This is a genomic window from Companilactobacillus kimchiensis (genome assembly GCF_001438805.1).
Taxonomy (GTDB): Bacteria; Bacillota; Bacilli; order Lactobacillales; family Lactobacillaceae; genus Companilactobacillus; species Companilactobacillus kimchiensis.
Genome location: NZ_JQCF01000007.1, coordinates 1 through 115,343 on the forward strand (window position 1 = coordinate 1; position 115,343 = coordinate 115,343).

107 protein-coding genes, 6 tRNA genes, 2 riboswitches and 1 other annotated feature (1 of these 116 running past the window's edge) are annotated in these 115,343 nt (G+C 35.7%); of the genes, 80 read left to right on the forward strand and 33 right to left on the reverse strand.

Features of this window, described 5'->3' with window-relative positions:
- The first annotated feature begins 43 nt into the window (after positions 1-43).
- Both IV57_RS04985 and IV57_RS04990 read left to right on the forward strand, forming a co-directional pair.
- A tRNA-Ser gene (locus IV57_RS04985) sits at positions 44-133 on the forward strand.
- A 157-nt stretch (positions 134-290) separates the two neighbouring features.
- Positions 291-364 (forward strand) — tRNA-Arg (locus IV57_RS04990).
- A 112-nt stretch (positions 365-476) separates the two neighbouring features.
- On the opposite strand, the gene dapF is transcribed toward IV57_RS04990, so the two are convergent.
- Both dapF and IV57_RS05000 read right to left on the reverse strand, forming a co-directional pair.
- Positions 477-1,442, reverse strand: a complete 966-nt coding sequence (gene dapF / locus IV57_RS04995) for a diaminopimelate epimerase (protein WP_057880409.1) — start codon at positions 1,440-1,442, stop codon at positions 477-479.
- Positions 1,443-1,460: 18 nt separating this feature from the next.
- The gene (locus IV57_RS05000) at positions 1,461-2,819 is read right to left on the reverse strand and encodes an aspartate kinase (RefSeq protein ID WP_057880410.1); all 1,359 of its coding nucleotides are present in this window, start codon (positions 2,817-2,819) and stop codon (positions 1,461-1,463) included.
- 145 nt (positions 2,820-2,964) lie between these two features.
- Positions 2,965-3,147: riboswitch (Lysine riboswitch) on the forward strand.
- A gap of 80 nt (positions 3,148-3,227) precedes the next feature.
- Here IV57_RS05000 and lysA point away from each other — a divergent pair.
- The 12 genes from lysA to IV57_RS05060 all read left to right on the forward strand — a co-directional run bounded on the left by lysA (position 3,228) and on the right by IV57_RS05060 (position 17,645).
- Positions 3,228-4,511 carry a diaminopimelate decarboxylase gene (lysA, locus tag IV57_RS05005; protein ID WP_057880411.1) on the forward strand — a complete coding sequence of 428 codons (1,284 nt, stop codon included), beginning with the start codon at positions 3,228-3,230 and terminating at the stop codon, positions 4,509-4,511.
- Between the two features lie 15 nt (positions 4,512-4,526).
- Entirely contained in the window at positions 4,527-5,231 is a 705-nt protein-coding gene (gene dapD, locus IV57_RS05010; protein ID WP_057880412.1) for a 2,3,4,5-tetrahydropyridine-2,6-dicarboxylate N-acetyltransferase, read from the forward strand.
- A 2-nt stretch (positions 5,232-5,233) separates the two neighbouring features.
- On the forward strand, positions 5,234-6,391 hold the full coding sequence (locus IV57_RS05015; protein ID WP_057880413.1) for an N-acetyldiaminopimelate deacetylase: 1,158 nt from the start codon (positions 5,234-5,236) through the stop codon (positions 6,389-6,391).
- Complete coding sequence (gene dapA / locus IV57_RS05020) at positions 6,392-7,261, forward strand: 4-hydroxy-tetrahydrodipicolinate synthase (RefSeq protein WP_057880414.1); 870 nt, start codon at positions 6,392-6,394, stop codon at positions 7,259-7,261.
- A gap of 11 nt (positions 7,262-7,272) precedes the next feature.
- Positions 7,273-8,046 (forward strand): 4-hydroxy-tetrahydrodipicolinate reductase, encoded by a 774-nt coding sequence (gene dapB / locus IV57_RS05025; protein ID WP_057880415.1) that lies wholly within the window; start codon positions 7,273-7,275, stop codon positions 8,044-8,046.
- A gap of 90 nt (positions 8,047-8,136) precedes the next feature.
- Complete coding sequence (locus IV57_RS05030) at positions 8,137-9,321, forward strand: aminotransferase class I/II-fold pyridoxal phosphate-dependent enzyme (protein ID WP_057880416.1); 1,185 nt, start codon at positions 8,137-8,139, stop codon at positions 9,319-9,321.
- Between the two features lie 25 nt (positions 9,322-9,346).
- The gene (locus tag IV57_RS05035; protein ID WP_057880417.1) at positions 9,347-10,408 is read left to right on the forward strand and encodes an aspartate-semialdehyde dehydrogenase; all 1,062 of its coding nucleotides are present in this window, start codon (positions 9,347-9,349) and stop codon (positions 10,406-10,408) included.
- 92 nt (positions 10,409-10,500) lie between these two features.
- Positions 10,501-11,811 carry a hypothetical protein gene (locus tag IV57_RS05040; RefSeq protein WP_157051906.1) on the forward strand — a complete coding sequence of 437 codons (1,311 nt, stop codon included), beginning with the start codon at positions 10,501-10,503 and terminating at the stop codon, positions 11,809-11,811.
- 278 nt (positions 11,812-12,089) lie between these two features.
- Positions 12,090-14,300 carry an anaerobic ribonucleoside-triphosphate reductase gene (gene nrdD / locus IV57_RS05045; protein ID WP_157051907.1) on the forward strand — a complete coding sequence of 737 codons (2,211 nt, stop codon included), beginning with the start codon at positions 12,090-12,092 and terminating at the stop codon, positions 14,298-14,300.
- Positions 14,230-14,811 carry an anaerobic ribonucleoside-triphosphate reductase activating protein gene (nrdG, locus tag IV57_RS05050; protein ID WP_057880420.1) on the forward strand — a complete coding sequence of 194 codons (582 nt, stop codon included), beginning with the start codon at positions 14,230-14,232 and terminating at the stop codon, positions 14,809-14,811. Before nrdD ends, nrdG begins: the two co-directional genes overlap by 71 nt.
- A gap of 188 nt (positions 14,812-14,999) precedes the next feature.
- The gene (locus IV57_RS05055) at positions 15,000-15,596 is read left to right on the forward strand and encodes a hypothetical protein (RefSeq protein WP_057880421.1); all 597 of its coding nucleotides are present in this window, start codon (positions 15,000-15,002) and stop codon (positions 15,594-15,596) included.
- A gap of 249 nt (positions 15,597-15,845) precedes the next feature.
- On the forward strand, positions 15,846-17,645 hold the full coding sequence (locus IV57_RS05060; protein ID WP_057880422.1) for a heavy metal translocating P-type ATPase: 1,800 nt from the start codon (positions 15,846-15,848) through the stop codon (positions 17,643-17,645).
- Here the strand turns inward: IV57_RS05060 and IV57_RS05065 are convergent.
- Positions 17,640-18,257 (reverse strand): DNA-3-methyladenine glycosylase, encoded by a 618-nt coding sequence (locus IV57_RS05065; protein ID WP_236704321.1) that lies wholly within the window; start codon positions 18,255-18,257, stop codon positions 17,640-17,642. The genes IV57_RS05060 and IV57_RS05065 overlap by 6 nt on opposite strands.
- Positions 18,258-18,386: 129 nt before the next feature.
- On the opposite strand from IV57_RS05065, the gene IV57_RS05070 reads away from it, so the two are divergent.
- Positions 18,387-18,458, forward strand: a tRNA-Glu gene (locus tag IV57_RS05070).
- Positions 18,459-18,462: 4 nt separating this feature from the next.
- Positions 18,463-18,535: transfer RNA gene (locus tag IV57_RS05075), tRNA-Val, on the forward strand.
- An 80-nt stretch (positions 18,536-18,615) separates the two neighbouring features.
- Here the strand turns inward: IV57_RS05075 and IV57_RS05080 are convergent.
- On the reverse strand, positions 18,616-19,290 hold the full coding sequence (locus tag IV57_RS05080) for a hypothetical protein (protein WP_057880424.1): 675 nt from the start codon (positions 19,288-19,290) through the stop codon (positions 18,616-18,618).
- 93 nt (positions 19,291-19,383) lie between these two features.
- Positions 19,384-19,459: riboswitch (SMK box riboswitch) on the forward strand.
- Here IV57_RS05080 and metK point away from each other — a divergent pair.
- Positions 19,457-20,650 carry a methionine adenosyltransferase gene (metK, locus tag IV57_RS05085; RefSeq protein WP_057880425.1) on the forward strand — a complete coding sequence of 398 codons (1,194 nt, stop codon included), beginning with the start codon at positions 19,457-19,459 and terminating at the stop codon, positions 20,648-20,650. (Overlaps the previous riboswitch by 3 nt.)
- A gap of 73 nt (positions 20,651-20,723) precedes the next feature.
- Complete coding sequence (locus IV57_RS05090) at positions 20,724-22,199, forward strand: MDR family MFS transporter (RefSeq protein WP_057880426.1); 1,476 nt, start codon at positions 20,724-20,726, stop codon at positions 22,197-22,199.
- Here IV57_RS05090 and IV57_RS12955 read toward each other — a convergent pair.
- Positions 22,146-22,796, reverse strand: coding sequence for a phosphatase PAP2 family protein (locus tag IV57_RS12955; protein ID WP_083488892.1), 651 nt, complete (start codon positions 22,794-22,796; stop codon positions 22,146-22,148). The genes IV57_RS05090 and IV57_RS12955 overlap by 54 nt on opposite strands.
- An 80-nt stretch (positions 22,797-22,876) precedes the next feature.
- Between IV57_RS12955 and IV57_RS13465 the strand changes: the two genes are divergently transcribed.
- From IV57_RS13465 to IV57_RS05105, 3 genes are all read left to right on the forward strand, one after another.
- Positions 22,877-24,148, forward strand: a complete 1,272-nt coding sequence (locus IV57_RS13465; protein WP_057880427.1) for a glucosaminidase domain-containing protein — start codon at positions 22,877-22,879, stop codon at positions 24,146-24,148.
- Positions 24,147-24,357: a binding site (T-box leader), on the forward strand. (Overlaps the previous gene by 2 nt.)
- A gap of 44 nt (positions 24,358-24,401) precedes the next feature.
- The gene (gene leuS / locus IV57_RS05100) at positions 24,402-26,816 is read left to right on the forward strand and encodes a leucine--tRNA ligase (RefSeq protein ID WP_057880428.1); all 2,415 of its coding nucleotides are present in this window, start codon (positions 24,402-24,404) and stop codon (positions 26,814-26,816) included.
- A gap of 417 nt (positions 26,817-27,233) precedes the next feature.
- Positions 27,234-28,865, forward strand: a complete 1,632-nt coding sequence (locus tag IV57_RS05105) for a putative polysaccharide biosynthesis protein (protein ID WP_057880518.1) — start codon at positions 27,234-27,236, stop codon at positions 28,863-28,865.
- Positions 28,866-29,035: 170 nt separating this feature from the next.
- Here IV57_RS05105 and IV57_RS05110 read toward each other — a convergent pair whose 3' ends face one another.
- Both IV57_RS05110 and IV57_RS05115 read right to left on the reverse strand, forming a co-directional pair.
- Entirely contained in the window at positions 29,036-29,842 is an 807-nt protein-coding gene (locus tag IV57_RS05110; RefSeq protein ID WP_057880429.1) for an alpha/beta hydrolase, read from the reverse strand.
- Positions 29,843-29,844: 2 nt separating this feature from the next.
- Positions 29,845-30,693, reverse strand: coding sequence for an NAD(P)H-hydrate dehydratase (locus IV57_RS05115; protein WP_057880430.1), 849 nt, complete (start codon positions 30,691-30,693; stop codon positions 29,845-29,847).
- A 67-nt stretch (positions 30,694-30,760) separates the two neighbouring features.
- Here IV57_RS05115 and IV57_RS05120 point away from each other — a divergent pair.
- Positions 30,761-30,844, forward strand: a tRNA-Leu gene (locus IV57_RS05120).
- 110 nt (positions 30,845-30,954) lie between these two features.
- Here IV57_RS05120 and IV57_RS05125 read toward each other — a convergent pair.
- The 3 genes from IV57_RS05125 to IV57_RS05135 form a co-directional block, all read right to left on the reverse strand.
- Positions 30,955-31,377 carry a hypothetical protein gene (locus IV57_RS05125; protein ID WP_057880431.1) on the reverse strand — a complete coding sequence of 141 codons (423 nt, stop codon included), beginning with the start codon at positions 31,375-31,377 and terminating at the stop codon, positions 30,955-30,957.
- A gap of 145 nt (positions 31,378-31,522) precedes the next feature.
- The gene (locus tag IV57_RS05130; RefSeq protein ID WP_057880432.1) at positions 31,523-32,896 is read right to left on the reverse strand and encodes an FAD-dependent oxidoreductase; all 1,374 of its coding nucleotides are present in this window, start codon (positions 32,894-32,896) and stop codon (positions 31,523-31,525) included.
- A 137-nt stretch (positions 32,897-33,033) separates the two neighbouring features.
- A complete protein-coding gene (locus tag IV57_RS05135) occupies positions 33,034-33,420 on the reverse strand; it encodes a hypothetical protein (protein WP_057880433.1) in 387 nt (128 codons plus the stop codon).
- A gap of 188 nt (positions 33,421-33,608) precedes the next feature.
- Here IV57_RS05135 and IV57_RS05140 point away from each other — a divergent pair, with 188 nt between their 5' ends.
- Complete coding sequence (locus IV57_RS05140; RefSeq protein WP_057880434.1) at positions 33,609-34,904, forward strand: PTS sugar transporter subunit IIC; 1,296 nt, start codon at positions 33,609-33,611, stop codon at positions 34,902-34,904.
- Positions 34,905-35,095: 191 nt separating this feature from the next.
- Entirely contained in the window at positions 35,096-35,482 is a 387-nt protein-coding gene (mscL, locus tag IV57_RS05145; RefSeq protein WP_057880435.1) for a large-conductance mechanosensitive channel protein MscL, read from the forward strand.
- A gap of 621 nt (positions 35,483-36,103) precedes the next feature.
- Here mscL and IV57_RS05150 read toward each other — a convergent pair.
- The 3 genes from IV57_RS05150 to IV57_RS05160 are packed head-to-tail and all read right to left on the reverse strand — an operon-like array spanning position 36,104 to position 38,611.
- The gene (locus tag IV57_RS05150; RefSeq protein WP_057880436.1) at positions 36,104-36,556 is read right to left on the reverse strand and encodes an ASCH domain-containing protein; all 453 of its coding nucleotides are present in this window, start codon (positions 36,554-36,556) and stop codon (positions 36,104-36,106) included.
- A gap of 53 nt (positions 36,557-36,609) precedes the next feature.
- Positions 36,610-37,935 carry a sensor histidine kinase gene (locus IV57_RS05155; protein WP_083488893.1) on the reverse strand — a complete coding sequence of 442 codons (1,326 nt, stop codon included), beginning with the start codon at positions 37,933-37,935 and terminating at the stop codon, positions 36,610-36,612.
- Positions 37,919-38,611 carry a response regulator transcription factor gene (locus IV57_RS05160; protein WP_057880437.1) on the reverse strand — a complete coding sequence of 231 codons (693 nt, stop codon included), beginning with the start codon at positions 38,609-38,611 and terminating at the stop codon, positions 37,919-37,921. Before IV57_RS05160 ends, IV57_RS05155 begins: the two co-directional genes overlap by 17 nt.
- 264 nt (positions 38,612-38,875) lie before the next feature.
- On the opposite strand from IV57_RS05160, the gene IV57_RS05165 reads away from it, so the two are divergent.
- Positions 38,876-41,299 (forward strand): ArnT family glycosyltransferase, encoded by a 2,424-nt coding sequence (locus IV57_RS05165; protein WP_057880520.1) that lies wholly within the window; start codon positions 38,876-38,878, stop codon positions 41,297-41,299.
- Positions 41,300-41,321: 22 nt separating this feature from the next.
- Positions 41,322-42,290: a glycosyltransferase family 2 protein gene (locus tag IV57_RS05170; RefSeq protein ID WP_057880438.1), complete on the forward strand. Its 969-nt coding sequence runs from the start codon at positions 41,322-41,324 to the stop codon at positions 42,288-42,290.
- Positions 42,291-42,584: 294 nt separating this feature from the next.
- Here IV57_RS05170 and IV57_RS05175 read toward each other — a convergent pair whose 3' ends face one another.
- Positions 42,585-43,562: a GMP reductase gene (locus tag IV57_RS05175; RefSeq protein ID WP_057880439.1), complete on the reverse strand. Its 978-nt coding sequence runs from the start codon at positions 43,560-43,562 to the stop codon at positions 42,585-42,587.
- A gap of 306 nt (positions 43,563-43,868) precedes the next feature.
- On the opposite strand from IV57_RS05175, the gene glnA reads away from it, so the two are divergent.
- The 4 genes from glnA to IV57_RS13360 all read left to right on the forward strand — a co-directional run bounded on the left by glnA (position 43,869) and on the right by IV57_RS13360 (position 46,578).
- Positions 43,869-45,197, forward strand: coding sequence for a type I glutamate--ammonia ligase (glnA, locus tag IV57_RS05180; RefSeq protein ID WP_157051908.1), 1,329 nt, complete (start codon positions 43,869-43,871; stop codon positions 45,195-45,197).
- A gap of 112 nt (positions 45,198-45,309) precedes the next feature.
- Positions 45,310-46,068 (forward strand): hypothetical protein, encoded by a 759-nt coding sequence (locus tag IV57_RS05185; protein WP_057880440.1) that lies wholly within the window; start codon positions 45,310-45,312, stop codon positions 46,066-46,068.
- Between the two features lie 71 nt (positions 46,069-46,139).
- A complete protein-coding gene (locus IV57_RS13355) occupies positions 46,140-46,400 on the forward strand; it encodes a MerR family transcriptional regulator (protein ID WP_057880441.1) in 261 nt (86 codons plus the stop codon).
- A complete protein-coding gene (locus tag IV57_RS13360; protein ID WP_057880442.1) occupies positions 46,393-46,578 on the forward strand; it encodes a MerR family transcriptional regulator in 186 nt (61 codons plus the stop codon). The genes IV57_RS13355 and IV57_RS13360 overlap by 8 nt, the downstream gene beginning before the upstream one ends.
- Positions 46,579-46,715: 137 nt before the next feature.
- Here IV57_RS13360 and IV57_RS05200 read toward each other — a convergent pair whose 3' ends face one another.
- The 3 genes from IV57_RS05200 to IV57_RS05210 all read right to left on the reverse strand — a co-directional run bounded on the left by IV57_RS05200 (position 46,716) and on the right by IV57_RS05210 (position 48,281).
- Positions 46,716-46,997 (reverse strand): hypothetical protein, encoded by a 282-nt coding sequence (locus tag IV57_RS05200; protein ID WP_057880443.1) that lies wholly within the window; start codon positions 46,995-46,997, stop codon positions 46,716-46,718.
- Between the two features lie 123 nt (positions 46,998-47,120).
- Positions 47,121-47,579: an MFS transporter gene (locus tag IV57_RS05205; protein WP_083488894.1), complete on the reverse strand. Its 459-nt coding sequence runs from the start codon at positions 47,577-47,579 to the stop codon at positions 47,121-47,123.
- 42 nt (positions 47,580-47,621) lie between these two features.
- Complete coding sequence (locus IV57_RS05210) at positions 47,622-48,281, reverse strand: MFS transporter (protein WP_057880445.1); 660 nt, start codon at positions 48,279-48,281, stop codon at positions 47,622-47,624.
- Positions 48,282-48,454: 173 nt separating this feature from the next.
- Here IV57_RS05210 and IV57_RS05215 point away from each other — a divergent pair, with 173 nt between their 5' ends.
- The 3 genes from IV57_RS05215 (at position 48,455) to IV57_RS05220 (ending at position 50,705) form a co-directional block, all read left to right on the forward strand.
- Positions 48,455-49,429 (forward strand): helix-turn-helix transcriptional regulator, encoded by a 975-nt coding sequence (locus IV57_RS05215; RefSeq protein WP_057880446.1) that lies wholly within the window; start codon positions 48,455-48,457, stop codon positions 49,427-49,429.
- A gap of 473 nt (positions 49,430-49,902) precedes the next feature.
- Positions 49,903-50,025: a hypothetical protein gene (locus IV57_RS13435; protein ID WP_269083219.1), complete on the forward strand. Its 123-nt coding sequence runs from the start codon at positions 49,903-49,905 to the stop codon at positions 50,023-50,025.
- A 158-nt stretch (positions 50,026-50,183) separates the two neighbouring features.
- Positions 50,184-50,705 (forward strand): TetR/AcrR family transcriptional regulator, encoded by a 522-nt coding sequence (locus tag IV57_RS05220; protein WP_057880447.1) that lies wholly within the window; start codon positions 50,184-50,186, stop codon positions 50,703-50,705.
- Between the two features lie 58 nt (positions 50,706-50,763).
- Here IV57_RS05220 and IV57_RS05225 read toward each other — a convergent pair.
- A tRNA-Gly gene (locus IV57_RS05225) sits at positions 50,764-50,834 on the reverse strand.
- 165 nt (positions 50,835-50,999) lie between these two features.
- Here IV57_RS05225 and IV57_RS05230 point away from each other — a divergent pair.
- The 8 genes from IV57_RS05230 to IV57_RS05265 all read left to right on the forward strand — a co-directional run bounded on the left by IV57_RS05230 (position 51,000) and on the right by IV57_RS05265 (position 60,767).
- Complete coding sequence (locus IV57_RS05230) at positions 51,000-51,476, forward strand: hypothetical protein (protein WP_057880448.1); 477 nt, start codon at positions 51,000-51,002, stop codon at positions 51,474-51,476.
- Positions 51,477-51,960: 484 nt separating this feature from the next.
- Complete coding sequence (gene arcA / locus IV57_RS05235; protein WP_057880449.1) at positions 51,961-53,190, forward strand: arginine deiminase; 1,230 nt, start codon at positions 51,961-51,963, stop codon at positions 53,188-53,190.
- A gap of 55 nt (positions 53,191-53,245) precedes the next feature.
- Positions 53,246-54,289 carry an ornithine carbamoyltransferase gene (argF, locus tag IV57_RS05240; RefSeq protein WP_057880450.1) on the forward strand — a complete coding sequence of 348 codons (1,044 nt, stop codon included), beginning with the start codon at positions 53,246-53,248 and terminating at the stop codon, positions 54,287-54,289.
- A 78-nt stretch (positions 54,290-54,367) separates the two neighbouring features.
- Positions 54,368-55,780, forward strand: a complete 1,413-nt coding sequence (arcD, locus tag IV57_RS05245) for an arginine-ornithine antiporter (protein ID WP_083488897.1) — start codon at positions 54,368-54,370, stop codon at positions 55,778-55,780.
- 12 nt (positions 55,781-55,792) lie between these two features.
- Positions 55,793-56,902, forward strand: a complete 1,110-nt coding sequence (locus IV57_RS05250) for an aminotransferase (protein ID WP_057880452.1) — start codon at positions 55,793-55,795, stop codon at positions 56,900-56,902.
- A 34-nt stretch (positions 56,903-56,936) separates the two neighbouring features.
- Positions 56,937-57,878, forward strand: a complete 942-nt coding sequence (arcC, locus tag IV57_RS05255; protein ID WP_057880453.1) for a carbamate kinase — start codon at positions 56,937-56,939, stop codon at positions 57,876-57,878.
- 261 nt (positions 57,879-58,139) lie between these two features.
- Positions 58,140-59,834, forward strand: a complete 1,695-nt coding sequence (gene argS / locus IV57_RS05260) for an arginine--tRNA ligase (RefSeq protein WP_057880454.1) — start codon at positions 58,140-58,142, stop codon at positions 59,832-59,834.
- Positions 59,835-59,846: 12 nt separating this feature from the next.
- Positions 59,847-60,767 carry a prenyltransferase gene (locus IV57_RS05265; RefSeq protein ID WP_057880455.1) on the forward strand — a complete coding sequence of 307 codons (921 nt, stop codon included), beginning with the start codon at positions 59,847-59,849 and terminating at the stop codon, positions 60,765-60,767.
- A gap of 105 nt (positions 60,768-60,872) precedes the next feature.
- Here IV57_RS05265 and IV57_RS05270 read toward each other — a convergent pair whose 3' ends face one another.
- Positions 60,873-61,754 carry an RluA family pseudouridine synthase gene (locus tag IV57_RS05270; protein WP_083488898.1) on the reverse strand — a complete coding sequence of 294 codons (882 nt, stop codon included), beginning with the start codon at positions 61,752-61,754 and terminating at the stop codon, positions 60,873-60,875.
- Between the two features lie 91 nt (positions 61,755-61,845).
- Here IV57_RS05270 and IV57_RS05275 point away from each other — a divergent pair, with 91 nt between their 5' ends.
- The 5 genes from IV57_RS05275 to IV57_RS05295 are packed head-to-tail and all read left to right on the forward strand — an operon-like array spanning position 61,846 to position 68,858.
- Complete coding sequence (locus IV57_RS05275) at positions 61,846-63,918, forward strand: PBP1A family penicillin-binding protein (protein WP_083488899.1); 2,073 nt, start codon at positions 61,846-61,848, stop codon at positions 63,916-63,918.
- Between the two features lie 9 nt (positions 63,919-63,927).
- The gene (locus IV57_RS05280) at positions 63,928-64,269 is read left to right on the forward strand and encodes a YlbF family regulator (protein WP_057880456.1); all 342 of its coding nucleotides are present in this window, start codon (positions 63,928-63,930) and stop codon (positions 64,267-64,269) included.
- A 59-nt stretch (positions 64,270-64,328) separates the two neighbouring features.
- The gene (locus tag IV57_RS05285) at positions 64,329-65,492 is read left to right on the forward strand and encodes a metallophosphoesterase family protein (protein WP_057880457.1); all 1,164 of its coding nucleotides are present in this window, start codon (positions 64,329-64,331) and stop codon (positions 65,490-65,492) included.
- A gap of 2 nt (positions 65,493-65,494) precedes the next feature.
- A complete protein-coding gene (locus IV57_RS05290) occupies positions 65,495-67,927 on the forward strand; it encodes an ATP-binding protein (RefSeq protein WP_057880458.1) in 2,433 nt (810 codons plus the stop codon).
- Positions 67,920-68,858 (forward strand): 3'-5' exoribonuclease YhaM family protein, encoded by a 939-nt coding sequence (locus tag IV57_RS05295; RefSeq protein ID WP_057880459.1) that lies wholly within the window; start codon positions 67,920-67,922, stop codon positions 68,856-68,858. Before IV57_RS05290 ends, IV57_RS05295 begins: the two co-directional genes overlap by 8 nt.
- Before the next feature lie 73 nt (positions 68,859-68,931).
- Here the strand turns inward: IV57_RS05295 and IV57_RS05300 are convergent, their stop codons facing one another.
- The 9 genes from IV57_RS05300 to IV57_RS05340 all read right to left on the reverse strand — a co-directional run bounded on the left by IV57_RS05300 (position 68,932) and on the right by IV57_RS05340 (position 80,084).
- Positions 68,932-70,797, reverse strand: coding sequence for an ABC transporter permease (locus tag IV57_RS05300; protein ID WP_057880460.1), 1,866 nt, complete (start codon positions 70,795-70,797; stop codon positions 68,932-68,934).
- A gap of 22 nt (positions 70,798-70,819) precedes the next feature.
- Positions 70,820-72,658: a hypothetical protein gene (locus IV57_RS05305; RefSeq protein ID WP_057880461.1), complete on the reverse strand. Its 1,839-nt coding sequence runs from the start codon at positions 72,656-72,658 to the stop codon at positions 70,820-70,822.
- 14 nt (positions 72,659-72,672) lie between these two features.
- Positions 72,673-74,658: a glycosyltransferase family 2 protein gene (locus IV57_RS05310; protein ID WP_057880462.1), complete on the reverse strand. Its 1,986-nt coding sequence runs from the start codon at positions 74,656-74,658 to the stop codon at positions 72,673-72,675.
- A complete protein-coding gene (locus tag IV57_RS05315; RefSeq protein ID WP_057880463.1) occupies positions 74,651-75,736 on the reverse strand; it encodes a bifunctional glycosyltransferase family 2/GtrA family protein in 1,086 nt (361 codons plus the stop codon). Before IV57_RS05315 ends, IV57_RS05310 begins: the two co-directional genes overlap by 8 nt.
- A gap of 340 nt (positions 75,737-76,076) precedes the next feature.
- Entirely contained in the window at positions 76,077-77,441 is a 1,365-nt protein-coding gene (locus IV57_RS05320; RefSeq protein WP_057880464.1) for an Nramp family divalent metal transporter, read from the reverse strand.
- A gap of 52 nt (positions 77,442-77,493) precedes the next feature.
- On the reverse strand, positions 77,494-77,955 hold the full coding sequence (locus IV57_RS05325; protein WP_057880465.1) for a universal stress protein: 462 nt from the start codon (positions 77,953-77,955) through the stop codon (positions 77,494-77,496).
- A 399-nt stretch (positions 77,956-78,354) separates the two neighbouring features.
- Positions 78,355-79,254, reverse strand: a complete 900-nt coding sequence (locus tag IV57_RS05330) for a peptidylprolyl isomerase PrsA (protein WP_057880466.1) — start codon at positions 79,252-79,254, stop codon at positions 78,355-78,357.
- 106 nt (positions 79,255-79,360) lie between these two features.
- Entirely contained in the window at positions 79,361-79,654 is a 294-nt protein-coding gene (locus IV57_RS05335) for a hypothetical protein (protein WP_057880467.1), read from the reverse strand.
- A 1-nt stretch (position 79,655) separates the two neighbouring features.
- Complete coding sequence (locus IV57_RS05340) at positions 79,656-80,084, reverse strand: HIT family protein (RefSeq protein WP_057880468.1); 429 nt, start codon at positions 80,082-80,084, stop codon at positions 79,656-79,658.
- Positions 80,085-80,172: 88 nt separating this feature from the next.
- Between IV57_RS05340 and IV57_RS05345 the strand changes: the two genes are divergently transcribed.
- The 3 genes from IV57_RS05345 to trmB are packed head-to-tail and all read left to right on the forward strand — an operon-like array spanning position 80,173 to position 82,790.
- Positions 80,173-80,907, forward strand: coding sequence for an ABC transporter ATP-binding protein (locus IV57_RS05345; protein ID WP_057880469.1), 735 nt, complete (start codon positions 80,173-80,175; stop codon positions 80,905-80,907).
- Entirely contained in the window at positions 80,907-82,124 is a 1,218-nt protein-coding gene (locus IV57_RS05350) for an ABC transporter permease (protein ID WP_057880470.1), read from the forward strand. The genes IV57_RS05345 and IV57_RS05350 overlap by 1 nt, the downstream gene beginning before the upstream one ends.
- An 18-nt stretch (positions 82,125-82,142) precedes the next feature.
- Positions 82,143-82,790, forward strand: a complete 648-nt coding sequence (trmB, locus tag IV57_RS05355; protein ID WP_057880471.1) for a tRNA (guanosine(46)-N7)-methyltransferase TrmB — start codon at positions 82,143-82,145, stop codon at positions 82,788-82,790.
- A gap of 11 nt (positions 82,791-82,801) precedes the next feature.
- Here the strand turns inward: trmB and IV57_RS05360 are convergent, their stop codons facing one another.
- A complete protein-coding gene (locus IV57_RS05360) occupies positions 82,802-83,116 on the reverse strand; it encodes a hypothetical protein (protein ID WP_057880472.1) in 315 nt (104 codons plus the stop codon).
- Positions 83,117-83,240: 124 nt separating this feature from the next.
- On the opposite strand from IV57_RS05360, the gene IV57_RS05365 reads away from it, so the two are divergent.
- The 12 genes from IV57_RS05365 (at position 83,241) to IV57_RS05420 (ending at position 96,956) form a co-directional block, all read left to right on the forward strand.
- Positions 83,241-83,567: a thioredoxin family protein gene (locus IV57_RS05365; RefSeq protein WP_057880473.1), complete on the forward strand. Its 327-nt coding sequence runs from the start codon at positions 83,241-83,243 to the stop codon at positions 83,565-83,567.
- A gap of 27 nt (positions 83,568-83,594) precedes the next feature.
- Positions 83,595-84,227 carry a YtpR family tRNA-binding protein gene (ytpR, locus tag IV57_RS05370; RefSeq protein WP_057880474.1) on the forward strand — a complete coding sequence of 211 codons (633 nt, stop codon included), beginning with the start codon at positions 83,595-83,597 and terminating at the stop codon, positions 84,225-84,227.
- A gap of 8 nt (positions 84,228-84,235) precedes the next feature.
- A complete protein-coding gene (gene murC, locus IV57_RS05375; protein ID WP_057880475.1) occupies positions 84,236-85,567 on the forward strand; it encodes a UDP-N-acetylmuramate--L-alanine ligase in 1,332 nt (443 codons plus the stop codon).
- A gap of 182 nt (positions 85,568-85,749) precedes the next feature.
- A complete protein-coding gene (locus IV57_RS05380) occupies positions 85,750-87,150 on the forward strand; it encodes an MFS transporter (RefSeq protein ID WP_057880476.1) in 1,401 nt (466 codons plus the stop codon).
- 114 nt (positions 87,151-87,264) lie between these two features.
- Positions 87,265-89,922 carry a DNA polymerase I gene (polA, locus tag IV57_RS05385; protein ID WP_057880477.1) on the forward strand — a complete coding sequence of 886 codons (2,658 nt, stop codon included), beginning with the start codon at positions 87,265-87,267 and terminating at the stop codon, positions 89,920-89,922.
- A 123-nt stretch (positions 89,923-90,045) separates the two neighbouring features.
- Complete coding sequence (gene mutM, locus IV57_RS05390) at positions 90,046-90,873, forward strand: DNA-formamidopyrimidine glycosylase (RefSeq protein WP_057880478.1); 828 nt, start codon at positions 90,046-90,048, stop codon at positions 90,871-90,873.
- The gene (coaE, locus tag IV57_RS05395; RefSeq protein ID WP_057880524.1) at positions 90,870-91,463 is read left to right on the forward strand and encodes a dephospho-CoA kinase; all 594 of its coding nucleotides are present in this window, start codon (positions 90,870-90,872) and stop codon (positions 91,461-91,463) included. The genes mutM and coaE overlap by 4 nt, the downstream gene beginning before the upstream one ends.
- A 21-nt stretch (positions 91,464-91,484) precedes the next feature.
- The gene (nrdR, locus tag IV57_RS05400; RefSeq protein ID WP_057880479.1) at positions 91,485-91,958 is read left to right on the forward strand and encodes a transcriptional regulator NrdR; all 474 of its coding nucleotides are present in this window, start codon (positions 91,485-91,487) and stop codon (positions 91,956-91,958) included.
- Positions 91,959-91,969: 11 nt separating this feature from the next.
- Complete coding sequence (locus tag IV57_RS05405; protein WP_057880480.1) at positions 91,970-93,340, forward strand: DnaD domain protein; 1,371 nt, start codon at positions 91,970-91,972, stop codon at positions 93,338-93,340.
- 2 nt (positions 93,341-93,342) lie between these two features.
- Positions 93,343-94,251: a primosomal protein DnaI gene (dnaI, locus tag IV57_RS05410; RefSeq protein ID WP_057880481.1), complete on the forward strand. Its 909-nt coding sequence runs from the start codon at positions 93,343-93,345 to the stop codon at positions 94,249-94,251.
- A 301-nt stretch (positions 94,252-94,552) separates the two neighbouring features.
- Positions 94,553-96,511, forward strand: coding sequence for a threonine--tRNA ligase (thrS, locus tag IV57_RS05415; RefSeq protein WP_057880482.1), 1,959 nt, complete (start codon positions 94,553-94,555; stop codon positions 96,509-96,511).
- Positions 96,512-96,626: 115 nt separating this feature from the next.
- Complete coding sequence (locus IV57_RS05420) at positions 96,627-96,956, forward strand: bacteriocin immunity family protein (RefSeq protein ID WP_057880483.1); 330 nt, start codon at positions 96,627-96,629, stop codon at positions 96,954-96,956.
- A 15-nt stretch (positions 96,957-96,971) separates the two neighbouring features.
- Here IV57_RS05420 and IV57_RS05425 read toward each other — a convergent pair whose 3' ends face one another.
- Positions 96,972-97,427: a MerR family transcriptional regulator gene (locus IV57_RS05425; protein ID WP_057880484.1), complete on the reverse strand. Its 456-nt coding sequence runs from the start codon at positions 97,425-97,427 to the stop codon at positions 96,972-96,974.
- A gap of 100 nt (positions 97,428-97,527) precedes the next feature.
- Here IV57_RS05425 and IV57_RS05430 point away from each other — a divergent pair, with 100 nt between their 5' ends.
- From IV57_RS05430 to IV57_RS05515, 18 genes are all read left to right on the forward strand, one after another.
- Positions 97,528-98,547 (forward strand): NAD-dependent epimerase/dehydratase family protein, encoded by a 1,020-nt coding sequence (locus IV57_RS05430; RefSeq protein WP_057880485.1) that lies wholly within the window; start codon positions 97,528-97,530, stop codon positions 98,545-98,547.
- Positions 98,548-98,801: 254 nt separating this feature from the next.
- Positions 98,802-99,353 (forward strand): translation initiation factor IF-3, encoded by a 552-nt coding sequence (gene infC, locus IV57_RS05435; protein ID WP_057880486.1) that lies wholly within the window; start codon positions 98,802-98,804, stop codon positions 99,351-99,353.
- A gap of 13 nt (positions 99,354-99,366) precedes the next feature.
- Positions 99,367-99,564 (forward strand): 50S ribosomal protein L35, encoded by a 198-nt coding sequence (rpmI, locus tag IV57_RS05440; RefSeq protein ID WP_025084493.1) that lies wholly within the window; start codon positions 99,367-99,369, stop codon positions 99,562-99,564.
- Positions 99,565-99,599: 35 nt separating this feature from the next.
- A complete protein-coding gene (rplT, locus tag IV57_RS05445) occupies positions 99,600-99,956 on the forward strand; it encodes a 50S ribosomal protein L20 (RefSeq protein ID WP_057880487.1) in 357 nt (118 codons plus the stop codon).
- Between the two features lie 71 nt (positions 99,957-100,027).
- Complete coding sequence (locus tag IV57_RS05450) at positions 100,028-100,555, forward strand: YqeG family HAD IIIA-type phosphatase (RefSeq protein WP_057880488.1); 528 nt, start codon at positions 100,028-100,030, stop codon at positions 100,553-100,555.
- Entirely contained in the window at positions 100,542-101,663 is a 1,122-nt protein-coding gene (yqeH, locus tag IV57_RS05455) for a ribosome biogenesis GTPase YqeH (protein ID WP_057880489.1), read from the forward strand. Before IV57_RS05450 ends, yqeH begins: the two co-directional genes overlap by 14 nt.
- A 10-nt stretch (positions 101,664-101,673) precedes the next feature.
- The gene (locus IV57_RS05460; protein WP_057880490.1) at positions 101,674-101,988 is read left to right on the forward strand and encodes a YhbY family RNA-binding protein; all 315 of its coding nucleotides are present in this window, start codon (positions 101,674-101,676) and stop codon (positions 101,986-101,988) included.
- Positions 101,989-102,005: 17 nt separating this feature from the next.
- The gene (locus tag IV57_RS05465) at positions 102,006-102,650 is read left to right on the forward strand and encodes a nicotinate-nucleotide adenylyltransferase (RefSeq protein WP_057880491.1); all 645 of its coding nucleotides are present in this window, start codon (positions 102,006-102,008) and stop codon (positions 102,648-102,650) included.
- The gene (gene yqeK / locus IV57_RS05470; RefSeq protein WP_057880492.1) at positions 102,643-103,245 is read left to right on the forward strand and encodes a bis(5'-nucleosyl)-tetraphosphatase (symmetrical) YqeK; all 603 of its coding nucleotides are present in this window, start codon (positions 102,643-102,645) and stop codon (positions 103,243-103,245) included. The genes IV57_RS05465 and yqeK overlap by 8 nt, the downstream gene beginning before the upstream one ends.
- A gap of 1 nt (position 103,246) precedes the next feature.
- On the forward strand, positions 103,247-103,606 hold the full coding sequence (rsfS, locus tag IV57_RS05475; RefSeq protein ID WP_057880493.1) for a ribosome silencing factor: 360 nt from the start codon (positions 103,247-103,249) through the stop codon (positions 103,604-103,606).
- Positions 103,603-104,334 carry a class I SAM-dependent DNA methyltransferase gene (locus IV57_RS05480; RefSeq protein ID WP_057880494.1) on the forward strand — a complete coding sequence of 244 codons (732 nt, stop codon included), beginning with the start codon at positions 103,603-103,605 and terminating at the stop codon, positions 104,332-104,334. Before rsfS ends, IV57_RS05480 begins: the two co-directional genes overlap by 4 nt.
- Before the next feature lie 8 nt (positions 104,335-104,342).
- Positions 104,343-105,443 carry a nucleotidyltransferase gene (locus IV57_RS05485; RefSeq protein WP_057880495.1) on the forward strand — a complete coding sequence of 367 codons (1,101 nt, stop codon included), beginning with the start codon at positions 104,343-104,345 and terminating at the stop codon, positions 105,441-105,443.
- Positions 105,443-106,009, forward strand: coding sequence for a YceD family protein (locus tag IV57_RS05490; RefSeq protein ID WP_057880496.1), 567 nt, complete (start codon positions 105,443-105,445; stop codon positions 106,007-106,009). The genes IV57_RS05485 and IV57_RS05490 overlap by 1 nt, the downstream gene beginning before the upstream one ends.
- 71 nt (positions 106,010-106,080) lie before the next feature.
- Positions 106,081-107,505, forward strand: a complete 1,425-nt coding sequence (gene gndA / locus IV57_RS05495; protein ID WP_057880497.1) for an NADP-dependent phosphogluconate dehydrogenase — start codon at positions 106,081-106,083, stop codon at positions 107,503-107,505.
- A gap of 253 nt (positions 107,506-107,758) precedes the next feature.
- Positions 107,759-108,445, forward strand: coding sequence for a response regulator transcription factor (locus IV57_RS05500; protein ID WP_057880498.1), 687 nt, complete (start codon positions 107,759-107,761; stop codon positions 108,443-108,445).
- The gene (locus tag IV57_RS05505) at positions 108,442-109,533 is read left to right on the forward strand and encodes a sensor histidine kinase (protein ID WP_057880499.1); all 1,092 of its coding nucleotides are present in this window, start codon (positions 108,442-108,444) and stop codon (positions 109,531-109,533) included. Before IV57_RS05500 ends, IV57_RS05505 begins: the two co-directional genes overlap by 4 nt.
- A 105-nt stretch (positions 109,534-109,638) precedes the next feature.
- Positions 109,639-110,580, forward strand: coding sequence for a hypothetical protein (locus tag IV57_RS05510; RefSeq protein WP_057880500.1), 942 nt, complete (start codon positions 109,639-109,641; stop codon positions 110,578-110,580).
- 191 nt (positions 110,581-110,771) lie between these two features.
- Complete coding sequence (locus IV57_RS05515) at positions 110,772-111,689, forward strand: peptidoglycan recognition protein family protein (protein WP_057880501.1); 918 nt, start codon at positions 110,772-110,774, stop codon at positions 111,687-111,689.
- 47 nt (positions 111,690-111,736) lie between these two features.
- Here the strand turns inward: IV57_RS05515 and trpX are convergent, their stop codons facing one another.
- The 3 genes from trpX to IV57_RS05530 all read right to left on the reverse strand — a co-directional run bounded on the left by trpX (position 111,737) and on the right by IV57_RS05530 (position 114,542).
- Complete coding sequence (gene trpX / locus IV57_RS05520; RefSeq protein WP_057880502.1) at positions 111,737-112,753, reverse strand: tryptophan ABC transporter substrate-binding protein; 1,017 nt, start codon at positions 112,751-112,753, stop codon at positions 111,737-111,739.
- Positions 112,754-113,197: 444 nt separating this feature from the next.
- Positions 113,198-114,208 (reverse strand): membrane protein insertase YidC, encoded by a 1,011-nt coding sequence (yidC, locus tag IV57_RS05525; RefSeq protein WP_057880503.1) that lies wholly within the window; start codon positions 114,206-114,208, stop codon positions 113,198-113,200.
- 58 nt (positions 114,209-114,266) lie between these two features.
- Complete coding sequence (locus IV57_RS05530) at positions 114,267-114,542, reverse strand: acylphosphatase (RefSeq protein ID WP_057880504.1); 276 nt, start codon at positions 114,540-114,542, stop codon at positions 114,267-114,269.
- Positions 114,543-114,607: 65 nt separating this feature from the next.
- Between IV57_RS05530 and IV57_RS05535 the strand changes: the two genes are divergently transcribed.
- On the forward strand, positions 114,608-115,343 hold the 5' portion of the coding sequence (locus tag IV57_RS05535; RefSeq protein WP_057880505.1) for a TrmH family RNA methyltransferase. It continues 26 nt past the right edge of the window; only the first 736 of its 762 coding nucleotides appear in the window; it begins with the start codon at positions 114,608-114,610; the stop codon falls past the right edge of the window.

A 115,343-nucleotide genomic window follows, 5' to 3' on the forward strand; every position in this document is an offset into this window, starting at 1 on the left:
TGTCGTCAGTTCGAGTCTGACAACCGGAGTTTTTTTGTACCCTGGAGAGTTGTCCGAGTGGTTGAAGGAGCATGATTGGAAATCATGTATACGGGTATTGCCTGTATCAGGGGTTCGAACCCCCTACTCTCCGTAAGTGAACAAAGAGTATTCTTACTTTGTTGTAGGGATACTCTTTTACTAACTTACAGGGTTTTGATTAAGCAAAAATAATTATTAATTATTTCAAATAAAGTATATACAATTTTATAAAGTCTATGATATAATTATTTTTGTTGAGTTATTGATATGCACCTATAGCGCAATTGGATAGAGTGTCTGACTACGAATCAGAAGGTTGTAGGTTCGACTCCTACTAGGTGCACTAATATAAAAAGACTTATGAGATAAATTCTCATAAGTCTTTTTTTGTTCTCAAGAATGAGTTAATGACATAACCAGTCTTGAATTTAAACATGCAGCATAAACGTGGAATATTATTCAGCAATACTTTTAACAAACGACTGATAATCTTTTTCCTCACCAGTATCACTAACATCAATATCGCTTAAATTGTTGTTATGTAGATTAAATTCACTCAGATTTATTTCATGAGTAAAGGTAGCATTTCCAATAAGACGGATCTGACTTAGCTCCTTAATCTCGTTTAAGGTTATTTGGGTTTTGACCATACCACCGGGATTATAAACACTAATATCCTTGGTAGGGTCAAATTTATCTGAATGTAAGATTGCAAAGGCTAAACTGGTAGCCGACATACCGGTACCACAGGCATTAGTAAAACCAACGCCACGTTCATAAGTTTGAACAAATAACTTATTAGTGTCCATGATCTGACAAAAGCTAACGTTAACTCCTTCAGGGAAATAACTATTAGCTGCGTTCAGTTTTTGTCCAAGATCGCCAAGTTCTAACTGACTGACTTCGGGTACAAAACTAATTAAGTGTGGATTGGGAACAGCAATGGCTGTAAAACTTTGATCTGGTAAAAATTCTGGAATCATTTGATCAACCATTTCGTCTAAACTTTTGTAAGAGAAAGGCAGATCAATTTTTTTGAATGAGATAGGGGAGATTTCAACACTAAAAGCCGGAACTCCCTTGTAAAAATCTTCGGCTTTGGAAATCGATAGATCAGAGGCCATAGTTTCAATCTTGAAATTATCTAGGTGATATTTTTCCGATAGGTAACGACTGACGGTTCTGAGACCATTGCCGCACATTTTTGCCTCGCTGCCATCAGCATTGATGACACGCATCTTTCCTAAACAGTTTTCACTTGTATCAATGACCAATAGTCCATCGGCACCGCCCAGGATATTTTGACAGAAATTAATTGCAATTCTTTTCAGTTCATCATCATTTAAGGGTGTTTCCAGTAAGGTTTGATCTAAAATGAAAAATTTATTTTCTGAGCCATGTACTTTAAGTAATTTTACCAATTTATTCACCTCAATTATTTAATCAAAAAATGTTTTATAAATTTGTTTTACAGCATCATCAGCATCGGATTCCTGAATTCCTATCATAATAGAGATTCTTGAGGCACCCTGATTGATCATGTGAATTGCAATGTTATTTTTCGTTAAGGAATCAATGATTTCACCGATCGTATTGACGTTGTGGGCGATTCCTTCACCAACCACCATAATAATCGCATAGTCGTCCATCCATTCCAAATAATCTGGCTGGAGGATTTCTTTAACATCATGGCAAAGATGTTTGATCGTTGTTTTATCTAATTTAGTTCGATCAAAAATAACGGTTAGATCATCGATACCTGATGGCATATGTTCATAAGAAATATTATATTTATAAAAAATTTTGAGTAGCTTCAGTGTGAAACCAACTTCTTTATTTAACAAGTAGCGATGAATATAAAGTGCTGAAAAACGTTTGGAACAGGCGATACCGGTAATTTGATTAGCGGGATCAAAGAGAAATTGTTCAGGAACAATCATGGTTCCGTCAGCTTCGGGATTATTAGTATTTTTGACATTTACCGGTACCTGACCCTTAATTGCCGGAATAATAGCTTCATCTTGGAAAACTGAAAAGCCAGCATAGGAAAGCTCACGCATTTCCCGATAAGACATTTTTTTGATGGCCTGTGGATGTTTGACGACATGGTTATTGGCCACGTAAATGGCATCAACATCAGTGAAATTTTCGTATAAATCAGCGTGAAGTCCACGACTCAATAAGGCCCCGGTAATATCTGAACCTCCACGGGAAAAGGTATAGATTGAACCATCTTGACTATAACCGAAGAAACCAGGGAAAACGACTTTAGTATCGGCGGGAATCTCAAACTTAGCTAAGTTAGTATAAGTTTCTGGAGAAATATCGGCGTCATTTGGTTGACCATGGACAATAATACCAGCTGTTTTGGGATCAACGAAAATTGATTTGATACCTTGGGAATTAAGGACTTTATTTAAGAGAATAGCATTGAGAAATTCTCCATGGGCCTTAAAAGTTGCCATTAAATGTTCATCGTCAGGAAACTCAGTTTTGCCTAAAGCAATTATTTTTTCTTTAAGTAATTTAATAACGGATTCATCAAGTTGAAAATGGGTACTGATTTCACGATAACGAGAGGCAATCTCTTTAATAATATTGGTATAATCCTCATTATCAATTACCGCTTGAGCATATTTGATTAGTAAGTCAGTTACCTTAGTATCGCCGGCAAAACGTTTACCTGGAGCTGAGGTCACGATGACCTTCCGTTCAAAATCATCATTTATGATTTTAATGACTTTCTCAAATTGTTCTCCGGTTGACAGAGAGCTACCACCAAACTTAACGACCTTCATACGATGCACCTCTAAAATTAAATAGTTTTTAATGATGAGTGTATCATTTTTGACCGTTATGACAAGAAAAAAATATTAATTATTAGAAATATGAGAAAATTATTAATATTACTTGACGAATAATGAGCATTGTTATAATCTTAGTACCAACAAAAGAGGTCGCAATCGACATTAGTAAATGAGCTAGTTTCTGTAAAAACGTGGAACTCATTGAAAGGGAAGATTGCCGAAGCACTGAGTTTTACAGAATTCAGCAAGCTGGGGCGTATTATTAAGAGAATACGAACTGTCGTAACCATAATATCGGTTACGTTGAGCTTAAGACAAAATTGATGCAGACTATTTATGGATCTCTTTGTTTATTAAGCAAAGAGGTCTTTTTTTATTTGGTAAAAGGGAGTAGATAAAATGATTATAGATGAATTAGCTAGTAAGAATGGCCATTTGATGATTGGTGGCGTTGATAGTGTTGATTTAGCAAAGAAATATGGCACTCCATTATATGTATTCGATGTTGCTTCGATCCGGAGCCAAATAAGAAAATTTAAATTGGCTTTTGAACAAGCTGGTTTGAAGTATCAAGTCAGTTATGCCAGTAAAGCTTTTGCCGTTAAAGCCATTTATCAGGTGATGAAACAAGAGGACGTTCACATTGATGTTGTCTCAGGTGGAGAATTGTATACTGCCTTAGCAGCAGGTTTTCCCAGTGATAAAATTAGTTTTCATGGTAACAATAAATCATTTGAAGAATTAGAAATGGCTGTTAAAAATCACGTTGGAGTAATCATGTTAGATAATTTTCACGAGATTGAATTACTTGCACGTATTTTAAAAACAGATGATGAAAAAATAAACGTTATGTTGCGTTTGACCCCAGGGATTTCCGCTCATACGCATAAATATGATCAAACTGGTCAAACAGATAGTAAATTTGGCTTCGATGTTGAATCAGGTCAAGCAAAGAAAGCCATGCAATTGGTTTTAGAAAATAAGCGAATGAATCTTTTAGGAATTCATGCACATATCGGTTCGCAAATTTTTGGAACACAGGGATTTATAATGTTGGCCAAAAAGATGATTGAGATTGCGAAGAATCTTCAAAAAGAATTTAACTATTGGCCTCAAGTTATTAATCTCGGTGGAGGTTTTGGAATCAGTTATAACGAAGCTGACGATCCCATTACTGCTCAAGAATTTATTTCTCAAATTGCTAATGAATTGAAGCAAAGTTGCGACGATGTTCCTGAAATTTGGATTGAGCCTGGTCGCTCCATCGTTGGACCAGCAGGCTATACTCTTTATACAATTGGTTCTCGAAAAGATATTCCTAATTTACCTCCATATATATCAGTTGATGGAGGTATGGGTGATAATATTAGACCAGCTTTATATCAAGCCAAGTACGAGGCAGTGGTTGCCAATAAGATGGGCCAAGAAAATATTGAAACAGCCCACATTGCTGGTAAATATTGTGAGTCAGGTGATATCTTAATTGATAAGCAGGAGTTACCTGAAACCAAAGTCGGTGACATCTTAGCAATACTTGATACTGGAGCCTATGGATATTCGATGGCAATGAATTATAATCGTAATCCTCGTCCTGCTGTGGTCTTCGTTGAAAATGGTCAGGATAAATTAGTCGTAAAACGGGAAAATTATCAAGATTTAATTAGTCTAGATCGTGATTATTAATTGGAGGAAAATTTAATGACAAAAATGAGTGCTCAAGAAATCATCAATTATATAGGAAATTCTGAGAAATCGACGCCAGTAAAAATTTATTTACAAGCCGATATTTCTAAAGTTGTTTTCCCATCTTCAATTAAAGTATTTAAGAGTAACGATTTAGCAATTATTATTGGCGATTTTAAAATTATTGAACCTATTTTAAAAGACAATAATTTAACTGATTATTATGTTGAGGCTAGTGCCCAAAATACAGGAGTTCCAATGTTAGATATCAAGCATATTAATGCTCGAATTGAACCAGGTGCCATTATCCGTGATCAAGTCACAATTGGTGCCAATGCCGTTATCATGATGGGAGCTGTTATCAATATTGGTGCTGAAATTGGTGCTAAAACAATGATCGATATGGGAGCTGTGCTTGGCGGTCGTGCCACTGTTGGTGAAAATTCCCATATCGGTGCCAACGCTGTTTTGGCCGGAGTTGTTGAACCAGCTTCAGCTCAACCAGTTAGAATTGGCAATAACGTTATTGTTGGTGCTAATGCAGTTGTTCTTGAAGGAGTACAAGTCGGGGATGATGCTGTAGTTGGTGCAGGGGCCATTGTAACTAAGGACGTTGCTGCTGGAACTGTAGTGGCCGGGGTACCTGCTAAAATTTTAAAGGTAAAAGATCAAAAGACGACTGATAAAACTCATATTGAGAGTACCTTAAGGAAGTTATAATTATGACCTTATCGAGTGATGAATTAATTCAAATTAGACGTCATTTACATTCAATTCCTGAATTATCAATGCAAGAATATAAAACGCAAGCCTATGTTAAACAAATAATTGCTTCATTTTCGCAGACCAATTTGGAAATAAAAGAGCTACCAGATTTACCAACTGCTCTGTTGGTGTTGGTTAAGGGATCAAAACCAGTCAGAAATATTGGCTATCGTTGTGATATGGACGCTTTACCGGTTACTGAAACTAATGGCTTAAGTTATGCTTCAAAAAATCCTGGGGTAATGCATGCTTGTGGGCACGATCTTCATACGGCTGTAGCCCTAGGAATTCTCAATTATTACAGTGAACATCAACCCAAAGATAACTTAGTGTTCTTTTTTCAACCAGCGGAAGAAAGTGAAAGTGGTGGGAAAGTTGCTTATGATTTAGGTGCTTTTACCGGTTCCTTTCAAATTGATGAATTTTATGGTTTGCATGATAATCCATTACTGAAAACTGGTGTTATCGGTTGTCGAAATGGAACATTGTTTGCTGGGACAACAGAGGTCAACATCATAATCCATGGGAAAAGTGGTCATGCGGCCTATCCACATTTGGCCAATGATGCAATTGTTATTGCCGCGAATTTTATCAATCAAGTTCAAACGGTTATTTCAAGAAGTATTGATCCTATCAAATGTGGTGTGATCACCTTTGGCAAAATACAGGCTGGCGTAATCAGAAATGTTATCGCAGGAGAGGCTCGGATCGAAGGTACCATTCGAGGGTTGAACCAAGAGATGATTGAATTCATCCGTCAACGAATTATTGAAATTGCTGCAGGTTTGGAAAAGTCATTTAATTGTCAGATCACAGTTGAATATAACCAAGGTGGTTATTATCCAGTAGAAAATAATTCGGAATTAACAAAACGATTTATTAATTATATGAAAGAAAATAAACAGATTACTTTTGAAGAAACAAAACCAAAGATGACCGGAGAAGATTTTGGTTATTTAATCAATAAAATACCGGGCATGATGTTCTGGCTCGGAGTTGAAAGTAAAGGGGCACTTCACTCGGCAGAATTTTTACCTAACGAAGCAGCTATTCAAAAAGGTGTCGATGCGGTGGTTGGATTTTTCAATTATCGAATGAATTTGGAGGAAGTTTAAATGTTTGAAAATGCTGATTTAATGACAGCTATAATTACTCCGTTTGATGAAGATGAAAAAATTGATTTTGGATCGTTAAAAAAATTAACTGAACATTTATTGTCGACTGGTAGTAAAGGATTTGTGATTGGGGGAACAACTGGTGAAACGCCAACGTTGACTGAAAACGAGAAGTTGGATTTATATCGTAAATTTGTAGATATAGTTGATGGTCGAGTACCAATTATTGCTGGTGCCGGTAGCAACAGTACTGCAGCAACGATTGATTTTATTAATAAAATATCCCAGATTCAAGGTATTAATATGGCCTTGGTTGTGGTGCCTTATTATAACAAGCCTAATCAGCGTGGGATGATTGCTCATTTTGAAAAAATTGCTAAAGAGTCGCCACTTCCCATTATGATCTATAACATACCTGGTCGAACAGGTGTGTTGATGGAAAAAGAAACGGTTGTCAAATTAGCTCAAGTTTCGAATATTAAAGGTGTTAAACAATGCAACACGATGGAGGATTTAGAATATATCGTAGAACATACATCTCAAAAATTTAAAGTTTATAGTGGTGAAGATAATCAAGCCTTGTTTGCCAAAGTCATTGGTGCCAATGGAGTTATTTCAGTAGCCTCACATATTTATGGTAATGAAATGACCGAAATGTACCAATCTTTGGAAGAGGGTCATTATCAGATTGCCGGTCAAATCCAACGTCAATTGACGCCAAAGATGAATGCCTTATTCATGTATCCATCACCATCACCAGTGAAGGCCGCTTTGAATCATTTAGGATATGCAGTCGGTGGCTGTCGTTTACCAATCCTTCCGTTGAATAAAGAAGAACGAGATATCCTGTTTCAAAAATTAGATTTTTAGGGAGTTTTCCGATGATAAAAGTTATAATTTCAGGTTTTAATGGTTCAATGGGTCAAAAAGCAGTCAAAATGGTTAATGACTCAGAGGATATGCAGTTAGTAGCAGGTTTTAATCCAGTGGTAACGGATCTTGATCCTAAGGCATATGGCTTGGCTGAAAATGTGAAAATTTTTAATAAACTAACTGATATTAATCTTGCTGCAGATATTTGGATTGATTTTTCGATACCGACTGCAGTATTTAATAATACTAAATTTGCAATTGAACAAGGGATTCGTCCCGTCATTGGAACTAGTGGAATGAGTGAAAATCAGACTACAGAATTGAAGAAATTGGCTGATGCCGAACAGCTTGGTGGAATTATTGCTTCTAATTTTGGGTTATCAGCCGTCTTGATGATGAAGTTTGCTCAAGTTGCAGCTAAGTATTTTGCCGAGTCTGAAATCATTGAAAAACACCATGAAGATAAAATTGATGCACCTTCGGGAACGGCGTTAAACACCGCTAGATTAATCTATGAAGCTCGCGGAGAGAATCAAGCTCAACCTAGTAGTGAAGATCCAATGCATACGCGTGGTGGTGATTATCATGGAACTAAGATCCATGCTTTGCGCTTACCAGGTTTTGTAGCGGATGAAGAGGTTATTTTTGGGGGAATTGGTGAAACATTAACAATTTCTCAAAGTACCTCAGATCGTCAATCATTCATGACTGGGGTTAAGTTAGCCGTTCATGAAGTAATGAAACAAAACCAACTCGTGATTGGATTAGAACAGATTATTTAGAAATTATTTAAATAAATTACAAAAACTCTAATAATTTACTCCGATTTGTATTAGAATTAAATTACATTAAATTTTAAGGAGTGTTGAAGAATGCCAGAATTAGACTCGTCAGTAAAAAATGTTGTAAATGAAACTATTGCCCCTATGGGTAGATCAATGATCAGAGAGTTTGCTGAAAAATTTGCAAAAATTCCTGGGTTGGTTAAATTAACTCTTGGTGAACCAAACTTTAATGTTCCCGAACACGTTAAAGATGCTGCCATTGAAAGTATTAAGGAAAATGAATCTCATTACTCAGATCAAAAGGGGTTCTTGAGTCTTAGAGAAGCCGTTTCAGGTTACTTGGACAAGCAATTTGATTTGCATTATGATCCTGAAACTGAAATTATTGTTACAATCGGTGCGACTGAGGCTATCTTTGATTCATTAGCTGCCATTATTAATCCTGGTGATAAAGTAATTATTCCTACACCAACCTTTGCTCTATATATTCCAATCGTGAAGGTATTAGGTGGTATTCCCGTGCAAGTTGATACTACTGCTGATGGTTTTGTTATGACCGGTAAACATTTGGAAGCGGTCATTAAAGAAGAAGGCCCTGATAAAGTTAAAGCTATGATGCTTAACTTCCCAGGTAACCCAACTGGTGTTGTTTATTCAAAAGAACAATTACAAGAAATTATTGATGTCGTTAAAGATAAGAATATGTATGTTATTTCAGATGAAATTTATGCTGAATTAACATACAGTCACAAACATCTCTCATTGGCTAAGTTGATGCCCGGCAAGACGATTTTGATCAATGGACTATCTAAATCACATGCCATGACTGGTTACCGAATCGGTTATATTGCTGGACCAAAGGACTTCGTTGAACAAGCTAACAAGATGCATGCCTTTACTGTTACTGCTCCTTCAAATCCAGCACAATTTGCTGCTCAAGAGGCTTTGACAAATGGAATTGATGATCCAATTGCCATGAAGAAAGTTTATCAAGAACGTCGTGATTTCTTAGTTGATCAATTGAATGATTTAGGTTACGAAACAATTTTGCCAGAAGGTGCATTCTATACTTTCTCTAAAATTCCTGCTAAATACAATTTGACTTCAATTGAATTTGCTAACAAATTGGCCAACGAAGCACTAGTTGGTGTAACACCAGGTATTGCCTTTGGTAAGGGTGGCGAAGGTTACTTCAGAATTTCTTATGCCGCTTCGATGGAAGATATTCAATTAGCTATGAAACGTTTGAGAAAATTCACAGAGAGTTTGTAAATTTGAATTAAGGGATGGATTACTTATGAGTGAAGAATATACAGTCGCAATTTTAGGTGCCACAGGTGCCGTGGGAACACGTTTAATTCAACAATTGGAACAGTCAACAATTCCTGTTTCAAAAGTTAAACTTTTGGCTTCATATCGATCAGCTGGTAAAAAGCTTCAATTTAAAGGTCAAGATGTGACTGTTGAAGAAGCTAAACCAGAGTCTTTTGAAGGTGTGGATTTAGTTTTGGCATCAGCTGGTGGGGCTGTTTCTAAAAAACTTTTGCCTGAAGCTGTTAAACGTGGGGCAGTTTGTGTTGACAACACGAGTGCCTTTCGAATGGATGAAAATGTTCCTTTGGTTGTTCCTGAAGTAAATGAGGCAGCTTTGTATAATCATCACGGCATCATTGCTAATCCAAACTGTTCGACGATTCAAATGATGGTTGCACTGGAACCAATTAGAAAAGCTTTTGGTTTGAAACAGATCATTGTTTCAACTTATCAAGCTGCTAGTGGTGCTGGCGAAAGTGCTTTAAAAGAACTATATTCACAGGCTCAGGACTATTTGGATGGTAAAGACATGAAAGCCGATATTTTTCCAACGAAGGGCGATAAGGAGCATTATCCTTTAGCTTTCAACCTGTTACCACAAATTGATGTCTTGGAAGATAATCTATATTCTCATGAAGAGTGGAAAATGATTCATGAAACTAAAAAGATTATGTTAGGTGATATGAATTCACCTGAGATCAAGGTCACAGCTACTTGTGTCAGAGTTCCTGTTCCAATTAGTCATGGTGAGTCAATTTATATTGAAGTTGAAGACCAATCAGCTACAACTGAAAAGATTCAACAACTTATCAAAGATGCTCCTGGAGCTGTATTACAAGATGATCCAGCCCATCAAGTTTATCCACAGCCAATTAATGCGGTCGGCAGTCGGGAAACTTATGTGGGAAGAATTCGTCCTGATTTGGAAAATGAGGGAGCTTTCAACATGTGGGTCGTATCTGATAACTTGTTAAAGGGTGCTGCTTGGAATACTGTTCAAATTGCCGAACATTTAGTTGCTGACAAATTAGTACGCGTTAAATAAAAAATGGAACACAGAAAATAGACTGTGTTCCATTTTTTTATTGGGATTTCTGTTAGAATGTTTAAAGACATTTAATTTCAGGTGAGAAAAAAATGAAGCGAATAATGAATATATTTAACGAAGGCGTTTTAGACCTATTGGCTAATGCTGGAGTCGCGATACCGTATTTTTTCTGTTTGACGTTATACAACCAAAATAAAAATATTTTTACCTATGCCTTGCCATTCTTAATGCTTTATACTTTTAGAGCGTTAGGGATGTTACTGACAACTTTTATCACATTGCCAGCATCAACTATGTTAGCAATGTCGAGTTTGTTTGGGGTAATTGGTTCCTTGTGTATTTTGGGAGCCGCTAATCCAGTCTTAGGTATCATTGGTGGTGTTTTATTGGGTCTAGCTTCCAGTTGGATCTGGCCATATTATTTAACGGTTAGATCCCGTGGTCAGATGGACAAAGAATTTAAATTCAATCGAATGCATACCTTATCAGTTTTGATAACACTAGTTATTTTGGTGGCTGTACAATTGATTGCAACGAAAACTCAATTCTTAGGTTTATCGTTTGTTCTATTGGCCTTTTTGTTTTTAGCAGCAATGGTCGGAGGGATGCATATTACGCATCGTCTCACTTTTTATCAGGGATTGGAGAAGAAACCCAAATTCAAGGTAAATTCACTATTTAGTCTGATCGTTTTAGCCAGTTTAGTAATGTTGATCTTTATTGTTCGTTATACACGGCTTAAAACGGTTTCTAATACGTTTGATCTGATCATCAGTATTGTTGCCATCGTATTGTTCCTATTCTTGGCTTACTATCAGATTGGGATTCATAAAAAACTTTTCCCAGTTAGTTTAGTAGCAATTAATCGTGGAGTAGTCATGAATTACGTTATGTTGTATGCAATTTTTGACAGTACGATTAGATTTGGCTTCAATACTTTAATGCTAATTTATGCACTCTATCTAATTGGTTTTGAATTGGGACCTATTTTGCTTAAAAATCATCAATCATGGCGTTATCCTTTGCTCCTGATGGGTTTGGTCTTGGCTTTATTCAATTACACCTACTTTTTAGGATTGTTCTTATGTGCAATCTTTGTCGGGACAGATAACCGAATTCTAAATGATGCTTTATATAAAAATACCGATCTTGATTCAGAACGAGCTTTCTTGATTAAATATCAATTGTCATGTGTCGGAAATGTTTCGCAGCAATTAGTTTATATGACAACGATTTATTTCATCAGTTATTTCATGAAGATCAATGCTCTAGGATTCTTTAATAATCATATTACTGATGGTCCTACAAATGGGGTACTTTATGGAGTCCATATATTCATAACAGCGGTGGTATTTTTATACGCAGCTATTACATTTTATTTTGCCAGAGAAAAAGAATAATTCATCCATTACAACGCTATAAGTGAAATTTAGCACTTTGTTTTTGAACATGAACGTGTGTTTGATAGAGTAAGATTTCACGTAAATGTAACGACGATTTGTGAATCTAGTGGAATGATAATTTTATAAAAAATCAAATAAGACTACTATATATTGTATGGATGTGTTACATAACACATCATATTGTATTTAGTAGTCTTTTCTTTTTAGTATTTTTTTTATAGAATGATGTCAGTATTTATCGTTGCCGAATGGCCAAAGTTTTAGGAGGAAGATTTATGACTGCCAAATTAGAAGAATTAGTATCGATTCCTGTTGAAAAAAGAAGTGGAGTTAAAACTGATTTTTACCCCTATAAAATTGAATTTATTCTGGATCAATTAGCCTTGTCTGCCAAACAGGAAGAATTGATAGAGAAGCAAATAGTTAATCAGTTTATCGATTTAGATTTGATTACTACTACACAATTGCACAGTTTTATTTTTCGTGCTTTAAAGGATAATGATTTAGCTAAACAAGCGAATATCTACGAAGATTACTTTCAAAAGGATCAAGAAAAATTTGCTAGAGCTACTAATGTGCAGTTAAATATCGAACGTTTATTTGATCGTAATGAAGAAGTTGTGCATGAAAATGCTAATAAAGATAGTAATATCTTTAATACCCAACGTGATTTGGAAGCCGGTGTTGCCAGTCGAGCCATGGGATTAAAAATGTTGCCAGAAATTGTTGCAAAATCACATATGCGTGGCGATATTCATTGGCATGATTTAGATTATTCACCAGTTACCCCCGAAACTAATTGTTGTTTGATCGACTTTGATGAAATGCTTTCCAATGGTTTTAAAATTGGTAATGCTTGGGTAGCTTCACCACGTTCCATTCAAACCGCCACAGCACAGATGTCACAAATTATTGCGAATGTAGCTTCACTACAGTATGGTGGCTGTTCAGCTAATCGAATCGATCAATTATTGGCTCCATATGCAGAAATTAATTATAAAAAACATTTGGCTGATGCTCAAAAATGGATTGCCACGGATTTACAAGATGAGTTTGCTCGTGAAAAGACCCGTAAAGACATTTATGATGCCATGCAGGCCCTTGAATATGAAATCAATACACTTTACTCTTCACAAGGACAAACACCGTTCACGACGATTAATTTTGGTTTAGGAACCAGCTGGATCGAACGAGAAATCCAAAAGTCTATTTTGGAAATTAGAATTAAGGGATTAGGTAAGGAGCATCGTACTGCTATTTTTCCTAAGCTAACTTTTACTATCAAGCGTGGATTGAATCTGAACCCTAATGATCCCAATTATGACATTAAAGAATTGGCTTTGGAATGTTCCACTAAAAGAATGTATCCCGATCTATTGATGTATGACAAAATTAAAGAAATTACGGGAAGTTTTAAAACCCCAATGGGCTGTCGTTCTTTCTTACAAGGTTGGAAAGATGAATCTGGTAAAGAGGTTAATTCTGGTCGAATGAATCTTGGCGTTGTAACGGTTAATCTTCCGCGTATCGCTTTGGAATCCAAAGGAGATAAAGACTTATTCTGGTCCATCTTCGAAGAAAAAATGCAGATTTGTCACACCGCTTTGGAATATCGTATCGAAAGAACTAAACAAGCTAAACCAGAAAATGCGCCGTTACTCTACATGTATGGTGCCTTTGGTAAGCGTCTTAAGAAAACCGATAGTATTGATGAATTGTTTAAGAATGAACGTGCTACCGTATCACTTGGTTATATCGGTCTATATGAAGTTTGTACCGAATTCTATGGTCCAAAATGGGAACATAATCAAGAGGCACATGATTTTGCCGAAACCATTGTTAAAGAGTTGCATGAAAAATGTCTGAAGTGGGCTAAAGAAAGTGGTTATCATTACAGTCTTTATTCAACTCCGGCCGAATCATTAACTGATACTTTCTGTCGCGATGATCTTGATAAGTTCGGCTCAATTCCTAATATCACTGAAAAAGAATATTACACTAATAGTTTTCACTACGATGTCAGAAAGCACCCAACACCATTTGAGAAATTAACTTTTGAAGAGGTTTTCCCCAAATACGCTGCTGGTGGATTCATTCATTACTGTGAATATCCTAATCTTCGTCAAAATCCTAAGGCCCTGGAGGCTGTATGGGATTGGGCTTATGACCATGTAGGTTATTTAGGTACCAATACTTCGATTGATCAGTGTTTCAAGTGTGGTTTTAAAGGTGAATTTAATGCTACCGCCAGAGGCTTTGTTTGTCCTGAATGTGGTAATCACGATCCACAATTTTGTGATGTGGTTAAACGTACTTGTGGATATCTCGGTAATCCACAACAGAGACCAATGATTCATGGTCGTCACGTGGAAATAGCTTCACGTAGAAAAAATATGACTTCGGAGATGATACAACATGCGGCAAAATATGAGAGAGCCAAACAATCCGACTCCCAAAGAATGGTTAAGCAAGGACCACAGTCTTAAAAAAATTGCTGATTACAAACCGTTTAACTTTGTTGACGGTGAAGGCGTTAGATGTAGCTTGTACGTCTCAGGCTGTTTGTTCAGATGTCCGGGGTGTTATAACGTTGCGGCTCAAGATTTCCGTTATGGAAAATCTTATACTAAAGAACTTGAAGATAGAATCATTGCTGATCTCAGTCAGAGTTATGTTCAGGGATTAACTCTATTAGGTGGGGAGCCATTCTTGAACACTGAAGTTTGTTTATCGTTATGCAAGCGTGTTAGAAAAGAATTTGGGCATACAAAAGATATCTGGTCTTGGACTGGCTATTCGTGGGACGAAATAATGAAGGATTCTGATGATAAATTGGAAATGCTTTCGTTGATCGACATTTTAATTGATGGTCGTTTTCTATTGCGCAAAAAGGATTTAACGTTACAGTTCCGTGGGTCGTCTAATCAGAGAATCATTGATGTACAGAAGTCTCTAGCTAGTGGAGACGTTGTTGCTTGGGATAAATTGGTTAGATAAAATATGATTATCGAACGATAAATGAAATTGAAAAAGATAACTGAAGGTGATATTTTGTACGTCGGTACAAAAGAATTACTGAATGTTATCTTTTTTTATTTTACACGAACATACGTTCGAAAAGTGTGATACGATATTGCCATAGATAAACGAAGTGATCTTCGAATAACGATACTGGAGTGATTAATATGAATTATGGTGATCCTTTTGGTTTGGCAATTAAATCGTTGTATAGATATCCTGAATTAAAATATTTTTTGGCTCAGGAAGAACAAAATAATGATTTTAAATTGAGTATGATTAATTTATTGAGTCGTTTTTATCGAAATGTTTGTTTAGCAACAGGGATAGTTTTGGTAATGATGGTCACAATTTATTTATTTAGCGTTCTAGGATTAGTGATTGGAATTAATGTTATACATTTGAGTATCAATGCGTTGTTTTTTCTGTATTTACTAATATTAATAACTATCCTATTTCTAGTGATCGTAGCTACTAGAATGATGATTTTTCAGACATTAAAGCATTTGGTTAGCAAACTGGAAGCACATTTTACTATTTCACCAACTGAAACCTATATCAGTGATCGTATCAAAGGAAATGATATCTATTTTAATATGACCAGTTCTGATTTTAAACGAATCGCACAAACCGACGTTAAAGCCACTATAAGTTTGAATCGGGCCTCCTTTAATAAAAATTATTCAGGAAATGGATTGATTACAGAAATTAGTAGTAATTCTTCCGCACAAAAGATTTATTTACAGTTAAAAGCAATTGAATAATAAATCGTTTGTGATTTTTATATCAATCCAAGGTGGCAACTGTTTTTGAAAGCTAGTAATTTAATTAAAGTCGAAGATACATTATCGCTTTACTTTAATTCTTAATTAACAATCTACTTATGTAGCTATTTTTAAGATAATGTTAAAATGATAATTAAATGAGAATCATTCCAAATAAGGGTTCACTTTTAAATCTGAGGCAGGTATAATCTTGTTGAAGAGTTAAATAAATTGGAAGGTTGTGATTTTATGAACTCAGACAAAATTAAATTATATGGAACGTTAACCATTGGATTTATTGCCGCTGTTTTAGAATTTATCTTCCATTTAGCAGGTTATGCACAGTTAATTATCAGTATTTTGGGTTTGTTATTAGCCTTGATTATGTTTGTTGATATGATCAAAGTCCTTAAATCAGGTAATTTTGGGGTCGATCTGTTAGCAATTACGGCCATTATTGCCACAATTGCTTTAGGTCAATATTGGGCCGGATGGATTGTTTTATTGATGCTGACTGGTGGTGATACATTAGAGGAATATGCTGCTAATAAGGCAAAGAGTGAATTGAAATCACTTTTAGATAACACGCCTTCACAGGCACATCTAATTGCTCAAGGTGACATCAAGGACGTTGATATTGATGATGTTAAGGTAGGAGATGAGTTGTTAATCCGTCCCAAAGAACAAGTTCCAGTTGATGGTGTTGTGATTGAAGGACAGTCAGAGGTTGATGAGTCATCATTAACTGGTGAATCGGTTCCGATTAATGTCAAAGTTGGTTCACAAGTTATGTCTGGTTCAATTAATGGTGAAAATCCTTTTAGAATCAATGCAAAAAAAGTGGCGGCAGATTCTGAGTACCAGGCTATTGTTAAGTTGGTCAAAGAGTCAGAAACACATCCAGCACATTTTGTTCGTTTGGCCGATAGATATGCTGTACCTTTTACATTAATTGCTTATGTGATTGCTGGCTTGGCTTGGTATATTTCTAAAGATCCCGTTAGAATCGCTCAGGTATTGGTTGTTGCTTCACCATGTCCGTTGATTTTAGCAGCGCCAATCGCTTTTGTTTCAGGAATGAGTCGGACCAGTCGTAATGGAATTATTATTAAATCAGGAACAGCTCTAGAAAAACTCAACTCTGCCAAAACAATTGCCTTTGATAAAACTGGTACGATCACTAAAGGTAAATTAGTCGTTGATGAATTTAAAGTAACCTCTGATTTTGATTCAGCAACAGTAATGTCTTATGCTGCCTCAATTGAACAAAACTCTAGTCATGTTATGGCTGAAGCAATTGTTGATTATGCTAAAGAACGTCAAATAGCGTTCCACAATGCTGAGAATCTCAAGGAAATAACAGCTGAAGGAATCGTAGGTACGATTGAAGGGCATGTCGTGAAGGTTGGTCAAGGAAGTTTTGTGACCACTGCAACAGTTGATAAAGTAAAAGGTTCTGGGGTTTATGTTTCAATCGAGGGTAAGTATGCCGGAGCTTACAGTTTATTGGATCAAATTCGTCCGGAATCGAAAGCGACGATTGATAAATTAAAAAAATTTGGAATTAAAAATGTTTTGATGATTTCTGGAGATAAAAAAGAAGCAACCGAGATGGTTGCTTCTGAAGTAGGAATTACTAAAGCTTATCCTTCAAGTTTACCCGCTGATAAGGTTAAAATCATAAACGGTTTAGAAAAAGAATATCATCCAACAATAATGGTTGGCGATGGGGTCAATGATGCTCCGGCATTGGCTTTAGCTGATGTTGGAATTGCCATGGGTTATAAGGGTGCCAACGCTGCTAGTGAATCCGCTGATGCTGTTATTTTACAAGATGATCTCAGTAAGGTAAGTACTGTGGTTAAAATTGCACACGATACAATGAAAATTGCTCGGGAAGCAGTATTATTAGGGATTTTTATTTGTATTGGTTTGATGATCGTGGCTGCTTTTGGATTGATTCCAACAATCATTGGAGCATTGTTTCAAGAAGTTGTCGATACCGTTGCCATTCTCTATGCCTTACGTGCCCGCAGTGACAAATTATAACCAACCATAAGTTTCAAGGTTCATATCACGTTTAGGTAGTTTAGAAACGTAAGGATTACCCTTAACAATAAAACGCATATTTTTGGAAGTCCAAGGCTCCTTATTTTTCACACCGATTCTAGGTGTTGCTAAAATAGTTTGGGGAGTTTGGACTTTTTTTGCTGAAAATGAGAAATTATTTTCATTTAATATTGTTCCCGACAATGATTTGTCCTTAATACCAAAGGCTGCCATCCACTTAGCTGGACCATTGGTGGTTTCAAACCCAGTTCGGTTACGGTTTATTTCCATTGCTTCAATTCCGGTAAGCGGCTGTAGAGCACGTATTAAAATTCCGTTAGGGATACCAGCCTTTTGAATACTGATATCCATATCCAGCCAACTATGGATCGAATAGATGTAGATTGTTCCGCCAGATTGATAAAGGGGATCATTAGCCTCAGAATGACGACCATTGTAACTATGAGATGCCATATCAATTGGGCCAAGGTAGGCTTCAGTTTCAACAATTAATCCCGAAAAGTCTCCCTGATCAGATTTATAAGTGAAAGTATGTCCCAGCATGTCTTGAGCTAAGTCCATTGTTTCTGCGGTTTCAAAGTAATTTTGCACGTTCAAAATTCATTATCCTCCTAATTTTAAAAAAAAATCGAAATAATTAAAAAAAAAGCTTGCTACACCTTTATTTATATTGTATTATATTTCTTGTGCTCATGAGAGCAACAAACATTTAAATATTATGACCCGTTGGTCAAGTGGTTAAGACACCGCCCTTTCACGGCGGTAACATGAGTTCAAATCTCGTACGGGTCATTTTGGAGGATTAGCTCAGCTGGGAGAGCATCTGCCTTACAAGCAGGAGGTCACAGGTTCGATCCCTGTATCCTCCATTCCAAAAACATTTAGAACATCTAACTTCGGTTGGATGTTTTTTTTGTTCAATAAAAAAGGATTTCCATAAGAAATCCCTTTAAATAACTAAAATCAAATTACCGATCACACGATAAAATAAATTTGATTGTGAAAAATTCCGATATTTTTTCAAGAGAGACATAGTTACGATGAAGACAATAATGGCTAGAGCTGTCCAAAGGCTGATATAGTTGAGCAGGAATAATATCAGACTTAAAGCTGAAATGGCCGTTAATTGGATATAATCAAAACGGGTACCCTCGAAATAATTGATCATGACCGTTGCTAAGTTAACTAATAGTAAAGGAACGACAAAGTTGACCGAAATAAAATGCATATAAGTAAAAGCTAGAGCAATTGACATAAAACTAGGAACGACAAAGTCTTCTACTAATGAAGCAAGATTTTGGTAACTTTCGGGTAAGTATTTAATCATATATAGGAAAATAAGTTGTGCAAAAACCAAAATTGTTACAAAAAGATTCAGCGAATGAATTGATAACAAGGCTAGTAAAAGATAAATCCCACTATATAGGATGTGGAAATATTTGTTTGGGTTCAAAGTCAGAATAAATTCTTTGTACAAGGCTACCATTGCCACCATGATGATCAAAAATCCATGAATTGAATAGTTGTTCAGGTCATGCACAAAAATAAAAATAAATGGAAAAATATGATAACTGATAAATTCAATAAGAGCTGCTAATAATCGTTTAGATTTTAACTTATCCATGCTTACTCCTTTAGGTTATAGAATCATAGTAATGTAGAAAAAGTTAGACGTCAAACTATGTTTTTTTCATGAAAACGAACTTATTTTGTGTTAACCTATTAAAAGGTTCCTGATGGGATCCTTTTTTATTTAGGATAGGCCCTGTAACCTCAAAGGTGGAAAAGATATGTCAAAAAATTATTTATTTACTTCTGAATCAGTTTCAGAAGGACATCCAGATAAAGTTGCTGATCAAATAAGTGATGCAATTCTCGATGCTATTTTAGCAAAGGATAAAGATGCGCGTGTTGCCTGCGAAACAACTGTTACAACTGGTTTAGTGCTAGTTGTTGGTGAGATTTCTACTTCTGCATATGTTGATATTCAAAGTGTCGTACGTAAAACAATTACTGATATTGGCTATGATGGTACAAATCCTGGCTTTAACGGTAATAGTTGTGCCGTACTAGTCGCACTAGATGAACAATCTCCTGATATTGCTCAGGGTGTTGATGATGCACTTGAAGAACGTGGTAATAAAGATAAGGATCCTTTGGATCAAATCGGTGCCGGTGATCAAGGTTTCGTCTTTGGTTTCGCTACTAATGAAACCAAAGAATTCATGCCATTACCAATCTCTCTAGCTCATAAGTTGATGAGAAAAACAGCTGAAGTTAGAAAAAATGGTACCGTTGATTACTTAATGCCAGATGCTAAGTCACAAGTAACAATCGAATATGATGAAAATGATCATCCTGTTCGTGTTGATACAATTGTTATTAGTACACAACACAAAGCTGAGGCTAAGTTGGACCAAGTCAAGAAAGATATTAAAAAATATGTAATTGACGAAGTTGTGCCAGCTAATATGATGGACGACAAGACAAAGATTTTAATTAATCCTACTGGTCGTTTCGTTATTGGTGGCCCAGAAGGAGATTCTGGACTTACGGGACGGAAAGTCATCGTTGATACATATGGTGGATTTGCTCGTCACGGTGGTGGTGCTTTCTCTGGGAAAGATGCTACTAAAGTTGACCGTTCAGCCAGTTATGCTGCTAGATACATCGCTAAGAACCTTGTAGCTGCGGGTGTTGCTGAAAAAGTTGAAATTCAAATTGCCTATGCCATTGGTGTGGCAAAACCAGTTTCAGTTCATGTAGATACATTTGAAACTAGTGAATTTTCCGAAGAACAAATTGAAGAAGTTATCAACAAATTCTTTGATCTTCGTCCATTAGGTATTATCCAAATGCTAGATCTACAAAGACCAATTTATAAGAAGACGGCCGCATATGGTCACTTCGGACGTACAGATATCGATTTACCATGGGAAAAACTTGATAAAGTTAATGATATTAAGAGTTTCTTGAAAATTTAATCGGTGATTACAGAGGCGTTCTTAAAGTTAATTCTTTAGGAATAGTCTCTTTTTTTATGGGAGGAAATATTTAATGACACAAAAGAAACAGTCAAATGTTGTGATAGTTACGATTGCCGTTTTTATTGCAACATTTATGACGGCAATTGAGGGAACGATTATTTCGACAGCGATGCCGACGATTATCGGAAGTTTACATGGGGTCAGTTTGATGAATTGGGTTTTTTCAATTTATCTCTTGATGACAGCTGTAGCAACGCCAATTTATGGAAAATTGTCAGATATCATTGGGCGTAAACCAGTTCTCTTGATAGGTTTGGTTATTTTTGTAATTGGATCGACGCTCTGTGCCATGTCCAATTCGATGTTAACTTTGATTTTGGCTCGTGTGATCCAGGGTATCGGATCGGGAGCGATTCAACCGTTGACCTTTACGATTATTGCTGATATTTATCCATTAGAAAAACGTGCGCGAATTTTAGGACTTAATGGATCAGCTTGGGGAATTGCCGCTGTTATTGCTCCGTTATTAGGTGGCTTTATTGTTGAAAAATTAAGTTGGCACTGGGTATTCTTGATTAATTTGCCAGTTGGTTTATTAACAATGGCCTTGATTTGGTTCTTTTTTAAAGAAGATAAAAAGGAACATGAGAAATTAAAGATTGATTATATGGGAACAATTCTTTTAGTATTAGTTTTATTGCCTTTAATGCTAGCTTTACAGTACATTGGTAGCAGCAATCCTATTTTGCCAATTGGTTTAGTAGTAGTTTCAATTGCCTCTATTTTTGCCTTTATTAAAGTGGAACAACATGTCAGTGATCCGATTTTACCATTGGAATTGTTCAAAAATAAAACCTTCGTGATTCAAAATGTTTTGGCCTTATTGGTCAGTGGTTTCTTGATTGGTTTTGAAGCCTATATTCCCACGTGGATGCAAGGTATTTTAGGTCTGAGTCCTTCTATGGGGGGATTTGCAGTGACGCCAAGTTCAATTGTTTGGATCTTGGGTTCATTCTGGGCTGGAACATTGATAAAAAAAATGGCACCCAATCGTGTCATTTATATCAGTTTGTTTTTCTTAGCCATTGCTAATGGTCTATTGTTATTGGCTAATCCGACCTCACCATTCTGGTACTTCTGTATGTTAGCCGGAATCGCTGGGCTTGGATTTGGTTTAACGATTACCACTACGACAGTCACAGCTCAAACCGTCGTTGATCCGGAAAACGTTGGGGTTGCAACCAGTTTTAATACCTTACTAAGAACAATCGGTCAATCAATGATGGTTTCTGTCTATGGAATTATTTTGAATACCGCTTTAGCAAAGGGTGCTGCTGAGAATAAAAATATTACTGTTGATATGATGAATAAACTAATTGATCCACAAACAGCTAATTCATTGCCACACCAACTTTTACCCAAAATGCGACAAATTCTTTTTTCAGGATTGCACAATATCTACATCGCTTCTCTTGTATTATTAGTGTTGGGTTTAATTCTTAATGCCTTTGAATTGAAGAATCGAAAGATCCTTGGTTCTAAATAATAGAGTGTTGAAAGTTAGGATCGTTGCTGCTAGTAGATAAGCACCCAAAACGTCACTAGGGTAATGAACGCCTAGAAATATTCGGCTATATCCGATTAACAATACAATGAGAATACAGATTGAACTAATAATAATTTTAGTGCTTAATTTTTTAAAAATATAAAGGCTAATTATTAAAAGGGAGATATATAAAGCAAAGGAACTGGCCGAATGACCACTCGGGAAACTGAAACCGCCAGCACTAATATAATGTGTGTGACTTGGACGAGGTCTTTTAATCGTATTTTTAAATAGGCTGTTGAGACCAGCGACAACGACTTTGTTAAGTATTAGGTAAATTGAAGCATAGTAGTATTTTTTTATGATTAATAATATAAAAATAATAGCTGTCACCAAAATAGTTTCGTAAGTATCACCCATATTAGTTATTGGGCGGAAGATACTAACAGTTAAATTATTGTGGTGATAAACTTGATTTATCAAAGTTGTATCGAAGTTTTTGATTAGAGGGGTCTGTTGAATGACATTGATGGTCCAAAAGACAAATAAAATACATAAAAACACATTTATGATAGATATTTTTTTAGATATTTTCATAATTTTTAATCTCTCTATTGTTTAAGTTTTTGTTAAGAAATATAATAAAGTATAAAGATTTTGAGGGAGACAAAATATTTATGATTATTACACGTCGTGAAAGAAAATTAGAAGATAGTCGTTTGACTAGATTAAATAATAAAAAAAATAAGAATGCAAACTTGCGCAAGAACATGTCGATCTTAGGATCGAGTATGTTTGTTGGTGCTGCCGTGGCTGAAGTAGCTAATATTGCTGCTCCAACACCAGTTAAAGCCGAAGCATTGTCTGTTAACAATTTGTTAACTCAAAACGCAGCAACAGCCAATGCTCCCATTAGCTCTACTGGTGTCGGTGACCAACAGTTTATTGATTATATTGGTAATTCAGCACGTAAGTTAGCCTCAAACAATGACCTCTATGCATCAGTAATGATTGCTCAAGCCATGATTGAAAGTGGCTGGGGAACTAGTGGGTTAGCTAGTTCACCTAATTATAATCTCTTTGGTATCAAGGGTGATTATAAGGGCTCATCAGTTAATATGGGTACACAAGAAGATGATGGTACGGGTAGTCTGTATTCAATTAGCTCAAACTTTAGAAAGTATCCTTCATATAAGGAATCACTTGAAGATTATGTTTCATTACTTCGTGGTGGAACTTCAGGTAATTCTCAAATATATGCTGGTGCTTGGAAGAGTAATGCAACTACGTATAAAGATGCTACTAAGTATCTAACTGGTCGTTATGCTACCGACACAACTTATGCTGATAAATTGAATAATGTCATTGAAAAGTATAATTTAACGCAATTTGATAGTGATTCAACTGATAAAGATCAAACTTATACAGTAGCTCAGGGTGATACGTTGCAGTCAATCGCTGCTAAGTTCAACATTACAACTGACACGTTGATCAATTTGAATGATTTGAAGACGAATAATTACATCTATACGGGTAAAACTTTAATTGTTAACCAAGTAATTGGTGGCGATGGTCAACCATTGTCAGCTAAGAATGTGGCTAATACTAACAATGCTACTGCAAATACTAGTGATACTGGTAGTGTTGGGGATGCTTATGGTAGTCAACAAGCACCTGTTATGGTTCAGGATGAACGTGATGGTGTGAAGAAGTATGTGCCATCTTCAGATGATAGCGATACTGATTCAACTTCGATCAATGTTCAAAATGATTATAGTTCCAATAATTCAAGTAATTCTGCTAACCAAAATAGTAGTTCAGTGACTGTCAAAGACGGTGATACGATTGATTCCATTGCTTCACAAGCAGGGACAACGGTTGATAACATCAAACAACTAAATAATCTAAATTCAGATTTATTGGTTGTCGGACAATCATTATTGGTATAAGATATAAAACAACGGAAGTAGTAGATTATAAAATTCCTTTCAGAAAGCGCATGGTAATGTGAATGCGTAGGATTTTATTTTCGAACTCGTCCACTGATAATAGTTGCTGAACCTAAGTAAGTAACTGCGCTTGATCCCCGTTAAGGATTTCGAGAGTCGTACTTATTTAGTGCGGAACTTAGGTGGTAACGCGATAATTCGTCCTATGATTAATATATAATCATAGGACTTTTTTTGTATAGGAGGAAAATATATGTACAATCACAACACCGTAGAAAAGAAATGGCAAAAGTATTGGAAGGAAAACAATACTTTTAAAACAACAGAGGATCCTAAGAAGAAGAACTTTTATGCTTTGGATATGTTTCCATATCCATCAGGTCAAGGACTTCATGTTGGACATCCAGAAGGTTATACAGCAACTGATATTATTGCTCGAATGAAACGTGCTCAAGGGTTTAATGTTTTACATCCAATGGGGTTTGATGCTTTTGGTCTTCCTGCAGAACAATATGCTTTGAATACTGGTCATACACCAGCTGACTTTACAGAAAAAAACATTCAAAACTTTAAACGTCAGATCAACTCACTTGGTTTTTCATATGATTGGGATCGTGAAGTTCAAACAACTGATCCTAAATTCTACAAGTGGACTCAATGGATTTTCGAACAAATGTACAAAAAGGGTTTGGCTTATGAATCAGAAACTTTGGTTAATTGGTCACCAGATTTGGGTACAGTTGTTGCTAACGAAGAAATTATTGATGGTAAGACTGAACGTGGTGGTTTCCCAGTTGTTAGAAAGCCTATGCGTCAATGGATGTTGAAGATCACAGCCTATGCTGATAGATTACTTGATGATCTTGACGATATTGACTGGCCAGAAAGTATCAAAGAAATGCAAAGAAATTGGATTGGCCGTTCGGTTGGTGCACAAATTACTTTCCCAGTTGCTGATTCAGATGATAAGATCAACGTCTTTACAACCAGACCAGATACTGTTTTTGGTGTTGAATATATGACTTTAGCTCCGGAACATGAATTAGTTAACAAAATTACTACTCCTGAACAAAAAGCTGCAGTTGATGCTTATAAAGAAGAAGTTTCTCACAAATCAGATCTTGATAGAACTGACTTGAACGATGAAAAGACTGGTGTCTTCACTGGTGCCTATGCAATCAACCCCGTTAATGGTAAAAGAATTCCTATCTGGATTTCAGATTATGTTTTGGTTACTTATGGAACTGGTGCGGTTATGGCTGTTCCAGCTCATGATGACCGTGATTTTGCTTTTGCTACTAAATTTAATTTGCCAATGACACAAGTTATTGAAGGAAATCTAGCAGATGGTGCAATTACTGGTGATGGTAAACACATCAACTCTGATTTCTTAGATGGTTTGAATAAGGAAGATGCCATCAACAAGATGGTTGAATACCTTGAAGATAAGGGTATTGGTGAAAAGAAGGTTAACTACCGTTTACGTGACTGGGTCTTCTCACGTCAAAGATACTGGGGTGAACCAATTCCTGTTATTCATTGGGAAGATGGAACAACTTCACTTGTCCCTGAAGATGAATTGCCACTTAAGTTACCAGCTGATGATGATATCAAACCATCAGGTACTGGTGAAAGTCCATTAGCCAACTTGACTGATTGGGTCAATGTGGTTGATAAGAACGGTCGTAAAGGTCGTCGTGAGACTAACACCATGCCACAATGGGCTGGTTCATCATGGTACTACTTAAGATACATTGATCCACATAATGATAAAGAATTGGCTAATTATGACCTCTTGAAACAATGGTTGCCAGTTGATCTATACATTGGTGGGGCCGAACATGCGGTACTTCACTTGTTGTACGCTAGATTCTGGCACAAAGTGTTGTATGATTTGGGCGTTGTTCCAACTAAAGAACCCTTCCAAAAATTATATAACCAAGGTATGATTCTTGGTGGTGGTCATGAAAAGATGTCTAAATCAAAGGGTAACGTTGTTAATCCTGATGATGTCGTTGATTCATATGGTGCTGATACCTTGAGAGTTTATGAAATGTTCATGGGACCATTGGATGCTTCAATTGCTTGGTCAGAAAATGGACTTTCTGGAGCCTATAAGTTCTTGGATCGTGTCTGGAAGCTATTCGTTAATGATGATGATTACAGCACAATGCGTGAAGGTTACCTGACTGATACTAATGATGGTAAACTCGATAAGATTTATAATGAAACTGTGAAAAAAGTTACTGAAGATTATACTTCATTGCACTTTAACACGGCTATTTCACAAATGATGGTCTTTGTTAATGAAGCTCATAAGGCTGATACGATGCCTAAGGTTTACGCTGAAGGTTTAGTTCAGATGTTAGCTCCAATTGCACCACATATGATGGAAGAGCTTTGGAGTAAATTTGGTCATGACGAATCAATTTCGTATGCTAAATGGCCTACATATGATGAAAGTAAGCTAGTCTCTGATACAGTTGAAATTATTCTACAAGTTAATGGTAAATTAAGAGATAAAGTTGAAGTTGCTACTGGTACTTCAAAAGATGAGCTTGAAAAATTAGCAACAACTAATGATAAGGTTCAGAAATTTATTGATGGTAAACAAATTGTTAAGGTAATCGTAATTCCTAATAAGATTGTTAATATCGTTGTTAAATAAGGTAAAATAAAAAAAGGCTTCGGAAATTTTCCGAAGTCTTTTTTGGCGGTTGAGTTGTTTAGGAATTAAAAGACAAATTATTGTCTAAGATAATTGATATGAAGGAATTTTATTTTGTTTGAATAATTGCGTGATACTGATTGATAAAGTGAATTTTATATGTGATGTTTAATTCCTAAACCTCAACAATCATATTCTATCATGTTTCATGGGTTTATTAGTAACAATAAACTTTACAATCTGCAAAATATGTAAAAATAGATGACTTTTTTTAAATTAATTTGCTTTTTGGTCAATTAAAGTGTAATTTAAAATTTTTAGGATAAGAATTTTGCTATAATTAAATGGATAGTTTTTAAGGTGGTGCATGTTTTGGGCGGAAATAATAGCCGTGATGATGAAGAGGTTATGCCAGTAATGATGGATCCAGAGAGTTCCTCACAAGATACAATGTTGCGAGGATCAGCTTGGATGACTGCTGGTAGTATTCTTTCACGTATTTTAGGTGCAATATATATCATTCCATGGATGGCATGGATGGGATCAGATTATCCTGCTGCTAACGCTTTGTTTGCCAAAGGGTATAACATTTATAGTTTGTTTTTGATTATTTCAACTGCTGGTATTCCAGGAGCAATATCGAAACAAATTTCTCATTATAATGCGTTGGACCAGTATTCAACTGGTAATAAGTTATTTAAACATGGTCTGAAAATTATGACCTTTATGGGTGTCATCTTTGGTGCCATAATGTATTTTGGGGCACCAGTTCTAGCGACCCTATTTACTGATGGGGATCCAAGAAGTATCCCAGTCATTCAGTCGCTTGCGGTAGCCGTGTTGATTATTCCTATCTTAAGTATTTTAAGAGGATATTTACAAGGTTACTCAGATATGGCACCCTCGGCTATTTCCCAATTTATTGAGCAAATTGCTCGGGTTATTTATCTGTTAGTTGCAACTTATCTGATTATGATCGTTAATAAGGGGAGTTACATCAGTGCAGTCGTTCAATCAACGTTTGCAGCTTTTATTGGGGCGGCGGTAGCCATTCTAATACTGGTCTTAGCATTATTGCGAAGATTGCCGAAACTGCGGAAATTGTCTCAAAATGGACAACCAGTAGCTGATGTAAATGAAACTAATTTTACAAGAGAAATTTTTGAACAAGCAGCACCATTTATTATTTTAGATGCCGGAATCACATTCTTTAATTTGTTTGATCAATCAACGTTCAACCAATTTATGAGAATGTTTGTTAATGCAACAAGTGCTCAATTGGATAATTATTATTCATTGTTTGGTTTCCAAGCTAATAAATTAATTATGATCGTGGTTTCACTTTCAACAGCGATGGCGGTAACTGCAGTTCCAATTCTTTCAGGCCTTTATTCAAAAGGTAATAAGGATAAAATTGAAAATCAAATTTCTAATACCTTGGAACTGTTCTTCTTCATTATGATTCCAGCCTCATTAGGGATGTATGCAGTGGCTCAACCATTGTGGACAACATTTTACCGTTATGATGCTTTAGGTGTTTTGATGTTACAATTTTCATCTATAATTTCAATTTTACTAGGCTTATTCACTGTTCTGTCAGCTGTATTACAGGCGTTATATCGTAACAAACTAGCAATTAAATACTTTGTTATTGGGTTTATCGTCAAGATTGCCATGCAGTTGCCAATGATTTGGTTGTTCCATGAATTTGGTCCATTAGTGGCCACAAGTATTGGAATGGCAGTGGTTTGTTGGTTAATGGTTCGAGCACTACATGCTATCTATCCATTTAATACTGGTCGAATTACCCGTCGTGTGAGCGGAATCATTCTTTTTTCATTAATAATGTTTATCTCGGTGATTTTTGTTGATTGGGTCGTCTTCCATTTCGTTGGCAATTCTGATCGAATCATCAGTGTGGTCGCACTTGCTTTAGAGGCAGGACTTGGTGGAGTTATTTACGGATACCTAGTTTTGAAAACATCATTAGCTGATAAAATTTTGGGATCAAAGGTAGAAAGAATTAGAAGAATTTTTAATATTAGATAAGGCGAGAATGGGACATAACATGTTCAGTTCTCGAACATCAAGGCAAACAGGCAGTAGTAATCGTATTCTGATTACTACTGCCTGTTTGTTTTAAGTGGAAAGAGCTATGTTATGTTCTACGTTTATGGTTGCATATTTAAATTCAAAACCAGTTATGTTACTAACTCTTTTTAAATATATTGATTTATAAAATTAATAACTAAGTTAGTTATTGTTGGTTGCCAAAATCTATTGTCCATGTGACCAGCATTTCGAACCAGATACATCTCTACCGGTACCTCGTTATCTAAAAGTTTCTGATAGAGTTGCTCACTATTGGAGACTGGAACTATTTGGTCATCTAGACCATGTAGAATTAAAAATGGCACAGTTTTATCAGTAATAAATTTTAAAGGATTTGCCCGGTCATTGAGGGTAGGGGAAACATCGGGCCTTTTTCCTAAGAAATTTTGATAAATCAATTCGTGAGAAGTTGTTAAATTACTATTCATAGTGGTCAAAGGATCCACCACGCCGTACCAAGGAATGGCTAGATTTACATTATGATGAACACCAAGCATACTGGCTAGATGTCCACCAGCTGATTGTCCCATAGCAATGATTTTTTGAGGATCAATTTGATAATCTTGGGCATGTTTTTTTAGGTAATTGATGGCAGCTTGAGCATCTTCTAATTGGCCAGGAAATTTAACCTTATTGCTGTCACGATATTCGACACTGACAATCACAAATCCCTGATGAGCATAGTCAACTAAATTGGCGAGATGAACGTTATAATCGACGTCCATCCAGGCGCCACCCGCGAACCAAAAAATCACCGGGTATAGTCGATCATCATATCGTTTAGGGTGCCGAATGATCGATAAATGTAAATCACGGGTAGTTTGACCAAGCCAACCAGGTACCTGAGTATAGGTTATGTCACTATCAATAATTAATGGATCTTGTTGAATGGGAACTTCAATGATATGTTTCAAAATTATTTCTCACCAGTTAGTTGACTAAATTTAGCCATATATTTTGGCAATTTATTAATAATTTTTGACGGTAAAACAACATATTCTTTTTGATTAAGTTGGTCAGCAATAGTGCTATGAAGTAACAGGGCAGCAGCAACTGTTTTTAGAGAATAGCCAAATTGACCAATGAAACCTGCAATGATACCAGTCAAAGTATCGCCCATGCCGCCAGTCGCCATACCAGAATTACCAGCTTGAATTTGGAATACTTGATCTTTGTAATAAATTTCCGAAAGATGCTTTTTTAAAATTAGAATTGCTTTGGAATCAATTCCTTGTAATTGTTTAAGATTATTATCGATTGTTTGTTCAGAAATGGGTAGATTAGAAAGGCGCTGCCATTCACCTTGGTGTGGGGTCATGATCACGTGTGCGGTTGTTTGTAAGGGAATCTTTTCTTCAGCAATGAGAGTTAAAGCTGAGGCATCTAAAATTACGGTCTGCCCGGTTATAGTATTGTTCAAGACTGTTTTGATTAAACCACGGGCAGTAGATGAGATGCCTAGACCTGGTCCAATAGCTATGACAGTGTTATTCAGGATGGCAGTTAGAAGTTCCTGTTTGTTGAAATAATCGATCGTCATGGCTTCAGGGATGCGAGTATTGATTGCGGTGAATTTTTCTGGAGTTGTGGCGACGGTAACCAAACCAGCTCCACTATTGATAGCTGCACTGCTGCAAAGAATAGCGGCACCGCCAAAATTAGTTGAACCAGCGATAATTAATATTTTGCCGTAGTTTCCCTTATATGATTCAGGTTTTCGGGGGATAATAACTTGATTTAAAATATTTTTACTTATTTTTTCCATTACAAGAACCTCCAATTGTAGTATCATTTTAATTGTAATCTAATTTAGAGATTATTTGTATTGATATGCCGCTGTGGCGGAATTGGCAGACGCGCAGCGTTCAGGTCGCTGTCTAGTTTACTAGGTGCGAGTTCGAATCTCGCCAGCGGCATATGAAGAGTTTCAAAAAGAGCTAAACTCCTTATTAATTAAGGGTTTAGCTCTTTTTTTATTTATTAGAATTTCATATATGTTCCAGATTTTTTATTCTGCTTACTTTATTTAGTCAGCTGCTTTAAAAATCCCCTTATATAAATAACCTTGCCAGGTCCAACCAGAAATCTTTTTGTCGCTAGAAGTTACATAGTAGTAAGTTCTAGTTTGTTTGGGACCAACCTTGACAGTCATTTTTTTAGTTGCATACCAGGTAGTTTGGTATTTGTTGAGGGTAGTTTTTTTAGTTAATTTGACATTAGGACTATCAGCCATAAAAAGTGCCTTATAGAGATTTCCATCAGTATCTTTAGTGTGATAGGCCGTTTTTTTAAATGTTTTAATTGAACCGGTACCAGTATAAGTATGAGTTTTAGTGTTCTTAGCTGTTGTTTGAGCTAAGACGGTGTTACTACTGATAATGCTTGGTAAAGCAATCAAAGGTAATGATAGTATCACGATTGCAGCACCAAGATTTTTAATTTTTTTCATGGAAGATCCTCCGTTGAATAATATCAAATTAGATGTCTAAACTAATTTGATATCATTCAACCATATTTGAACCTAAAATTCCAATGATAAGTTGTCCAAAATAAAAAAATAAATGCTGAATTAACAACATTTGTTTTTTATTTAGTTAAAAATCTTTTTCACCTAAAGCATGTTGAGCGGCAACATTTAAAATACTCCATTGTCTGTCAAATCCTGGTTGGAAGAAGAAATCGGCATCAGCAAGATCTTCGACGGTCAATTTATGTTGAATTGCTAAAGCCAAAACGTTTCCTTGAGCGGTTGCATCATAAGTTGAGAGAATTGCGCCTCCTAAAAGAACGTGTGAACTAGGGTTGAAAAACAATTGCACACAAACTTTGGGATTATCTTTGTTGGTCGGAACATAAGCAGGTCTTAAACTGCCAGTGTAGAAGGATGATTTAATAGCAACATTGGAACGTCCAGCAGTAAAACTATTTAAACCACTTTCAGCAAAGTGATAATCGAAGACACTCAAGGCTGATGATCCGACGACCCCAGCGAATGGTAAAGCCGGTACTTTTTCAAAGAGATGTTTGACGATATAACGAGCCTCACGACGAGCAACAGTGGCTAAAGCAATTGGAACATGGTTATCAGCAGGAATTGAGTAAGCTAAAGTGGCATCGCCTAAGGCATAGACATCTTTTAAATTGGTTTGAAGATATTCATTAGTTTTTATCCAACCGCGATCATCGAGTTCAACGGTGTCCTTGAGCCAATCGGTATTTGGTTTAACCCCGGCAGCTTGAATAACCAAATCACTTGGGTATTCAGTTGTTTCAGTTTTAACGCCAGTCACTTGATCATTGCCAGTATATTCTTGAATATGAGCGTTAGTAATGACTTTGATACCTTTATCAGCAAGATGTTGAGCAAGAATATCTGTCATTTCAGAGTCGAGATAGGTTCCTAAGGGACGATCAATGACGTCCAAAATGGTGACATTCTTACCAGCTTTTTTACTAGCCTCGGCAGCTTCAATCCCAATGTAGCCGGCACCAATAATAGTGACATTCTTAATGGTAGAGTCTTCTAACTTGGCCTTGATTTTAGTAGCCCAATCAAAACCACGCATTAGAAAGACATTTTTGAGATCATTACCGGGAATTGGTAGTGATTTAGGTGTGACACCAGGACTGAGAATTAATTTATCATATTGATATTCAGTACTGCTTTTATCGATTGTATCAAGGGAAGTGATAGTTTTTTTATCAGCATCGATTTTAGTTACTTGATGATTATTTAAAATTTCAACATTTTTATCCGCAGCAAAATCACTAGGTCTGAAATTGCGAACGTCATTAACATCGGTAACACTATTTTCCAAATATAGTTCAGTTCCGCAGGACATAAAGGAGACAAAATCGCCCGCTTCGAATAATTTGATGTCAACGTCATCGTAACGTTTAAGTAACTCAAGAATTGATTGATGCCCACCATGTGATGCACCAATAATTACTACTTTAGTTTGTGACATAAAAAAATAACCTCCGCTTGTAAATTTTAAAACTCAGTTTATACAAGTACAGGTTATAGCTAACTAAATGGAGTGTCAATTGATAAGTTAGTTGACGAATGTCAATAATTTAGTTTTAACTAAGAAAATAATTGGCCTTAGAAAACCAGCTTAGAAAGGGCTTTAGTTAACGTTTGTGGGGTCATCGACAAATTGTCTTGTTTCAAAATAGATTCGATTTCAGTTTGAATATCGGTTTCCCTTAATTTTTTAAGATATTGAAATCCAGCGATAGTTAAACCATTGAACTTAATTAGAGTGACATATTTCAAGGGACTAATGATTCCCGAAATTAAGCCATCATTAATTAAGCTGATAGTTGTATCCTGGATATCTTGAATAAGGAATTGATTAATATTATCACTAGCAACGTAATCTCTTACAATTTGATATCTTTGAGCATCATCTAGTAGTTCTTGAAAATCTTTAGGATTCTGTTCGGCAATTATTTCCAGAATCATCTTATAAATAGCAAATTTATCCATTTTTTCACGTCCCTTCAAGTAGATTATAAGTTAAAGATCTAGAAAAGAATACTTACTATTTATTGATAACATTCCGAGAATAATAAATAGTTTAGTAAATTTGGTATATACCTATTGTATGAAAACGATTTCAGTATTATACTTTGTTTTGTTGTTAGACAAACTAGCGACGAAGGAGGGGGAACGTCATGAATAATTTCATGGATTGGCTTCAAAATACTGTTATGCCACCTATGGCGAAAGTAGGGAACAACAAATATCTTGTATCTATTCGTAATGGGTTAGTTTTAACTTTACCAGCTATCATTAGTGGTAGTATTTTTCTTATTTTAGGTAATATTCCTATTCCAGCATGGACTAATTTGATTAAACCATATATGAATATGATCAGTGTTGCTGTTAATGGTTCTTTTAGTATTATTTCACTGTTAGCTGCTATCGGAATTGGTTTTGAATTAGCAAAGGCTTTGGGGATAGATGCTATTTCCGGTGCGGGATTATCGACTATGGCTTTTGTTATTGTTTCTTTTGATGATAAGTTTAAATTAGATACAAATAATTTTTCGTCTTCAGGTTTATTTACTGCTATTATTACTGCTATGATATCTGTAACAATTTTCAATTTCTTTATTAAAAAGAATATTATTATCAAGTTACCAGAAGGTGTACCAACAGCCGTTTCAAATTCATTTGTTTCATTATTACCAGGTTTTGCAATTTTGCTACTATTCTGGTTTATCAGAATGCCATTGAATATTGATATTAATCAAGTTATTCAAGCAATTTTCCATCCATTGTTATTTGCAATGAATACATTACCAGGAATTTTAGTTTACACATTCTTGGTTAGTATCCTTTGGGTTTGTGGTATTCACGGGGATATGACCTTGGAAGGGATTGCTGATCCTATTTTCTTACAATTCTTAGCTTCAAATGCAACTGCTTTTGCACATCATCAACCACTTCCATACGCAACTGCTGCTGGTTTTTCCAGTTTGATGGTTAACGTTGGGGGTACCGGTGCTACTATTACGCTGGTTGTTTTGATGTTATTCTCAAAGAGTAAGACTTATCGTGATCTTGGACGGGTAGCCTTTCCAGGTGCCATGTTTGAAATTAATGAGCCAGTTATCTTCGGATTCCCAATTGTTATGAATCCGTTGACAATGATTCCATTTATTGTAATTCCATTGATCCTTGCAACTGGTAGTTACTTATTGATTACAATGGGATTAATGAGAGCTCCATTAGCAATGGTTCCATGGACAATGCCTCCAATTATTGGACCTTTAATGGCAACTGGTTGGGATTGGCGTGCCGCTGTTTGGTCAGCAATTGAATTAGTCCTTGCTGGAGGAATGTACTATCCATTCTTCAAAGTTGCTGAAAAACAAATGCTTGCTAAAGAAAAGAGTCAAGATGCTGAAGCTGCTAAGGCCGCTGCCGAAAGTGGGACAGAAGTTGAGGGTGCAACCCAAGCATAATAACGATTACGAGAGTGGACGAATATGTTCAATTTTCGATTCTTAATGTAAAATATCCACAATTCAGACTTTGAATTGTGGATATTTTTATACAATAGACAATTTGTCTAAATTAATCTGCCAAATATTTGCATAAAGTCCCCGTAAAACGCGATAATTAAAGTATAGAAATGAAATTAGGAGATTGTCATATGATAAAAGAGTTTAAGGATTTCATTAGTCGTGGGAATGTAATGGACCTAGCAGTTGGTGTAATTATGGGTGCTGCATTCACTGCTATTGTTCAATCACTTGTAAGTAATTTAATTAATCCGTTGATAGGTCTGTTTTTAGGGAAAATTGATCTGAGCAATTTAGTTTTCAAGGTCGGGGATGCTACTTTCAAATATGGGACGTTCATTGAATCCATCATCAACTTTTTAATTATTGCCTTTGTGGTTTTCTTGATTGTTAAAGTAATGAACAAGGTCATCAAGAGCCGTGAAGAAGAAGCGGAACCAGAAGAAACTAAGGAAGATGAGATGGTAATGTACTTGAAAAAGATCTCAGACGCTTTAGATGAAAAAAGCGATAAGTAAAAAACGTAACTCAGTCTGATTAGAGCGTAAATTAACGGAGTTATTATGATGTTGCCGCTCACCACAAGAAGGAAAATTGACTGGAACATAGCAGGGCACAACTTGGAGTTTCTTGTACCCAGAGTCTTCAAGATTAGCCTTTTCTAATCCGGAAAAATACGCCGAATAAGTAAAATATCGCTATTGAGCCATTTTTTCTTCCTGGTTCCGAGCTAGGGTTTTGTTTTCAATAGTATATAGTTAGTAACTATTTTTATGTTACTAACTTTAATTGAAGTTTAATATTCAAATTTATCTTAAAACTTAGTCATTCTAAATGATTAATAATAAAAGACTGTCTTAACCGATGTGGAATCAGTTAAGACAGTCTTTTTGGGTTAAAAATATATGTTTTTTATTAAAGGAACCAAATAATCAAAGCGTTACTTAGTCTGGAATAAAAATCGGAAATAGGCTTAGTAGAAGGCTCGATTTCAAAACAACTCTGAATTTGAGTTGATTCGAAACGATGCCCTCAGCGCATTCCAGCCTATTTCCGATTTTTATGGAAGACGGCAAGATAAGAATATTTTCGTTCTTGCCGAACTTAAGTAAGAACCTAATTTGATTCAATTCCGCTTTTTAGTAGATTCGTTTAAAGACTTCACACAAACAAGGGATGTCCTCGTTAAATGTTTTATTAGCGTCCTGATATTCTTTTTTAAAGAATGATTCGTGAACTTCACGCCAATAATCTAAAGTTCGATCACCTTCGCCCTCATGGTAGGCATGTTCAGCACTGACCTGTTTAAAAGGAACTACTTCAGTAACTAATGTTTCAGTAATACAGATCGGTTCCTCGGCACCATTTAAGATAATATTATAGTCACCAACTTGGGGCATATACTCAGTTGGCTCGTAAAGCTCGTAAGAAGAGGTTGTGGCGGTTTTGATGCCGTCATAAACCAATTCAGCTAATTGTTGTGCATCATCAGTATTGCCGCCAAAAAGAGTGATATCACCTAAGGGGTAGTAGAGCGAGTTCTTATCTCTGAGAAAGTTAAACCAATAGTCTTGGATTTTTTCTTTATCCATAATAAAAGGCCTCCATATATTATATAAAATATAACATACGGAGGCCGTAGTCGTTACATATGCTTGATGGGAAACTCCACAACAAATTCACTACCATGGGGTAAATTGTCTCGCACAGAAATAGTTCCATGATGGATATTAACAATCTGGGTGGCAATTGCTAAGCCCAGTCCGTGACCACCACTGTTAGAGTTACGGGATTTATCGACACGATAGAAGCGACCAAAGATTTTAGCCTTCTCACTATCGGCGATTCCAACACCGGTGTCAGAAATGATAAATTGATATTTTGAACCCTCAATTTGATCATAGATCTTGATGGTGCCATTTTTGGGGGTGTATTTCGTTGCATTATCTAATAGGATAATTAGCAATTGTTTGATCTTATCACGATCCAAGTAAAGCGTCGGATGATGATTTAAGCTAATTTGGAAAACTTTTGACTGTGAATTAATAATATCCTTAAAAGGTTCGATTGGATCTTTTAAGAAAAATTCAGGAGTGGTCAATTCAAAATTAAATTTAGTTGTAGCTGAATCAGAGCGTGCTAAAACTAATAAGTTATTAGTTAAGGAATTGAGACGATTGACCTCGTCCAATGATACTGAGATAGCTTCAGCTTCATCAAGAATTGTTTTATTAGGTTTAGTCAGCATATACTCAAGTTTTCCTTGAATGATTGTCAACGGTGTCCTTAATTCATGGGCAGCATCATTAACAAATTCCGTCTGTTGTTTCCATGATTTAATGATTGGTAACATATTTATTCGAGCTAAGAAATAAGAAATTATTAAAGCAATTATCCAGAAAATAAAGAAGGTAATGATTAGGATTTTTTCAAAATTATTGATTGCTTGAATCTGGGTGTCGATATTTTGCATGATCAAAACATAATGACCCGCATACATCGGATTGTTATTTTTTTCGGAAACTTTGATTAACATTGAACGGAAATTCATATTATTGATAATTAAGGTTTGTTTTTCGTTAAGAGCACGTTTATTTAGTTTAATATTTTTGAGTACTGAATAACGATTACCCAAACTAGTTTTGTTTAATAATTTACCTTTATCATTAAAAACCAAAATTGAAGCTTGAAAGGGTGCTTTAGGATCAGGTTTATCAGTATTGGTTTGAAAATGATCAGTCGGACCATGTGGATCGGGAATGACCCGCTTTTTCATATTGGGCTGTTTTTGAATCGAAACGACCTGATTCTTAATATCAGTATCAATACTCTTATAAGTGGAGGATTGAAAAAGATTAAAAATGATCAATCCTAAAGTCAGAAATAGGACCGCAAATGAAGCCATGATTGATAGAAAAAGTTTAAATTGTTGTCGCTGAGTAATTTTACTTTGCTTAGATTTCGTTTTCATCTTGGAAAATATACCCGACGTTTCTGATAGTTCTGATCAAATTATCGTTTTTAGAAGGACGCAATTTTTTACGTAAGTTACTCATATAAACCTCAACTACTGTAATAGAAGTATCAGAATCAAAGCCCCAAATACGTTCAAAGATTTGATCTTTAGTTAGAATAGTATTTTTATTCTGTAATAAGTAAACAAGTAGATCGTATTCCTTACCGTTCAATAAAACCTGTTGGTTGTCAGCGACAATAGCATGGTTGTTTAAGTTGACCTCAAGATTTCTGATTTTTAAGGTAGAATCATCGGCTAAAACACCACTACGTTTCAATAAAGCCTTAACCCGGGCCTGTAATTCCTCACGGTGGAAAGGTTTGGTTAGGTAATCGTCTGCACCCAAGTTAAAGCCGTGAATCTTATCATCGATCTCAGCCTTAGCGGTCAGAATTAAAACAGGGGTATTGATATTATCAGCACGAATATTCTTTAAAACGTCGTAACCGTTCATTTCAGGCAACATTATATCGAGAACAATTAGATCATAAACGTCCTCAGTAGCTGCAAATTTACCACTTAAACCATCATTTTCAATGTCAACTTCTGAAAAATCTGATAAGAATGAGGCGATGTTATTAGCCAAATTCTCATCATCTTCAACTACTAAAACTCTAATATTGTTTGGCATAGTAAGCTCCTTTTATAAATTCTTTCTGATATATGGTCAATTAAAGTTCAGGAAGAATCAATTTCATTGATAATTATAAAGCATCTTTTTTGATTTAAGCTTAATTTAAGTTAGTTTGTCTAATCTTAGCCTTGTTGTTACGAAAGGAATTTGAACAGATGAAAAATAATTTACAGTTAAAACCGATTTTACTTTCGATTTTAATCTACTCAATCATTTGTTTCTTTGTAAATATAGCTATTTAAGGATAGGAGAAGATAAATGATGGAATCAAAAGAACCAAATCGTGTTCAAAAAAATCAAAAATCTAGTTTTCTAAATAAGTTAAGCACTATTAAGTATGATTATTGGCTAATTGCCATTTTAATTTTGGCAGCTTTCTTGTACGCCTGGAATATCTGGGAGGCGGGTGAAGCCAATAATTTCTATACCGCTGCGATCGTCAGCATGACCAAGAGTTTTAAAAATTTCTGGTATGCCAGTTTTGATCCAGCCGGATTTATTACAGTTGATAAACCACCGGTAGCTCTTTGGTTTATGACAATCAGTGCCAAGATATTTGGTGTTCACGGTTGGAGCGTCGTATTGCCGTCAATTCTGTTTGGAATTGGTTCGGTTTATCTAATCTATGCGATGGTTTCAAAACGTTTTGGTAGAATTCCTGCCAGAATATCAGCATTGATCATGACTTTAACACCGATCGTAGTTGCTGATTCCAGAACTAATAATATGGATGCGACGTTAGTTTTCTTCCTATTACTATCTTTCTGGTTTGTTCAAAAGGCCGTTATGAATCATCAACAGCGATATCTCTGGATCGGTTTCGCTTTAATTGGATTTTCATTCAATATTAAAATGTTACAAGCTTTCATGGTTTTACCAGCACTATATCTTTATTATTGGTTAGCCGCAGAGGTTAATTGGAAAAAGAAATTACTCCACTTATCGATTGCAACAGTTTTCTTAGCTGTTTTCACTTTGATTTGGCCAATGTCAGTTGATATGACTAATTCGTCCAAACGTCCTTATGAAGGTGGTTCCGAAACTAATTCAGCAATGGAACTGGCCTTTGGATATAACGGGACACAACGATTACTTGGTCAAACGACTGGTACTGGTGGAGCTTTCCCTGGAATGGGTAATAGTTCTAAAAAGAGTAGTAAGTCAATGACACCACCGACTGGCAGCAAATCTAAGTCAGCTAGTGGAACTAAGTCAGCAACAAATGCACCCACACCACCTAGTGGTTCGAAGAAGAAATCCGCAACTGGAAATCCTCCGGCCAAACCATCAGGTTCTAAAAAGGGTACTATGCCAACCGGAACAAAAGGTGGTCAACCAGGTAGCAATAAAGCTGCTGGTGGCGGTGCTGGAACTGGTGGTGGAGGCGGTGGTGCTTTCAACATTGGTACAGCCGGTCCCTTTAGATTATTGCAAAAAGAATTGGGTCCACAAATTAGTTGGCTAATGTTGTTAGCCGTCTTTGGAGTCATTTCTAGTTATGCCTACTTCAGAGGTTCTAAAATGAAGAAATGGTACGCTTTAACACCGCAAAGAAAAGATCTTTGGCTTTGGATCGGTTGGATGGTACCAGTAGCTGGATTCTTCTCAGTTGCAAGTTTCTTCCACCCTTATTACACGATCATGTTAGCTCCAGCGATGGCCGTTCTAGCCGGAGTTGGAATTTATACGATGATTAAGCAGTGGCGTGAAAAGTCACCTTGGTCAATGCTGCTGCCGATTTCTATTTTAGCAACTAGTATTCTCCAAGCTTGGTATTTGACCGATTATTATCCAACTTTAGCTTGGGTATTATTGATAGCTGGAATTATCATTTCGCTTCCACTATTCGTCTTACCATGGATCGCTATAAAACTTAAAAATAAACGTATCTGGTCAATCGTAGCCCTAATTATCGTAATGATTGCACCAACATGGTGGTCATTGACACCAACTTTAGCTGGTTCAAGTGATGGTATCCCTAGTGCCGGACCAAGCTTACTTTCAGCTGGTGGTGGCGGAGGTGGTATGGGAGATTCTCAGACTGATTCCACACTATTAAATTACGTTGAAAAGCATCAAGGTAAAGCCGAATATTTATTTGCCACTGATGATTCTAGTACGGCTGCTCCATATATCATTAAATCAGGCAAAGCCGTTATGGCGATGGGTGGTTTCAATGGTACGGATGATGCAATTAGCTTGAAGCAATTTAAGAAACTTGTTAAAGAGGGCAAACTTAAATATTACTATTCAGGTGGTAAAACTGGTGGTTCCAATAATGAAATTGTTAGTTGGATCAAGAAACATGCTAAAAAAGTTTCACTAAGTAATAGTAGTACCCAAACTAATAATTCAAGTTCAGTCACAGTTTCATCAAAAACTAAACAAACAAGTACAGCAAGTCAGGCTCCAACTGGTACTACTGCTCCGGGTTCAAACAGTGCTAAAACTGGTGCAACTCCACCTGCTAAACCAAGTGGAACTAAGACTGGTAATGCACCAACTGGAACTAAACCTTCAGGTACCAAAGCTCCAAGTGGATCAAAGAAGAAATTGACCACAGCACAACTCAAGAAAATGAAGAAATCAGGTAAAACTGGTGCACCTTCTTCAATGGGTGGCGGCAAAATGGGTGGTCCAGGTCAATCTGGAACTCTCTATGACTTATCAAGTATCTATAAGTAACCAATGAAAGGAACATTTGCTTATGAAAAATCAATTGATCTCAATTGTTCTACCAGTTTTTAATGAAGAGGCCGGCATTCAGGCAACAATTGATACCTTATTAAATTATATTGAACAACAAGAGGAACGTTATGAATTGGTTTTTGTCGACGATGGTTCCAAAGATAAATCAGCCGCCATTATCAATCATGCGATTTCTCAACATGATAATATAAAGTTAGTTGAATTCTCACGAAACTTTGGCCACCAACTGGCTATTACAGCTGGGCTAGAATATACCAAGGGGGATGCAGTCGTCGTAATGGATGCTGATTTGCAAGATCCACCAGAAGTTATCCCCCAAATGATTGAGAAGTGGCACGAAGGTTATGAGATTGTCTACGGTAAGAGAATGCAGCGCGATGGTGAAACAATCTTTAAGAAATTTACAGCTAAGATGTTTTATCGAACATTCAAAAAATTAGCAACAATCGATATGCCATTGGATGTGGGTGATTTTCGATTGATGGATCGTAAAGCAGTTCATCAATTAGTTAAACTACATGAACAAGATCCGTTCGTCCGTGGTCAAGTTACTTGGATCGGCTTTAAGCAGACGAGTGTTCAATATCATCGTCAGGAAAGAATTGCTGGTGAGACTAAATATCCACTTTCTAAAATGATTCAATTGGCCTTAGATGGAATCACGTCTTTCTCAATGAAACCTTTACGTTTTGTCAATATTTTTTCCATCGTGCCTTTTGTCAGTGGCGTCTTTTCACTAGGGTATTTAATCGCTAGTGGAAACTACAGTTTAGCTTCAGTTGGAGTGACCGTACTCTTATTTACCTTAGGTTTGTTGATGCTGTCGATTGGGATATTGGGCAGTTATCTGGGTCGAGTTTTAGATCAGGTTAACAATCGTCCTCGTTTCATTGTTAGTAAGACAGAGGGGTTTCAAGAGCGAAATAAAGGCATCCACGACTTCTCAGCCCGTCAAATGAATAATTAATAATATAAAAATTAGTCTTTTATACTCAAAAAGTTTTCACACTTTTTAAATTCGATTTAATGTGTTACAGTAATGGTAAATTTGATAGCTATAAAGTTGTTTGATGGACAACGGTTTCTTATCAAATTGAACATGAACTATCCCATTCATAAAAAGAAGTTGACGAACACCCAGTCGCCAACTTCTTTTTTTTGTGTTAAAGAATCACTTATATGGTTATATAAATTATTTAAAATGACCGATTATAAAAGGACCTCTATTTCACAATCTCTGTGAAGTAGGGGTCCTTAGTTTTTAATATACGTCACCATTATAAATGGAATTTTTAACAATTACATAGTCAACTTTGCGAAGTGATTGTAGATCTTTACCACCAGCATAAGAAATGGATGATTGTAAATCTTGTTTCATCTCATTCAAGGTATCCATGATTTCCCCCTTATAAGGAATCAGCATGCGTTTACCTTCGACATTTTTATATTCACCTTTTTGATATTGAGAAGCAGAACCATAATAGGCTTTATATTTTTGACCATCTTTTTCGATAATCTTACCAGGAGATTCCTTGTGTCCAGCTAATAATGAACCAATCATTACCATATCAGCTCCAAAACGGACTGATTTAGCGATGTCGCCGTCATTTCGAACACCACCATCAGCAATAATGGGTTTACTAGCGGCCTTGGCACAGAGTCTAATAGCAGCCAATTGCCAACCACCAGTACCGAAACCGGTTTTTAACTTGGTGATACAAACTTTACCAGGTCCAATACCAACCTTAGTAGCATCAGCACCAGCATTTTCTAGTTCACGGACGGCTTCTGGAGTGCCGACATTACCAGCAATTAAGAAGGATGTTGGGAGATTCTTTTTGATATGTTTGATCATCTCAATGACCCGATCACTGTGACCATGAGCCACGTCGATAGTAATATAATCTGGTTTTAGATTCTCAGTGACTAATTCATCAATAAAGTTAAATTCATCTTTCTTGATACCGACACTGATTGAGGTAAATAAGTGTTTTAGATTCATAGTTTTAATAAAATCGATTCTTTTTTCTGGTTGAAAACGGTGCATAACGTAGAAAAAACCATCAGCAGCTAACTTTTCAGCTAAGTTTTCATCGATAATTGTCTGCATATTGGCAGGAACAACCGGAATCTTGAATGTTTTTGGACCGAATTTGATACTAGTATCGCATTCTGAACGGCTATCAACGATACATTTATTCGGTATTAGTTGGATATCTTCATAATCAAATACTTGCATTTAATATACACTCCATTAATTACGAACAATTATTATTTTTATATTCAATTTCGTTCGTATCTACAATTTAACTGGAAATGATTAAGAAGTCAAATTAAAATTGCTAATATTATGATTTAATATGATAGAATTTTCTTATACAATAATATTTGTAACAAGTATTGGAAATTTTGCAAAACAAAATGAAAATATTTGACACTAATACACGGAATTGGTATTATCATCTTATTATTAATAGAACGGTATATTAATAACGTTTATTAGTGACTCTCAAAAAATCGGTATATCCAATAGGAGTGGTTAAAAGTGCAACAGTATACTGCAGAAGATATTACAAAAATGGTTAAAGATGAAAACGTCGAATTTATTTGTTTGATGTTTACAGATATTAACGGAATTATCAAGAATGTAGAAGTTCCCGTATCTCAACTTGATAAAGTTTTAGCAAACAAAACTACTTTCGATGGTTCATCAATTGATGGATTCACACGTATTGAAGAAAGTGACATGCTATTACATCCCGATTTATCAACTTGGTTAATTTTCCCATGGGGAGAAGAACACGGTAAGGTTGCTCGTTTGATCTGTGATATTTACAAGACCGACGGTACACCATTTGAAGGTGATCCTCGTGTTAACCTTCAAAGAATTATCAAGAAGATGCACGATATGGGTTACACACACTTCAATATCGGACCAGAACCAGAATTTTTCCTATTTAATACAGATGAACATGGCAATCCAACTTTACATCTAAATGATGATGGTAGTTACTTTGACTTTTCACCTGTCGACTTGGGCGTTAATGTTCGTAAGGATATCGTTTTAGGATTAGAACAAATGGGCTTTGAAGTTGAAGCTAGTCACCATGAGGTTGCCCCAGGACAACAAGAAATTGATTTCAAATATCAAGATGCACTACAAGCGGCTGACAGTATCGAAACATTCAAGTTAGTTGTTAAGACTATTGCAAGAAAACATGGTTTGTATGCAACCTTTATGCCAAAGCCTATGCAAGGTATTAATGGTTCAGGGATGCACATTAACATGTCACTCTTTAATGGCGACGACAATATTTTTGATGATGAAAATGATATGTTATCAGATACAGCTAAGCAATTCTTGAGTGGCGTTTTGAAACATGCTCGTGCTTTGACAGCCGTTAACAATCCAACTGTTAACTCATATAAACGTTTAGTACCAGGTTTTGAAGCTCCAACTTACATTGCCTGGTCAAGTAAAAACCGTTCACCATTAATACGTGTACCTGCTGCAAAGGGTAAGGCCAAGCGTATTGAAATGAGAAGTGTTGATCCAACAACTAATCCATATCTTGCAATTGCATGTATTCTTGATGCTGGACTTGATGGTATTAAGAGTAATTACGATCTTATGCCAGAAGTTAAAGATAATATTTACGAAATGTCAGAAGACAAACGTCGTGAAGAGGGAATTATTGATCTACCATCTACCTTACACAACTCCTTGAAAGCACTACGTAAGGATGATTACGTTCAACAATCCCTTGGTACAGGCTTGACTAACAGTTTCTTTGCTGCTAAGAATGCTGAATGGGCTAGATATCAACAAACAGTTTCTCAATGGGAAAGAGATACTTATATGTCTCAATACTAATTTTAAATTAGAAATACTCTTGGGTTTTGACAACTCAGGAGTATTTTTTTGTGTCGCTAGGTAATATAATGATAGTGGTTACATAAAAATATTTATGTAGGAGGCAAGCATCATGACCATTAATTCAGAATTTTCCAAAATTTTCGAAGACAGTGGTTTGAATAGACAAGAACTTACTCAGAAACTGGGGGTCTCTGAGCAGGAAGTAATGATGTTACAAGCAGGAACCTTATATCCTAATGATAAATTACGACAATCAATCTATGATTTAGTCCCTGAAAAACGTTCACTAAGAAAATTTGAATCAAAATTTGAAACAGGACAACTCGTTGGAAATAAAGTCAGTTTTACTAGGACTGCTTTTACGATTGTTTTTATTATTTTTATTAGCGCTCTATTTACTGGATTTGGTTATCAACCAATGTGGGTTCTTAGTCTAGTTTTAGTATTAGGAATAGGTTTGACATTGCCAGCCTGTTTTCATTCCTACTGGATTATTAAAAATGATCGGATTGAAACAGATGATTTTAACCAATATGATTTTATAAAAATTTTTCAATTATTGGGGTTAGTTTCAAAAAAACAGGCTACGTACAAATATGATCAAATAAAAAAGGCCAGTCTAGAATATAAACTGCATACCAGAATCAGCCCATTTGATATTCAGGCCGACTATTTTAGAATAAATTTAACCTTACAAAATAATGAAATAATTTCTTTAGGAATCGATAGTAAATTAGCCACCGATTTATCTGATTTTATTAGTTTGTTAAATCATCAAGGTATTAATGTCAGTGATCAGCAACAAGTCTTACAAGTTATTGATCACGGTGAAAATCTCTTTGAACATTTTAATGCCAGTTTGAATTAAAAAAGTATAAAATAATGAATACAAACGTTATAATGGAATTAATATTTCTATAAGAGAAGAGGAGGACCGATATGGCTTATTCAATTGGACAAGTGGCAGAAAAAACGGGCCTTTCTAGTTATACCTTGCGTTATTATGATAAAGAAGGCTTGATGCCATTTGTTCATCGTGGCAACGGTGGTCGTCGAGAATTTACTGAAAATGATATGGATTTCGTTGATTTGATCTCGTGTCTTAAAGAAACCGGTATGTCGTTAAAAGAAATTAGAGATTTTGTTAAATATGTCAATGGAAGGCAATATTACTTTGGAAGAACGATTAGCTATGTTTAAAAAGCAACGTGATAATGTGATGAAACAGATTGCCCAATCGCAGAGATATTTAGAAAAACTAGACCATAAGGTTCAATACTTTGAAGCTGCCTGTGCTCAGGGAACTGAAACCGGTTTAGAGGATTTTTGCGACACATTGGAAGCCGCTTCAAAAGCTAGTCAATCGCTGAATAACTAAATATTTGTTTATAGACGTTTTTCTGGAAATTAGTATTTTAAAATGTTAATATTTGGCGTAATCAAAATTCTGATTACTGCTTTCCCCCCAGAGAGCATAAAAGACACCAGCCTAGGCTGATGTCTTTTTTTTTGCATTTATTCTCTGGTAATACTTAAAACAGCGGATGCTTTTAGGGAATTCTTATTATCTCTACCAATTGTGATCCAATCGGCAGCACTGATCAAACCCTCAAGTTTGTTTTCTTCATCGTCTTCGGTAACTTTTCCATCTTCAAAAGTACCATTGAAAATACGATCCAAATAATAATTATCATCGTTGCTTGCCATAAGTGAGGATTGATACTTCCAAGCGATAATGTATGTTTCTTCAGTGATGTGAATGCTTCTACCATTCACTAGATTAATATTCAAAGCCATGATAACCGCCTCCTTACTTTGATTATAGCAAAGATAGCGCTTTAAACCTGAATAGATATACCTATTATTAAAAAAGTTATTTACACCTTGATTTATTCATAGAATTTTAAAAGATATGGTTTCTTAATTAGCCATCTTTTTCAATTTGGACTGACCGAGTTTAAAGACGAATAACGATAAAATCAAAATACCAATTGCTGATAAATATAAAACTGTGTAAGAAGTATATTTGATTAGGATGCCTCCAAGTAATGGCCCAATTGCCTTAGGGAAAGTAGAGGACATGCTGATGATACTTTGATAGTGACCGGCTTTCGACTTAGGTGTTGAGTTACTTATTAAAGCTGGAATGGATGGCGCAACTAGCATTTCTCCTAAAGTATAAAGAATTACTCCTGCAGCAAATGCTAGGTAGGCTGTGGCGTTGATCAAGGAACCAAAGGCAATGATATAAAGCATGACTCCCAAAGGGATTTGAAATTTTTTGAACCAGTTCCAATTTTTGGTCAAATAGGTTATCAGCGGCAATAAGGTGATGGTCAAGATAGAATTGATGGTCCACAGGATGCTATATTTACTCATTGGAATACCAAGTCTGGTGATATTTGCTGAAATATTGCTGCTCTATTGTGAATTGACAATCCAGATTAGACTAATAAATAAAACGATTAAGGTGATTCCAGATTGAAATTTGAATTTGGTCAAATATATTTTCTGACGTGTATTATTAATGAACCCTGAATCGCCGTTATACCAAAAAATACCTAAAATAAAAAATAAACCTAATGAAATAAAGTAAGCTACAAAAACCAATGTCATATTAATACTGGCAAGGGTGCCACATAAAGCCGTACCAATGATACTACCAAATTTAGAACTAACATAAATACCGGTAAAGATATTGTATTTATTAATATGATTGATTTGAGATGCATAGGAATTGATAACAGTATAAGAGCTGCCGACGCCAAAGCCTAAAATTGTTAAAAATATTGGATAGGCAGGCCAACCGTGGTTAAAAATTAGTCCAATCAAGGCTCCTAAAGAAATTGTTGTACTGATGATGACGGTCTTATGCCCCCCGATGTGATCAAACAGTTGACCTCCAACATAGTCTCCTAAAAAATTAAAAAAGGAGTTAAAAAAAAGAACCGTCCCCGCAACTGCTAATGACTGATGTAAATAATTGTGAATCAGAATGGTATTGATGGGCCACATAAAACTGGCTCCACCTGATTCTAGAAAAGCTCCCAAAAATAATACTTTGGCAGTTACCTTCTTCACTTTGTTTCCCCCCTCAAAATAAATCAGTGATGATTTTCCGATATGATAAAAATTTTAGCATTCTAGTAAAACATGTCAATTTTCTTTTCGTTGAAGTTAGATGTGAAATTATTAATTTCAAGGGTAAAATTAATAATATCGATAAACCGTTAATGATATTTGGAGGTAAACAAATGGCTAAGGATGATGAAATGAACAAACTTAGTAGTAGGGAACGGATCATAGCACTATTCTTAAGGATGTTTAAGGGTGAAACAATCACTTATACTGAGGCAATGGCAGACTACAATGCCTCCCAGAGACCTGTTCAAATGGACATCCAATTCATTCGTACTGCTTTAAAAGAGTATATGCCTGAGTCCGAACTGTTTTATGACAAAGGCAAAGGGGTTCATGGAATCAAAAGTAAGGGGAAATTTCAATCAGGAGAACTTTTGGCGATATTAAAAATATTGATTGGAACTCGAGCTTTTGGTAAACAAGAATTAATGGACATTGAATATGATCTGCTAGAATTAATCTCGACGGATGATAGATCACAAGTTAAAAGACTCTTAGGTGCAGCCAATGATGCGTATATTCCTGTTGCTCAAAGAGATGACTTGATAGAACTTATTGGTAATTTCTTTGATTGGATAATCAATAAAAAGCCAATTGAATATGATTATAAAAGTAGCAATGGTAGGGGTCCACAAAATGGACACGTGGGGATTCCCTTTAATTTATATTTTGATAGATTCTATTTTTATGTACGGATGTATGTGATCGATTTGAATAAAAGTTACGTTTGTCGAGTTGATCGTTTCACAATGTGTAAGCCCAAAAGTCGTTCATATAATATTCCGGAAATAAAAAAAGAGGATGTTAATGCGGCGATAAATAAAACTTATTTACTCAAAATGGGCAATGAGATACATTTTAAAATTCAGTACTGGAGTTATCCACAAACAGCTCTAGATGCTTTACCAGGATCAAAAGTAGAAAAAATCTTAGATGATGGTAGTGTCATTATTACCGGTGATATTTTTTTAAGAGGAATATTGTTGTGGGCTCTTGGTCAAGGAGATGGGGTCAAGGTCTTAGCTCCACAGTCATTGGTCGATGCGGTCGTTGAAAGATTACGTAAAACAATGACTTTGTATGAATAAATTATTTATAAACGACATATTGTGTCGTTCTAAATTTAAATAAGTATTAGGAATACGACCCAAGCTGATTATATGGTGATTAAAATAAAAAAAGTCCTGATTGAATTTTAATCAGGACTTTTTATTGAAACTAGTGATTTATTATAAGTAAAAAAATCGCAAAAAAGATAACATCCAGAATGGCCGACCATTCGTACCATTTATCTGGTTTTTTAAACTCTACGGTGTTATGCCCTCGTCTTCGAGGGTTCCACGACGGATATTCTTTTTTGGATATGTTCTTCATTTTGCATCTTCTCCTTATATTGTCTGGGTACATTATATCGAGAATATAATGTTTTTTCCACTCAAAAATACTATCTTCATGAGTTTTATTAAAAAGAAAGGGCTTGCATTTTAATAAATAAAGAATATACTTTCATTTATTGTCCGTTGGGAAATGTTTTAAGAAATAAAAAGATGGAGGTAGACAAATGAAATATCGTGTCCAATTAAACACTATTTCACAATTGTTTACTGTTGAAGATAAAAACACACATGTTTTTGCAGATGGTAAAACAATTGAAGAAGCTGTCAGTAAATTAAAGACTGCTTAATGAAAATTAAATAAAATAGCAAAGGTCATCTCATATGAGATGGCTTTTTTTGTAGGAATTTATAATAATATCAGTTTTTTTTGATACAGAATATCGTGTTGTATCACTATCAGTGATATTAGACAATGAAGGAACTATTTGTTGTAGGGGAGAAAATTATGAACACTACTGACGAACGAATTCAAATGGCACTCTTAGATTTAATGAAAGAAAAGCGCTTGGAAGAAATTACAATCATTGCTATTGCGGATAAAAGTAAAGTTAATCGCACAACTGTTTATCGGCACTATGTTGATAAGTATGCTATTTTACAAGTGATTGAGAATGATATTATTCAGAACTTTACCGAAATCACTGATAATAATGTTAGTGCAGTTTTAAATGCTGTTAATAAACAACGCAATATAATCAGCGTGCTACTAGGTGAGCATGGTGATCCGCGTTTCAATGATCGATTTATTTCATTTTTGATGGCTAGGGGCTTGAGAACCTTAGATTCTTCAACTAGATTTGATGCCTTAGATATTCGCCAAAAGGAATTACTAATTCAATATCTGTCAGCTGCTTTAGTAGGATTGGTGAAGTATTGGCTAAATCATCCTGATATGAAGGTCGAGGAGTTAGATACCTTTTTTGGTAATCTCTTTCGGAATGGAATCAACAGTTTTATGGAGCCTTAAAAATATTAGGGTTAATAAAAAAAGTCATTCTCATATGAGATGACTTTTTTTATTTATAAGCGAACTACGAAAATCGAACTCGCGACCCCGGCTTGGGAAGCCGGCATTTTACCATTAGACTAAGTTCGCATTGAACAACTTCTATATTATACAATAAATTATTTTAAAAAGATAAAGTTTATTTAAAAAAACCTTGAGAATTTACAATATAAATTGATTTTTGGTTTTCATTACCATAGAATCAAAAGTGATGATAAAATTTTATCAATAAATTGCGTCAAGGAGAAGATTATAATGAAAAAAACATTGGTTACTATTTTGGCCGCTGTTTCATTAATGGGTGGTTTTACTGCAGTCGCAACTGGCTGTTCTAACTCAAGTACACAACAAGCAGAACAACATTCTGCTAAAAAGGTTACAAAGAGTGAGATCAAGAACCATGACTATGTTGGTGTCAGTTCAGATAACAAGGATGAGTACATTACATTCTTTACTGGTAAAGACAACAAGACAGTTCAATTTGTCCGTGTCAGCAAGAACGGTTCAAAGAAAGCTATTACTGATTTCAAAAAGGCTAAGTTAGTTCTTAACAAGGATAATCCTAAAAAATTCAAGATCGATGGTTTCAGAATTATTAAGGAACCTGATTTCGAATGGAACTTTGTTAAGGTTGGTAAAACAACAATCAAGACTCCTGATGGCAAAAAATGGAAATTATACGATGGAACACACAAGCAAGCAATCAAGGCTGTTCAAAAGAACGGTAAATAATGATGAAAGAAGTAACTTCGGTTGCTTCTTTTTTTTGTGCTTAAATGTATATTCAACTTTCAGATAAGATTAGTGTTAATAAATGAGATTACTGCTTAAAGTTATACAATTATAACAATAACCTTATGGAACGCTAGGCGGGCATAGGTTCTGCTGACAAAAAGCTCTTCAATTAATTTTTGGAGAGCCTTTTTTTGATCAATTTTTAGCTTTTTTTATGAACAAAATATTGTAAATATATGTATTTCAGAAAATATTTATAGAATTATGGCAGTTTTATTCGAATTATATAAAATTTATTTTTGATTAAAATAATTTTAATTAGGGCTATCCATTGCCAGTCATAGCGCCAATAAGTTATATTTTAAAAATTAAAAGTGATATATCATGAATAGTGAATTTCATGAAACCGCTTGCAATGATATGAGTTGTTCGTTATAGTTGGTTCTGGTAACGGAGTACAAAAATTAAGGAGTGATTTTTTATGACTAAACCAATACATGTTACATCCGAAATTGGAAAATTAGATGTAGTAATGTTGAAACGTCCCGGACAGGAAGTTGAAAACATTACACCCGACACAATGCCCCGACTATTGTTCGATGACATCCCATATTTACCAATTGCCCAAAAAGAACATGATAATTTTGCTCAAATCTTGAGAGATAATGGTACCGAAGTTCTTTATCTTGATGATTTAGCATCACAAGCAATCGACGCTGGAAATGTAAAAGATGCATTTGTAGAAAAGATGCTTCACGAATCAGACTACACTGTTGGTGCTGACCACGACGCATTGAAAGAATACTTGATGAGTCTTGACACACCAGCTATGGTTAACAAAATGATGATCGGTGTTCGTAAGAATGACATTGACTTTACCCCGACAGATCTTGTCAGTGCCGCTGAAGACTCAGATTATCCATTCTTTATGGATCCAATGCCAAACCTCTATTTCACTAGAGATCCGGCAGCTTCAATCGGTGAAGGTCTAAGTATTAACCACATGACTTTCGCAGCTAGACAACGTGAATCAATGTTTATGGAAGCAATTATTAAATATCACCCACGTTTCGCTGACAAAGGACTTAATGTTTGGCGTAACCGTGATCATACACACCGTATCGAAGGTGGAGACGAATTAGTTCTTAGTGACCATGTCTTGGCAATTGGTGTTTCTCAAAGAACATCAGCTACAGCTATTCAAGATATTGCTAGAAACTTATTCAAAGAAGGCACTTACGATACAGTTATTGCTATCAAGATTCCTCATAACCATGCCATGATGCATTTGGATACTGTCTTTACAATGATCAACTATGATCAATTTACAGTTCATCCAGGAATCCTCGGTGACGGTGGCAAGATCGATACATGGACAATCCACCCAACTAAAGATGGCGACTTATCATTTGAACACAACCAAGATTTAAAGGCTGTTCTTAAGAAAGAACTTGGCTTAGATGACCTTGACTTGATTCCAACAGGTAACGGCGATCCAATCGTTGCTCCTAGAGAACAATGGAATGATGGTTCAAATACCTTAGCAATTGCACCCGGTGTCGTAGTAACTTACGATCGAAACTACGTTTCTAACGAAATGTTAAGACAACACGGCTTGAAAGTATTGGAGACAATCTCAAGTGAATTATCACGTGGTCGTGGGGGCCCTCGTTGCATGAGTATGCCATTAGTTCGTGAAGACTTAAAATAATTTTAATATTATTAGAAGATTGTGATAGACTAAGTCTAACTCGCAATTAGGAGGAATGATCTTGGATTATAAAGGAAAAGAAAACTCAGTGTTTCAAGGTAGAAGTCTTTTAGCAGAAAAGGACTACACACCAGAAGAATTAGAATATTTAATTGATTTCGCAATTCATTTGAAGGCTCTAAAGAAAAAGGGCATTCCTCATCATTATCTTGAAGGCAAAAATATTGCCTTATTATTCGAAAAGAACTCAACAAGAACTCGTTCAGCTTTCACAACTGCTTCAATTGACTTAGGTGCTCATCCAGAATTCTTGGGTGCTAATGATATTCAATTAGGTAGTAAGGAAAGTGTTGAAGATACTGGTCGCGTTCTCGGTAGCATGTTTGATGCTATTGAATTTAGAGGATTTTCACAAAAGACTGTTGAAGGTCTTGCTAAATTCTCAGGCGTTCCTGTATGGAATGGTTTAACAGACGAATGGCACCCAACACAAATGTTGGCTGATTTCATGACAATGAAAGAAACATTCGGCAGTATCAAAGGTAAGACTTTGACATTCGTTGGTGATGGTCGTAACAACATGGCTAACAGTTTCTTAGTTACAGGATCAATGTTGGGTGTAAATATCCACATCGTTGCTCCTAAGGAATTATTCCCAGACCAAAGTGTTATCGACACTGCTCAAGGCTATGCTGACAAATCAGGTAGCAAGTTTATGATCACTGATAACATTGACGAAGGTGTTAAAGGCACTAACGTTATCTATACTGATGTATGGGTATCAATGGGTGAAGAAAGTCAATGGGAAGAAAGAATTAAACTTCTCAAACCATATCAAGTTAACATGGATATGATCAAGAAGGCAGGACAACCTGATGACCAAATCATCTTCATGCACTGTCTACCTGCTTTCCATGATGCAACTACTAAATATGGACAAGACATCAAAGCAAAATATGGTCTTAATGAAATGGAAGTAACAGACGAAGTCTTCAGAAGCAAATATGCACGTCAATTTGAAGAAGCTGAAAACAGAATGCACTCCATTAAAGCCATTATGGCAGCAACTCTTGGTAACTTGTTCATCCCTAAGGTTTAATCGGTTATTGAAGAAGGGGCTAATCATAATGGTTGGCCCTTTTTTCATCCCTACTTTATAAAAAAAGGAATGAGTATTATGGAAGAAAAGAAGGGTCTATCACTTGGAGCTTTGACAGCAGCGGTTGTTACGAGTTCCATCGGTTCAGGTGTCTTTACCTTAACAAGCTCCCTTTCAGGTGGTGCAGCTCCTGGTCCCGTACTATTAGCATGGGTCGTGGTTGGTTTTGGTATCATGATGTTAGCTTTATCGTTGAATAATTTGTTACTGAAACAACCAGAATCTGAAGGTATTCAAGCTTATGCACAAGCTGGTTTTGGAAACTTTGCTGGGTTTGTCAGTGGCTGGGGGTATTGGTTGTCAGCTTGGTTAGGAAATGTGGCCTTTGCGACTGTATTAATGAGTTCATTAGGCTACTTTTTTCCAATATTTGGCAATGGGCAAAATATCCCATCAGTGATCTTTGCAAGTATTGTTTCATGGTCGTTAACCCTTATTGTTAATCGTGGAGTTGAATCTGCGGCAGCAATGAATACGATCATTACTATCTGTAAGTTAATTCCACTGTTTGTTTTTATCGTTGTCGGAATTATCGTCTTTAAAGGTGGTATTTTTACAGCTCATTTCTGGAGCAACGTCGCTTCAGGAGTAGCCGGAAAAGCTAGTATCGCTACTCAGTTTAGATCATGTTTGATGATCATGATGTGGGTTTTCGTAGGGGTTGAAGGAGCAAGTATGCTTTCATCTCGTGCTAAAGATAAAAACGATGCTGGAAAAGCTACTATTATTGGTATTATCAGTCTATTAGTAATTTATGTTTTAGCTTCAGTTTTACCATATGGTTATTTATCTCAAAATGAACTTGCTAAGATCAATCAACCAGCAATGCTCTATATTTTCCAAGATATGGTTGGAAAATGGGGCGGTGCCTTTATCGGGATCGGTTTAGTTATCGCTATTTTGGGTTCATGGTTGTCTTGGACAATGTTGCCTGCAGATACAACTATGTTGATGGCAGAGGAAAAGCTCTTGCCAGCCATCTTTGGTAAAAAGAACAAGAAAGGCGCTCCAACTTTTTCACTCGTGTTGACAGCATCATTGATTCAGGTCTTCTTAGTTATTCTGTTGTTCTCACAAGAAGCTTATAATTTTGCCTTATCACTCTGTACGGCGGCTATCGTAGTTTGTTATATCTTTGTTGGTTTGTATCAAGTGAAATTTTCACTAAAAAACAAAGATACAAAACAACTTTGGATCGGAATCTTCGCAGCGGCCTTTCAGATTGTTGCCATCGTTTTAGCTGGACTACATTTCTTAATGTTAGTTTGTATTGGATACCTTCCCGGAATCTATTTCTACTACAAAGCTAAAAAGGATTACAACATTGATGGTGGAAAATTAACTAAAGCAGAAACTGTTTGGTCAATAATTATCGTTGCCTTAGCAATCGTAAGTATTGTCATGATCGCAATGGGAGCAATTAAAATTTAGGAAGTGTTAAGTATGAAAATAGCCGGATTTGGTGTTGAAGAATGGTTGAACGTACATGAACGTGAAGCTAAGTATGATTTAGCTCAAAGTACGATTACCTCATTTACTATGAATGAATTGAAAGAATTAACTAAAGCTGACTCACTCTATGATCAACTTGATGAACAAAAGATGAACTATGGTTGGATTGAGGGTTCACCAACTTTTAAACAGGAAATCAGTAAGATGTATCAAAATGTTGACTCCGACAACATTTTGCAAACAAATGGTGCTACTGGTGCCAATATGCTTGCCATCTATTCGCTAATTGAACCAGGCGACCATGTGATCAGTGTTTATCCAAGTTATCAACAGCTTTATGATATTCCGAAGTCATTAGGTGCTGAAGTTAGTTTTTGGAAGTTACGTGAAGATAAAAATTGGTACCCCGATATCGATGAATTGAAACGTTTGATTCGTCCCAATACTAAGATGATCTGCATCAATAATGCTAACAATCCAACAGGAACAATTTTAGATAGGAAGTTCTTGGAGCAAGTTGTTGAAATTGCTCGTTCAGTTGGTGCTTATATTTTAGTTGATGAAGTTTATCTACCATTCGATGAATCCGTTGACTTCGCACCCATCGTGGATCTGTATGAGAAGGGGATTTCGACTAATTCACTTTCAAAAACTTATTCAATGCCTGGAATTCGAGTTGGTTGGACAGCAACTAATTCAGAATTGGCAGATATTTTCAGAAAATACCGTGATTATACAATGATCTGTTCTGGTGTTTTCAGTGATCAAATGGCTTGTTTGGTTCTGGAAAATAAGGACAAAGTTTTGGATCGAAATAAGAAAATTGTCCTTGATAATTTAGCTTACTTTAAAGATTGGGTTGAAAAGACTCCGAAGGTTAGCTGTGTCTTTCCAAATGGTGTGTCGACATCGTTTGTTAAATTAGATACTAAAAAATCAAGTCAAGAGTTCTGTCAAGATCTATTAAAAGATACTGGAGTTTTATTAGTACCAGGTGAAGCGTTTGATGTGCCCGGCTATGCAAGATTAGGATATTGTGCACCGCATGAAACACTGACTAAAGGTTTAGAAATTTTAGGAGAATATTTACAAGACAATTAAAAGCAAAATTTGCTTATTCTGAGGAGATTTGATTATGACAAGACAACGCGTTGTGGTTGCTTTAGGTGGAAATGCCATTTTAAGTAAGGATGCTAGTGCTAAAGCACAACAAAAAGCTGTTAAAACGACTTGTGAATCATTGGTTGAATTTGTTAAAAATGACCAAGATTTAATTATTACCCATGGTAATGGACCACAAGTTGGTAATTTATTATTACAACAGGCAGCTGCTGACAGTGAAAAAAATCCAGCTTTACCACTTGATACTTGTGGAGCTATGACTGAGGGAAGTATTGGTTACTGGTTCCAGAATTCCATGAAGGAAGTCATGTTGAAGGAAGGTATCAATAAACAAGTTGTGACTTTGATCACACAAACAATCGTTGACAAAGACGATCCAGCCTTTGAAGACCCTACTAAACCAATTGGACCATTCTATACAGAGAATGAAGTTCCAGCTTTACAAGCGGACCATCCTGACTGGACAATTGTGGAAGATTCTGGTCGTGGCTATCGTCGTGTTGTTCCTTCACCAAAACCAGTTGAAATTAACGAATATCCAGCAATTGAAGCAGTTTCAGCTGCCGGTGTAATTCCAATCGTTGCTGGTGGTGGCGGTATTCCAGTAGTGAAAGATGGCGACCGTTTGATTGGTAAAGAAGCCGTAATCGATAAGGATTTTGGTGCTTCTAAGATTGCTCAATTGGTTAACGCTGATAAATTGATTATTTTAACTTCTGTGGGGGGAGTATATTATAATTTTGGTAAACCAAATCAAACTGAAGTATTTGATGTTGGTGTTGATGAGATCCAAACACATATTGATAATGAAGAATTTGCTAAGGGTAGTATGATGCCTAAAGTTCAGGCTGCCGTAGCTTTTGTTCGAGCAACTGGTAAACCAGCTGTGATCGGTGCATTGGATGATGTTAAAGAAATTATTGCAGGTGATAAAGGTACAATTATTCACAAATAATTATTGTTATGAATGATTTTATGTGCTATCATACTTATGCAAATGAAGGATTAATTAATCAACAGATTTACAGCGAGGTCAAGTTTTGGTGAGAGTTGACTACTTCGAAGATTAAGTCGCACCCTTCATATAAAAATGAATAATCAATTAATGAGTGGATATTAATCAATTAGAGTGGTACCGCGGGAAAAATCTCGTCTCTTTCAATAGGACAATACGTCTATTGGAAGAGGCGTTTTTTTTATCTAAAGGAGGATAAATATGGATTTTAAACAACAAGTAGTAGATACACTAGTAAAGGTTTTACCAGAAGAGATCACTGAGGAACAAATTACTAATTTGATCGAAAAGCCAAAGACATCAGATCTTGGTGATTATGCTTTCCCAACTTTTATCTTGGCAAAGTCATTGCATAAAGCTCCAAATATGATTGCAGAAGACTTGGTTGGCAAAATTGATACAACTGGTTTTGAAAAAGTTGTTAACACTGGTGCCTATATCAATTTCTTCTTAGATAAAAAAGCCTTTTCAAATGAAGTTTTACATGAAGTTTTAACAAAGAAAAATGAATATGGTAACGCTGATGATGGTAAAGGACGTAATGTTCCTATCGATATGTCATCACCTAACATTGCTAAACCAATGTCAATGGGTCACCTTCGTTCAACTGTAATTGGTAACTCAATTGCTAAAATTATCACTAAATTAAACTATCAACCAGTTAAGATCAATCACTTGGGCGATTGGGGAACACAATTTGGTAAGTTGATCGTTGGTTATAAGATGTGGGGCTCAGTTGAAGAAGTTGAAGCTGATCCAATCAATAACCTTTTGAAATATTATGTTCGTTTCCATAAAGAAGCCGAAGATAAACCAGAACTTGATGACGAGGCTCGTGCTTGGTTCAAGAAGATGGAAGATGGCGATAAAGAATCATTAGCTCTTTGGTCATGGTTCAAGGAACTTTCATTAAAGGAATTCCAAACAATCTATGATAGACTTGACGTTCATTTTGATCACTTTACTGGTGAATCATTCTACAACGACAAGATGGACGCTATCGTTGACACACTTGAAGAAAAGGGTCTTTTAAAAGAGAGTCGCGGTGCTGAAATCGTTGATCTTTCTGAATATGACCTCTCACCAGCTTTGATCAAGAAAACTGATGGTGCCACACTTTACATCACTCGTGATTTGGCTGCCGCTAAGTACCGTAAAGATACTTTTGACTTTGTTAAATCACTTTATGTTGTTGGTTCAGAACAATCAGAACATTTTACTAAATTAAAGCTTGTCCTTAAGAAGATGGGTTACGATTGGGCCGATGACATCATCCATATCCCATTTGGTTTGATTACAACTGGTGGTAAGAAACTTTCAACTCGTAAAGGTAATGTTATCTTACTTGATAATGTGCTAAACGATGCCGTTGATCTTGCTAAGAAACAAATTGAAGAAAAGAATCCAGACCTAAAGGATAAAGATACCGTTGCTGAAGCAGTTGGTGTTGGAGCAGTTGTCTTCCATGATTTGAAGAACGATCGTCGTGATAGTTTTGATTTTAATCTTGAAGAAGTTGTTCGTTTTGAAGGTGAAACTGGTCCTTATGTTCAATATACTAATGCTCGTGCTTTAAGTATCTTGAGAAAAGCGGGCACTGTTGATTATGCTGATGCCAAAGATTTAGCCGTTACTGACCCTGAAGCTTGGGGAACAATCAAATTACTTCAAGATTTCCCTAATGTCGTGGAACGTGCCGCTAAGACTTTCGAACCATCAGTTATCGCTAAGTATGCATTGAAACTTGCTAAGAGTTTTAACCAATACTATGCTCACAGTAAAATTCTTGCTGACGATGAAGGCTTGAAAGCTAGACTTTCATTAGTTAAGTCAGTTTCAATCGTGCTTCAAATGTCACTAGCACTTCTTGGTGTTAAAGCTCCTGAAGAAATGTAGGGTGAACCGGTTTTGGATAGAAAACTTTTTAGCGAACTATCAGAAATGAAAACAACCACGCTAGATTTGGCGTGGTTGTTGATGGCAATATCATTTACATATTTAAATTATGAAACTTTTAATATTTTCTATGGTGTTCTCGGATTTTTAGCAGTGTTCTTCATTCATTTGTTTATTAACTTTCATAATAATTATATGGATTATCGACACTCAACTGATAAAGAATATCGTGAAAAAATCAGTACCATCGGTATTAACCGCGAATCATTGGCAATAGTCAGAAAATGGATGTACGGTTTGGCCATTTTTCCATTAATTATTGGGGCTTTCCTGGTTTACAAAACAGGTTGGATCACCTTGGCGATCGGGGTCGCTGGTGTTTTGATCGGTTTGATGTATTCAGCAGGTCCTAAGCCACTAAACTCCACAATGTTTGGAGAAATAGTGGTGGCTATTGCCATTAGCCAACTGATTCCAATAGCCTACTCCTATCTAGGGTTAGCGGGAACAGGTAAGTTTGATTCTAGTACAGCCATCTCGGTGATCCTAGTCAGTTTACCAAATACTTTTGCATTTCTATGTGCAGAGTTGAGTAATGGCACTTGTGACTTAGAAGAAGACCTAAAAAATGGTCGTTTTACATTGGTTAGTAAAGTAGGTAAAACCAATGCTTTGAATTTGTTTAAAGCTAGTTGGATATTAGCCTTCCTGTTAATTCCAATTTTAGCCTTAACGAGAGTAGTACCTTACATTACACTGTTAATCGTGCTACTTTACCCAAACATTTGGGACGATCTTCGTCCTTATCTGAAGGAACAAGTGAAAACCAAAACGTATCCTTTAGTAATCAAGGCTGTAAGTAAATTCTCTGTAACGTATATTTTATTGATCGCTGTCGGGGCGATGATTAAACTAGTTATGGCAGTATTCTAATTACAGTTATCCCAGAAAGAGTCTAAAAAATCACTCCTAAAAAATCTTTCTGAATATAAAAGAAGAGCTCACCTAATTGTCGGGATTAGGTGAGCTTTTTGGTTGCTAAAAAATAGCACATATTAAATTATACATATCTTTTGATAATTTTGCTTTAATTATTTTGGAGTTATTGCTAAAAGGTTGCTGAAAAGTCAGTTGATGCGCGAATAATAGCAATTTTCCATTTTTTTGATGAGGGTTGTATAAAGGATCATTAACGATGGGCCAACCATTGTAAGCCAAATGAACCCGTAGTTGATGAGTCCGACCAGTTAAGAGATTTAATTTTAAAAGGGCGTGAGTGGTATCCTGTTTGATGACTTCATATTTAGTGACCGCTTGAAGGCCAGTTTCAGCAATCATACGTTTGCGAACATCGTTAGGGTCCTGATCAATTGGTAAGTTGATCTCACCGGAGTCAGGAATTGGTTGGTCAAGATCAACCACAGCCAAATATTCCCGATGTAAAGTTTTGCTGCTTAATTGGCGATTAAAAATCGGGACTAAGTGGGGAGTTTTGGCAATCAAAACTAAACCAGAAGTTTCCATATCGATTCGGTGAACCATGTAGGGATGTCCATTTGTCAGATAAGTTTCAACGTCATTCATCAGAGAATCATTTTCAGTCATGATGTTGGGATGGGTTTTGCGGCCGGCAGCTTTATTTACGACGATAATGTCTTGATCTTCGTAAACCACTTCGATGGGATTATTTCCAGGTAAATAATGTTGTTCAGTTCGTGGTGGGAAATTAAAATTTAAGGTAATAAGATCATTGTCGTGGACGATCGTATTAAAAGAATGATATTTACCGTTGATCAAGACGTCTTCTTGGATCCGAAAAAAATGTTGCCATTTTTTGGGTATCAACCATTTCTTGAGCAGTTCTCTGATGGTCAAACTTTCATTATTTTCTTGATGATAAGTGATAGTTTTCTGGTACATTAAGCGTTTGCTCCTTAAAGATTATTCGAGTAACTTATTAATAAGTCCGATAATGTGATAAAATTTGTTCTTATACAGAGGTATTTAAATAATGAATAAAAACAATGGTTTTTGGGATTGGCTTAAACCCAAATTACTAGTTGCTTGGTCCTTTATTAAAAAATATTGGCATAGATTCCAATTGACACGTTGGTTGATTCTAATAATTTTAACAATAATTTTAATTTTAAGCAGTTATTGGACCTATAAAGCTAAGACATCTAATGTTGAAGATCTGCAATCATCATTGCAGACCAAGACAACCATCATGGATAAAGATGGTGCTGATGCCGGTCAATTATACGCTAATAAGGGTACTTATGTTAGCTATGATAAAATTTCCAAAAATATTCAAAATGCGGTAACTTCAACCGAAGATCGGACATTTTGGACTAATCCTGGATTCAGCATCAAAGGATATGCTAGAGCGGCTTTAGGATATCTGATCCATCACGGTATTTCTGGTGGTGGTAGTACTTTGACACAACAGTTAGCCAAGAACTCCCTTTTAACACAGAAACAAACTATTTCTAGAAAAGGTGAGGAACTTTTCTTAGCAATTGAGATCAATCATGTTTATTCCAAAAAAGAAATTATTACGATGTATTTGAATAATGCTTACTTTGGGAATGGTGTCTGGGGTGTCCAAGATGCTTCTGAGAAGTACTTTGGTAAAAATGCATCCGAATTAAATCCAGCCGAGGGAGCTGTTTTGGCCGGGATTCTAAGATCACCTAATTTTTATAATCCAATTGATAGTATGAGTAATTCCACCTCAAGACGTAATCTTGTTTTGGACCTAATGGTTCAAAACAAAAAATTAACTGCTTCACAGGCGAGCTATTACAAGAGTACGGCAATTGATGTTAATGATGGTTATGAAGTTAGCAGTTCTTATAAGTATCCTTATTTCTTCGATGCTGTGATCGATGAGGCTGTGAATAAATATGGTCTCAAGGAAGATGATATTTTAAATAAGGGTTATAAGATTTATACGACTCTGGATCAAAAGATGCAGAGTTCAATGCAAAGTTCCTTTGAAACGAGTTATCTTTTCCCAGGCAATGCTGCCGATGGAACTAAAGTTCAAGGAGCTTCAGTGGCAGTCAATCCTCAAAATGGGGGGATTTTGGCGGTCGTAGGTGGTCGTGGTGATCATACCTTTAGAGGTTTCAATCGTGCTACTCAAATGAAACGTCAACCAGGTTCAACTATCAAACCACTAGCAGTCTATACGCCAGCAATTGAAAATGGTTATAGTTATGATTCTGAATTACCAGATGAGGTAACTAGTTTTGGTAAGAATAAGTATACGCCAACGAATGCTGATGGACTTTATCAGGAATCAATGCCAATGTACAAGGCACTAGCTCAAAGTGAGAATGTGCCAGCAGTAGCATTGCTTGATAAGATCGGTGTTAAGAAAGGTGTCAATTCAGTGGAAAACTTTGGTATCAAAGTCCACAAGAATGATCAAAATTTAGCACTTGCCTTAGGTGGTTTGGAAACTGGAGTTTCGCCATTACAAATGGCTCGTTCTTATACAGCCTTTGCTAATGATGGTCGCCTTTCAAATACGCATTTTATTACAAAAATCGTCGATTCAACTGGTACGGTAATTGTTAATAATACTAATACCACTACTAAACAGATCATTAGTAAAAATACTGCTAAAGAAATGACTAGTATGATGTTAGGCGTCTATAACGAGGGAACAGGTAAAACCGCCAAACCAGCTGGTTATCAAATTGCTGGTAAAACAGGTAGTACAGAAGTACCTGATTCTTATGGCTATGCGGGAACAAAGGATCAATGGATGATTGGTTATACTCCAGATGTAGTAGTAGCTAGTTGGATCGGATTTGACAAGACTGATCAGAATCACTTCTTACCTGGAGCCAGTGAAAATGGCCTGTCAGCACTCTTTAAAGATGAAATGACTGGTATTTTACCAAATACCAAGGAAACTAGTTTTAGTGTCAAAGATGCTGCTAAATTAGCGCAGGAAAACACGACTGATACGGGTGATAATGATATTTCTAAATCTATCCAAGATGGTGTAAACAACGTTAAAAATAGAGCAACAGAATGGTATAATAGTATTAAGAACTTTTTTGGTCAATAGGAGGACTATATGAACATTTACGATAGCGCCAATACACTTGAACAAGACTTGAGAAAGACAACTGAAGTCGCTGAACTAAAGCTTGCTTTTGAAGCTGTTAAAGCCAACGATTTAGCTTACAAGCTTTTTGATAAAGTTCAAAACAAACAATTTGAACTACAACAAAAACAAATGCAAGGTCAAGAAGTTACTGATGACGATATTAAAGCCATGCGTGAACTAACAGACCAACTTTCAAATTACAGTGAAATCCAAAACTTGATGGAAAAAGAACAAAAAATGAACTCAATGATGGATGAATTGAACAAGATCATTTCAAAACCTATCGCTGAAATTTATCAAGATAAATAACAAGGACTTAGGGCTTAAGTAATTTGCTCAAGTCCTTTTCTTTTACAGGGGAGTTTAGAATGAAGTTTTTGCACGCAGCGGATTTACATTTAGATACACCTTTTATAGGAATTAGTGATTTTTCGAAGGAACTTCAACAGCAATTGAAGGATTCAACTTATCAGGCAGCTACTAAGTTATTTGAAACAGCCATTGCTGAACAGGTCGATTTTGTGATTTTGGCGGGAGACATATTCGATGACACTGATAGTTCTCTGAAGGCACAGATGTTTTTAAGGGATGAATTTGAAAAATTAAATCAAGCCGATATCAAGGTTTATTTAATTTACGGTAACCACGATTATTATCGGAATAATTTTGCCGTAGTTAATTTCCCTAAAAATGTTAAAGTATTTGGTCAAGATGTATCCACTGTGGCAATCAATACTAAGGATGGTCAAAGAGTTGGTTTGACGGGTTTTAGTTATTATCAACAACATATCCAACAAAGTATTGTGCAGGATTATCCTGATCGGGGTAACTTTGATTATCAAATTGGGATTTTACATGCTGGGGTTGGTGACGATAACTATGCTCCATTTCAAGTCAGTGATCTTTTGAAAAAGGGTTATGATTATTGGGCTTTGGGCCATATCCATAAACGGGAGATTTTACATGAAGCTCCTATGGTCGTTTATCCAGGTGATATTCAAGGCCGTAATCAAAACGAAACGACTCCTAAGGGCTTTTACATCGTTTCTGTAACCAATCAGGTCACACAATTAAAATTCGTTAAGAGTAGTATTTATACGTGGGATAAGGCCAGTATCAATGCTTTGGCTGACGATACGATCGATTCGTTGATTAATAAGATTGCCGATATGTTAGATCAATCCCAGACATTGATTACCTTGACGATTGATAATGCTCAAAATTTAAATAATGATGTAATTAAAACTATAAAACGAGACGAGATCCGGCAACATTTTGTAAATGTGACGACGAATGGAATCTTGTATAAAATATATTTAAAGTTCAATGATAATCCACAATTGGCTAAAGTTGATCAGAAGTATTGGGATGAAGCAGCAACTTCAACGCTTAATCTGGATAATATTAAGGATTTAGATAGTAAATTGTATGCCTCTGATATTATTCGAGAACATATTAATGAACCAGGCTTTTTAAGTTCTATTAAGGAGTTAACGAAAAATACAATTAATCAAAAATATACTGGAGAATAATCGTGAAATTAGTTAAAGCAAATGTATACGGTTTTGGAAAATGGGTCGACCAAAGATTTAACTTTGAACAAGATTATCAAGTTATTTTTGGTGCCAATGAAGCCGGTAAAACAACGCTTTTGAATTTTATAAAAAGTATTCTTTTCGGATTTGCTTCTGCTCGAGGTGAAAATAAATATTTACAATATAAACCTAGAAACAGTGGTAAATATGGTGGAGAGTTGGAGTTAAAAGCTGACGATGACAGTTTGTGGATGATTCGACGGATCGAAGGTAAAGGCGACGGTGAAGTAACCCTCTTTCATGATGATCAACAGGTGCCTACAAGCTTTCTTTCGGAGATTATCGGTAGTTTCACTAAAGATGATTTCGAGAATACTCATGTTTTTGATGATAAGGCTATCTTATCCATTTATGGATTGGATGAAAATAAATTAGAGACCGAAGTTATGTCAATTGGAGCTGTCGGCAGTAAAGACTGGTTGGCAACAGCTGACAATTTGAATCATCAGGCTGATGATATTTATAAACAACGTGGTCAGAAACAGCCTTTGGTCGTTAATCTAAAAAAGCATGATGAACTTATTGAAGAAAAAGCCGAGATTGAAAACCAGCAACAAGCTTATCAGCGTGTCAAAACTCAACTTGAAAAGACTCAGGCGGATTTTGATGATAATGAAGTCTTATTAAAAAAAGTCAGTGAAACTGAGAATGATCTGCGTAATTTAGATAAGAAATGGTCGCGGTATGAACAACTTCAACAAAAGAATGATCCTAATAAAGAGGCTGACCAAATCAGTAGCGATGATTGGGAAAATGTTTTAAAAGCAAACCAGGAACTCAGTACGTTGAAGGAAACTCCACTGACTAATAAGGCTTCAGAGTTGAATAACGTTGAAAAGGCTGTTTTAAATAATTATCGAACGAATCAAAATCAATTGAATTATATTCGTAATCAAAAATTTGAATTACAAAATTTACAGTTTCATCGAGATGATATGAATTCCAAACTTTTGAAAGTTGATACACAGGTTGATCAGCTTTTTAAAAATCATACTCAATTGTCGGAACAGATGCGGCCATTAACAACCGATGAAATCGATCAGATAACTCCACAAGCCAATAAAACTAATAATTTACCCTTGATGGTCTTAGGAGTAGCAGTTGTGTTGGCCTTTGTAATTGGAAATCCTTTACGGCTATTATTTGGTCTCGTAGCCATTGCCAGTGCAGTTTGGTATTGGTATCAGATTCGAATCAAGAATAACAAAATGGCTTTGAGTAATTTTCCGTTTTTGGAACAAAAGGGGTATGCTAATTTACCTCAAGAAACGATTCTTAGTTTGCAAGGGACGGTAATTGCTCTGGATAATTTTCGGGGTACTCAGAACGGACTTAGTGATGGCATCAAGTCGATTGAAGTGGATTTGAATAAATGGCGTAAAATTTTAATTGAATTGAATGTTTTGGATGAATCTTATAAGAGTGATAATTATAATGAGCAGATCGAAAAGTATTTTGCCCGTTTGGATCAAATCAAAGCCAAGGCTGACCTATCAGAACAAAATGCAATCGAAACACAAAAAATTACGGTTGGACGCAAGCAACGTTTAGATAATTTGAATGATAATATTGAACAAATTTTACAGAAGTATGATGCTATAAATATGGATTCATTTATTCGAATGCATACTAAACAGGTTGAAAATCAACAAGTTATTACTCAAATCAATCAGGATAAGGATTTCTTGGGAAATGATCTATCAGAATTGAAAAAGTATGCTAGTCATGAAGCTCTGACCAAAGAATTTGTTCAAGCAACGAATAAGAAGTCAGAACTTGCCGATAAGAATAATGAATTGAGTCGTCAGATGGGTTCTTTGAAGGAACAGATGCAGCAGGTCTTTGATAATGCTCAGTACCAACATATCGTAGCTGAATTGGCTCAAAATAAGGCTGATATTTTGGAGAATTATGATGAATGGATCTCTCAGAAATTAGCTAGTAATTGGATTCGTCAGATGTTAAATATTGCTACGGAAAATCGTTATCCAAAGATGATTGAAAAAGCTACGCAGTATTTTTCACTTTTAACTAATAATAACTATGTCAAAATTGATTTTGACAAAAAAGATATTTTCGTCACTAGTGCTAAAAAGAACCGCTTTGATGTTCACGAATTATCCAAGGCCACAACTATTCAGCTATATTTAGCTTTACGTTTAGCATTTGTAACTGAAATTTCGGATTTAATTAAATTACCGATTTTAATTGATGATGCCTTTGTTGATTTTGATATTTCTAGAACTGAAAATGTTTTTAAATTGATTCAAGAAATTGCTAAGAGTAATCAAGTTATTTATGTGACAGCTAATCAACCTGATAATATTCCAGCAGACCATATTTTGAAATTGGGGGAAGAGAATATTGCCTAAACATATAATTGATTTTAATAAAGGCGACAACATGAGTTTGGAAGTTATCATTAAGCGTTCTGACTTTCGTTTAGCTAAAAATGGTAAAAATTTTATTTCATTAGTTTTTGAAGATAAATCAGGTCAAATTCCTGGTAAATATTGGGATGCCAGTGAAGAAGATGCTGAGAAATTTCATGTTGGCACGATTGTTCAACTTGAAGGGCGTAGAGATCTGTATCAAGGCAAGCCACAAGTTAATATAACCCGTTTAGGATTACTTGACGCTGATACAGTTGACATGTCACAATTCGTGCAGACAGCGCCGATTAAGCGGTCTGATATGGAAAATGAGTTTGATGATGTCTTTCTACAAATAACCAACGGTGCTTGGAATCGGATCGTTCGTTATTTATTCAAAAAATACCGTGACCGTTTCTTTACCAGTGCGGCTGCTAAAAGTAATCATCATGATTTTCAGGGCGGCTTAGCGTACCATACTTTGAGCATGGTAAGGATGGCGGAAAATATCTCTGATCAATATCCACAGATCAATCGGGCTTTATTGATTGCAGGAGCTTGTTTGCATGATTTCGGTAAGATTATTGAGTTATCAGGTAATCTTGATATTGAATATACCTTTGAAGGTAATATGTTAGGTCATATAACTATTATTGATGAGGAGATCGTTAAGGCAGCTCAAGAACTTGACATTAGTCTTGAAAGTGAAGATATGATTCTTTTAAGACACATGATCTTATCTCACCATGGTTTGCTAGAGTATGGTTCTCCAGAACGACCTAAGATTTTGGAAGCTGAAGTGTTGCACAATATTGATATGATGGATGCTTCGATTAATATGATTAGTAAAGCTTTGGATAAGACTGAAAATGGAAACTTTTCAGAACGAATCTTTGGTTTAGACAATCGTGCTTTTTATAAACATAGTTAAATTCAAAAATCCCGTCATAGTTATAAATGAAATTTTTTCATTTATAACTATGACGGGATTTTTTGTAGATTAATTATTGATAACGAAGTGAGTCGCTGGTAGTGATTTTTTGTAAATGATCAGTATGAACACGATAAAATCCGGTTCGAATATGCTGATGATAATATTTATGCATGCCTTTAGTAAAACTCTTGTCGTACTTTGGAATCACGATGTACTGATATTGATCGATATCTTTACGAAAATTTATTTTCGATTTACTAAAAGTTGCTTGGCCAGTGGCATTGTTAGTGAAAAAGTAATAATTTGCCAAGAAACCAGTGTAATAAGTTGTTACTTCAACTTTCTGAGGGTCTACAATTAGAATCTTAACATCATTTTGTTTCGTCCATGGGCGTGCCACCTTAGTTAACATAACTGGCATGGTGCGTCGATTATAGTTGTTAGTGAAGGTAGTTCCATTGATTTCAGAATACATCATAATAACGGCAAAGAACATAACTAAAAAGGTTGCCAATTGATATCCATTTTTAGTCCAGATAGAACGGAAATTTCGGGGACTACGTTTGGCTAGATTTTGTTCATAGTAGGTTTCATCAATTATATAGACTAGACACATAACACCGATAAAAAGGTTCAAAACTACAACGGTCGACATGTAACGTTCAAAACCATCGAGAGTAATAGCTTCGGCGAAGGGCATGGATAAAACATACATACCTAATAGACTAAAGTAATAAAGTAAGGTGATTAAATCTAACCATCCTAATAGTTTCAAGAGTTGGTTAGGATAATGACAAACATATTTGATGACTGCCCAAGCAATAATCAAACCGATATTTAAAACTAAAAATCCCTGTGTTGAAAGAGATCCTAGGTTGAAAATTTGATGTAAAAAAGCTTGACCAATACTAATGAACCCTTGCAAACCATCATGTGCTAGTTGACTGTGATAAGCGGCAGCATTGATTTCGTGTTTAGAGGAGCTAAAAGTCATATGAACATGAATTTCCCACCAGATAAATGGTAATGCTGCCAATAAAAAGGTTCCTAAAAATTGTCCAAGTATTTTTAAGGTTCGTTTAAACCATCGTTGGGGAACTGATTGTTTGATAAGGGTGTATAAATAATAACAGGCAATAACAATGACAAAAAAGGCGGCTGAATTTTTAATTAATAAGAGTGAACCACTGAATAATGCCACATGAGCAGTTAACATCTTAGGACGACTGCGATAAATGAAAATACCGACTAAAGCTGCCACAGTGATAATAGCCAGCACATAATCAACTAATAGATTGTTCAACCGAATATTAATATTAAAAACGTAGGAGATGGCAATTGTCAGACAGAGCAACATTGAATTTAGACCACGGGAACGATCACGTAAAGTTGCAAAAATTGTATAACTGGCTGCCCAAATCAAAATAAATTGGGCAACCAACATATTACCTTCATGAAAACCTGTAAAGGTAACGAATTGAGTTATGAATAAGGCCGTAGCTGGTGGATAAGAAGTAAAAGAAATGATAGTATCTTGTGCCCCTGGTAGGTGCCCAGTGAAGGTCAAGAATTTTACAATGGTTGCCCAATGAGAAAAGTTATCATAATGGATCAATGGACTGTGTAATAAAACTAAGGCCATTACAGTGCCCAAAAAAATCATCCAAGCATCAAACAGATGCATTCCTTCATGATGAATACTAACTTTTCCTAAATAACCCAAAATCAGCCGGGCAATTAATAAGATAACACCTAGTATTGTGACGCCCCAAATGCCAAAACGAAGCAGATTGAGCATGGCAAAGAAGTACATTAACATGATTTGTACTAAAATGGCAGTGATCCAGGTGAAGTATGGGTTAACGTGTAATAAACGTAACGTAGCACTGTAGCCGATCAATGATAATCCGAAAAAAAATAATCCCAGTATTGCCAAAATAATTCCTACTTTCATAATATTAATGCATGCGAACTAACCCTTGTTTAGTAACTTTGAATAGACCAGTAACAACATGTTGGTGAAAAACTTTTTCTGTTAGAACAGTAAAAGTTCGATGAGTTTCGGGAATCGCAACATATTGGTAACCTTCAATGGCTTGTTTAAATGCTTTGGGAGTCATCATGAAATTTTCTTGACCAATGGCATTATCAGTAAAGTAGTAGTAACGCCCAACATAACCAGCGTAATAATCATTTACATCAACTAGTTCTGGATCAACAATTAAAATTTTGTTGTGATTCAAATGATTCCAAGGTTTAGAAATTCGTTTCATTTGTAAAGGTAACGTATTGTGGTTCATTTCATTGGAAAATTTGGTTCCAGTAACTTCTGAATACATCATCGTAATAGCGAAGAAACCGACGACCAGAGTAGTTACTTGATACATATTTTTAGTGGCAGCACTTTTAAAGGCTTGGGTGTTACGTTTTTGAAAGTTTTGTTCAAATTGTAATTTATCGAGGACTCTGACCAAACAAATTGCCGCAATAAATAAATTCAAAATGACGGTACTAGCCATATAACGCTCGAAACCATCTAAGAGGATTGCTTCAGCATATGGCATTGATAGAATATACATTCCAAACAAACTTATATAATAGGTGATAAAAACAAAATCAAGTAATAGTGCAATACCAAGTAGATTATTTCGTTGATGCTTGTAAATACGGACTACTAACCAAGTAGCGATTAGCACAACATTGATCATGATAATACCCTTAGTTGAAAGTGAATTCAGACTGGTGATTTGTTCGATGAATTTGTGAGCAATCTTTAATAAAGCTTGATGACTTTCACCATTTAATTGTTTGGAATAGGCTTGGGTACTGATTTGGTGTTTGGAAACAGTAAAGGTACTTTTAACATGCTGATTCCACCAAGCAAAGGGTAAATAGCCAACGCCTAAAGTGATTACAAATTGAATCGGAACAGTGATCAGACGTTGCCACTTCCAATGATGATTGGTAATTAGGGTATATAGGAAAAAAATGGCAATCATAATGACGAAAAAAGTTGCCGAATTTTTGACAAGTAACAAAGAAGCTACAAAGATAGCTACATGCGAACATAATAGAATTGGCTTTTTACGATAGACATAAATTCCTACTAAAGCGGCGATTGTAATAATCGGTAAAACATAATCGACTAACAAGTTATTCAAACGAATGGCAATGTTAAAAACGAATGAAATTGCTAAGGCAAAACAGAGAATAAAGCTAGTTAGGGCCCGCGAGCGATCCCGTAGACCAGCAAAAATGGAATAAGCAGCGCCCCAAATTAAAATAAATTGGGCGACCAACATAGCACCGTCACTAAAACCGACCCAGTGAACGAATTGAGTGATAAATAAAGCTGTAGCAGGTGGGTATGAAGTAAATGAAATCAACTTATCAGCGGCACCTGGTAAATGCCCGGTAAAAGTCATGAATTTAACCATTACCGCCCAATGTGAAAAGTTATCATAGTGGACTAGGGGGCTGTTCCAGAGCACTTGTCCGGTAGCAATCCCCAAACCAATCATCCAAAAATCAAATAAATGAATTCCTTCAAACTTTAGTTGCGCTTTACGGAATAAGCCCATTACAAACCATAAGATTGATAAGGCGATTCCCAGATAAGTGACGAATTTAATTCCTAGATTCAACCAACCGGTCATTGCAAAACCATATAATATTAAGATTTGAATTAGCATAGAAGTGATCCAGGCTAAATAAGGGCTGACGCCAATTCGACGAACGGTACTGATATAGCCCAGTAAGCCGACGGCGTATAAAATAAACCCAATCCAATTTGACATAAAGATGCTTCCTCCTAAAATCGATTAAAACGACTACTTATTTTGCGTTCAATTGTTCGTGCTCGAACAACCAAGTTCATATATAATTCATCGAATGGTGTGACCCAAGTATCTTGAACGCTTGGTAAAGTCGTATTAGCGCCATCATAAATGATTTGTAAATAATGATCTCGATTCTCATCTTCGGGCATTTGGACTTGAACACTATAAATTGCTGTATCACCACGATGACTAATTCGAGCTACTTTACCGGTCAATTGAATATTGAACTGTTGGTGTTGCAGACTGAATTTAATGTCGTCACCTTCAGCAATATCATCAACAGGGCCGTCGGTAGTTTTAAATGCGATACCACCTTCAGAAACATCTTCAGTAAGAATCGCATGCCAGGTTCCATCTTTAGACTGAACTTTGCCGGTTACTTTCCGAATAAAACGTTCACTCTTGCGATAAACGGGACGTCCGAGTGAAATGAACAAACACATGCTTAAGTTGATAAAATGCATTAATAACCAAAAGGTAATAACACTTCCAACTAAAATCTCTGAGACATATTTACCATAGTTAAATTTGATGATGGCAATGAGGGTAACAGTCCATAGAATCAAATAAGGTAAAATATACAATTTATCCTTGATTGAATAGGTGACATCTTTTGAAGTTACTTTGAATTTTTTAGCTTTGATCCCTAAACTTTCCAAAATAACGGGGATGAATAAATAAGGAGCAAAAAAGGTTTCTTGAACTTCTCCCCAACGTTCATTTCGAATTTTAGCATTATCGTGCATGACGGAAGTATCACCCATAACGTAATGTAACAAGAAATATCCAGGAGCCCAAATAACCATCAGAATCCAAAAGTTAGCATTAACTACTTGGATTTTAAAAAGGGCATACAAAATAGGAGCGGTCATATAAATCATTCGTCTAAAGAAGGCCCACCAATAGAAGTAAGTATTAAGAAGAATAATCCGGTTCATCATAGTCAGATGGGGGTTGGTGAAGATATGTAAATTGCGACAACTTTGAATAACGCCTCGAGCCCAACGGGTTCTTTGCTTAATCACACCTTTCATATCAATCGGTGTGATACCACTGGATTGTGGAACTTTGGTGGCTAAACTAATATAACCAGCCATATTAAGCATAGTGCCTAATTCAAAATCTTCAGTGATGGTATCAGTGGGAAAGCCACCGACTTCATCTACAGCCGAACGCAAAAAGACAGCATTAGAGCCCGTAAAGAGGGCTCTTTTATTACCACCATTTAGAATATTGACATCTCTTGAAAAAAAATCTTGTTCGTTGGGGATGATTTTTTCTGAGAAAAGATTGAATTGGAAAATATCAGCGTTGTAAAAACTTTGAGGGGTCTGAACGAAACCTAATGGTTCTGTATGATCAGGGTCATCTTTTAATTGTTGAAAGTTTTCAGTAAATAATGGAACAGTATTGCGTAAGAAAGTTGAAAAAGGAATCATATCAGTATCAAAGATGGCAAAGAGTGGTGAATGAAGTTTTGCCAAGGTATGGTTGATGTTACCTGATTTAGCTTGCTTATTATTTTCCATGCCAGAATAACCTACATGATAATGTTTGGCTAGAGCCTGGACCTCAGGACGGTTTCCATCGTCAGCGACGACAATATGGACTTTACTTTTATCAGGATAATTGAGATAAGTAGCCGCATTAATGGTTTTGCGCAGTAAATCGACATTTTCATTGTGAGTTACGACGATAATATCAATATCTGGTAGGGGCTGTTTAGGTTCGTAGTTTGGGATAATCAAATTCATCTTTTTCTTAGTTGATAGCATACGGAAAAAAATTAGAATAAATCCTGTTGCGTTGGATAAGATTTCACTAATTACCAATAATAATGCAAAAATCAAAGTGAAAATATTAGCGTGCCAAGGAATAGTAAAGAAAATTCGCCATAGTAGATAGATTATTGATAGAGCAATGGCCAGAAAATAAATAAAACGGCGCTTGTTAGACATGTTGAGGTACCTCTTTAAAGATAAAATCACGTTGAACTTGATAGCTAATAATGAAGAGAATGAAATCAACAATCACTTTTGCCATAGTTGGCATCAGTTGACTGTTAGTAACTGGGAAGAGTGTAGTTAGAGCATTCGTAAAGAAACCCGAAGCAATCATTTGTACGATAAATAAACATCCGTATTTTAGAAAAGTCTGGTGTCCAGCATGATTAAAGACGACATGATGATTAATGGCGTAGTTAACTGTTGAGGACAGGACACGTGAGACAACGGTTGCGATTAAAATACTATTTAAAATATGATTTCCAATAAGAAAAAGAACCAGGTAAAATAGTCCGATATCGATGATAAAGGAAAAAAAGCCACTGGCAGCAAATTTGAAAAAACGCGCATAAATGGCAATGGAATCACGAATTACACGAAAATGTGATGACGAATTACCATCTAAGTAAACTGTTGGAATTGGTTGTTCAACTACTTGAATATTATATTTTTTTGCTTGAAGTAACATATCAAATTCAAATTCAAACCGATCTCCAGGGAAATTAATTAGTTCAGCTGTATAATCCATGGGAATTACTCGCAAACCAGTTTGCGTATCGGAAATATTTTGATGAGTTAATAAACGAACTAAGTTACTAGTCAAAATATTTCCAAATTGACTACGAAAAGGAATGGCATTGGTAAAATGTCGGACTCCAATAACTAGCTGATTGGGATTCAGACCGAATTTATCAAGACAGCTACTTAAAGCGGCAACGGTATGTTGGCCATCGGAATCCATCGTGGCAATGCCGTTAAGGGCAGGAAAGTTATGTTGAACATAGCTAAAACCTGTTTTTAAAGCTGCGCCTTTACCAAGATTAGTTTTGTGATGGAGCAAGGTTAGATTTGGCAATGATAATTTTAATAATTGTTGAAAAATTTGTTGATGCGCAGTGTCACTACCATCGTCAATGATAATGATATGTTCAATAATTTTTTCCAAGGATCTTGTACTGATAATATCTTGGATCAAAGTAATTAATTTATCGTCCGGATTGAGTGCCGGAATAATAACACCTATTTTTAACATAGTGACCCCCTCGCCACATAAAAGTTCCTCTAAAAATATGTTCGAATTATTAATTTATTTATTTTAACGTATCACATTAAATGACCTGATTACATGTCATTAGGAGATATTTATTTAATTAAAAGTTCAAGTTAAGTATAAAAAATAAACCTACGTTAATGATAACATTCTGAGTACAGGGATACATGTTAATATAATAATATTGATATGAAATATTATTATATGATATTTATGGCTTTTAGGGAGTTAATAATTTGACTGGTTTATTGGCGTACTATTATTAAAAAACACAAAAAAAATTCACCAACGAATTGTAAAATTCGTCGATGAATTTTTTTGATTAGAATAAGGTAGTCCAAATTAATTGGAGATTTAAGATGACAAGAATAATTGCTACGATCCAAGATAAATATTTCACCCAAGGTCGATTGGCAAATGGTCCCATTAGTTTCTTATCACTGGTAAACATGATCAAGGGAATCATAGCAAATGGTAGGGCAATTGATAAGAAGACTTGTGATAAGGTCAAAAGTCCCTCAATTTTAGCTTCATTACCCTTGTAATAAATGGCAAAGGCCAAAACAGGAATGATTGAGATCAAACGTGTCAAAAGCCGTTGTGCCCAAAGGGGCATTTTCAAATTAATGAACCCTTCCATGATTATTTGTCCAGCTAAGGTTCCAGTAATAGTAGAACTTTGACCGGAAGCTAGCAAAGCAATAGCAAATAGCATACTCAACATTGGACTAGCAATAGCACCAACAATTTTAGAATTGCTGAGGGCATTGAATAGATCAACGAAACGTCCTAGATCACTGTTAGTTCCATAGAATAAAGCAGCACCTAAAATCAATAACAAACTGTTAACTACAAAAGCTAATGTTAATTGAATATTTGAATCGGCAATTGTGAAACGAATTGTTTTTTTAACTGAGTCGTGATCATGAATATCATATTTACGTGTTTGTGAAATAGATGAGCCAAGGTAGAGATCATGGGGCATGACGGTCGCTCCGACAATACCTAAAGCTAAATACAACATAGGTTGATTAGTTAAGATTTGTGCACGGGGAACATAACCGTTTAAGACGCCTAAGGCGTCTGGCTTTGATAAAAAGACTTCATAAGCAAAAACTAAAAGAATAACAGCTACTAGGGTAGCGACAATAGCCTCGATCTTATGAAATCCTAAACGCATCAAGAATAAAAGAATTAAAACATCAAAGGCTGTGATTGTAATACCAACGATCAATGGAAAACCAAAGAGCAATTCCAAGGCGATACCGGAACCAATAATTTCCGCCACATCAGTAGCCATAATGGCTAATTCAGTAATGACCCAAAGGATAAAGCCACTGACTTTAGAAGTTCGTTCACGAGTCAATTGAGCCAAATCACGTCCGGTAACGATACCTAAACGGGCCGACATTGCTTGGAGTAACATCGCAATCAAACTGGAGAGTAAAACGACACTCAGTAAGGTGTATTTGAATTGAGCACCACCACCGATTGAGGTGATCCAGTTACCAGGATCCATATAACCAACGGCAATCAGAGCACCGGGGCCAGTATAGGCTAGAAGTGTTTTGAAATAACCGGCATTCTCTGGCACATCAATCGAACCATTGATTTCATCCAAACTCTTATGCTGCGTACCAGTACCCTCAATAAATTTTTCGTGCTTTTTTTCTTCTTTGTGCTTCAAAATGATAGCCCCTCTTTCTGTAGGTAAAGACCTACTTATGAGGTTCCGTATTTTAACGGACGACAATCACCGAAACAGGGGCTTTTTTAGCCAAGCGCGGCCCAATTGCCCCTGTGATTTTAGAGTGGGGAAATTGGGTGTCAGCTCCAGTGACTATGAGATCCGGGTTAAAGTCCGGAATCACACGTTCTAAGATGACGTCGTCAACGTCGCCATCTTCGTAAACTAAGGGTTCAACTTTTGTAAGGCCTGTTTCTTCCGCCAGTTTAACGTAGTGATTGACCACTTGAGTTAAATTAGTCCGTTTTTCATCAATTTTTGCTGGAGTCAATGAATCGAAAATATTGATATCATCACTTTCCATTACCGAGACAATGCCTAGATTTGCTCCATAGTCACGTGCTAGGGTAGTGGCGAACCGAAAAGCTCTGGTGGATGATTCATGATCATCTTCATCAACAGTTAGTAGAATACGTCGATAAACCAAAGGATCTTTAATTGTTTGATAGTCCATAATATATTCCTCCTCATAAATTCCATATTCAACCCTATAATACCTAAATATGTGAGGCACACAAGGGAAAAGAAATGAGAATTAGGATGATTTATTGGAGAATATAAAAGTATTAATTAATGTTATCAGCTAACAAAGAAATTAAAATTAAGTTTAATTGATTCAACAAAAATGTCTTTAAAATGAAAAACAAAATGGTGGAAGGCCACAATAGGGAACCGGTAACCAACCACTCAATTATAATAATAATTTTGTTTTATGTATAACATATTTTAGAAAAAGTTTCATATTTATAACAAATTTATTAATTAATACGAACTTATTATAAATAAGGATATATTTGAACACAAAAAAATAGTGTTGGTAAATTTACCAACACTATTTTGATTATCTATTTAATTATTTTTTAGCTGAAGTTGATGAAACATAACCTGAAAGAACATCTTTCAAATCACTATCTTTAATAGAAACATCAGCATTCTTCAATACCTTAGAAATTACTTTTTGCATAGTTGTTGAATCTTGCATCCATGAAGCGTAAAGCTTAGATTTAAGTTCAGCGGTGTGATCACTCATCTTACCCTTAGAAGGTTTCTTAACAAGTTGGATTACACTGTAACCATAACTAGTTTTAACAGGTGTATCTGTATAATCGCCAGTTTTAGCTAGTTTGTATGCAGCTGTCTTGAAGGTTGTGTCAACGGTTGTACTATCGTTGTCAAAAGCAGCCATCTTACCACCATTGTTCTTTGTAGCAGAATCTGTTGAATATTCTTTAGCTAAAGCACTGAATTTTTCACCGTTTTGAAGTTTTGTAATAACTTCTTTGGCAGTGTCTTCTTTACTTACAAGAATTTGAGCAACTTGAATCTTAGGTTGGTAACTCTTCCATTCTTTCTTAAGATCAGCATTTGTAACTGTCTTGTTCTTCTCCAAAGCTACCTTTGTAAGAAGATTTGTACGAATGTTCTTCTTAAATTGGGCAGTTGTCATACCATTTTGTTGAAGAATTGAGCTGAATGATGAACCATATTGGCTCTTGTACTTGTTGTATTCTTTATCTACTTGTTTAGTAGAAACACTCTTACCATATTGATCTTCAAGAGCCTTAGTAATGATCATTGTTTGAAGTGTTTGTTTACCTTGAGAAGAACTCTTCATTTCCTTGTAGTATTCTTCTTGGGTAATTCTACCACCTTTAAGAGTAGCAACGGTCTTGTTACTAGAACAACCAGCAACAACTGTTATCATAAATAGACCAGCAATAGCCAAAATCCATTTAGTTAATCGTTTATTCATCTTTACACATCCTTAATTAATATGTCTACAATTGAAAAGACTACCATAAAATATAGTGAATAGTTTATCATTTTAAGAAAAAATCACAAAAAATTCATAATTGGCACTATATTTTATTGAGTTCTTCCAGATTTTCTTTCATATTTTCAAGTGAATCTTGCAAATTTTCAACATCAGGTTGAATACTTTGCGAATAATCGGCGATATCTTTTTGAATTCCTGACATAACTTCGGGAACAATCGCAGAATTTTTTTGCAGATCGACTAATATATCCTTAAAATCTTTTATATTATTAAATAACTTGGTATCATTAATACTAGGTATGACATTTTTTGATTGGAATAGTTGTAAGGCTACGCCAGAAATCGTTCCAACCATGAATCCAGCAAAAAATTTCATCTTAATCCTCCAAGTGTTGTTTGATCTTATCGGCACGTTGTTGTAATTCATCGTTACTTACTAAGCCAGTGTTGTCACCCCAGTGCATTGAGAAATCATCATCTTTTGAGTAACGGGGTACTAAGTGAATATGTGAATGCATAACGCTTTGATAGGCAATTTCACCATTATTTTGGCAAATATTCATACCGATAATATCAGGATTTGATTCTTTGATAGCACGAGCAATCATTGGAACTTTTTTGAAAACACGTTCTGCTAAATCTTCATCATATTCGAAGATATCCTTAACGTGTTTCTTAGGAACTACCAAGGTATGACCAGGTGTTACTTGTGAAATATCAAAGAAAGCTTTAATATCATCATCCTCGTAGATAGTAGTACTAGGGATTTCGTTGTTAATTATTTTGCAAAAGATACAATCATCCATGTAAAAATCTCCTTCCAAAAACAGCATTATATTTATTACAATGCTATCATATTAACATTATTAAAAACAGATATAGGTGGTTTAATCCATGACTTTAGAAGTTAAAGAACTGACCGGAGGATACGGTCAAGTATCAGTTTTAAAGAAAGAAACATTCACAGTAGAGAGTGGTCAAGTAGTTGGATTGATTGGATTGAATGGTGCTGGTAAATCAACGACCATCAAACATATCATCGGACTTTTAACACCGCGTGGGGGACAGATCTTAATTGACGGTATCAGTCTACACGATGATGTTGAAAAGTATCGTAAGAAGATTGCCTATGTACCCGAAATGCCAATTCTTTATCCGGAATTAACATTGAGAGAACATATTGATTTGACAATTATGGCTTATGATTTGGATCATGATAAAACTTGGGAAAATGCCAATCAACTATTAAAGACGTTCCGTCTTGATAACAAATTAGATTGGTTTCCACAGAATTTTTCAAAAGGTATGAAACAAAAAGTTATGATTGTTTGTGCCTTCATGACCGATGCCAGTTTATTCATTATTGATGAACCATTCACCGGACTTGATCCGTTAGCAGTCAACGATCTTTTGAATATCGTTGAAGCCAAAAGAAAAGCAGGCTGTTCAGTTTTGATGTCAACACATGTTCTAGCCACTGTTCAAAACCATGCTGATAAATTTGTCTTGATCAATCATGGTCAAGTCCGTGCCGATGGTACACTCGATCAATTGAAGACTAAGTTTAATATGAATGCTGATTCTAATCTTGATGATATTTATATCAAGATGTCAAACGAGGATCTCTAATGTTACAACTTTGGAATGAACGATTAAGAAGACATCAACTTAATCAATTCAAATACCTCAGATTGATTTTCAATGATAATTTTGTGCTAGCTTTTATTGTGTTGATTGGAGCTTTAGGGTTTTGGTACTCTAATCTTTTGGGAACGATTCATCAACAATTGACGTTTGGTAAACCAATCGTGATTGTACTGTTATTCTTAGTAGTTCAGGCGGGTGGCATTGCCACTTTATTGGAAGAACCAGACAGTACCTTCCTATTGGTTAAAGAAAAAGAATTTTATAAATACTTTAGGGCAGCTAAGAACTATAGTAGCTTTTTACCAGTGGTAACAGTTGCTCTGGCTAATTTTTTGTTGTCAGCATTTGCATCAAGAGGTGCTGGCCTACATATCTTGGACATTGTTTTGATTGCAATTGGTTTGATAGTTTTCAAACTAGGCTTTTTGAATATTAATTTATTGGAGCTTTATGGACAAGCTAAAATCGGCAGTTTAGGAATGCGTTTAGTTTCTAATTTAATCGTGTTGGTATCCTTGATTTTATCAACTTACTTGTTTAGTGCGGTCATGATTATTGTAGCTGTAGTTTATTATTTCTTTTTGAATGCTCGGGTCAAAACACTTGAGACTAGTGGTCAACTACAATGGGATTATGCAATTGAAACTGAGAATCAAAGAATGTTTCGAGTTAAACGTTTCTATAATCTCTTTACAGATGTTCCCGGTGTCACAAGTAAGATCAAACGTCGTAAGTGGCTGGATTGGGTTTTCAAGCCAATCAAGGAAGTTTCAGGTAATACTTATCTGTATCTTTTTGCTCGTGGTTTTGTGAGAAATAATGAATATATCGGATTATTCTTGAGATTAACTATTATTCAGGCTATCATGTTAGCTCTGATCGATAACTTTTATATTTCATTGATAGTTGAAATGTTATTTATCTATTTAGTTGGTTTTCAACTTAAACCTTACTTTAAAGAAGTAATGCAAAATTTAATGCAACGACTTTATCCAATCAGTGGTAAGACTAAAATAGCTGATTTTACTAAATTAAGTACGATCATCTTGGCAATTCAATGGGTGATCAGTGCTTTGGCAATTCTATACAAATTTGGTTTTAGTATGAATAGTTTGATTATTATCGTGGCAGGACTTGCGGTATTGATCTTTGTAAATTATTTCTACATGCCAAGACAATTAAAAAAATATCTAGATTAATGGAGAGTATTAATATTTATGCGATTAAGAAACAAACCTTGGGCTAAAGATTTGATCAATGAAAACCTTGATTTGATTGCCATTCAACCAGAAAATATGCAAGGCAAGTGGCAAGCCCGCTTTGAAAAAGAACAACCAATTTTTATTGAAGTTGGTTCAGGTAAGGGTAGATTCATTACTGAATTAGCCAAACAAAATCCTCAAAATAACTATATTGCGATGGAAGTACAAGAAGGCGCTATTGCTTTGGTACTAAAAAAGCAAGTTGAGTTAAAATTACCCAACTTGCAATTGCTTTTAGCTAATGGAAAAGATTTGTCAGAATTATTTGCTGAAGATGAAGTTACCGGTGTTTACTTAAACTTCTCTGATCCATGGCCTAAGACACGTCATGTGAAACGCCGTCTAACATATAAGTCATTCTTAAAACAATATCAATATATTCTTAAAGATGATGGTTATTTACAATTTAAAACTGATAATCAAGGACTATTTGAATATTCATTGATCAGTATGAACAACTACGGTATGAAATTTGATGATATTTCTTTGGATCTACATAATGATGAAGATTTAAATGCTAATAATATTGAGACTGAATATGAAGAAAAGTTCTCAAAAAAAGGCTTCAGGATTAATTACCTGAAAGCCCAGTTTAAAAATTAATTTTCGTTTGATTATTGTACTTTTTTAATATTTAGTAATTCGCCTGTCATAGCATCGGCAATAAAGTGATATTGGGCAACATCGAATTCGTCCATAGTAGTAACACCACCGACAATTCCCCATGTTGAACGGCCATTTACATCAACCTTTTGATAAAATGGTTCGACCCATGAGCCGATTACTTTGCTATCTTCGCCCAAAACGGACTTAACCTTGGCAATTATTTTCTCGCTATCTAGATGGTGTTTTACTAAAACTGTAGCAGCTGCACTAGCAGCAAGCACAGTACCAGCAACGATTAATGAACCGATACCTTTTTTACTCATAAAAATCACTCCTTGATTTCGATTTAGTAATATATTACCACTATTATATCTCAATCGAATAAGGAAGAGCACTTAATTGACCGTTTAACAAATAAAAAGTATCTTATTGAAGAGGTGAAATAATATGAAGACAATTGAAGATTATAATGTAAAAGATTGGCACGAAGTTACTAATGAAGGTAAACATATTATGTTCTGGCATGCTGACTGGTGCCCCGACTGTAAATTCATCGAACCCAAGTTGCCAGAGTTAGAACAAGAGTATTCTGATTTTAATTGGATCAGTTTTAACCGTGATGATAACATGGAAATTGCTCAAGAATTAGGAATTATGGGTATTCCTAGCTTTATTGTCATTGAAAATGGCAAAGAAATTGGTAGACTAGTAAATAAAGATCGAAAAACTAAAGAAGAAGTTGAGACCTTTATTAACAGTGTAATTAACAAATAAAATAATTAATCAAGTGAGGGAAAAAACTTGCTATTAAGCTTTTATAATCCAGAAGTTTTAGGGGACGTTTTGTTAGTAGAGACAGCGGAAGATGTCAAAGCTCAGGATGCCACTCAAAAAGACGATGTCGTACGTATTTTTAACGAAGAAAATAATTCAGCAATTGGTTTTAATTTCTTTGGTTTAGCTGAGGAACTTGGTATTCAAAATAATTCAGGTCAAGTATTCCTTGATGATAAGCAGGTAGACGTTTTAAATAATGCTCTTGCCAAAGCGGGCTTTTCTGATAAATTGGAAACAGACAACAGTCCGAAGTTTGTGATTGGACATGTTGACGAAATCAAAGCTCATCCTGATTCAGATCATTTACACATCACTCAAACAAGTGTTGGTTTGGACAAACCTGTTCAAATCGTCTGTGGTGCACCTAATGTTGATGAAGGACAATTAGTTGTTGTAGCACTACCAGGAGCGGTAATGCCTACTGGAGCTGAAATTTGGCCCGGAGCTTTACGTGGTGTAGATAGTTATGGAATGATCTGTTCTGCAAGAGAATTAGGAATTCCTAACGCACCACAAAAGCATGGTATTCTGGTACTGGAAAACGGTACTGCCGGTGATGCATTTGATTTTAAAGCAGCAGAGAAAATGTTCGATTAGGAGTTATTATGGAGAAAACAGTCTATCATTTTGTGGGAATTAAAGGAACAGGTATGAGTGCTCTAGCACTTATCTTGAAAGATTTAGGATATGAAATTCAAGGATCAGATATTGATAAATACACATTTACTCAACGTGGTCTTGAACAAGCAGGTATCAAAATTTTACCTTTTGATGAAAAGAATATTCATGAAGGTTTAACAATTGTTAAAGGAAATGCTTTTAGCAATGATCAAGTAGAAATTAAAAAAGCTAATGATATGCATTTACCAGTCGTTACATATCCCGAACTAGTTGGAAAATTGGTTTCAGAATATACATCAATTGGTATCGCTGGTTCACATGGTAAGACAAGTACCACTGGACTTTTGGCACATACTTTAAGTGGTATTGCTAAGACATCTTATTTAATTGGTGATGGTACTGGTGAAGGTGATAAGGATGCTAAATTCTTTGTCTTTGAAGCTGATGAATACCGTCGTCACTTCTTATCTTACTCACCAGATTATTTAATCATTACTAATATTGACTTTGATCATCCCGATTACTTCTTTGGTGGTATTGACGATGTTGTTGATGCCTTCGAATCAGAAGCTAGAAAAACTAAGAAGGGTATCTTCATCTGGGGTGAAGATGCACACGCTAAGTCAATTAAAGCTGATGCTCCAATCTATACTTATGGTTTGGATGAATCAGATTATATTCGTGCAACTAACATCAAACGTACTACTAAGGGTTCATCATTTGATGTTTCGATCAACGGTGAAAATATTGGTAACTTCCAAGTTCCACTATTTGGTGAACACAATGTCTTGAACTCATTAGCAGTTATTGGTGTCGGTCACATGGAAAAACTTGACCATGCACTTATCAACCGTGAATTACAAACTTTCAGTGGTGTTAAGAGACGTTTCAGTGAAAAAGCTGTGGCTGATCAAGTTATCATTGATGATTACGCTCACCATCCACAAGAAATCAAAGCAACAATTGATGCTGCTAGACAAAAATATCCTGACAAAAAGATTATTGCCGTCTTCCAACCACATACTTATACAAGAACTTTAGCCTTAATGGATGACTTTGCTAAGTCACTTGATATGGCTGATGAAGTTTACTTAACTAATATCTTTGGTTCTATCCGTGAAGCACATGGGGATATTACAAGTAAGGATCTTGGTGACAAGATCCATAAGGGTGGAAAAGTTCTAACACTTGATGACATGTCACCATTATTGGAATACCATAATACTGTGATGATTTTCATGGGTGCCGGAGATGTTCAAAAGTACGAAACTGCATATGAACAACTTCTAAGTACACTAAATCCTAATCAACAATAATTTGAAATAAAAAATCATTGGGCTAATTCTCAATGATTTTTTATTTACAAAATATTTTAAATAACCTAGAAATATATTTTTTTAAATAGTAGAGTTAAAAGTAAGAAAAATTCAGCTATGGCAGAGCAGATTGTCATGGCTTTTTTTTAGTTTTTTATATTTTGGAAAAAAGGGGTAATAAGGTGAATAATTCAGTATCAACACGTGTTAAATTGTCTATTCTAGCAGTGGGATTATTATCGTTTACAGGAATTTTGATTGAAACATCAATGAATGTAACTTTCCCAACCTTGGTCAAACAATTAAATGTCAGTCTGGGTACTATTCAGTGGTTAACGACAGGATATTTATTACTGACAACGATTGTTATGAGTACCACCGCCTATCTTTTGAAAAAATTTGATCCGTTAAAAATCTTTATTTTTGCAGCATCATTTTGTTTTGTGGGTTCGATTATTTGTCTTATAGCACCAAATTTTTCGGTTTTAATGACAGGTCGATTACTGCAAGCTGTTTCAACGGGATTATCAACTCCATTGATGTTTAGTTTAATCTTTGAAGAAATATCATCTTCGAAATTGGGCGTTTATACTGGCTTAGCGGGTGTCGTTATTTCTTTAGCGCCAGCCTTGGGACCAACTTATGGAGGAGTTATCAATGGACTGTGGTCTTGGCGGGAAATATTTGTCGGTGTAATACCATTAATTGTTTTATTATTTGTAATTGGAATCTTCTCTATTCAAGGGACTGCTCGGGGGACAAAGGGTATTTCGTTTGATTATGGTAGTGTCATTGGATTGGCTGCTATTTTCTCAATTATTTTATTTACCTTTGATCAAGCAGGTAGACATGGGTGGATTTCATTGGAATTTTTGATGTGGGTCATTGCTTCGATATTGATTTTTGACTTATTCATTTGGTATAGCCACAAAAGTTCACGCCAATTGATCGATTTTTCGATTTTAAAAATTCCTTTATTACGATTACGACTTTATGGCTATTTCAGCCTGCAATTTATTAATATCGGTTTATCATTTGTTTTACCGATATTTGCTCAGACGGTTTTAAAGCTCGATTCAGCTCAAGCAGGATTAATGTTGTTGCCTGGTTCATTATTAGGTGCAGCAGTTGGTCCAGTGGCAGGATATATGTACGATAGACGTGGGGCAACGGTACCATTGCTGATCAGCGGTATTTTGGTCAGTCTGGGTTCAATTATGTTTTGGCTCAAGAGTGAAAGTTTGACTTTAATAAGTATTACGATGATTTATTTATTGGTCAGAATCGGCTTCAGTATGGGATTTGGAGTCTCGTTATCTGATGGTAGTATGCAGGTTAGAGGGCAAAATAAATCTGATCAAAACTCATTGTTTAGTATGATGCAACAATATGCGGGCTCTTTAGGAACTAATATCTTGTCGGTGGTTATCTCAGCTGTTGCTTTGACAAGTGGAACTAAGAATGAAGTAATAAACACAATCATGGGTACTAAAATTGACTTTATTGTTTTAACTGTTCTATCATTATCAGTATTAATATCTATAGGTTATGCCTACTTTCGTTATGAAAAAAAGCAAAATTAACAAAGTGTCTTGATTCGCTTGGAATCAGGGCCTTTTTCGTCTTGCGGAAACTGTTACAACGGGTCGGTATTTGTTAAAATAGACTTAGTTAATGTCGTTTTTATTGGAGAATATATGTCAAAAAATAAAAAGTTACTTTTAATAGATGGAAACAGTGTTTCTTTCCGTGCATTCTTCGCAATGCACAATGTTTTAGATAAGTTTGTCAATGGTGAGGGGATTCATACTAATGCGTTGTATGCCTTCAATAATATGTTGGAAATAATTTTAAAAGATGAACAACCGACACATGCTTTAGTGGCCTTTGATGCTGGTAAAACAACTTTTAGAACCGAAATGTTTAGGGAATATAAAGGTACCCGTGCTAAGACACCACCAGAATTGATGGAACAATTACCTTTGATTCAGGATATGTTGAATTATCGGGGCATTAAAACTTACGAGTTACCCAATTATGAAGCTGATGATATTATCGGTACCATGTCCCACAAGGCGGAAGCTGATGGGATGGATGTCACAATTATTACTGGTGATCGTGATTTGACCCAATTAACAACTGATAAAGTTACCGTAAAGGTGAATGTCAAAGGTGTCACAGAGACCGAGAGTTATACACCAGAACATGTTAAAGAAAAGCTGGGTATTACACCTAACCAAATTATCGATATGAAAGGTTTAATGGGTGACACATCTGACCATTATCCCGGGGTGGAAAAGGTCGGTGAAAAGACTGCTATCAAGTTGATCAATGAATATGGCAGTATGGAAGATATTTATGATCATGTTGATGAAATGAAAAAAAGCAAATTGAAGGAACATTTAATTGCTGATAAGGATCAAGCGTATTTGAGTAAAAAGCTTGCCACAATTAATCTTGATGCACCAGTAACCTTGAATTTGGGTGAATTAGAGTATCGTGGGGACAATCAGGAAGAATTGATGCAATTTTATCAAAAGATGAATTTTAATTCCTTCTTAGATAAAATGGACGTTCCTCACGCTAGTACGGCGGAAGAATTAGCTGAAATCAAAGTAGAAGAACTTGATAATACTGCTGTGGAAAAGATTGTTAACAGTACCAAAGTCCATACTTTAGTAGTTGAGGGTTTTGGTGACAATTATCATACCGCACCAATCGTAGGAATATTGATTTCTGATGGAGATCAATATTTTGGAACAACTGATTTCTCGATTTTAGAAAATACCGACCTAAAGAATTGGTTAGCCGATAAAACTAAAGAGAAGTATTTATTTGATAATAAACGTACAATTGCACTATTACATCGGTATGGTTGTGAAATTGCAGGTATTAGTTTTGATATGTTGTTAGTATCGTATTTGTTGGATACTAATGATAACAAGCAGGATATTGGTTTGGTTGCCAAGAATTACAATATTAATTTGCCATCTGAAGAAGAGTTCTATGGTAAAGGTGTTAAAAAGGCTGTACCCGAAGACGAAACTATGTTGTTGAAATATTTAGCTCAACAGGCTCAAGTGATTGATCTGTTGAAAGATAAAATGATGACTGAATTGAAGGATAATGATCAAGATAGTCTATATGATGAAATTGAATTACCATTATCGATTGTTTTGGCGGAGATGGAAATCAAAGGTATTACGGTCGAAGTTTCTAAGTTAAAGGAAATGGAAAATACTTTTGCCACGCGTTTAGCTGAAATTGAAAAGAAAATTTATCAAGAAGCTGGTAAAGAATTTAATATCAATTCCCCTAAGCAGTTAGGTGTGATATTGTTCGAAGATCTGAAGTTGCCCGTAATCAAAAAAACTAAGACCGGTTATTCAACTTCGGTTGATGTTTTGGAGAAGCTTCAAGATAAATCACCAGTTGTTAAAATGGTCTTAGAGTATCGTCAAATTTCTAAAATTCAATCAACTTATGTCGTCGGTCTGCAGAAGTTTGTACAACCGGATAACAAGATTCATACGATTTATTTACAGACGTTGACTCAAACGGGGCGTTTGTCATCAATTGAACCTAATTTGCAAAATATTCCTATTAGAATCGATGAAGGTAAACAGATTAGAAAAGCCTTTGTTCCCCAACATGATGATTGGGAGATTTTTTCAGCTGATTATTCACAAGTTGAATTACGAGTTTTGGCCCATATTTCCGGAGACGAACATATGCAAGAAGCTTTCAAAGAAAATTATGATATCCATGCTCATACAGCGATGAGAATTTTTGGACTTGATAGTACTGATGAAGTGACACCAAATATGCGTCGTCAGGCTAAGGCTACTAATTTCGGGATCGTTTACGGTATCAGTGATTATGGTTTGTCACAGAATATTGGTATTACTAGAAAACAAGCCGCAGCTTTTATTGAATCGTATTTTGAACAATATCCTGGTGTTAAGCAATATATGGATGATATTGTTAAATATGCTCGTGAAAATGGCTATGTTGAAACAATCATGCACCGTCGTCGTTATTTGCCGGATATTCATGCTAGCAACTTCAACGTTCGTAACTTTGCACAACGTACAGCTATGAATACACCAATTCAAGGTAGTGCTGCTGATATTATTAAGGTAGCAATGATCAATATGCAAAAAATGTTGAAGAAGGAAAATCTCCAAGCAAATCTACTTCTTCAAGTACATGATGAAATGATTTTTGAAGCACCAAAATCTGAAATTGAAACGTTAGAAAAACTCGTTCCAAGCGTAATGGACTCAGCAGTAAAACTGGATGTACCTTTGAAAGTTGAAACGGCACATGGGAAAACTTGGTATGAAGCAAAATAGAAGTTTCTTATAAACTGTTGTTTTCCAAAAAAATTAACTCGGCACAGGAAAGAAATACTTAATAACCAATTCTTTCCTATGGAGAAGTGGCATCATAAAAATAACCAAATAGTAGGTGACAATATGCCAGAAATGCCTGAAGTAGAAACGGTAAGACGTGGTTTAAATGCCCAAGTTAAGGGATGCAAGATTACTCATGTAGAGATTCGTTATCAGAATTTAATTACAGGTGATGTTGAACAATTTGTTGAATTTGTGACCGGAAGTACTATTACCAATGTGGATCGTCGGGCAAAATTTTTATTGATTCATTTGGATAATGGCTATACAATTATTAGTCATTTACGAATGGAAGGTCGTTATCGAATTTCGGCTGATCCAGCAGCAATTGATAAACATTCACACGCTATTTTTACATTAGATAATGGTCAAAAGATGATTTATAACGATGTTCGAAAATTTGGACGGATGCAATTATGGAATACAGACGATTTAGATGATAATAGGTCAATTGCTAAACTTGGTCCTGAACCATTATCAAAGGGGTTTACTTTTGATAAACTGAAACCACGAATTATGCGTCATCGAAAGGACATCAAAACAGTTTTGTTAGATCAATCAGTTTTGAGTGGTTTGGGTAATATCTATGTGGATGAAGTGCTTTGGAAGGTTAAAATTCATCCTGAGACTTCAGCCAATCATTTATCTGATAAGGATATTCAAAACATTATTGAGGCCTCTAATCAAGAAATGAAAGCGGCTATTGCCTCAGGTGGTTCAACAGTTCGTTCGTATATTGATGCCACTGGTCACAAGGGAAATATGCAAAATAGTTTGAAGGTTTATGGCAAAGAGGGGACGCCTTGTCCAAGATGTGGAACTGAGATTGAAAAAATCAAGGTCGGTGGCCGAGGAACGCATTTTTGTCCTAAATGCCAAGTTATCAAATGAGTAAAATCTATGGTTTAACTGGCGGGATTGCAGCAGGAAAATCAACTGTTTTGGAGTTATTTAAAGAGCATGGTTATATGGTTTATGATGCCGATACTGTGGCCCGAAAAGTTGTACAGCCAGCTTCAATTGGTTTGAAAGAAATTGTTGCTGAATTTGGGGACAAAGTCTTACAAGCGGATGGTTCCTTAAATCGTTCTAAATTAGCGGCAATCGTATTTAGCGACGAACTTCAATTACAGAAACTTAATCAAATTACACGTCCCTTAATTAAAGATGAAATTTTAAAAATAATTACTGAAGTAAAAAATTCCTCACAAACAATAACTACTATCTTTGAGATCCAATTGTTATTTGAGGGTCATTATCAAGAATATTTTGACGGAGTAATTAGTCTATATGTTGAGCCACAGACGCAATTGCAACGCCTAATGAAACGAAATAAACTAACAGAAAAAGTTGCCTGGGAGCGAATCAATTCACAGATGTCGATGAATGAAAAAAAGAGTCGAGCTGACTTTGTGATTGATAATTCTGGGGATTTAACACAGCTTGCATATGAGTTTGATAAGTTAATAACACAACTTTAATTTGGAAAAGAGGTTGGAACCTTGATTTGTCCACATTGTCATCATGATTCATCAAAAGTAATTGACAGTCGTCCTAGTGATGAAGGTCGTGCCATCAGACGTCGCCGCGAGTGTGAAAACTGTGGTACTAGATTTACGACATTTGAAAGATTAGAAAAATCACCACTCTTAGTCATCAAGAAAAATGGTAACCGTGAGGAATTTAGCCGTGAAAAATTACTTCGTGGTTTAGTTCGAGCTGCCGAAAAACGTCCAGTTACTATGGATCAGATGAATGATATCGTTGATAAAGTTGAAAATGAGATCAGAGCAACCGGTGAAAGTGAAGTTCGTTCACAAATTATTGGTGAACATGTTATGAAGATTTTATCCAAAGTTGACGATGTAACTTATATCCGTTTTGCCAGCGTTTATCGTGAATTCAAAGATATGAATGGATTTATGCAAGAAGTTCATGAAATGATGGCCAATGGAAACGATATTGATAAGAAATAAGGAGGGAACCAGTGTCTACAAGTAATTCTGCAACAAATAAATTTACACCACTAGTAGGCTATTGGTGCTTGCCAGATGGTCATCTCAATGATGATGAACGTCATGTGTTAACAGATCTGTATTTACCAATTTTAGGAACTGAAGCCTTCAGTTTGTATCTTTTATTGTGGGAAAAAATCCCCAATAAAGAGGTCATCACTCAGAGAAAGAGCCATGCAGAACTGATGAGTCTGTTAGGTATTGATTTGAAGCGTTTTTATGAGGCTAGAATTAAGGCTGAGGCGTTGGGATTGATGAGAACTTTTGAAAAAAAGGATGATCTGGGTGTCTATTATGTTTATCAACTTTTTGAACCATTGTCACCAGATGAATTTTTTCGAGATGATTTAATGAGTATTTTTCTATATGAACAAGTCGGTGAAAGTAAATATCGCTTATTAGCCGATAAGTATGCTCATTCAGATTTGATTTTAAAGGATTCTCACGAGATAACTAAGGACTTTTTGGAAGTATTCCAGTTGAGTAATAGTGATTTGATTAATACACCGACAGAGGTGAAGCATGCTCAAGGTAATTTCACAACTACTTCAACGGTCAAGAAACCATCTTTGAATGAAAAAGAGGTTTCACAGTTGGATTGGGAATTGATTTCTGATCGCATTCAGCAATTGTTTAAAATTCATCCGGATGACTTGCTAGAAAACCAAGAATTGATTTTGAATCTACATGCCTTTTATGGATTAGATGAAATAACTTTAATCGACTTGATCGGTAAGACCTGTGATATTGTCAATAATAAAATTGATCCGGATCGCTTGAAAAAATTAGTTCAGGATCGTTTTGAAAAGAATGCTAATATTTCAGTTAAGAAACAAGCTCCTGAAGTTAGTACTGAAACAGTTTCAACCACTGATCTGAATCGGGCAGATCAGTTAGTTTTACAGCAAGCTAAGTCGCTAACACCGGCAGATTTTCTAGCTGCTCAAAAACAAAAAAGTGGTGGATTCATCGGGACTGTCGAGTCACGGGCTTTACGTGATATGGCAATGAAAACTTATTTATCGGCGGCGGTTTTGAATATCATGGTTTATTATATTCTGCAAAATTCACCAACTTTGACGTTGCCTTTGATGGAAACAATGGCCAATGACTGGCAACAGAATAAGGTCCAAACACCGGAACAGGCTTTACAACGGATCACGGACTTTCAAAATAAGCCACGTAATCCCAAACGTCGTTATAATAATAACAAGACCCGTAAAGTGGAACAGGCGACTGACTGGAGTAAAGTTAAGGCGAAGGTTCCTGACAAGCAGGAACAACAAAATAGTCGTAATGATCTGCAAGACAGGTTAAAACGACTAAGAAATAAGGATAATTAAGTATGGAAAATTTAGGAAACAGACTGGCTGAATATTTAAATTCAAAAAATTTAACAGAGGATTATCGTCGACTGCTTAATGCGGCCTTGAGTGATCCCGATGTGCAAAAATTTTTAAAGGAGAATAGCGATAGAATTAATCCTAATGCTATTTCCACCAGTGCTGCCAGTATTTATGAGTTTTACAACAATAAACGCCATACAAGTGAATTATCACGAGGATATGACCCTAAATTGACCGTTAGTAATCATAATATTGAGGTGGCCTATTATCCGAATGTTCGGACTCAAAATCGTGAAAAAAGAAATCAATATGAGTCTGGTTTTGTTTTGATGGATATGGCATCTGATATTAGACGTGCCAAATTGGATGATTATAATGGTGATGGCCGTCAAAGTGCGTTGGGTGAGGCTTTGGACTTCATCGATAGTTATTTAAATAAGGACGGTTTTACACCAGGTCTTTATTTAGCCGGGGATTTTGGAGTTGGTAAAACTTACCTTTTGGGAGCAATTGCTAATGAATTGTTCAAGCATGACGTTCATACGACTCTGATGCATTTTCCAACTTTTGCAGTTGAAATGAAAGATTCAATTGGACAAAATAATGTCTTATCAAAAGTTAACAAAATCAAGGGTGCCGAAATCTTGATGTTGGATGATATTGGTGCCGATACGATGTCTAGCTGGATCAGGGATGAAATTTTGGGAGTTATTTTGCAGTACCGAATGCAAGAGAATTTGCCAACGTTCTTCTCATCTAACTTTTCAATGAAAGAACTGGAAAAACACCTGTCTATCAACCAACGTGGTGAAGAAGAACCTGTCAAAGCTAAGCGGATCATGGAACGGGTCAAGTACCTTTCACGTGAAGTTGTCGTGACTGGACCCAACAGAAGATTCAAGAAATAACTTGCATTATCTAAAAATAAATGTTTCAATTAAGCCATTGAAAGATAACACTTCGGTTCTATTCAGGGAGGGTACGGTCACTGAAAGCTTACCCATTACTGGAGTTACCACTTTCACTTACAACTGTATAATTGTCGGCTACGTTATAGCTAAATGAGAGAAAACTGCTTTTTTGTTATACAGTTTTAATGTGGGTGGAACCGCGTAGAAATACGTCCCTGAAGTATGTGCATATATTTTGTATGTGTATATACTTCAGGGACGTATTTTTTTGTTATCAAATTTTAGGAGGAAATAGTCTATGTCAAAAATCAAGTTAACATTCCCAGATGATTCAGTTAAGGAGTTTGACGAAGGCACAACTACTTTAGAAGTTGCTAAGTCAATTAGCACATCACTAGGTAAAAAAGCTGTTGCTGGTAAACTTAACGACACATTAGTTGATCTTGAACGTCCAATCAAGCAAGATGCTAAGATTGAAATCGTTTCAGGTGAAGATAAGGAAGATGCACAAAAGGTTCTTAGAAACACTGCTGCTTTAGTATTCGCTGCTGCAGCTAAGAGTTTTAAGGAGGACCTTCACTTCGGTGAAAAACAAGCTAACGATGATGGTTTCTACGTTGATACTGATAGTAAAGCTGGTCAAATCAGTGTTGATGAACTAGAAAAGATCACTGCTTTGATGAACAAGATTATCAAGAACAACGATAAGATCGAAAGATCAATGATGGACAAGGATGCACTTGCTGACATGTTCAAAGATGATCCATACAAATCATCATTAATCGCTGCTATTGAATCAGTTCAAATTCCTGTCTACACATTAGATGGATTTGTTGACTTTGGTTATGATGCAATTCTTACAAACCTTAAGGCTTTGAAACACTTCAAGTTGCTTTCAGTTGCCGGTGCTTATTGGCAAGGTAAGTCAAGTAACCCAATGTTACAAAGAATTTATGGTACAGCCTTCTATAAGGAAGCCGGTCTTGAAGAAGATTTGAAACGCCGTGCTGAAATTAAAGAACGTGATCACAGAACAATTGGCCGTGACCTTGACCTATTCTTCGTTGATCCTGAAGTTGGTGCTGGTCTTCCTTACTGGATGCCAAATGGTGCTACTATCCGTCGTGTGATCGAAAGATACATCATCGATAAGGAAGTTGCTTGGGGTTACCAACACGTTTACACACCTATCCTGATGAACTTGAATGCTTACAAGACTTCAGGTCACTGGGAACACTACCGTGAAGACATGTTCCCACCAATGGACATGGGTGATGGCGAAATGCTAGAACTTCGTCCAATGAACTGTCCTTCACATATTCAAATTTATAACCACCACAACCGTTCATACAGAGATCTTCCATTACGTATCGCTGAACTTGGTATGATGCACAGATATGAAAAATCTGGTGCTTTGTCAGGTCTACAACGTGTTCGTGAAATGACACTTAATGATGGTCACACTTTCGTTGCTCTTGACCAAATTCAAGAAGAATTCAAACGTACACTACAATTGATGGTTGAAGTTTATAAAGACTTTGATATCAAAGATTACTCATTCCGTCTAAGTTATCGTGACCCTGCTAATACAGAGAAGTACTTCGATGATGATGAAATGTGGAACAAGTCACAATCAATGCTTAAAGCTGCGATGGATGATCTTGGGTTGAAGTACTACGAAGCTGAAGGGGAAGCTGCTTTCTACGGTCCTAAGTTGGATGTTCAAACAAAGACAGCTCTTGGTAATGACGAAACATTATCAACTATCCAATTAGACTTCATGCAACCAGAGAAGTTCCAATTGACATACGTTGGCTCTGATGGTGAAAACCACCGTCCAGTTATGATTCACCGTGGTATCGTTTCAACTATGGAAAGATTTATTGCTTACCTAATTGAAATTTACAAGGGTGCATTCCCAACATGGTTGGCTCCTACACAAGTACGTATTATTCCTGTTAACCAAAAACTTCACTCAGACTATGCTAACGAAGTTCTAGCCGAATTACGTGCTAAGAATATCCGTGCCGAAGTTGATGACCGTGATGAAAAGATGGGTTACAAGATTCGTGATTCACAAACAATGAAGATTCCATACACAGTTGTTGTTGGTGATTCCGAAACTGAAAGTGCTACAGTTTCAGTTAGAAAATATGGTGAGGAAGATTCAGCTTCAGAAAATGCTAAGATGTTTGTAAGTTCTGTTGTTGCTGATATTGCTAACTATAGTCGTAAAGATGTTACTGATAAGAACTAATAAAAAAGAAAAACTCTATCCGGATGGATGGAGTTTTTTTGTGCAAAAAATTATCTTTTGCAAAAGTTTATTCCTATAATGGATATGGATTTATATAACGAAGAGGGTAATCATCATGGATGAAAAAAGTAATAATTTGATTAAAGTTTTAGGTAAAGCTTACGAGAGCCAGCTTGTCAAAAATAACCCCGATTTGCAAAAGATCATTGCTGAATGTGCAAAACCTTTAATGGGTAATAATGATGACAAAGTTTATTTCGAAGTCATTACCAAATTAACGCACGGTGTTTCAAAATATTATGAAGCACATCACAATCAATTGCCTAACGAACTTAAGGATATTTATCAAGAAATTAAAAGCGATATACCTGAACACAGCATCAATGCTGATAAACTGCATCAGTTGGCAGTTGATACTGGCTTGTTATCATTTGTTAAATTATAAAGACATTATTTCTTCCTATATAAAAGGATCTCGTATAAAAGGATCTCGTAATTTGAGGCCTTTTTTTTCGTGCTGAACAAACTTGATTTGAGCAGTGATGAGATTAAAAGAATCCTTTGAATCATAGCGACTGATTTTTGTATCAATTTCTTTGAGACTATTAGTTAAAAGCTGCTGTTGTTTGAGAACATTAGCTTTATGTCGTTGAAGCATTTGTTTTCTTTGACCAATAGTTGAGGTACCTTGCATGCAGAGGTCGATATAAGTTTTAATATCTTTGATTGGCATACCGGTATCCTTTAAGCGACAAATGGTTTTGATAAAACCAAAATCGGATTCTGAAAAGACCCGATAACCTGTGTCATTTTTAGAAACAAAAGGTAATAAGCCTTTTTTATCATAATAACGAATCGTTGAGATGGGCAAATTGAAATAATCGGCTACTTCTTTGATAGAATAAGTTTTTTCCATAATAAATTCCTTTTTAGGCATTGCCCTGAACTATGGTTTAGGGTTTAAAGTAATGATAATCAATTAAAACAATAATATCAATCAAGAGGAAAACTAAATTATGAAAAAAGCATTAGTGACAGGTGGCACAGGTTTTGTTGGCTTACAAATTATATTACAATTATTGAATCGTGGTTATGATGTTAAAACGACCATTCGAAAAGATTCTGGTAAAGACAGAATCATTGAAATATTAACAGAAAACAATGTTAAAAATATCGATAATTTATCTTTTATCAAGGCCGATCTTTCTAGTGATGACAATTGGGAAGAGGCCATGAATGATCGTGAGTTTGTTTTCAGCGTTGCTTCGCCAGTCTTTTTTGGCAAGATCAAGAATGAAGAGGATGCTATTAAACCAGCCTTAGATGGAACTTTGAGAATTCTCAAGGCGGCCAATAAAACTGGTGTTAAACGAGTAGTCATGACATCTAATTTTGGAGCAGTTGGTTTCAGTAAAATGTCTGGTTTAACAACTGAGAAGGATTGGACTGATGAAAACACTAAGGGCTTATCAATCTACGAAAAATCAAAATTATTGGCAGAAAAAGCAGCTTGGAATTATATTCATCAGTCTAATGTCAATTTAGAATTTGCGACTGTTAATCCAGTTGCCATCATGGGACCAGCTTTGGACCACCACGTATCCGGTAGTTTTGATTTGTTAAAAAATTTATTGAATGGTCAAATGAATCGAATCCCCAACTTATCGTTAAATGTCGTTGATGTTAGGGATGTTGCGAGAATTCATATTTTAGCTATGGAAACACCAACTGCCGACGGTCAACGTTTTATTGCTAGCGAAGATGGTCAGATTTCTATGAAGAAAATAGCACAACTAATTAAGACTAAACGTCCTGAGGTGTCCGAAAGAGTGACTAATAAATCAATGCCTGATTGGATACTTGATCTAGGATCATTCTTTAATCAAGAAGCGCGTGAAGGTAAATTATTAAAAGATATGAATCGAAACGTCAGTAATAAAAAAGCTAAAGAAGTTTTAGAATGGGAACCATTATCTAACAATGAAGAAACTGTCTTAAGTGCGGTCGATAGTCTGATTAAATATCAGTTGATTTAAAACAAATAGATTGCTCTTATTGAAAAAACGTGTTAAGTTATCAACATTGAATTAACGTCATTAACAAAGTTTTCAGGGTTTATTGACACCTATGAATAATTTTGTTATATTAGTAGGCGTTGAGATTAAGCAGAAGCGCCCGCTTCTCACCTATGCAATTGCCTCTAGGTTAATACGATTGCGTAAATATATAGTGGGCATGCTTGTGCAGCCCGCTTTTTTAGTGGGTTAAATTACTCTGGAGGTATCTACTTATAGCAAGAGAAGCAAGAGAAACAAAAGAACAATTATTAAATGATCAAATACGTGCTAAAGAAGTTAGATTGATTGCTGATAATGGTGACCAACTTGGTGTTAAACCATTACCAGAAGCACTACATTTGGCTGAAACAAGTAATATGGACTTAGTTCTAATGTCACCTGGTGCAAAACCACCAGTTGCCAAAATTATGGACTATGGTAAATATAAGTTCGACCTTCAAAAGAAGGATCGTGAAGCACGTAAGCGACAGAAAACTGTTAGTCTAAAAGAAGTACGTTTGAGTCCGACTATTGAAGCTAATGACTTTAATACCAAGCTTAATAATGCTCGTAAGTTTTTAGCTAAGGGTGATAAAGTTAAAGTTTCTCTTCGCTTTAGGGGTAGAGCAATTACTCATAAAGAGATAGGTAAGAAAGTCTTAGATAAAGCTGCTGAAGAACTAAAAGATGTTTCAACAGTAACTTCAAGACCTAAGATGGACGGTCGTAGTATGTTTTTGATGCTTGATCCAATTAACGCTAAAGATAACAAAAAGAAGAAATAGTGGAGGGATTTTCATGCCTAAACAAAAGACACACCGCGCTTCAGCAAAGAGATTCAAGAAAACTGCTAATGGTGGTTGGAAGAGAATGCACGCTTACACAAGTCACCGTTTCCACGGTAAGACAAAGAAGCAACGTCGCCAATTGGCTAAACCAGGTATGGTTAGTTCAAGTGATATGAAACGTATCAAGCAAATGTTAGCTACATACTAATTATTTATTCTGTATAATCAAAAGGAGGAGTCATTATGCCACGTGTAAAAGGTGGAACAGTAACTCGCAAACGTCGTAAAAAGGTTTTAAAATTAGCTAAGGGATATCGTGGATCAAAACATATCACTTTCAAAGCAGCACATACACAAATCATGGTTTCATATCGTTATGCATTCCGTGATCGTCGTCAAGTTAAGCGTGATTTCCGTAAGATCTGGATCGCAAGAATTAACGCTGCTGCAAGAATGAATGAAATCAGCTACAGCAAACTTATGCATGGTTTGAAATTAGCTAATGTTGATATCAACCGTAAAATGTTGGCTCAAATTGCTATTGAAGATCCAAAAGCATTTACAAGTTTTGTAGATACAGCTAAGAAAGCTTTAGCTTAAATTTAAAAACGTAATTTGGATAAATGCCAAATTACGTTTTTTTACTAATTAGCAGAGATGAGGATTAAATTATGTTTAAACCGTATATTATGCTTGATAAAATAACTGATATTAGTGTTAAGGATTTGCAAGAACTTAATATTACAACTATCATGACAGATTTGGATAATACTTTGCTGCCATGGAATAGTGACAAATACGATTTATCACTTCGTAAATGGCTGAACGTAATGGCCCAGAATAATATTGAAGTTATGATTGTTTCTAACAATAGTTATGAACGGGTGGAGAAGGCTGTCAGCGAGTTGCCAGTCAGTATTGTGGCTCGGGCTGTTAAACCTTTACCATTTGTGATTATGAGTCATATTAAAGAAGAAAATATTAACCCTGAAAATGTCTTGTTTGTTGGTGATCAGGTTATGACCGATGTTTTAGCCGGAAACATGGCGAAATTAAAGACGGTTTTGGTCAGACCATTGATCAAGACTGATGCCAAAAAAACGCGAGTTAATAGATTTTTTGAACGTCCCATTTTAAAAGCGATGCAAAAACGTGATAAAAATTTATATTGGAAGGATTCATTAAATGACAGAAAATAATGAACCATTATACTGTATAGGCTGTGGTGCCCAACTTCAAACAGATGATAAAGAGAAGCCGGGTTATATCCAACCATCAACTTTACAAAAATATACAGAAACTGACGATGATTCTAGAGAATTACTTTGTAAGAGATGTTTTAGATTGCGTAATTACAACGAGATCACGGATGTTGATGTATCTGACGATGACTTTGTTAAATTGTTAGATTCAATCGCAGATGAGGATGCACTAGTTGTGAACGTAGTTGATATCTTTGATTACGAAGGAAGTGTTATCCCAGGATTACAACGTTTTGTCGGTGATAAGAAGATTTTGGTCGTTGGTAATAAGGTTGATTTGTTACCAGCCTCAGTTAATGAAAATCGTTTATTAAACTGGATGCAACAAAAGAGTAAAGAAAATGGTATCAAGTCAGTTGATCAAATCATGGTTTCCGCTGTTAAAGGAACTAACATTGATGAATTGATGGATATGATTGAAAAATACCGTGATGGTAAGGATGTTTATGTTGTTGGAACAACTAATACTGGTAAATCAACTTTGATCAACCGGATCATTAGTTCTAACTCCGATGTAAAAGATTTGATCACCACTTCAAGATTTCCTGGTACAACTTTGGATCGGATTGATATTCCCTTAGATGATGGTCACAACTTGATCGACACTCCCGGAATTATTCACCGTTACCAATTAGCTCACTACTTGAACGCTCAAGATCTAAAGACAGTAACACCTAAGAAACCTTTGCGTCCTGCTACATTCCAATTGCGTGATAGTCAGACAATTTTCGTTGCTGGTTTAGCTAGATTTGATTTTCTAGATTACAAAACAAACGTAACTTTCTACGTTAACCAAGGCTTGCCATTACACAGAACTAAGACTGAAAATGCTGATGATTTTTATGCTAAACATTTAGGCGATATTCTAGCACCACCAACTGATGTCAAAGAATTTCCTGAATTTAAGAGTCAAATCTTTTCAGCTCATGAAAAATCAGATATTGTTATCTATGGTTTGGGTTGGTTAACTATTCCTGCTGGAAGTAAAGTTAAAGCCTATGTTCCAGATGGTGTACATGTCTCAATTAGAAATGCAATTATTTAAGGAGAACTAAATGATAATTAAAGGTAAAAAGAATCGTTATTTGAGAAGTAAGGCTGCTACTATGAAACCAGCTTTACAAGTTGGACGTGAAGGCATCAGTGAAAACTTGCTTAATCAATTTGAAACATTGATTGAAAGAACTGAACTTATCAAAGTTTCATTATTACAAAATACTGCTGTTGAACCACAAGATTTAATCGATGCCTTGTATGAATTTGATACAAACATTGTCCCTATTCAAACAATTGGTTCAAAGATGGTTTTTTATAAGAAAGCTTCTAAAATCAAGAATCGTAAATATTCGTTAGAACTAGAAAATATTTAAACTTAAGTGATGAGAATATGAATACTAAAACTCAAAAACAATTATTAACTAAAGCAAAATTGGAATTTCATAGTAACTTTCCCAAAAGGCATGTTGGAATCCTTGGGGGAACATTTAATCCAATTCATTTGGGACATTTGGTTATTGGTGAACAGGTCTATGAACAACTCTGTCTAGATAAGGTTTTATTTTTACCTGACAAAGTTCCACCTCATCGTGGAGTTCACAAAACTATTCCCGAAATCAATAGTGATGATCGAGTCAATATGATCAAACTGGCTATTAGAAATAATATGCACTTTGATCTGGATATGACCGACATTAAGCGTGGTGGTGTGAGTTATACTTATGAAACCATTCGAATGTTGAAAGAATTGAACCCTAATACCGAATACTACTTTATTGTTGGTGGTGATATGGTGGAGAATCTTCCTAAATGGTCACATATTGATGAATTAGTACAAATGGTTCATTTTGTTGGAGTTTGTCGAAAAGGTTTTGAGAAAAAGTCGAAATATCCTATACTTTGGGTAAATACTCCTGAACTGGAGATCAGTTCGAGTATGATCCGCCAGCGAGTTCGAGAACATAAATCCATTAAATATTTAGTTCCTGATGATGTCGCTTGGTACATAAAGGATAGGGGACTTTACAATGACTGATTTTAATTATGATACAATCAAAAGCGATTTGAATCGTGATGAGATCTTAAGTAGAATGCAGGATACCTTGAGTGATTATCGCTATACACATTGTTTGCGGGTTGAAAAAGTTTGTCGTGGATTAGCTGCTGAATATGATGGTGATGTAGCTCGGGCTGGGTTAGCCGGCTTGCTGCATGACTATGCTAAGGAACGTAGTGACCAGGAATTCATTGATGTCATTAAAAATAATGATTTAGATCCTAAATTGTTGAATTATAATAATGCTGTCTGGCATGGAATTGTCGGTGCAGAAATTATTAAAGACGAGTTGGGTATCTATGATGAAGATGTTCTAAACGCCGTTAGAAGACACACTGTTGGATCAACTAACATGACCCAAGTGGATAAATGTGTTTTCGTCGGGGACTTTATCGAACCAGAACGTGATTTTCCGGGAATCAATGAAGCTCGGAACTATGCCAAGAAATCACTTGATTCAGCGGTAGCGTTCGAATTGAAACATTCATTGCAACACTTAGTAAGTAAAAATAGAGAAATTTATCCAGAAACTTTTATTAGTTATAACTATTGGATCACTAAAGGAGATTTATAATTTGGACTCAAAAAATATTATGGAAATTGCTGTTAAAGCAGCAGACGAAAAACACGCTAATGACATTAAGGTTTTAAATATCAGCGAGGTAAGTATCGTAGCTGATTATTTTGTAATCATGGATGCTGGATCACAACGCCAAGTTGATGCTATTGTTCAATCAGTTTTGGACAAAGCCGGCGAAAATGACGTTGAAATTGGACACGTTGAGGGAAATCGTAACTCTGATTGGGTTTTGATTGATCTTCACGATGTTATTATTCATGTCTTCACAGCAGAACAACGTGATTTCTACAACTTGGAAAAACTTTGGTCAAATGCTAAAGAAGTTGATATTTCAAACTTGGTAACTGAAGAATGATCTATAACTCATTTGCACGTGTTTACAGTGAATTGATGGACGACTCACTATACGCCAGATGGGCCAAGTACGTCGAAAATCAAACATCATCAGATAATAAAAAATTACTAGATGTGGCCTGTGGAACCGGTGATTTAACGATTCTTTTGGCTGATAAATTTGATGTAACTGGAACTGATTTGTCTGAAGAGATGTTAAAAATTGCTGATGAAAAAGCTAAAAAAGCTCAACAAACAATTCCGTTTGTAGCCAGTAATATGATGGATCTATTTGATTTTGACAAATTTGATGTCATTACTTGTTTTGATGACTCGATTTGTTATCTCAAAGATGAAGATGAATTGGCTGTGACGTTTAATCAAGCTTATGAACATTTAAATGATGGTGGTAAGTATCTTTTTGATGCTCATTCGTTGTATCAGATGGATGAAGTTTTCCCAGGTTATATGTTTAATCACCGAACAGAGGATTCTGCTTTTATGTGGAATAGTTTTGAAGGTGATTATCCGCACAGTATTGAACATGAATTGACCTTCTTTAATTGGAATGAGAAAATTCAAGGTTATTCGGTCAACACTGAGCTTCACAAGGAGAGAACTTATCCCATTGAAACCTTTGTTATGATCTTAAAAGATATTGGTTTTAAAAATGTTCAAGTGAGTTCCGACTTTGGTGAATCTGAAGTTAAAGATGATTCAACCCGTTGGTTTTTCGCTGCTGAAAAATAGAGGATCTTATGACAAACATTTATGGTTTTATTGCCGAATTTAATCCGTTTCACAATGGTCATAAATTGTTCATTGATTCGATCAAACAAAAATATCACCCTGATGTATTAATTGCTGTTATGTCTGGCAATTTTGTTCAACGGGGTGATTTTGCCATTTTGGATAAATGGGACCGAGCTCAATTAGCAGTCGATAATGGTGTGGATTTAGTAGTTGAATTACCATTAGCATATGCCGTTGAACCAGCCGAGTTTTTTGCAAAAGGGGCAGTCGAATTATTGCATTTATTAGGCATTGATACGTTAGTTTTTGGGACTGAGGAACAGGTCGATTTTGTTGATATTACCAAAAAAATGCTTCAGGCTGATGGTGAGTTTCAACAAGATTACCAAAAAAACTCAGCTGATAATTTAACTGCCTACTATCGATCAATGGGGATTGATGTTTCAAAGTTACCGAATCAATTATTAGGTTTGAATTATGTTCGACAAATTCAGAAACATAATTATGATATTGGAGTTGCTACAATTAAACGAACTGCGAATGATTTTAGTGCAACTAAGATCAGGCAACTTTATCATCAACAGAAATCAATTACTGGTCTAGCTCCAGAAATGACGCAAGAATTTTTGAGCAGACAAAAAGTAGTTACTTGGTCTGATTATTTTCCATATTTGAAATATCAAATCATTAATTCATCGGTGATTGAACTGCAGCAAATCTATCAAATGGTCGAAGGTTTGGAGAATAAATTAAAAAAAGAGATTGTTAGCAGTAATAATTTCGAACAATTTATTGAACAAGTTAAATCAAAACGCTATACTATGGCACGACTCAGACGTTTAATGCTCTATACATTGTTGAATGTCAAAGAGTCAGAAATTAATAATGTTTATAAAAATCCTTATCTGCGTATATTAGGTTTTAATTCAACTGGTCAAAGATATTTAAATTCTTTGAAAAAGAATGAATTACCTCTAATTACTCGGGTCGGAAAAAATGAAAAACAAACACTTGATTTGGAAATAAGAGCGGATCGAATTCGCCAGCTTGTGACCGATCAGGAACAAAATTTTGGAAAAATACCTTATATGAAAGGGGTAAATTAATGCTAAATTGGGATGTTCAAGACGTTCGTCGTTATAAAGACAAACCTTTTGAATTTGAGGAAAAACTTGATTTAACTGAGGAACTGAAAACACGTTCAAAAGAAGATATTTTGGATGCCACTCCAGTCGAAGTTAAGGGTCAATTATTCAACGACAATGGCTTAGTTATATCTGATGTGAAAGTAAAGACAATTTTAAAGGTGCCTTCAACGAGAAGTTTATTACCTGTCGAATTGCCGGTTGATATCAGAATTAATGAAGCTTATAACATCGATGATGTTGCTACTGATGATTTAGAAAATCTAGAGGATAGTAATGTTATTATTACAATTGATGATGAGAATCCAACCATCAATGTTTATGAATCAATCATTGATAATATTTTGTTGAGTATTCCTTCAAAAGTTTTGACTAAGAAAGAAGAGCAAGATAATATCATGCCTTCTGGTAAAAACTGGGAAGTTCTTTCTGAAGATGAGTTTAAAAAACAAAAAGAAGAAGAGCATGTAAATCCAGAATTTGCGAAATTAAAAGATTTATTTAAAAATAATAGTGAAGAGGAGTAGTTTTTATATACTCCTTTTTTATTTTTTTGTTAAGATTAGACTGTGAACAAAAATCGGAGGTAATTATTATAATGGCAAAACCACAAATTGGTGTTATTGGTATGGCTGTAATGGGTAAGAATCTTGCCCTAAATATTGAAAGCCGTGGATATGAAGTTGCTATCTATAACCGTACAGGTTCAAAGACTAAAGCGGTTGTTGAAGAGCATCCAGAAAAGAAACTAGTTCCAAGTTATACAATTGAGGATTTCGTTGATTCACTAGAAAAACCACGTCGTATTATGATGATGGTTAAAGCTGGTGCTGGTACTGACGCTGTTATCAATGAATTAGTACCTTTACTTGATAAAGGTGACGTTTTGATTGATGGTGGTAATACATTCTTCGAAGATACTGTTGAACGTAACAAACGTTTGGACAAGTCTGGTATTAACTTTATCGGAATGGGAGTTTCTGGTGGTGAACTTGGTGCACTCCAAGGTCCTTCATTGATGCCCGGTGGTCAAAAAGAAGCTTATGACTTGGTTGCTCCTATTTTGGAACAAATCTCAGCCAAAGCTGACGAAGACGGTGCTCCATGTGTTACATATATCGGACCAAATGGTGCCGGTCATTATGTAAAGATGGTCCACAATGGTATTGAATATGGTGATATGGAACTTATTTCAGAAAGTTACAACTTATTGAAGCACTTGTTTAACAATGATGTTAACAAGATTGCTGATGTCTTTAATGATTGGAACAAGGGTGAACTATCAAGTTATTTGATTGACATCACTGCTCAAATTTTGACAAGAAAAGACGATGAAGGCACAGACGACTACATCGTTAACAAGATCATGGATAAAGCTGGTAACAAGGGTACTGGTAAGTGGAGTTCACAAAGTGCTCTAGAACTTGGTGTTCCACAATCATTGATCACTGAATCAGTTTACTCACGTTATGTTTCTGCTTACAAAGATGAACGTGTTAATGCAAGTAAAGTTTTGCCAGCACCTGAAACAAAACCCGTTATCAAAGATGTTGACGACCTAGTTGCCAAGATCCGTAAGGCACTTTACTTCAGTAAAATCATCAGTTATGCTCAAGGATTTGCCCAAATGAAGGCAGCTTCAGATCACTACGATTGGGACCTACAATATGGTAAAATCGCTCAAATCTGGCGTGCTGGATGTATTATTCGTGCTCAATTCTTACAAAATATTACTGATGCCTATGACAAAGATCCAAAATTAGATAACTTGTTATTAGACGATTACTTCAAGGGTATCGTTAAAGAATATCAATCAGATGTTCGTGACGTAATTAGCTATGCTGTTCAAGCTGGTATTCCTGTTTCTGGATTCATGGCTGCTATTTCTTACTACGATCAATATCGTTCAGAAGTACTACCAGCTAACTTGATTCAAGCACAAAGAGATTACTTCGGTGCTCATACTTATGAGAGAAACGATAAACCAGGTACATTCCACTATACTTGGTACGAAGAACAATAATCATTGTTTTAATTTATGAAAATTAATTAAAATAACCTCCATTTTACGATTTTTGTAGAGTGGGGGTTTTGTTATTGGTTGAAAAAAATATGCGCAAGAACCAATTTTAAAGAAATAAAAATAAAAGCTTGTCTTCTTTTAATTTTTGCTATATGTTAAAATCATTAGTGCATTGCCAAAAGCGTGACATATTTTAATTAATGATTAAGCTATGATTAAAGATAATTTAATATTTTGTGTATAGGAGATACGTATGGCTAAAATACTTGTTATTGAAGACGAAGAGAATATGGCAAAATTTGTTCAACTCGAACTTCAACATGAGAACTATGAAGTAACCGTTGAACGTGATGGTAGATCCGGCCTCGAAGCAGCTTTATCTGAAGATTGGGATTTGATCCTTCTTGATTTAATGCTACCCGAGTTAAATGGTATCGAAGTTTGCCGTCGTATTCGTCAAGAGAAGAATACCCCAATTATTATGATGACTGCCCGTGATTCGATCATTGATCGTGTATCTGGATTAGACCATGGTGCTGACGATTATATCGTTAAGCCTTTTGCAATTGAGGAATTGTTGGCTAGAATTCGGGCCTTATTAAGACGAATCGATCTTGATATCGATGTAACTAGAAATAATGATCAAGTTTTGAAATACAAGAACTTAGTGATCGACAAGACCACTCAAACTTTGAAACGTAATGGTGAAGTGATCGATTTGACCCGTCGCGAATATGATCTGTTGAGTGCTCTAATGGAAAATGTTGGCACAGTTTTGAGCCGTGATGATTTACTAGAACGTGTTTGGGGAACAGGTTCTTCAACTGAAACTAACGTTGTTGATGTTTATATCAAATATCTTAGAAATAAGATCGATCGAGCAGGAGCGCCAAGTTATATTTCTACGGTTCGTGGTAAAGGGTACGTGATGCGTCGATGAGAATTTCGATTAGATTCAAATGGACAGCTTTGATTTCAATTGTCATCTTGCTGGCTTATATCTTTGTTGGGATATTAGCAATGAGAACAGTTGGTAGTGTGGCATCTGTTAATGAGATTCATTCTTTTACGACTAAGTTGATTGTCGGTGGTGTGGTTGTCTTTATTATCGGAGTCTTAGTTAGTTTTTATGCTGTGACTTTGGTTCTTAATGATTTGAAGAGGATTAACCGTACGATTGATGATTTAAATAAAAAGCCTGATTCTGATTCTAGAATTAAACTACGTAAAAGAAATGACGAAATTTATGATATGACCGTTAATATCAATAAAATGTTGGATCGGATGCAAGCTTATACAAATCAACAAAAGGAATTCGTAGAGGATGTTTCTCATGAACTTCGAACTCCCGTGGCAGTACTTGAGGGACATTTGAGCATGTTACAGCGTTGGGGTAAGGATGATCCTGAAGTATTAAATGATTCGATCAATTCATCATTGCAAGAATTGAAACGAATGCAATCCTTGATTCAAGAGATGCTAGATCTTACACGTGTTGAACAGATCGACAGTGCATATTTGGAACAGATCACCGAAGTGAAACCATTGTTTACGCAAGTTTATAATGATTTCAAGATGATCCATCCAGATTTTGTGATTAACTTTGACGACGATATCCGTGAGGGTAGTGAAGTTAAGATTTATCGTAATCACTTGGAGCAAGTGTTAGTTATCTTATTGGATAACGCATTTAAATATTCAGCTGATCGTAAAGAAATCAATTTGGCAGCATCGACTAATTCAGCTTTGCTGGAGGTAGTTGTTCAAGATTATGGCTTAGGAATCGCTAAAAACGACCTGAAACGTATTTTCAATAGATTTTATAGAGTTGACAAGGCTCGTTCTAGAAAGCGTGGAGGGAACGGTTTAGGCCTGTCTATTGCTAAGAGATTGATTGAAATCTATCATGGTAGTCTTGAAGTTGAAAGTGTCGTTGGATCGGGAACTGTTTTTAAGATCGAATTACCACTTATTCAACAAATACCAGATGAAGAACAGACAGAAAAAGATGAAGAAATTAAAAAGTAACTCTCGATTATGAGGGTTACTTTTTTTCCGTATATAAGGAACTTATTTGTACAATTTGGTTACGAAAGGTATATCATTAATACAAGTTGTTAAGGGGGAAACACAATGAGAAAAAGGGGATTAATAATTGCTGTTTTAGGATTATTGTTGTTTGTTTTAGGCTGCTCGAAAGTTACTACCAGTAAGACAGATACCCAATCGATTAAAACTGTTAAATCAGTTGACTATACACAGTTAAGTCAATCGCAGAAAAATGAAATGAGATTTTCGTTTGAACGCCGAGATGAAACAGATATGTCAATCATTGATGTCACGGTGGTGAACCGAACCAGTGAAGATGTTCAATTTGATGGGACTAGATTTGTCTTAGCTCATACTAAAGGTTCAGACGTCACGTCGACTAAGGGTGAACCGATAACTGTCAAATCTAATAGCACTAAAAAATTTAAAAGTTTATTTTCAGGGGTCGATGATGATGACTTTAAAACAGTGGGATTATTCTACTATAAAAATACCAAAAATAAACTAGCTTATAGTGAAATTGATACGACTATTTCTAAATCAACTAATTTAAAAGATACTGATCTGCAAAAATTATATCGTGGCAAACCTAAGAAGAAAATAACTGCACCAACAAAAACAGATGAGAACGATAATCAAGTTAATAACAACCGTCAAACTAGACTGGCAGTGCCAACAGGTCCAATTACTAATGCCCAGCAAGCAATAGCTTTAGTGGAGAGTCAATATGGTCCCGCTCCAGAGGGATTACAATATACACATATGACTGATGAAACTGTTGGACCTGGTGACTCTATCAAAAATAATGGTCAAATGGTTTATTGGGTTCGTTTATTTCGAGAGGGTAATGGTGTTTCTTTAGCCGTTGATGATTGGACCGTTTATCCAGACCGAACAGTGATTCATCAGGCACCAGGAGAGTTAGATGAATCTAATGGCGATAGTGATAACGATGATTCCAATAATAATGACTATGACAGTACTGTTGATACCAACGACGATTATGATATCGATGATGATGATTAATAAAAGGCTGCCTTAACTGACGTGGAATCAGTTAAGGCAGTCTTTTTGACTTAAATAAGAGCTCAAATTATAAGTTTTAGGTCTTTATTATTAAATTCATATTACAGAATTGCTATTAAATTGAAATAAACTTAATTCAATAGTAATTTAGACATTGGAAGATTTAAGGGAATCTAGGGGAGATTTGAAAAGTGAATAAGAAAAGATTAGGTTTATATGCACTCTTGATCAGTATGATGAGTGCCATGTTTTTATTTTTTAATGTTAAAACTGTTAATGCGATGCCAGTAAATGACTACATTATCAGTAACAAGATCCAACCAGCTGCCATTCAAAATCGTGAAGGTACTTTCAATGATTGGACTCCATATGAAAATGGAGTTGGTAAACCAGAAGGAATTGTTATTCATGAAACAGCTGATAACAGAGCTAGTGCTGAAGCTGAATATACTTTCTTCAATAACAATTGGAATACCGTTCAAACATATGTCCACGCTGTTGCTGATGATACTGAGATCATCAATATGCATAACACTGACTACGGCGTTTGGGGCGCTGGTCCAACAGCTAATGCAAAATTTATTCAAATTGAATTATGTCGGACTCATACTGGTGATGCTTTTGCTAGATCAATCGCCAACGATGCTTTCTATGCTGCTTCAAAATTGATTCAATATAACTTGCCAGATACACCTGGTGTTACGGTTATGTCTCACCACCAAACATCAATCAAGTGGGGGGAAACAACTCACGTTGATCCAGATACTTATTTCCCAATGTGGGGTTATAGTATGAATGAAATGAACGATATGATCGGTTATTATTACAATAATTTGAAGAATACCGGCTCAGTTTATGGTGGAAATGGTACTAATTCGCCATCAAATACACCTGCAACTAATAATGCTAATACTATTAATGTCGCTAACTCAAAGGGTAATTTCGTACCATTAGTTACTTTTGACAGTCAGGGAAATGCAAAGAACGTTCCCAATCGTGCTTTGGCTAATCATTCAGCTTGGTATACTGATATGACTAAAGATGCTAATGGGGTTACTTACCATCGAGTTTCTACTAATGAATGGGTTTCATCAGCTTATATCTATTAAATAAAATAAAAGACAAAGTCAATTGGCTTTGTCTTTTTTAGTACCTTTTATTTGAGAATTTGACCATTCTTTTGTGCTTGTTTAACTAGGGAATCAGGGAATTTAATATTGAGCTTTTGGGCCATTTTTTCATTGAGCATTAAATGCCCCTTGCCAACAACAGTTACTGGTGTAGTAGCAGGTGATTCTTTACCTTGAAGGACCTTAACAACGTGCTCACCAGTCTTTTGACCAAGTTCGTATTGACTGATGCCGTCAGTAGCAAGACCGCCATCCTTGACCATAGTTGTAGCAGCAGGGAAGACTGCAATATTTTTCTTGGCAGCAATTGACGAAAGTAATTTCATTCCAGAAGCGACAGTGTTATCGGTTGGAACGTAAATTGTTTGAACTTTGGCAGCGAGGGCTGTTCCAACTTGTTGTAAATCATTGATAGTACTGATGCTGGAAACTTGTACATCGATACCTTCCTTTTGTGCATAGGCCTGCATTTGTTTCATTTGATGAGTTGAAGGGGCATCACTAGAGGTGTAAATGATACCTAGCGTTTTAAGATTAGGAATAACTGCTTGCATTAATTTCAATTGATCTTTGATGGGAGCTTGACCAGCAACACCAGTAACATTGCCTCCAGGTACTTTTTCAGATTTGACCAAACCAGAACCGGCCGGATCAGTGATACCACCAAGGATAATTGGAGTTGTTTTAGTAGCATTCATTAAGGATTGTACAGCAGGTGTGGCAATACCAACTGCTACATCAACATTATCTTGAACAAATTGTTTACTGATGGTTCTGAGATTACTTTGATCTCCTTGTGCATTCTGAAATTCGATCTTAATATTTTTGCCATCAACGTAACCATTCTTTTTTAGCGTATCGTTGATTCCTTGATGTATTTGATCCAAAGCTGGATGCGACATTAATTGTAAGATTCCGACCTTAGGAATGGCTGTTTGTTTTTGAGCATCAGCACGTCCAGTGTAGAAATAAGCTCCAATTAAAACGACTCCTAGAGCGACTAGTGCAGCGATGGTTGTGTAAAGCTTTCTTGATTTTTTCATTGTAATATTCCCCCAAATTAAAAAGACAATCCCAGAGTTTTTGCGGGATTGTCTTTAATAAATAAAATACCCGCATGGTCAATTTTGTAAAATTTTCCATGCGGGCTTTAAAATTATCATAGTTTAATAAGCCGACACGGATACAATCCTGTTCAGATCGCATCCAGTCGGAGTGATCTGAGTTATCGGCTTTGCCAACGAATATTCACAATGTTTAGAGAGTAAGTAGTTTTCATAATGTTTTCTCCTAACAAATTTGATGTCATAAATATATTGCAGAAACATTAATCTGTCAACAGAAATATTAAGAATGATGAAATGGAATGGATGACATTTTAATTGCTTATATGAAGTAATTAGAAATAATATTATGAAAATAATTTTAATTGATTCTAATAATTGAGTAAACAAAAACGACTATAATATCATAGTCGTTAGCGTTTATTACTTATTATCGTTACGTTTTTGTTTACCCTTATTTAATTCACGAAGATTCTGATGAAGTTCGTTAGTTTCTTCTTTTCTCTCAACAGTTGTTGTTGAAGTGGCAGAACCATCAGCATTAGCACTAGTAGTTGTTTCGCCAAGAATATCGTCAAGCATTTCTTGAGTTACGACGATCTTAACAGGATTTTTCTCTAGTTCAGCATCAGTTCGTTTACGAATTTTTGGTGTAATGACGTAATTAGTGATGAATTGTTGAATCAAAATTACGATACCACCAACCAAGAAGTAAAGAGCCAAAGCAGCTGTGGAAATCAATGAAATGAAGAAAGTCATCATAGGACTCATCAAGATCATTGTTTGCATTTGTTTTCTTTGTTCAGGAGCCACGATTTGAAGTGACATCCAACCTTGAATTAAATAGAAAACTGTCGCGATGACGGCAATCAAGATACTTGGTTTACCAAGTGGAATTGATAGGAAAGTAGCAGCACCGATTTGTTTAGAATATTGTACGGCTTGATAAATACCAATCAAAATCGGCATTTGCAATAGCAATGGTAAACATCCCATACCACCAGTAAGACTCAGGTTGTTCTTTTTATAAACATCCATCATCAAGGCACTGATTTTTTGTTGAGCATCAGGACCCTTAGCTTTCTTTTGTGCAACTTGAATCAATTTCAATTGTGGTTGTACAGCACGCATTTTTTCTTGTTGTGTTGTTGACTTATATTGTTGATTCAAGGCCAACGGTACAAGTATTAGTCGAACAACGAAGGAGATGATAACAATTCCCCAAGCATAAGCGTTCGTACCACCGACAATTTCTGCCGTCTTCATAATTAACTTTTGGAAAGGAATTCCTAGCCATTTATAGATAAATCCATATGGCCCACTAGTAGGAGCATGTAAGTTAGCTGTTCCGTGCGCTGCACACCCCGTCAAAACTAGTGTCAGTACCAAAACTAATGACAGTACTGATAAATATTTGACGTATTTTTTATTCACTTAATAAACCACCCTTTTAATCGTATACAGAGTAATATACGTTAACTCATTTGACGTTTCAACCAATCACGGTGAATTTTTCATAATGTTGCAAGACGTCAGAAAAAGTATAGTCCATTTTGGTTACTTTTCCAAAGGGAGATGGTGAAGATTTTACTCGATTTAAAAAAATATAAAGAATTTTCTGGTCTGCCTCAGCCTCAATCGATACGGAACCATTTACCTCGTTTTCAACCGTTCCAGTAACGCCTAATTCAAGAGCCACTTGAAAGGTTGAATATCGAAAGCCAACTCCTTGGACTAAACCAGCAACATTAATAGAAAGATGTTTCACAACTGACCACCTCGGTTCCTTGAATGTGTTAATATCTATATTATAGAACAAGAGGGATGGAACATATGAAATATATCGAATCTAAGAAAAATGATGAAATTAAACAATTAAAGAAATTGTCAGCTACTAAAAATATTAGAAAAACTGGGACTTACATGATTGAAGGTTTTCACTTAGTCCGTGAAGCCGATCAATATGAACAAAAGTTTTTAAAACTTTTTGTAACTGAAAATTATGCCGATGACCGCTTGGTTAAAAAATATTATGATATTGCAACGACTGTTTCAGAAGATGTTGCTGAGGAAATGTCAGAAACAAAGACACCTCAAGGTATTTTTGCGGTAATCAAGGTTGCAGATGTTGAAGATTCACCAAAATTGAGTGGTAAATGGGTCATTCTTGATGATGTTCAAGATCCAGGCAATGTTGGAACAATCGTTCGTACTGCTGATGCTGCTGGTTTTGATGGCGTAATCACTAGTTTGAATTCAGCTGATACATATCAACCAAAGGTACAACGTTCAATGCAAGGTAGCCAATTCCATTTACCAATTTATCGTATGGATATCAAGAAGGCTATTAAATTAGCCCAAGATTCATCAATGAAGGTTTATGGTTCAGAAGTTGATAAGAATGCTAAACCTTATAACAAATTGGCTAAGGCCGATGATTTTGCTTTGATTATGGGTAATGAAGCTCATGGTGTTAGCAGAGAAGTTCTTGTCAATTGTGACGAAAATATTTATATTCCGATTCTAGGAAAAGCTGAATCACTTAATGTAGCAGTCGCTGCTGGTGTTT

Bases quoted from the DNA above. Each gene is read 5' to 3' on its own strand.
- arcA (WP_057880449.1), top strand. From the start codon at position 51,961: ATGACTAAACCAATACATGTTACATCCGAAATTGGAAAATTAGATGTA.
- IV57_RS05230 (WP_057880448.1), top strand. From the start codon at position 51,000: ATGAAAAAAACATTGGTTACTATTTTGGCCGCTGTTTCATTAATGGGT.
- IV57_RS05140 (WP_057880434.1), top strand. From the start codon at position 33,609: ATGAATAATTTCATGGATTGGCTTCAAAATACTGTTATGCCACCTATG.
- IV57_RS05220 (WP_057880447.1), top strand. From the start codon at position 50,184: ATGAACACTACTGACGAACGAATTCAAATGGCACTCTTAGATTTAATG.
- IV57_RS05285 (WP_057880457.1), top strand. From the start codon at position 64,329: ATGAAGTTTTTGCACGCAGCGGATTTACATTTAGATACACCTTTTATA.
- metK (WP_057880425.1), top strand. From the start codon at position 19,457: ATGTCAAAAAATTATTTATTTACTTCTGAATCAGTTTCAGAAGGACAT.
- dnaI (WP_057880481.1), top strand. From the start codon at position 93,343: ATGGAAAATTTAGGAAACAGACTGGCTGAATATTTAAATTCAAAAAAT.
- IV57_RS12955 (WP_083488892.1), bottom strand. From the start codon at position 22,796: ATGAAAATATCTAAAAAAATATCTATCATAAATGTGTTTTTATGTATT.
- IV57_RS05115 (WP_057880430.1), bottom strand. From the start codon at position 30,693: ATGGAAAAAATAAGTAAAAATATTTTAAATCAAGTTATTATCCCCCGA.
- IV57_RS05250 (WP_057880452.1), top strand. From the start codon at position 55,793: ATGAAAATAGCCGGATTTGGTGTTGAAGAATGGTTGAACGTACATGAA.
- IV57_RS13355 (WP_057880441.1), top strand. From the start codon at position 46,140: ATGGCTTATTCAATTGGACAAGTGGCAGAAAAAACGGGCCTTTCTAGT.
- IV57_RS05135 (WP_057880433.1), bottom strand. From the start codon at position 33,420: ATGGATAAATTTGCTATTTATAAGATGATTCTGGAAATAATTGCCGAA.
- IV57_RS05055 (WP_057880421.1), top strand. From the start codon at position 15,000: ATGAATTATGGTGATCCTTTTGGTTTGGCAATTAAATCGTTGTATAGA.
- trmB (WP_057880471.1), top strand. From the start codon at position 82,143: ATGCGATTAAGAAACAAACCTTGGGCTAAAGATTTGATCAATGAAAAC.
- argF (WP_057880450.1), top strand. From the start codon at position 53,246: ATGATCTTGGATTATAAAGGAAAAGAAAACTCAGTGTTTCAAGGTAGA.
- IV57_RS05335 (WP_057880467.1), bottom strand. From the start codon at position 79,654: ATGAAATTTTTTGCTGGATTCATGGTTGGAACGATTTCTGGCGTAGCC.
- arcD (WP_083488897.1), top strand. From the start codon at position 54,368: ATGGAAGAAAAGAAGGGTCTATCACTTGGAGCTTTGACAGCAGCGGTT.
- mutM (WP_057880478.1), top strand. From the start codon at position 90,046: ATGCCAGAAATGCCTGAAGTAGAAACGGTAAGACGTGGTTTAAATGCC.
- IV57_RS05505 (WP_057880499.1), top strand. From the start codon at position 108,442: ATGAGAATTTCGATTAGATTCAAATGGACAGCTTTGATTTCAATTGTC.
- IV57_RS05490 (WP_057880496.1), top strand. From the start codon at position 105,443: ATGCTAAATTGGGATGTTCAAGACGTTCGTCGTTATAAAGACAAACCT.
- IV57_RS05170 (WP_057880438.1), top strand. From the start codon at position 41,322: ATGAAAAATCAATTGATCTCAATTGTTCTACCAGTTTTTAATGAAGAG.
- IV57_RS13465 (WP_057880427.1), top strand. From the start codon at position 22,877: ATGATTATTACACGTCGTGAAAGAAAATTAGAAGATAGTCGTTTGACT.
- dapA (WP_057880414.1), top strand. From the start codon at position 6,392: ATGTTTGAAAATGCTGATTTAATGACAGCTATAATTACTCCGTTTGAT.
- IV57_RS05360 (WP_057880472.1), bottom strand. From the start codon at position 83,116: ATGAGTAAAAAAGGTATCGGTTCATTAATCGTTGCTGGTACTGTGCTT.
- IV57_RS05480 (WP_057880494.1), top strand. From the start codon at position 103,603: ATGATCTATAACTCATTTGCACGTGTTTACAGTGAATTGATGGACGAC.
- IV57_RS05430 (WP_057880485.1), top strand. From the start codon at position 97,528: ATGAAAAAAGCATTAGTGACAGGTGGCACAGGTTTTGTTGGCTTACAA.
- thrS (WP_057880482.1), top strand. From the start codon at position 94,553: ATGTCAAAAATCAAGTTAACATTCCCAGATGATTCAGTTAAGGAGTTT.
- IV57_RS05090 (WP_057880426.1), top strand. From the start codon at position 20,724: ATGACACAAAAGAAACAGTCAAATGTTGTGATAGTTACGATTGCCGTT.
- IV57_RS05175 (WP_057880439.1), bottom strand. From the start codon at position 43,562: ATGCAAGTATTTGATTATGAAGATATCCAACTAATACCGAATAAATGT.
- IV57_RS05125 (WP_057880431.1), bottom strand. From the start codon at position 31,377: ATGAAAAAAATTAAAAATCTTGGTGCTGCAATCGTGATACTATCATTA.
- dapD (WP_057880412.1), top strand. From the start codon at position 4,527: ATGACAAAAATGAGTGCTCAAGAAATCATCAATTATATAGGAAATTCT.
- IV57_RS05060 (WP_057880422.1), top strand. From the start codon at position 15,846: ATGAACTCAGACAAAATTAAATTATATGGAACGTTAACCATTGGATTT.
- polA (WP_057880477.1), top strand. From the start codon at position 87,265: ATGTCAAAAAATAAAAAGTTACTTTTAATAGATGGAAACAGTGTTTCT.
- IV57_RS05270 (WP_083488898.1), bottom strand. From the start codon at position 61,754: ATGTACCAGAAAACTATCACTTATCATCAAGAAAATAATGAAAGTTTG.
- yqeK (WP_057880492.1), top strand. From the start codon at position 102,643: ATGACTGATTTTAATTATGATACAATCAAAAGCGATTTGAATCGTGAT.
- IV57_RS05365 (WP_057880473.1), top strand. From the start codon at position 83,241: ATGAAGACAATTGAAGATTATAATGTAAAAGATTGGCACGAAGTTACT.
- rplT (WP_057880487.1), top strand. From the start codon at position 99,600: ATGCCACGTGTAAAAGGTGGAACAGTAACTCGCAAACGTCGTAAAAAG.
- IV57_RS05215 (WP_057880446.1), top strand. From the start codon at position 48,455: ATGGCTAAGGATGATGAAATGAACAAACTTAGTAGTAGGGAACGGATC.
- IV57_RS05305 (WP_057880461.1), bottom strand. From the start codon at position 72,658: ATGTCAAATTGGATTGGGTTTATTTTATACGCCGTCGGCTTACTGGGC.
- IV57_RS05030 (WP_057880416.1), top strand. From the start codon at position 8,137: ATGCCAGAATTAGACTCGTCAGTAAAAAATGTTGTAAATGAAACTATT.
- IV57_RS05000 (WP_057880410.1), bottom strand. From the start codon at position 2,819: ATGAAGGTCGTTAAGTTTGGTGGTAGCTCTCTGTCAACCGGAGAACAA.
- IV57_RS05040 (WP_157051906.1), top strand. From the start codon at position 10,501: ATGAAGCGAATAATGAATATATTTAACGAAGGCGTTTTAGACCTATTG.
- mscL (WP_057880435.1), top strand. From the start codon at position 35,096: ATGATAAAAGAGTTTAAGGATTTCATTAGTCGTGGGAATGTAATGGAC.
- dapB (WP_057880415.1), top strand. From the start codon at position 7,273: ATGATAAAAGTTATAATTTCAGGTTTTAATGGTTCAATGGGTCAAAAA.
- IV57_RS05205 (WP_083488894.1), bottom strand. From the start codon at position 47,579: ATGAGTAAATATAGCATCCTGTGGACCATCAATTCTATCTTGACCATC.
- IV57_RS05450 (WP_057880488.1), top strand. From the start codon at position 100,028: ATGTTTAAACCGTATATTATGCTTGATAAAATAACTGATATTAGTGTT.
- IV57_RS05165 (WP_057880520.1), top strand. From the start codon at position 38,876: ATGGAATCAAAAGAACCAAATCGTGTTCAAAAAAATCAAAAATCTAGT.
- IV57_RS05280 (WP_057880456.1), top strand. From the start codon at position 63,928: ATGAACATTTACGATAGCGCCAATACACTTGAACAAGACTTGAGAAAG.
- IV57_RS05460 (WP_057880490.1), top strand. From the start codon at position 101,674: ATGATAATTAAAGGTAAAAAGAATCGTTATTTGAGAAGTAAGGCTGCT.
- IV57_RS05200 (WP_057880443.1), bottom strand. From the start codon at position 46,997: ATGGCTTTGAATATTAATCTAGTGAATGGTAGAAGCATTCACATCACT.
- lysA (WP_057880411.1), top strand. From the start codon at position 3,228: ATGATTATAGATGAATTAGCTAGTAAGAATGGCCATTTGATGATTGGT.
- IV57_RS05150 (WP_057880436.1), bottom strand. From the start codon at position 36,556: ATGGATAAAGAAAAAATCCAAGACTATTGGTTTAACTTTCTCAGAGAT.
- nrdG (WP_057880420.1), top strand. From the start codon at position 14,230: ATGCGGCAAAATATGAGAGAGCCAAACAATCCGACTCCCAAAGAATGG.
- IV57_RS13360 (WP_057880442.1), top strand. From the start codon at position 46,393: ATGTTTAAAAAGCAACGTGATAATGTGATGAAACAGATTGCCCAATCG.
- IV57_RS13435 (WP_269083219.1), top strand. From the start codon at position 49,903: ATGAAATATCGTGTCCAATTAAACACTATTTCACAATTGTTTACTGTT.
- nrdD (WP_157051907.1), top strand. From the start codon at position 12,090: ATGACTGCCAAATTAGAAGAATTAGTATCGATTCCTGTTGAAAAAAGA.
- coaE (WP_057880524.1), top strand. From the start codon at position 90,870: ATGAGTAAAATCTATGGTTTAACTGGCGGGATTGCAGCAGGAAAATCA.
- IV57_RS05345 (WP_057880469.1), top strand. From the start codon at position 80,173: ATGACTTTAGAAGTTAAAGAACTGACCGGAGGATACGGTCAAGTATCA.
- IV57_RS05465 (WP_057880491.1), top strand. From the start codon at position 102,006: ATGAATACTAAAACTCAAAAACAATTATTAACTAAAGCAAAATTGGAA.
- IV57_RS05425 (WP_057880484.1), bottom strand. From the start codon at position 97,427: ATGGAAAAAACTTATTCTATCAAAGAAGTAGCCGATTATTTCAATTTG.
- IV57_RS05485 (WP_057880495.1), top strand. From the start codon at position 104,343: ATGACAAACATTTATGGTTTTATTGCCGAATTTAATCCGTTTCACAAT.
- gndA (WP_057880497.1), top strand. From the start codon at position 106,081: ATGGCAAAACCACAAATTGGTGTTATTGGTATGGCTGTAATGGGTAAG.
- IV57_RS05420 (WP_057880483.1), top strand. From the start codon at position 96,627: ATGGATGAAAAAAGTAATAATTTGATTAAAGTTTTAGGTAAAGCTTAC.
- leuS (WP_057880428.1), top strand. From the start codon at position 24,402: ATGTACAATCACAACACCGTAGAAAAGAAATGGCAAAAGTATTGGAAG.
- murC (WP_057880475.1), top strand. From the start codon at position 84,236: ATGGAGAAAACAGTCTATCATTTTGTGGGAATTAAAGGAACAGGTATG.
- IV57_RS05315 (WP_057880463.1), bottom strand. From the start codon at position 75,736: ATGTTAAAAATAGGTGTTATTATTCCGGCACTCAATCCGGACGATAAA.
- IV57_RS05310 (WP_057880462.1), bottom strand. From the start codon at position 74,658: ATGTCTAACAAGCGCCGTTTTATTTATTTTCTGGCCATTGCTCTATCA.
- IV57_RS05325 (WP_057880465.1), bottom strand. From the start codon at position 77,955: ATGGACTATCAAACAATTAAAGATCCTTTGGTTTATCGACGTATTCTA.
- arcC (WP_057880453.1), top strand. From the start codon at position 56,937: ATGACAAGACAACGCGTTGTGGTTGCTTTAGGTGGAAATGCCATTTTA.
- IV57_RS05130 (WP_057880432.1), bottom strand. From the start codon at position 32,896: ATGTCACAAACTAAAGTAGTAATTATTGGTGCATCACATGGTGGGCAT.
- IV57_RS05510 (WP_057880500.1), top strand. From the start codon at position 109,639: ATGAGAAAAAGGGGATTAATAATTGCTGTTTTAGGATTATTGTTGTTT.
- IV57_RS05185 (WP_057880440.1), top strand. From the start codon at position 45,310: ATGACCATTAATTCAGAATTTTCCAAAATTTTCGAAGACAGTGGTTTG.
- trpX (WP_057880502.1), bottom strand. From the start codon at position 112,753: ATGAAAAAATCAAGAAAGCTTTACACAACCATCGCTGCACTAGTCGCT.
- IV57_RS05330 (WP_057880466.1), bottom strand. From the start codon at position 79,254: ATGAATAAACGATTAACTAAATGGATTTTGGCTATTGCTGGTCTATTT.
- IV57_RS05340 (WP_057880468.1), bottom strand. From the start codon at position 80,084: ATGGATGATTGTATCTTTTGCAAAATAATTAACAACGAAATCCCTAGT.
- rpmI (WP_025084493.1), top strand. From the start codon at position 99,367: ATGCCTAAACAAAAGACACACCGCGCTTCAGCAAAGAGATTCAAGAAA.
- IV57_RS05015 (WP_057880413.1), top strand. From the start codon at position 5,234: ATGACCTTATCGAGTGATGAATTAATTCAAATTAGACGTCATTTACAT.
- IV57_RS05275 (WP_083488899.1), top strand. From the start codon at position 61,846: ATGAATAAAAACAATGGTTTTTGGGATTGGCTTAAACCCAAATTACTA.
- IV57_RS05155 (WP_083488893.1), bottom strand. From the start codon at position 37,935: ATGAAAACGAAATCTAAGCAAAGTAAAATTACTCAGCGACAACAATTT.
- argS (WP_057880454.1), top strand. From the start codon at position 58,140: ATGGATTTTAAACAACAAGTAGTAGATACACTAGTAAAGGTTTTACCA.
- IV57_RS05350 (WP_057880470.1), top strand. From the start codon at position 80,907: ATGTTACAACTTTGGAATGAACGATTAAGAAGACATCAACTTAATCAA.
- IV57_RS05035 (WP_057880417.1), top strand. From the start codon at position 9,347: ATGAGTGAAGAATATACAGTCGCAATTTTAGGTGCCACAGGTGCCGTG.
- IV57_RS05105 (WP_057880518.1), top strand. From the start codon at position 27,234: ATGATGGATCCAGAGAGTTCCTCACAAGATACAATGTTGCGAGGATCA.
- IV57_RS05500 (WP_057880498.1), top strand. From the start codon at position 107,759: ATGGCTAAAATACTTGTTATTGAAGACGAAGAGAATATGGCAAAATTT.
- yqeH (WP_057880489.1), top strand. From the start codon at position 100,542: ATGACAGAAAATAATGAACCATTATACTGTATAGGCTGTGGTGCCCAA.
- IV57_RS05080 (WP_057880424.1), bottom strand. From the start codon at position 19,290: ATGGATAAGTTAAAATCTAAACGATTATTAGCAGCTCTTATTGAATTT.
- IV57_RS05160 (WP_057880437.1), bottom strand. From the start codon at position 38,611: ATGCCAAACAATATTAGAGTTTTAGTAGTTGAAGATGATGAGAATTTG.